This window comes from Irregularibacter muris (genome assembly GCF_024622505.1).
In the GTDB taxonomy this organism is placed as follows: Bacteria; Bacillota; Clostridia; order Eubacteriales; family Garciellaceae; genus Irregularibacter; species Irregularibacter muris.
The window spans coordinates 115,343-230,685 of sequence record NZ_JANKAS010000004.1 but is presented as its reverse complement, the minus strand read 5'-3'; the positions used below and the strand labels follow the sequence as shown (position 1 = coordinate 230,685).

The following is a 115,343-nucleotide window of genomic DNA, read 5'->3' as shown; positions in this document are numbered from 1 at the left end:
AAGAACGATTTTCTACGGGGATGGAAGAATTAAATCGTGTTCTAGGGGGAGGAGTGGTACCGGGTTCTTTGATATTAATTGGAGGTGATCCTGGTATTGGTAAGTCCACCATTCTTTTGCAGATTAGCAGCCAATTGTCTACCAGTAAATTAAAGGTGTTATATGTATCTGGAGAGGAATCTCTAAAACAAATTAAACTAAGGGCACAAAGGCTGGATACCAATAGTGATTCTCTCTATATATTAGCAGAAACCAATATGCCCATTATTGAAAGAAGCATAGAGGAAATGCAGCCTGATGTCATCATGATTGACTCCATTCAAACCATGTATCAACCTGATATCACATCGGCTCCAGGCAGTGTAAGCCAGGTAAGGGAGATCACAGGGCAACTTATGCATGTGGCCAAGGAAAAGGGCATTGCCACTTTCATCGTTGGTCATGTTACCAAACAAGGATCAATAGCTGGGCCAAGAGTATTGGAACATATGGTGGATACGGTATTATACTTTGAGGGAGAAAGACATCACACTTATAGAATTTTAAGGGCAGTTAAAAACAGATTTGGTTCCACCAATGAAATAGGTATATTTGAGATGAAAGAAAAAGGGTTAGAGGAAGTTAAAAATCCCTCAGAAATGCTATTAAGCGGTAGACCAATAGGTAGTCCAGGGTCCATTGTTATTCCCTGCTTAGAGGGGACTAGACCGGTATTAATAGAATTACAGGCTTTAGTCAGTACAACCAATTTTGGAATGCCTAGACGCATGGCCACAGGGATTGATTATAATAGAGTGGTGCTGCTACTGGCTATAATGGAAAAACGATTGGGGATGCAACTGCAAAATCAGGATGCCTATGTCAATATTATTGGGGGATTAAAAATAGATGAACCTGCCCTTGATCTAGGAGTCATTATTGCCATAGCTTCTAGTTTTCGAAATATAGAAGTTGATCCAACATTAGTAGCCATAGGGGAAGTTGGGTTGACAGGAGAAGTACGATCTGTACAATTTATAGAAAAAAGACTAATGGAAGCAAAAAAAATGGGCTTTAAAAAATGTCTGATTCCGAAAAGTAACATGAAGGGATTAGCTATAAAAGACATTGAAATAGTAGGCGTGGAAAACCTCTCTGAAGCCCTGCAATGGATATTTTAAAACTATAAATATAAGAAAGGTTGGTTTCCTATCAACAAGACCAACTTTCCTATTGCATAAAAAAAGTGGGAATCTTCTAGATTTCCACTTTTGAGCATTTATTTAAATAAAGTTATCTAAGCATATTGTATATACCTAAGGTATTTATTTTTTTCTTCTCCTTTAGAATAATATCTAATAGGTTTAAATCTAAAGAATTGCAAAGGGCTGCAATGTAAAAGAGATGGTTTCCTAACTCTTGTTCTACAACTTCCCTACACTGCTCACATAATTGACCTTTTACATGGTTGTTTAAAGCCTCATGAATATTTTCCATAGAAATTTCGTCACCAATTTCTTGTTTAATGGCATGAATTTCTACACACCCACAGGAGGTTACTGCTTTTACAATAGCACGATTCACGCGGGTACTAGACTCTTGTTGCTTGGTGAGGACATCTAAAATACTTTTATGTTTAATTAGAAGTTGGGATACCGTATCTTGAAATTGATCACAAATCACATCTTTCATATTCTGACTCACCTCGAAATAGTATTGTTAACGTCTCTTATTTTTATTATAGGGCTTTAGATCTACCTTTGTCAATGAACAACCCCATAAAAGAAAATATTATATATTTTACAAAATTCCATTGACAAAACCTAGATCCATGTGTTAAAATTAGTATTTTTGTTGACAAATAGTTAAACTTTTAGTATACTTAAATTAGTCATTTCTAAAAATGGGAGGCGGCTTAATGTTCAATATCGGTGATAAAATTGTATACCCTATGCATGGGGCTGGGATAATAGAAGCCATTGAGGAAAAGGAAATTCTAGGCAAAAAAAGAAAGTATTATGTGATGAGACTACCTCTTGGGGATATGAAGGTGATGATTCCCATTGACAGCACACAGGATATCGGACTTAGAGAGGTAATTAATGAACAGGAATTTTCAGATGTACTGGAAATATTAAAAGGCGACAAAAGTAAAATGTCTCAAAATTGGAATAGAAGATATCGAGCCAACATGGAAAAAATAAAAAGTGGAAATATTTATGAAGTGGCTGAAGTCGTGCGGAACCTTTTGTTATTGGATCGTGAAAAAGGGCTGTCTACTGGAGAAAGAAAAATGTTAAATAGTGCAAAACAAATCCTAATTAGCGAGTTTTCTTTGGTGAGAGATCTGAATGAAGAGCAAGCAGAAGAATTAGTATATAGTACCTTAGTAGAAGAATAGACGTGAAAACGTCTGTTTTTTATTGGACGAAAAAAGAAACTTTCACGTCAATAAAAAGTAGAGTCTACTAGGGAAATATCTTCCCCTATTCCATTAGTAAAGCTTCCGGATGGATTTTTAAGACAAATCTTGTCAGGAGAGTTTGGTTAATCCTTAATCTTGGTATATACTTTATTATAGGAATTTTATTTTATAGGTTATAAAATAGGAAATTTTGGAAAAGATTAATAGATAGGAGGTGAATGCATGGTAAACAAAATCATAAGAGGATTATTGACCATTGCAGGATTAGTTTTAGGATACCAAGCGATGTATTATGCTCTAAGATTAATTCCTATTGAAGAAACAATTAATATGGACCTAACTTATACAATACGGATTACAGCCTATATTGTAGGAGCGATTATTGGTGGCCTTATATTATTTTTATTTTCTCCTAAAATCATTAATAAGGGTTGGCAATCCACCTTTACCGTGGAAAAAAGTTTAGAAAGAATGCCCATTAATGAAATTATTCTTGGGGCCTTTGGATTAATTATTGGTCTTGTTATAGCGAGCTTAATCAGTATACCTATAAATAATATCCCCATACCTTGGGTAGGAAATATTATTTCTCTTATATTTTATATTGTATTAGGATATCTAGGGATAAACCTTGCTATTAAAAAAAGAGACGATATTACCAATCTTTCCAATGTCTTTAAAAGATCCAACAGAGAAAATAAACCTTCAAAACATAGTGGCCATGGTATTCCTAAAGTATTAGATACTAGCGTGATCATTGATGGTAGGATTTTTGATATTTGTAAAACAGAATTTGTAGAGGGGCCATTGATTATTCCCCACTTTGTTTTAGAAGAGTTAAGACATATTGCAGACTCTTCAGACGCATTAAAACGCAATAGAGGTAGACGAGGACTAGATATTTTAAATAAAATTCAAAAAGAATTAGAGATTCCTGTGGAGATTTCTGAAAAAGATTTTCCCAATATTGCAGAGGTAGACAGCAAATTATTAAAGTTAGCTCAGCTTCTACATGGAAAGGTAATCACCAACGACTATAATCTAAATAAGGTTGCTGAATTCCAAGGAGTAAGTGTGCTGAATATTAACGAACTGGCCAATGCAGTAAAACCAGTGGTATTACCAGGAGAAGAAATGATTGTACAAGTAATTAAGGATGGTAAAGAATCTGGACAGGGCATTGCCTATTTAGATGATGGAACAATGATTGTGGTGGATGGCGGCAGGAAGTATGTCGGAGAAACCATTGATGTCATCGTAACTAGTGTCTTACAAACAGCAGCAGGGAGAATGATTTTTGCTAAACCAAAATCAGCTTCTGAGAAAGTGTCCTAAATAAATATTCCAAGAAAGCGGCTATGGCCGCTTTCTCTGCGCTCAAAAGTCCCGTTTTGTGTCATTGTAAATGTAGCCTAGGGGAGTGAAGAATCTTAAAGAAGCTTAAATACTGGATTCTTGTCTATATTCCTTCAAATGATAAATTCAGGTATTTTCCTTTAGATAGGATTTTTCAACAATCTCACCTACTAACGAAGAAGCTCTGTAGGGCTGCTTCGTTAGTAGGTTTTGCATTTATCCCCCTTTTTGTTATAATATCAAGTGAATTCATATGAAAAGAGTTGAAAGATTGGCGGTATTTTAAATAGGTGGTGTAAAGGATGTCTAAACCATATGTGTCTGCGGTCATAGTTGCCGCAGGTCAGGGTACGAGAATGAAAGCCAGTACGAATAAACAATATTTAATGCTAAAGGGCAAGCCCATTTTAGCCCATACTTTATCAGTATTTGAAAAAAGTACGTTAGTCGATGAGGTTCTCGTGGTAGTGGGAGAACATGAAAAATCCCAGTGTCTACAAAAGGTTATAAAATATTATGGATATAAAAAAGTAAAAAAACTTGTTACTGGAGGGGAAACGCGTCAACAGTCTATGTACAATGGGTTAAAGGAGGTCAACCCTCGTGCAGATATTGTGATAACCCATGATGGAGCAAGACCACTGGTACATGAATATACCATACAAACAAGTATTGCAGAAACCCTAATTCATAAAGCCACAGTAGTAGGAGTCCCTGTTAAAGAAACAATCAAAATAGTTGATGCCAAACATTTTGTAGAAAATACACCAAAAAGAGATGTACTTTGGTCAGTCCAGACTCCTCAAACCTTTACTTATGACTTGTTGATGGAAGCTCACCAAAAAGCTCTACAAGAGGGCTTTATAGGTACTGACGATGGAATGTTGGTAGAGAGGCTGGGTTATCCAATAAAAATGATAAAAGGACAATACGACAATATCAAAATCACCACCCCTGAAGATCTAATCATTGCAGAATCTATTATAAATATCAGAATGAGATAGCCTAAATATAAAAGTATATATTTAGGTTTTTTTTGTATTGAATTATAAAATATACTGAATTGCCGTTGACCTGTAATGGCTTACAATATATAATAAAGGTGAAATAAATAAACTACCATGAAAAAGATTTCAGGTGATAAAATGAGAGATAGGCAAAGAGATATTCGATTATTAGTGCGTGTGGCCCAAATGTATTATGAGGAAGGTGCTAATCAAGCAGAGATTGCGGAAAAGCTTGGCATTTCCAAGGCGACAACCTCTAGGATTTTGACAGAGGCAAGAGAAGAAGGCATAGTTACCATCACTGTGAATAACCCTATTACCCATGGGTACATAGGTATAGAAAAAGAAATGGAAATAAGATTTGGACTTAAAGAGGTCATATTGATAGAAACAAATGCTGAAAAACCCGAAGACCTTAGAAAGGAACTGGCAAAAGCTGGGGCAAAATATTTACAAAGGGTAATAAAAACAGGGCAGACCATTGGGGTATCTATGGGACATTTGCTTAAAGAACTCCCCTCCTTTGTAGAAAATTATCGTACCAATAAAATAACCTTTATCCCCTTACTAGGGGGGATAGGACAGACCAATATAGAACTTCATCCCAATCAAATTGCCCTGGAATTAGCAAAAAAATTTAAAGCGGAATACAAACTATTACATGCCCCCGCCATAGTAGATAATTTTCAGGTAAAAGAACTTTTTACAAAGGATCGCTATGTGCAATCCATATTGGAAATGGGAGAAAAAGTAGATATTGGACTATTTGGAATAGGATCGCCTCTCATTAATACATCGACTCTATTGGAAAGTGGATACTATAGTGCGGAAGAAATTGAAACCCTTAGAAGAGAGGGGGCTGTTGGCGATATTTGCTCCCAGTTTGTTGATGCCTATGGAAATGGAGAACAATTTGAATTTAATAAAAGAATTATTGGTATCCCTTTAGAAAAAATAAGAGAAATTCCATTAGCCATAGGAATCGCAGGCCATCTTGAAAGGAAAGAGGCCATTTTATCGGTATTAAGAGGGAATTATATCGATGTTTTGATTATAGATCAACTTACAGCAAAAGCCATTATAGAATTGGATAAAAAACAAAGAAAATAATTTTGCATTTAAAAATAGGATTAAGAAGGGAGAGTTTCACATGTTAGGATTAAATACAAAGCTCAAGCAGCGCCAAGAGGCAGGAAAACCAATTAACACAGGCCTTGTAGGGGCTGGACAAATGGGTAAGGGTATGGTAAGTCAGATGATGTTGATGAAGGGGATGACACCTGGCCTAGTCATTGATATTAATGTGGACAATGCTGTAGAAGCCTACACTTTGGCTGGAATAAGTAGAGAGGATATTGTGGTTGCAAAAAATCTGTCTCAACTCAATGAAGCCCTAGAAAAAGGAAAATTTGTGGCATCTGACAATGCAGAACTAGCCGCTAAGGCCAATCTAATAGATGTTGTAGTAGATGCAACAGGAGTACCCGATGTAGGGGCAAAGATTGCCATGGACTCCATTTTTAACAAAAAACATATTGTTATGTTAAATGTAGAAACCGACGTAGTTATTGGACCTCTTCTTAAACAAATGGCCGATAGTGCTGGGGTAATTTATACAGGATCTGCGGGAGATGAGCCTGGTTCAGTAAAAGAGCTTTATGATTTTGCTGATGGTATGGGATTTGATATTGTAGCCATTGGGAAAGGAAAAAACAATCCTGTTAATCTAAGGGCCAACCCTGAAAATGTTTATGAGCAAGCCACAAAATCTGGAGTAAGTCCCAAGATGTTGACTTCTTTTAAAGACGGCACAAAAACTATGGTAGAGATGACAGCCATGGCCAATGCCACAGGATATATTCCCGACATACGGGGAGGGCATGCACCTAGTGCAAGTGTAAATGAACTGCCAGGAATTTTCCAACTAAAGGAGCAAGGTGGAATTTTAAATAAATATAAAATAGTGGATTATGTAAATGGAGTAGCTCCAGGAGTATTTATTATTGTCACCACAGAACTACCACAAATTCACCACGAAATGCAGTATCTGAGTATGGGCGCTGGACCTAATTATGTATTATATCGTCCTTATCATCTAACAAGCTTGGAAACGCCACTATCTGCTGCTAGGGCTGTGCTTTATCATGAACCTACCATAGTACCTATGGGGGGGAAACCTATCGCAGAAACCATTACAGTAGCCAAAAAAGATCTAAAGGCTGGGGAAATGCTAGATGGTATTGGCGGATTTACCGTATACGGGACCATTGACACCTATGAAAAAGCTAAGGGAGAAAATGCTGTACCTTTAGGATTGATTACTAAAAATACAAAACTAATAAAAGATGTTAAAGAAGGACAATTGATCACCTATGATATGATTGAATTGGATACTTCAACTTTAATTTACAAACTTAGAAATCTCCAGGAGACACTAATTGGATAAGCTTTGTAGAATAAGTGATATTGGATTAGGGGGAAGATGACAATACCCCTCGCCGCTTACTACAAGATATAGAAATTCTAATCTTAAAAGGAGGAAATAGTAATGCGAATAGCTATTGGTTGTGACGAGGCAGGAATACAATTAAAGGACACTTTAAGGGATCATGTAGCGAGTAAAGGCTATGAAATCGTAGACTTTGGAATCAATGAAGGAGAAGTCGTTCTCTATCCTGATAAGGCAAAGGAAATCGCAGAAGCAGTAGCCAAAGGGGAATTTGATCGAGGAATCATTATCTGTGGCACAGGTATAGGCATGGCCATAACCGCTAATAAAGTACCAGGTATACGTGCCTCAGTGGCCCATGACGTGTTTTCAGCAGAAAGATTAGTAAAAAGCAATAATGCTCAAATCATTACCCTAGGCCAGAGAGTCATTGGACCAGAAAGTGCAAAAACCGTAATTGATGCATGGCTGGTATCAGAATTCCAAGGGGGAGGATCCTTGTCCAAGGTAGAAAGAATGATTGAGATTGATAAGGAGTATAGATAAAAAAGAAAAGTTTAGAACAAAAGAGAGATAAGAATAAAATCTTCTTTAAAATTTATTAAATGAAATCTAGCCCGAGGCATTTGGCATTATCCAATAAAAATTGCGCAAAAGCAAAATTTATGAGGATTTTGTCACTTGCCTCTTTTTTTGCTATAGGAAAGCTCTAAAAGTTTTCCACATTAATATGGAAAATCCTCTTTATTTAATTATGAAATTAAATCCAATATAATTTACATACAATCTAATGTAGATAAGAATTCTTATTAAAACTCAATGAGGAATTGGGGTTGTGTTAATTGGAACAATTGAAGTCTAGACAAATACAATTGTATCAATTGCTATGCAAAGAGGAGGGATATATTGCTACAAAATATTTTAGCGAGTATTTAGATGTCTCTAATAAAACCGTTTATAACGATATAGAAATTTTAAATAGGGAGTTGAAAAAATACAATTTGTATATCGAAAAAACTCCACGAAAAGGCTTGAAACTAAATGGAAGAGAAGAAGATAAAAGCAATTTTGAAAAGAGTTGTATTTATTACAGTGAAAAAACAGAATATTACAGTCCTAGAAACAGAAGGCTGAATATATTAAAAAAATCTATTCTAGAAGATAAAATTGTAGATTTAGAAGATTTAGAAAACACTTTTTTCGTTACTTGTGCATCATTAAGAGGTGATATAGAAGAGTTAAATAAATCGTTTAATCCCTATGATGTGATCATAAAAACCCATAAAAATAAAATTATTCTAGTAGGAAATGAACAAAATTTACAAAGAGCCTATGGGAAATATTTGCTGCAAGAAATATTTAATAAGGATAGTCATGTAGATTTAAATGGTATTGAATATATATTTCATGAATTCATAAAGGATCATTTTGACCTGAGTATTATCTCACTTTCTAAAGCAAATATTAATCATTTAGTAGAAATTAATAATCGAAAAATTTCAGATTACTATATAAAATCCTTATATTTAGTCATTTTAATTTTTCTAACGCGAATTAAATTAAATAAACACATATGTTATGAATCGAAAGACATAAGCGAGTTAGAACCTTATTTATTGACAATAGACTTAATAAATGATTTTGAAAAGCATCTAGGTTTTCAATTTACAGATAGTGATACGAGATATTTAAATAGTCAACTTTTTGCCCATGGAATTGAACCTGTAATAAAAACCATTAATATGTGTGTCCAATATGAGCATGTCGTAAAAACAATGATAAAAAATATGAGTGAACTATTGGAAATTGACTTAACGAAAGATATTAAACTAGAAGAATCCTTATTATCTCATCTGCCTCCAATGATTTTAAGATCGAAAAAGGGAATTCATATTCACAACCCCCTACTCAATGAAATAAAAAAACAATACATTGTATTATTCTCATTGACTTGGTACGTAACAAGCGATTTAGAAAAAAAATATGGCATTGCCTTAGATGACAATGAAATCTCATTTTTATTGATTCATTTTCAAGTTTCATTAGAAAAAAGGCATGGTTTTATTTTTAAAAATATAGTGATTGTTTGTCCTAGGGGGTTAGCAACATCAGAATTAGTATTTAACAAAGTCAGACAAATTCTCCCGAATAAAGATAACATCTACTCTATGACAGAAAATGAATTATATTCTACAGATTTAACAGGTGTAGACTTAATCATCACTACTGTTAGATTAAAGCCTTTAAGACAAAACATTCCTATTATACAAGTAGCACCATTGGTAACAGATCAAGATGTATCCACAATCCTAAACACCTATTCAAATATTAATACAAATATTAATCAATTAAGACCAAATCATACAAAATTAGATTTTAATAAGTTTAGTAAGTTTATGGATCAACAATTTATTTTCTGTAATTTGGACTTTAAAAATAAAAGAGATTGTCTGGATTTATTAATTAGCAATTTAGAAAAAAAAGACAGGGTTTATCCCTATTTCCGTGCATCTATATATGAAAGAGAAGAGATGGGTGACACCAGTGTATATACAGGAGTGGCTATACCACACGCATTCCCAGACACTGTAAAGAAAAGCACTCTTACCATTGCAACTTTAAAAAGACCAATAAATTGGGGAGCTCATTGTGTAAGTGTGGTATTCTTGATTGCTGTTGCAAATGAGGATGTTTCACAATTAAAAGAGTTATTTTCGAGTTTAATGGCCTTAATTGAATCACCAGAAATAATAGATAGTATAAAAGCAGTTGGGAGTAAAAAAGAATTACTTTGTATTTTACAAAGTAGAGGAGAGATAAGCTATTAGGAAATAAATATACGTTGATAAGAAGGTGTTAGAGTGTCCAATATATTAAATGACATAAAAGTGTCTCCAAGTCTAGTTTTTATGGATATTTTTGACGAGACAGATAAAAAAATTATAGAGAAATTAAGTACACATTTATTTAACCAAGGACTTGTAAAAAAAAGTTATATTCAAGCCATTTTAAAAAGAGAGGAGGTATTTCCTACCGGATTACAATGTGAAGACATTGGAGTAGCTATTCCTCATACTGACCCAGAACATGTTTTAACACAATCTATTGCAATTGGTATTTTAAAAGAACCCGTGTTATTTAGGCAAATGGGATCAAATGATATCGAGGTTCCTGTACAAATTGTTCTTATGCTAGCCGTGAAAGAGCCTCAAAAACAAATTGGCTTTTTACAGGAGTTAATGGGCCTCTTGCAGCAAAAGAAAACATTTATTACATTATTAGGCTGTAAAAGCCAACAAGAGGCAGTGGATAAATTTAATGATTTTTTTGAGAAAAGAAAATGATTAAATTTCAATTTTAATCATTCTATAAAGAAAAAAAGAAAGGATGATAAAAATGAAGAATATTTTATTAGCTTGTGGATCAGGTATCTGTACTTCAACAGCAGTGCGTAACAAGGTTGCTCAAATTTTAGATGAGCATGGGTATAAAGGCAAATATAAAATTACTCAATGTAAAGTAGCAGAAACCCCAGCCATGTCTTCTAACTATGATTTTTTAATTTCCACAACCATGGTGCCTAAAGAATTAAAATGTCCATTTGTCCCTGGGGTATGCTTTTTAACCAATGTAAATACACAACCATCAATTGATAAAATTCTAGAGTTAATGGAAAAATAAAAAAATTAAAGGGGGAGTATTTATAATGGATACAGTTATTAGTTTCTTCCAATTCGTTCAAGGATTAGGTGTAGCTGTATTTATGCCTATTGTTCTAACGGTGTTAGGATGTATATTGGGAGCAAGTTTTGGTAAAAGTTTGAGAGCTGGACTGACTGTGGGGATAGGTTTTATAGGTCTAAACTTGGTCATTAACAGCTTATTAGGTGTAAATTTAGCGCCAGCCGTTCAACAAATGGTTGAACGTTTTGGACTGCGTTTATCTGTAATTGATGTTGGTTGGCCAGCATCTGCAGCAATTGCTATGGCTTCTACTGTGGGTCTAACCATTATACCTGTAGGTCTGTTAGTGAATATTGTTATGCTCCTTACCAACACAACTCAAACGGTTAATGTTGATATTTGGGATTATTGGCATTTTGCTTTTACTGGGGCATTGGTTGCCATTTTAACAGATAGTATTCTATTGGGCATTATTACTGCAGTGATCAATATGGTGATTATTATGGTTCTAGGAGATTATACTGCTCCAAAGGTAGAAGAATCTTTAGGCTTGCCTGGAGTTTCACTGCCACATGGTTTTACGACTGCCTATGCACCTATTGCTATGTTATTTAATAAAATCATTGATATGATTCCTGGGATCAATAAGATTGATATCAATATGGATAATGTGCAAAAAAGATTTGGCGTATTTGGGGAGCCTATTTTAGTAGGGACGGTTTTAGGATTCATCATTGGTATATTTGCTGGATATGGGGTAACAGAGGTTTTAACATTGGGGGTGTCCCTAGGGGCTGTGCTTGTGTTGATCCCTAAAATGGCAGCACTTTTAATGGAAGGCTTAATACCCATCAGTGATATGGCCAGTGAATTTATTCAAAATAAATTTAAAAATCGTGGGAAGATATATATTGGTTTAGATTCCGCAGTTGGTGTGGGTCATCCTATAACATTGGCAATTTCTTTCATATTAGTTCCACTTACAATTTTTTTAGCGATAATCATTCCCGGAAATGAAGTTTTGCCCTTTGCTGATTTAGCAGTTATTCCTTGGATGTTTGTTTTGATTACGCCAATTGTAAAAGAAAATGGATTCCGAGGGATTTTAATCGGTGTGGTATGTTTAGCTGTAGGACTACTAATTGCAACGGATTTAGCTCCCTTAATCACTCAAGCTGCTGTAAATGCTAACTTCCAAATGCCTGCTGGGGCTACAATGATTTCATCCATTTGTGATGGTGCAAATCCATTAACCTGGATAATTGTTCGACTACACAATTGGGGATATTTTGGTACTGTAATCGCTGGTGCTGTTGCAATAGCTATGGCTGTTTGGAATAGAATGCGTATTAAAAAAGAAGCTGCTTTATTACATCATGAATAGAAAAAGGAAGATAAGCTATGAAAACATACGTATATGATAGAATGTTCTATATTATAGAGATAATCATAACAGGAATATTTTGTTTACTTCTTGCTATGGCCAGTATTTTCATGGCTATAAAAGGGGTAATGCCAACCCTTATGATCTTCGCATTTTTGGTTTCATCCTATACCGCATGGAATGCTTTTGTTTCAAAAAGCAATCCTGAAAGAATAGAAGTAGATGAGCGGTGTATAAGTTTCTATTCCTTTAATAAAAAGGTATCCTATGAAATTGAGGATATTGAACAATTTAGAATCAGGGAGTTTCCAACCTCTGGTAAGATGTATCTACGGATTAATAAGCATAATATTTTATCGGGGAGATTTTGGGTTCCAACGAAAATGTTTAATGAGAGCAAAGAATTGTTTCAAACCCTAATCGATATTGAGTATAAAATTCATCCTGATTCTATTAAATCTCGTGCCAGAACAGTGAATACTAAATATTTAGAATTAAAAGCACAAAAAAAGCATAGATAATTTTACTTAAATTCAATAGAAGGAAGAGGTTAAATGTTTGAAAAAGAAAAAAAAGAGATGGTTGAAGCTGGTAAAAAGTTAGATAGATATGGTTTAATAGCTCTTTCCGGTGGAAATTTAAGTTGGAGAATGCCTACCGGTGAAATTTTAATAACCCCTAGTGGAATGATTTATGAAGAAATGGTTCCTTCGGATGTACTTGTTGTTGACCTTGATGGAAATATTTTAGAAGGAACTAGAAAAGCTAGTGTAGATACGGTAGCACTTTTGTATATTTACCAAAAAAGACGAGATGTAAATGCTGTCATCCATACCCACCAACCCTATGCAACAGCTATTGGATTAGTAGAAAATGAAATAGTGTGTAATTTAACTACTTTGGCAAATGCTACCCGTGGATCGGTAAAAGTAGCTCCTTATACTTCAGCTGCTAGTTTAGAAATGGGAGTAGCTGCTGTAGATTATTTAGGAGATCAATTAGCGGTAGTATTAAAACATCATGGTGTCATTGCTATTGGAGACTCATTAAAACAAGCTTTATATGCTTGTGTTTATCTAGAAGAAGCCGCTAAAACCATAACAATGGCACGATCCTTTAAGAAAGAAATGGCTTTATTAAAACAAGAAGAAATTGATATTGCAGTAGAAATTTTCAATCGTTATGGGCAAGATAAAAAATAGAAACAATAAGGGGCGCGTATGCTGTGTCCCTTATTATTTTGACGCTATGTTATATATTGTTGGTAAGGAAAAATAGAGAATATCCTTTCAGTATAAAAACGAGATGGATTAAATATAAAGGTCATTTATGGAAGTTGAATATTCCTATGAAAGCTGTTTTTTATAGAGAATAGAATGTATATAGATGGATCAAAGATTTTTTATCAAAAAAAATTTTTATCACGATAGTAAAAAGAAAAATTGGGTAAAAATTAACAAAATTGACAGGCAAAATATAAAAGATTATACTTATAGTGAAACAATTTCGTTAGCGTGAAAGATATTTCACATAATTATAAAGTATTCAATAATTAGGAGGGAACTACATGGCCATGAATCAGGACATATTACTGGAAATTTACAAACGTATGAATGAAGCTAGAGCCTTCGAAGAAAAGGTAAGTTATTTCTTTGCTCGAGGTATGGTGCATGGTACTACGCACCTCTCAGTAGGTGAAGAAGCCTCAGGGGTGGCATCTTGTATGGCGCTCCATGATGATGACCTTATCACCTCTACCCATAGAGGGCATAGTCAAGTAATTGGTAAGGGTGTAGATTTAAATAAGATGATGGCAGAACTTCTAGGAAAAACTACAGGGTATTGTAAGGGCAAGGGGGGATCCATGCATATTGCCGATGTGGAAAGAGGAAATCTTGGTGCCAATGGTGTTGTCGGAGGGGGACATGGTATAGCCACAGGTGCTGCTTTAACTCAGCAGATGAAAAATACTGGAAAAGTTGTTATGTGTTTTTTTGGAGATGGAGCCACCAATGAAGGAAGTTTTCATGAAAATATAAACCTAGCCTCGGTATGGAAATTACCAGTTATTTATTTCTGTGAAAATAACCTTTATGGAATGTCAGTGTCTATAGAAAAGTCAATGAATATCACAGATATTGCCATAAGAGCAAAATCCTATGGCATACCTGGGTATACGATCGATGGCAATGATGCTGTGGAAGTATATGAAACAGTAAAAAAAGCCGCCGAATATTGTAGAAGTGGAAAGGGACCAGTACTTATTGAAAGTAAGACCTATAGATATTTAGGCCACTCCAAAAGTGATGCCAATGCCTATAGAACCAAAGAAGAAATAGCTCAGTGGAGAAAAAATGATCCCATAAAAAGATTAAAGGCATATATGATAGAAAACAATATCTCCACAGAAGAAGCTTTAACAGCTATAGAAGAGAAAGCTCGAGAAGACATAGAAGCAGCAGTTGAGTTTGCTAACAATAGTCCTAACCCATCCTTAGATACTATAACAGAAGACGTATACGCGTAAAGGAGGAATGAAAAATGAAAGAAATGACCTATGCAGAAGCTATTCGTCTAGCAATGAGTGAGGAAATGAGAAGAGATGAAAATGTATTCCTTATGGGAGAAGATGTTGGAATATATGGAAATGCTTTTGGTGTAACTGTAGGGATGTTTGAAGAATTTGGGGAAGAGAGAGTAAGGGATACCCCTATTTCAGAAGCCGCTATTGTAGGAGCCGCTGCAGGGGCAGCCGTTACTGGTATGAGACCCATTGCTGAGATCATGTTTATGGATTTTATCACGCTTGCCATGGACTCTTTAGTTAATCAGGCAGCAAAAATGAGATATATGTTCGGTGGGAAAGCAAAAGTACCTATGGTAGTCAGATGTCCTGCAGGATCAGGTACAGGAGCAGCAGCTCAACACTCCCAAAGTTTAGAAGCTTGGGTGTGCCACGTCCCAGGACTAAAGGTGGTAGCTCCCTCTACACCCAATGATGCCAAAGCATTATTAAAAGCTGCCATACGAGATGATAATCCAGTAGTGTTTATTGAGCAGAAACTATTATATCGAGTGAAGGATAGGGTGAATGAAGATCCAGAATTTATCATTCCCCTAGGAAAAGCCGATATTAAAAAAGAAGGTTCGGATGTAACCATCGTGACCTATGGCAGGATGTTGCAAAGAGTGTTAGAGGTAGCAAAAGAAGTAGAAAAAGAAGGGATCAGTGTAGAGGTAGTAGACCCTATGACATTAGTGCCTCTAGATAAGGATACAATCATTAAGTCGGTCATGAAAACTGGAAGAGCTATTGTCGTTCATGAAGCAGTCAAAACAGGAGGATACGGAGGAGAAATCGCTTCTGTTATAGCAGAAAGTGAAGCCTTTGACTACTTAGATGCACCGATTTTAAGATTAGCAGGATTAGATGTCCCCATTCCCTACAATCCAGAGTTGGAAAAGGCAGTGGTACCCAGTGAAGGGGAAATTAGACAGGCCATATATAAAGTAATGAATCGATAAAAAAGGGAGGTGAAGAGATGGCAACGGAAATCATCATGCCCAAAGCCGGAATGGCGATGGAAGAAGGAACCATCGTGAAATGGTTTAAAAAAGAAGGGGACACCGTGGAAGTGGGAGAGCCCTTATTAGAGATATTAACGGACAAAGTCAATATGGAAGTGGAAGCACCTGCCAGTGGCACTCTGCTTAAAATACTGGCCCAAGAAGGAGAGGTATTGCCGGTAATCACCACCATAGGCTATATCGGAAAACCTGGAGAAGAAGTTCCTCAAGGACAGACTTCTGATCAGAAAGCTGTTACAACAGAAAGTCCTCAGGACTTAATGATAGATGATGTACAGCCAGTGGAAGATAAAGAGCAAGAGGATCCTATAAATACCCAAAAGGTTAGAGCTACTCCTGCTTCAAGAAAAATAGCTAAGGAAAACAATATTGATTTAAAGGACATATCTGGGTCTGGTCCTAAGGGACGAGTACAAAGGATGGATGTAGCAGAATATCTAGAAGGACTCCAAAGAGAAGGAGCAAAAATTACCCCCTTGGCTAAAAAAATTGCCCAGGGAGAAGGTGTTGAATTATCCGCCCTTAAAGGTACTGGGGTAGGTGGGAAGATTGTTAAGGATGATGTCTTGAGATCTCTGGAAACCCAAGAACAGAAAATTGAAAAAGATAATATTATTCCCCTAACAGGTATGCGTAAAGTTATTGGGGAACGGATGACCCAAAGCTTTTTCACGGCACCTACTTTTACATTAAATATTGAAGTGGATATGACCGAAACCACGAAATTAAGAAAGCAATTAAAAGAAACTATTTTACAACAGACGGGTAAAAAACTGACCTTTACCGATATTATTATACTGGCAACTTCCAAAGCTTTAAAACAATTCCCCATAGTAAATGCTACTTTAGTAGAGGAAGGGATATTGCTGCATAGACATGTTCATATGGCTCTGGCCATTGGACTGGATGAAGGCTTATTAGTACCTGTGATCAGAAATACCGACCAGATGACCCTAAGTGAAATTGTAGTGGCAGCAAAGGATGTAGCAGAAAAGGCAGTATCTAAAAAGTTATCTCCTGATCAACTACAGGGTAGCACCTTTACTATCAGCAACTTAGGAATGTTTGGGATATCTCACTTTAACCCCATTATCAACCAACCCAATAGTGCCATTTTAGGAGTGAATGCCATCATAGAAAAAATGCGAGTGGTAGATGGGGAGCCTAAGGTAAGGCCGATAATGAATTTAAGCCTAACCATAGACCATCGGGTAATCGATGGAACACCAGGAGCGAAGTTCCTGCAATATCTAAAACAATTGCTAGAAAATCCAATGATGATGTTAATCTAAGATTAACCATAGATAAGAAATAGTATTTCTTAATAAAAAATACTCATTATTTATCTAGAATACAATAAATAAAATTATGGATAAGGTAGAAGGTGGAAGGGTTATAACCTTTTGCTTACTACCTTATTATTTATTTGAAGGAGGGGAAGGATAATGGCAATAGAAATCATCATGCCCAAAGCTGGAATGGCGATGGAAGAGGGGACAATTGTAAAATGGTTTAAAAAAGAAGGGGATACCGTAGAAATGGGAGAACCCTTATTGGAAATCCTTACGGACAAAGTCAATATGGAAGTAGAGGCCCCCGCTAGTGGTGTCCTGCTTAAAATATTAGCCCAAGAAGGAGAGGTATTGCCGGTAATTACTACTATAGGATACATAGGAAAGGCAGGAGAAGTTTTATCCGAGGGAGAGAAGCCCAAAGCCCACGAAAACATAGAAAAAGTAGAAGAGATTAAGTTGGATTCTGTTAAGGAAGATTATGATATTGTAGTGTTAGGAGCAGGCCCTGGTGGGTATGTGGCAGCTATTCGAGGAGCACAGCTAGGAGCCAAGGTAGCTTTAATTGAAGAGCAAGCTATTGGAGGCACCTGTCTAAACTGGGGATGCATTCCCACAAAAACCCTAGTGAAGAATGCCGAGATTTTGCATTATATGAAAAATGCCGGTAGTAGAGGAATAAAGGTTGGAAAGCCAGAAGTGGATATCAAGCAAATGATAGCCAATAAGGATAAAGTGGTTAGACAATTGGTCACGGGCATAGAAGTCATCCTAAAATCCAATGGAGTAGAAGTCATCAGGGGTAGAGGGAAAGTAGAAAAAGATCATACAGTAGCCATGATTACCGGAAAGGATAGGGGAAGAAAAGTTTCCTATAATAAATTAATTATAGCCACAGGGTCATCGGCGGCTATTCCGCCCATATCAGGGCTTCATCAGGAAGGCATATTGACCAATAAAGAAATATTATCTTTAGAGGAAGTGCCTAAGCATTTAGTGATCATTGGCGGAGGGGTTATTGGAGTAGAGTTTGCTACTATATTTCAAGCCTTAGGTAGCCGGGTAACCATCGTGGAAATGGCGCCTAGACTAGTGCCCAATATGGATAAAGACATCTCCCATATGTTACAGCAAAGCCTTAAAATGCAGGGGATAGAAGTTCTGATAGATACCAAGGTAGAAGCTGTAGAAAAACAAGGAAGTTCTTTTAAAGTAGTGGTGCAAGATACAGAACAAAGGGAGATTACTGGAGATAGGGTTTTAGTATCTGTGGGACGAAGCCCCAATCTAAAGGGAATAGAGGATATAGGTCTAAATATAGAAAAAAATCGTATAGTAGTCAATAAGAAGCTAGAAACCAATAAAAAAGACATTTATGCCATTGGAGATGTAACCGGAGAAATCTTACTGGCCCACGTAGCCTCAACCCAAGGAACTATAGCAGCAGAAAATGCCATGGGGGCAAGCAGAGAAATGGATTATAGATATATTCCCAGTGGAATTTATACTCTGCCAGAAATAGGAGCAGTAGGTCTTACTGAAGAACAGGCCAGAGCCAAATACAAAGATATTTCTGTAGGGAAATTCCCTCTAACAGCTAGTGGCAAAGCCCTTGCCATGGGGGAAACCCAAGGGTTAGTAAAGATTATCATTGAAAAGAAATATGGAGAAATATTAGGGGTGCATATTTTTGGACCAAACGCCACAGAATTAGTAGGAGAGGCTACAGCCATTATGCAGTTAGAGGGAACTGTAGAAGAGCTAGTTCGCATCATACATGCCCACCCTACAATGGCAGAATCCATTATGGAGGCTGCGCATGTAGCCTTGGGGCAACCTATACATTTACCTAAAAAATAAAGAAAGGTAGGAGAAAATGCAGTATAAATTAGTGGGAACGGATATGGATGGAACACTTTTGGATGATGAAAAGATTGTATCCAATAAAACAATGGAAGTGCTAAAAAAGATGGGGGAAAGGGGAATCCATCTCGCCTTAATCACAGGTAGAATTCATTATTCACCAAAAGCTTATGCAAAAAAGCTAAACCTAAAAGCTTCTATTATAGGAAACAATGGTGCTTATATAGAGTATGAAGACGGAACAATAGATATTGTGGAAATAGATAAAAAACTCGTGATGGAGACTCTTTCCCATGTGGAGGAGTTGGGGCTAGACTACAATTTTGTCACCACTGAAAAATTATATTACTATCCCATGGCTAGAAAACATACTTATTACTATGGGGACAATGAAATGATACGCCAGTCCCATCTAGTCCATTATGAAATTATAAAATCCTATAAGGAAATAGAAAAGATAAAGGAGCCTATTCTAAAAATCCATGTATTCCACAATGATTTTAAAAAGTTAGAAGAACTGACAAAAACCATGCCTCACAAAGATCAGTATGACATTACCAGCAGTGGAGAAGATCTTATTGAGTTTTGTCATAAAGATGCTTCAAAGGGCAACGCTTTAAAATCTATAGCAAATTACTATAACATCTCCATGGAGGAAGTTGTTGCCATTGGAGATGCTGGCAATGATATGAGTATGATTCAAGAGGCAGGATTAGGCATAGCCATGGGAAATGCCATGGACATTTTAAAGGAAAAGGCAGATTATATTACAGGGTCCAATCAAGAGCACGGAGTAGCCCAAGTTATTGAAAAAATGGTATTATAAAAAACATTCTATATGGGGAAATAACCTGGATTCTTAATAAAAAATACGAAGATTTCAAGTTATTTCCCCATATAGATCTATATTTTGCAGAGGGAATCTTAGATAAAGAATGATTTTCTATCAAATTTTGACATACAATCCATTAAAGAATATAATAGAATCATAAAAAGAGGTGGGGAATATGGCAAATAGCAAATTAAATGCAATGTTATTTTGTCTGCATTGTGATGAAGATACTCAACATACCATTATATATAAACAGAATAAAATAGAAAGCATACAATGTGAAAAATGTGGTGTCGCTATCATGGTAGATCATGAATATGTGCAACAACATTATAAAGAGGAGATTATCGAGCGGGTACTCAGCAAGCCTTCCAGAATGACTAAGGAAATGGAAGCGGATATTGGGGTGTTTTTCTCCCGACTGCCCTATAGAGTAATCTCTAAACCCTATCGACTAATTAAAGAGTTCTACCATCAAAAACATGATTAAAGAAAATAAATAACCAAGCCTACATCCCTTTTCTTCGCAAAAGGGGTTTTCTTTATTGTAGGTAGAGGAGGAAAATAGATGAGAATTGGAATGGGATATGATGTACATGCCTTTGGCCGAGAAAGAAAACTTATCCTAGGAGGAGTGACTATCCCCTATGAAAAAGGGTTATTAGGCCATTCCGATGCCGATGTATTGATCCACGGAATTATGGATAGTCTATTAGGAGCCGCTGCTCTGGGAGATATCGGACAACATTTTCCAGATACAGACCCTCAATATAAGGGCATATCCAGTATGGAGCTTTTAAAACAGGTAATGAATCTAATTGAACAACAAGGATATGAAATAGGCAACATTGATGCCACAATCGCAGCACAAAAGCCAAAACTAGCTCCTTACATAGAAGAAATGAGAGAAAATATAGCGGATTTGTTAAAGATATCCAAGAACCAAATAAACATTAAAGCCACTACTACAGAAAGGCTGGGCTTTGTCGGACGGGAAGAAGGAATCTCTAGTTACTGTATAAGTTTGTTAAAAAGCTAAAAAAGATGAAACACAATGCTAGATTCACATATGAATATAGTAGGTATATTTTTTTAGCATTTATATTATTTGGAGGTGGGTTTAATGAAAGAAGGGAGAATACAATGGATACGAAACGCACCTACCCTAATTGAAAAAGAAATAAAAAAAAGAAGTCAAGAGGAGTTTTATGAAATTTTTCTTCACGAAGGTGCACTCTATCTGGTAGCAAGTTTGGGGCAAAAAAATACTTTGGGGTATCAAATAAACATTCAGAATATAAACCCAATAAAAACAGATCAATGGGAAGTCATTATGGAGCAAAAAAATCCCCCTAAAGGGAAAAAGGTGGCCCAAGCGATATCCCTACCCATATCCATTGTAAAAATTGATGTCCAGGATAAAAAGGATTTGCCCAAAGAAATCATTTTTAAAAATATTGATCACAAAATTCTTCAAATTGCTAAGATTGAGGAAGAAGTTAGGGTATAATAAAAAATAGGAAGAACTATCCTGCCAGAAAAGATACACAAAAATGAGGAGGGGAAAAATGAATAAACATATCTATAGATTAATAACCATGACATTTATTATGATGCTTTTGATTATGCCCATAGGAAATATGGTTAAGGCTGATGAGATACAACCCGTGGTGTCTCTAGGAGCAGATTTAACTAAAGAGCAAGAACAACAAATCCTTAAGCTGATGGATATACAGCCTGAAGATGTACATTTAATTCGAGTAACCATCCAAGAGGAAGCTGAATATTTAAAGGGAACTAGCGCTATAGACAAAATAGGAAATAAAACAATGTCCTCCGCCTATGTAAGGGAATTAAAAGCTGGAGAAGGAATTGAAGTAGAAACTTATAATATTAATTGGGTAACAAAAGAAATGTATGAAAATGCCTTAGTGACTGCTGGAGTGAAGGATGCCAAAGTGATTGCAGCAGCCCCCTTTAATGTCTCAGGTACAGGAGCCCTTACAGGAATCCTAAAAGCCTTTGAGCAAATAAAAGGGGTCAAACTTGATGAAAGTGCAAAAAAAATAGCCAATGAAGAAATGGTTATTACAGGAGACTTAGGGGAAGACATAGGAAATAAAGAAAAAGCTGCTGAATTAATTAAAAGAGTAAAAGAAGAAGTCGTAGAAAAGAAAATAAAAGACCCAGAAGAAATTAAAAAAATCATTATTGAAATACAACATGATTTAAATATTAAATTAAATGAAGATCAATTAAAACAATTGACACAATTAATGAAGAAAATTAATAATATAGATATTAATATTGATGACTTGAAAAAACAAGTATCAAAGATTGGCGAAAGGGCTAAAGAAATTACAGAAAACAACCAAGAAGTTAAGTCCTTTTTGGGCAAAATAGTGGATCTTTTCAATCAATTGATACAGAGCATAAGCAATATGTTTAAATAGAACCTAAGGGTAGATAAAAAACATTTGACCATTTGGCATACTGCCCTTATAATGATAAATAATAGAAAATAGTACCATGGCGTTGATTAGGAAAAGTAGGTGGTTTTATATCCCAGAGAAAAGTCATCAATAGGCTGAAAGTGACTTTGTTCCCTAAAACACTGAAGTGCACCTAAGAGTCTTTCCCCTGAAAAAAGTAGGGAGAAACGGGTTGTTCCGTTACAAACCGCAAGAGGAGTTTAACTCAAATAGAGTGGGACCGCGATAATTTCGTCTCTATATCATTTATTAAGATATAGAGACTTTTTTATTTTAAAAATTCAATAAGAAAGTAAAGTTTTCCTGAGACGGTGGAAAAACCATATATAAAGGGAAATACCTGAATTTGTCATTCTGAGCATAGCGAAGAATCTAGCATTTAAGCTGGTTTAGGATTCTTCACTCCGCTACGCTACATTCAGAATGACATAAAACGGGACTTTTTCAATAACCTGAGGAAAGTCCTACTTTTCTATTGAATAAACAAGAGGGAGTTGTAGGAGAATTTCTCTGGCTGTGGTCAAGAGAGGCTCTAGAATAGCCTTCTTTGCTGTTCTTTTGGTAGTAAAAATAGGTGAGGTGATCAAATTTGTTTAGAACCCTTAGAGAAGATATAAATGCTGTTAAGGAAAGAGATCCGGCGGCAAGAAATGTTTTAGAAATTTTAATAAATTATCCAGGAATTCATGCAGTAATCTTTCATAGAATAGCTCATTGGTTTTATAAAAAGAAGTTTTTCTTTATCGCCAGATTCATATCCCAATGCAGTCGCTTTCTAACAGGAATTGAAATCCACCCTGGTGCAAAAATAGGAAAAAAACTATTTATAGATCATGGCATGGGTGTGGTTATCGGTGAAACTGCTGAGGTGGGAGACAATGTAACCATCTACCAGGGAGCCACCTTAGGTGGGACTGGAAAAGAGGTAGGGAAAAGACATCCTACTATTGGTGACAATGTAGTGATTAGCAGTGGAGCAAAGATATTGGGGCCCTTTAAGGTGGGAGAGAACTCAAAAATAGGTGCGGGATCAGTAGTATTAAAGGAAGTCCCTCCCAATTGTACAGTAGTAGGTATACCAGGAGTGGTGGTAGTGAAAGATAATCAAAAAGTAGCTGCTATAAAAAACTCAATAGATTTAGATCAAACCAATCTTCCCGATCCTGTAGGACAACAACTAGAATGTCTTAGGAGAAGAATACAAGAATTAGAGGGAAAAATAAGGAATTTGGAAGGAGGAAAAAATAATGAAACTGTTTAGTACCCTTACAAGAAAAAAAGAAGAATTTATACCATTAAATCCTGGAAAGATAAATATGTATGTATGTGGACCTACAGTATATAATTTTTTTCACATAGGCAATGCTCGTCCCTTCATCATTTTTGATGTCTTGAGAAGATATTTTGAATATGTAGGATACGATGTTACCTATATTCAAAACTTTACAGATGTGGATGATAAAATTATTAATCGAGCCCAGCAGGAAGGAATAACCTCAGAGGAAGTAGCTGAAAAATACATCAAAGAGTATTTCATGGATGCAGATGCTTTAGGAATACGACGAGCCACCGTTCATCCTAGGGTAAGTGAAAACATTCCTGAAATTATAGAAATGATCAAAGAGCTAGAAAAAAAGGAATTGGCCTATAATGTAGAGGGAAATGTATATTATAGAGCTGCAAAGTTTGAGGATTATGGCAAATTATCTAGACAAAATTTAGAGGATTTGAACATGGGAGCTAGGATACAGGTCAGTGAAGAAAAAGAACATCCTATGGATTTCGCCCTATGGAAAAAACAAAAGCCAGGAGAGCCGGCATGGGAAAGTCCTTGGGGATTGGGTAGACCAGGGTGGCATATAGAGTGTTCAGTCATGGCAAAAAAATATCTAGGAGAGACTATAGATATCCACGGGGGTGGACAGGATTTGATTTTCCCTCACCATGAAAATGAAATTGCCCAGTCTGAAGGAGCCCATCAAGAACCCTTTGCAAGATACTGGATTCATAACGGATATATCAATATAGAGAACCAAAAAATGTCGAAATCCTTGGGGAACTTTTTTACCGTTAGGGATATTAGCAAACAATTTGATTTAGAGGTAGTTAGACTATTTATGTTGTCGGCTCACTACAGAAATCCTGTAAACTTTAGCAAAGAACTCTTAGAACAATCCAAAAATGCACTGGATAGATTATATAATGCTAAAAATAACGCAGAGTATTTAATGAAAAATACCCAGCCTACAGCACCCACCCCTGAGGAAGTGCAATGGACAGAAAGTTTGCATTCCTATAAAGAGCAATTTAAAAAAGAAATGGAAGATGATATCAATACTGCAGATGCTTTAGCGGCTATATTTGAATTAGTAAAGGAAATGAATAGGTATTTAGATGTCCATAAAAGCCAAACTACAATTAACAAGGCTTATACATTATTTATGGAATTAACTGATGTACTAGGTATAGTGCATCAAAAAGAAGAGAAGTTAGATGAAAAAATTGAAGAACTGATCAAAGAAAGACAACAGGCTAGAAAAGAAAAAAATTGGGCATTGTCTGACAAAATAAGAGATGAATTAAAAGATATGGGTATTCTTATAGAAGACACACCCCAAGGCGTCAAATGGAAGCGAGTGTAGCCCATGGAAAATCTAAAAGATACACATCAAGAAAAAATCATAAAAACAATGGAAATGTCTTTAAGCGAAAAGGATATTAAAGGCCTAAATCCCCTAGTATTAGCATACATAGGGGATGCTGTTTATGAAGTGCATATTCGAAAATATCTCGTTAATATACAAAAAACAGGGGTAAATCAGCTGCACAAAAAAGCCACTCAATTTGTAAAGGCTAAAGCCCAGGCAACCATAGTTCACTATCTGATGGATACTTTAACAGAAGAAGAGATTACCATAGTCAAAAGGGGGAGAAATAGTAAATCCAATACCTCCCCTAAAAATGCCAACATATCGGATTATCATTATGCTACGGGATATGAGGCTCTTGTAGGTTATTTATATCTTATGAAGCGTCAGGAAAGATTAGCAAATATCATCGCTCAATCCATTGAATTTATTGAAAGGCAGATAGAAGATAGGCTATAGAGGACTATCTTCTATCACAATTTTAAATACGAGGAGAATGGTCATGAAAAAAGAAAGCAGACACAAAAATAAGCAAAAACAGGATAATGAACAAAAGGATATCTCCAATCAAATAGAAGGTCGCAATCCTGTGATCGAAGCATTAAGAGCAGCAAGACCCATGGAAAAAATAATGGTAGCCAAGGGGGAATTGACGGGTTCTATTAAAGAAATCATTGGTATTGCTAAGGAAGAAAGGATAGTTATACAGTATGTGGATAGACATAAATTAGATGAGATGTCTCAATCCCATGCCCACCAAGGCGTGATAGCCATCACTTCAGCCCATGGGTATGTGGAGGTTACCGATATGATAGAAGATGCAAAGGCAAAGGGAGAGGCCCCCTTTCTAATTGTTCTAGATGAAATTACTGATCCTCATAACCTAGGCTCCATATTGAGAACAGCGGATGCTTGTGGTGCCCATGGAGTGATTGTTTCTAAAAGAAGAGCAGTAGGTCTAACCCCTGTTGTAGCCAAGAGTTCAGCTGGTGCTATTGAATATGTGCCCGTAGCTAAAGTTACCAATATATCTCAAACCATTGATTTATTAAAGGAAGAAGGCTTCTGGGTAGCAGGAGCAGAAATGAGTGGCCAACAATATTATTATGAAGCTGATTTAAAAGGACCCATGGCTCTAGTTATTGGAAGTGAAGGAAAAGGATTGGGAAGACTGGTCAAAGAAAAATGTGACTTCCTACTAAAAATCCCTATGGTGGGACAAGTCTCTTCCCTAAATGCAGCAGTTGCCGGGGCTATTCTCATGTATGAAGTAAGACGACAAAGGAATCAAGGTTAATAAGGAGAAGGAGAGGTGAAATCTTTTTTAATTATTGATGGATACAATATTATCAATAGTTGGTCTGCATTACAAGATAGAGCCCAATATAGTATGGAAGAGGCTAGGGAAAAATTAATTGAGATGTTGGCTAACTATAAAGCATACAAGGGAGTAGAGGTTATTATTGTATTTGATGGTCATTTAGTGAAAGGAAATAGCGGAACCAAGAGAACCATCAATGAAATTAAAGTTGTTTTTACGAAAGAACATCAAACTGCAGATAGTTACATAGAAAAAAGGGTATATCAACTTTCAAGATTGCATTTTGTCCAAGTGGCCACTTCTGATTGGGCAGAACAACAAACGGTATTATCCAGTGGAGGCACAAGAATATCCGCAAGGGAGCTAGAAAAAGAAGTCATGTTTGCTCAAAGCCGGATGAGAAAAAGGTATCTTAATCAAAAACATGGATTTAATAATATAACCCATGGACTAGATCCTCATATCCTAAAAAAGTTGGAGCAGTGGAGAAGAAGAAAGGACTAGCTTGACGTTTCTTTCTTCATTCAGGTATAATGTTGATATGACTTGTCCAAAGAATAAGGTTGGGGGCGATAATGTGGAATTAAATGCAGAACTGCAGCAAAAAATAGATGACAACATTTTAATGGACGAAGAATTAGTCATTCTTGCAAATGAAGGGGATAGGATAGCTCTAGAGGCTATCATCAATAAATACAGAAATTTTGTAAGAGCAAAATCAAGATCCTATTTTTTAATTGGGGCCGATAGAGAGGATATTGTCCAAGAGGGTATGATCGGTTTATACAAGGCTGTAAGAGATTTTCGGGCGGATAAATTATCTTCTTTCAGGGCCTTTGCAGAGTTATGCATTACCAGGCAAATTATTACGGCCATAAAAACAGCAACTAGGCAAAAACATATTCCGCTTAATTCCTATGTGTCCCTAAATAAACCCATATATGATGAAGAGTCTGACCGTACCTTATTAGATGTATTAGCAGGTTCGAAAATCTTAGATCCTGAAGAACTCATTATAAGTAGGGAAGAATTAAGTTCGATTAAAAGTAAGATAGGAGAAATTTTAAGTGACTTAGAATGGGAAGTCTTGATGTCCTATTTACAAGGAAAATCCTATCAGGAAATCGCTGTAGACCTAGATAGACAAGTGAAATCCATAGATAATGCTTTACAAAGAGTAAAAAGAAAATTAGAGACTTATTTAGAAGATAGAGATATGTAATTATAAGTGCTAAAAAATAACAAAAGGAAAAGGCAAAAATCATTTGACAGCCTAAATAATATCTAGTATTATATAATGGTAGTCACGGAGGGATTCCCGAGCGGCCAAAGGGAGCAGACTGTAAATCTGCCGGCGGAGCCTTCGAAGGTTCGAATCCTTCTCCCTCCACCATAAATATTTGCCCACGTAGCTCAGACGGTAGAGTACCACCTTGGTAAGGTGGGGGTCTCCGGTTCAAGTCCGGTCGTGGGCTCCATTTTTATTAATTGTTTTCTATTTCGTGAAACACCCGGTAGAGTGTTCATGGAAGGAAAGTAGCTTATATCTTATACATATTTTGAATTTGCAAAGGAGGATAACAAAAATGGCAAAGGAAAGATTTGAAAGAACAAAACCCCACGTAAATATAGGGACAATAGGTCACGTAGACCATGGTAAAACAACATTAACAGCAGCGATTACTACAGTATTAAACAAAAGATTTGGATCAGGACAAGTTATGAGCTATGACAACATTGATAAAGCACCAGAAGAGAGAGAAAGAGGAATTACCATTTCCACATCTCACGTAGAGTACGAAACAGACAATCGTCACTATGCTCACGTAGACTGCCCAGGTCATGCTGACTACGTTAAAAACATGATCACTGGAGCAGCCCAAATGGATGGAGCAATCCTAGTAGTATCCTCAGCAGATGGTCCAATGCCACAAACAAGAGAACATATCCTACTATCCAGACAAGTAGGGGTACCATATATCGTAGTATTCTTAAACAAAGCAGACATGGTAGATGACGAAGAATTATTAGAATTGGTTGAAATGGAAGTAAGAGAATTACTAAGCGAATATGAATTCCCAGGAGATGACACACCAATCGTAATTGGATCTGCTTTAAAAGCATTAGAAGATCCAGATAGCGAGTGGGGAGACAAAATCGTAGAGTTAATGCAAGCATGTGATGAGTACATTCCAGAGCCAGAAAGACCAGTAGACCAACCTTTCTTGATGCCAGTAGAGGACGTATTCTCTATCACAGGTAGAGGAACAGTAGCTACAGGAAGAGTAGAAAGAGGAATCGTAAAAGTACAAGACGAAGTAGAAATCGTAGGCTTAACAGAAGAGTCCAGAAAGATCGTAGTAACTGGAGTAGAAATGTTTAGAAAACTACTAGACCAAGCCCAAGCGGGAGATAATATCGGAGTACTTTTAAGAGGGGTACAAAGAGAAGATATTGAAAGAGGTCAAGTATTAGCAAAGCCAGGATCTATCAAGCCTCATACAAAATTCACATCTGAGATTTACGTATTGACTAAAGAAGAAGGTGGAAGACATACTCCATTCTTTAATGGATACAGACCACAATTCTACTTTAGAACAACAGACGTAACTGGAATAATTGAATTAGGAGAAGGTGTAGAAATGGTAATGCCAGGAGATAACATTACTATGGAAATCGACCTAATCACTCCTATAGCTATTGAAGAAGGACTAAGATTTGCTATTCGTGAAGGTGGAAGAACAGTAGGAGCAGGTGTTGTTGCTTCTATTATTGAGTAATTCCTGAGTATAAAGAAAAAAATAAATTTCCAATAGGAAAGCAAGGGATATTCATAGAATAAGGGCTAGGAAATAACCTAGCCCTTTCCTGTGAAAACCTCCAAATACTTTTACCCCATTGGAGAGGTATAGAACAGTCGTAGGTTGTTATAATAGTAAATATGTAGACCGAGTACTTTTTATTGACACAAAATAAAAATTATGATAAATTTTATAAAGTAACAAAAAAAAGGAAAAATGGTAAAGTATATCTAATAATAAGGGCGAATTAGATACACCATAGCAAATGGAAATAGCGGGAGGTGTAGGTAGTGCGAGTAAAAGTTACCTTGGCATGTACTGAATGTAAACAAAGAAATTACCATACAATGAAAAATAAAAAGAATGATCCAGATAGACTGGAAATGAATAAGTATTGTAAATTCTGCAAAACTCATACAGTGCATAAAGAAACAAAATAGTTGTGTTTTTATAAAATTCAATCCTAAAATGTAATGTAAAAGGATGTGGAGCCGTTGGCAAAGGATGCAAAAGGCAAGGGGAAGGGAAAAAGCAAGGAAAAAAGATTCAAAATAGGTAAATTTTTTAAAGGTGTATGGTATGAACTTAAAAAGGTAAGTTGGCCAACTAGAAAAGAATTAGGACAACATACATTGGTTGTGATTTCTTCAGTGGCAGTTGTTTCTTTTGCAGTGTGGTTAATGGACTTGGGTTTAGGGAGAATGCTCAAATTGATTATTAAGTAAAAGAGAAGGGGTAAATATGGAAAGCGAAAACAAGGCAAGGTGGTATGTAGCCCATACTTATTCTGGGTATGAAAATAAGGTAAAAGTAAATATTGAAGCAGCAGTAGAAAACAGAAATATGCAGGACATTATACAAGAAGTCACTGTTCCTATGCATGAGCAAGTGGAAATGAAGAATGGAAAAAAGAAAGTTAGCATGAAAAAAGTTTTTCCAGGCTATGTGATGATTAAAATGATCATGACGGATGAATCTTGGTATATTGTTCGTAATACGCGTGGAGTTACAGGTTTTGTAGGACCTGGTTCTAAACCTGTGCCTTTGTCTGATGCTGAACTGAAAAGTATGGGAATTCAAGAAAAGGTGCCTGTTTTAAACATTTCTATTAGAGACAGTGTAAAGGTGATTTCTGGCCCCTTTGAAAACTTTATTGGTGTAGTAGAAGAAGTAAATTCTGAAAGACAAAAAATAAAAGTGAACATATCCATGTTCGGTAGAGAAACTCCCGTAGAACTGGGATTTGAGCAAGTCCAAAAGATGTAGAAAAATATTTTAAATATATCCATACTTAAACATATTAAGGAGGTGCAGAACATGGCCAAAAAAGTAATGGGATTAATTAAATTGCAAATTCCAGCTGGAAAAGCTACTCCAGCTCCACCAGTAGGTCCAGCTTTAGGACAACATGGTGTAAATATAATGGGTTTCTGTAAAGAATTCAATGAAAAAACTGCAAAGCAAGCAGGGATGATTATTCCTGTAGTGATCACAGTATATGCTGATAGATCTTTTAGCTTTATTACAAAAACTCCACCAGCTGCTGTTTTACTAAAAAAAGCTGCGGGAATAGAAAGTGGTTCAGGAGTACCTAATAGAGAAAAAGTAGCAAAAGTAAGTAAAGATAAAGTTAGAGAAATTGCAGAATTAAAAATGCAAGACTTAAATGCTGCTTCTGTTGAGGCTGCAATGAACATGATTGCAGGAACAGCTAGAAGCATGGGCATTACCGTAGAAGAGTAAGTTAATTTCGTGGGAGGGAAACCGATAATACCACAAGGGAGGATTTACCATGAAAAAAGGAAAGAAATATCTAGAAAATTCAAAATTAGTAGATCGTGAACATCTATATGATGTTAACGAAGCAATTGAACTTGTACAAAAGACAGCAACAGCTAAATTTGATGAAACCATAGAAGCTCATATTCGATTGGGTGTTGACTCCAGACATGCGGATCAACAAGTCCGTGGAGCCATTGTTTTGCCCCATGGAACAGGTAAAGAAGTAAAAGTATTAGTATTTGCAAAGGGTGACAAAGTAGCTGAAGCCCAAGCAGCAGGAGCAGATTATGTTGGTGCAGAAGAATTCCTAGAAAAAATTCAAAAGGAAAACTGGTTTGATTTTGATGTTATTGTGGCTACACCGGACATGATGGGTGTTGTAGGTAGACTAGGACGAGTTCTTGGACCAAAGGGATTAATGCCTAACCCTAAATCTGGAACGGTAACCTTTGAGGTAGAAAAAGCCGTAAAAGATATAAAAGCAGGTAAGGTTGAATATAGATTGGATAAAACAAACATTATCCACGTGCCCTTAGGAAAAGCTTCTTTTGGCACAGAAAAACTTCAAGATAACTTTAGCACTTTGCTAGACGCTGTAATTAAAGCAAAACCAGCAGCTGCAAAGGGACAATATCTAAGAAGTGTTTCCATATCAAGTACAATGGGTCCAGGAATTAAAATTAACCCTGCGAGAATATAAGATATTGAAATTAATTTGTTGACAACTGAACATCAAAATGTTATAATTTATGGTGTTTGAAATAAATAATGATTTACTTGAACCGTAGACAGTAGGTGCGAAAAGCTTAATTTCCTACCGAGGGGATGGACTAATAACTTTGATATTAGAGCCTTTCTTCGACTGTGTCTGCGAAGAGGGCTTTTTTAATGATTAGAAGCCATAAATAACTTAGTGCTGATGGCAGAGGAGGTGGAGCACCGAATGTCAAACTTAGACATTAAAAAGCAATTAGTAGGAGAAATAACAGACAAATTTCAAACGGCTCAATCTGCAGTTTTAGTAGATTACCGTGGATTAGATGTTGAAGAGATCACTGAACTTCGGGCGAAATTTAGAGCTGAGGGAGTAGACTATAAAGTCTATAAAAACACTTTAATGAGATTAGCTGTTAAGGAAGTAGGCTATGAAGGTTTATTAGATTATCTAGTAGGACCTACAGCCGTTGCTTTCGGAATGGAAGATCCCGTATCCGCGGCAAAAATCATTGCGGATTTTGCAAAAGAACATAAGGACTTAGAAATTAAGGCAGGTATGGTAGATGGAGATGTTATAGATCTAGCAGGAATCAAAGAACTTGCAGCCTTACCACCAAGAGAAGTTCTTATTGCCAAAGTACTTGGTGGATTCAACGCACCTATCGCTGGATTTGCTAATGTACTACAAGGAACTGTACGTAACTTAGTATATGCCTTAAATGGTGTTAAAGAACAAAAAGAAGCTCAAGCTTAAAACAAAAAACTTAAAAAATCTGGAGGGAATTATAAAATGGCAAACGAAAAAGTAACTCAATTAATCGAAGAAGTTAAAAATATGACTGTATTAGAATTATCTGAATTAGTAAAAGCATTAGAAGAAGAATTTGGAGTAAGCGCTGCTGCACCTATGGCTGTAGCTGCTGCACCAGCTGCTGGTGGAGCTCAAGAAGCTGCTGAAGAAAAAACAGAATTTGATGTAGTTCTAGCTGAAGCTGGAGCACAAAAAATCAAAGTAATCAAAGTTGTTAGAGAAGCAACTGGCTTAGGCTTAAAAGAAGCTAAAGAATTAGTAGATAATGCTCCAAAAGCTGTTAAAGAAGGCATTAGCAAAGAAGATGCTGAAAGCTTAAAAACTAAATTAGAAGAAGTTGGAGCAAAAGTAGAAGTTAAGTAATTAATTTTATGAACTTCCCAAGAAAGGCACTCTGAAATCAGAGTACCTTTCTTTTTTACTAATAGATGATTGTGGGTAAATATAGATAGGAGTCCCCTAGGATGTCCTGAATAAGATCTAAAATAATCAAATTACCTATTGACACTATTGACAAGTTGTGTTAGTATTGTAAATTGCATTGGTAGGTTAAATTTGCCTATTTTTGTATAAATTTAATATGGCTGGTGATAATACAGTAGGTAGTCTATTTTAGTGGAAAAGAAAACCAAAGGTTACACAAGGTATATGAGTATGTGCAGCTTTTGGCTATTTTACTTTATAAGTAAGGGGTGAGTGCGGATGGTCCATCCTGTCCAATTGGGAAAAAGAATGAGGATGAGCTATTCAAGAATTGACGAAATTTTGGATATGCCAAACTTAATAGAAATTCAGAAAGAGTCTTATCAATGGTTTTTAGGTGAAGGTTTAAAAGAGGTATTTGAGGATATATCCCCCATTCAAGATTATACAGGAAATTTAATTTTAGAGTTTGCGGACTATGCACTAGATGAAAATCCAAAGTATACTGTGGAAGATAGTAAGGAAAGGGATGTAACTTATTCGGCGCCATTAAAAGCGAAGGTTAGACTTATCAATAAAGAAACCGGAGAAGTAAAGGAACAAGAGGTATTTATGGGGGATTTCCCTCTAATGACCGAAAATGGAACCTTTATTATTAATGGTGCAGAAAGGGTAATTGTAAGCCAATTAGTTCGTTCACCAGGAGCATACTATTCTGAAACAATTGATAAAACTGGTAAAAGATTGCATTCCGCTCAAGTGATCCCTAACCGTGGTGCATGGTTGGAATACGAGACAGACTCCAATGATATTGTATCTGTTCGTATTGACAGAACAAGGAAACTTCCAATAACTGTTTTGACCCGTGCTATGGGTTATGGTACAGATCAGGAAATTATAGAGCTTTTAGGTGAAGAACCAAAATTATTGGCTACTCTGGATAAAGACAGCACAAACTCTGTAGAAGAAGGGTTGTTAGAAATATACAAAAGACTTAGACCCGGTGAGCCACCTACAGTAGATAGTGCCAAATCTTTATTATATTCTATGTTTTTTGATCCCAAAAGATATGATTTGGCTAGAGTGGGTAGACATAAGCTAAATAAAAAATTAGCCTTGGCTAATCGAATTTTTGGAAAAATAGCAGCAGAAAACATCGTACATCCTGAAACAGGGGAAGTATTAGTAGAAAAAGATGAGAAAATTTCTAGAGAAAAAGCTTGGGATATACAAAACACAGGCATCAATGCCGTAAATATAAGGTATGAAGATAAAGAGATTAAAGTTATAGGGAATGGTTTTGTAGATATCCGAAAATTAGGCTTACCATATTACTTAGATGATTTGAACATAAATGAGATGGTGGATTATTCCGTATTAAAAGAAATTATCAATAACTACCAAAGAGAAGAAGAATTTAAAGAAGCTATCAAGGACCAAATGGATAAATTAATTCCAAAACATATTGTTATTTCAGATATGATGGCCTCTATCAATTACAACTTAGGGTTGGACTATGGCATTGGAGATATTGATGATATAGATCACTTAGGCAATAGAAGACTAAGGTCAGTGGGCGAATTACTTCAGAACCAATTTAGAATTGGACTTTCTAGAATGGAAAGAGTGGTAAGGGAAAGAATGACCATACAGGATATTGAAGTGGTTACTCCCCAAGCCTTGATTAACATTCGACCGGTAGTCGCAGCTATGAAGGAATTTTTCGGTAGCTCTCAGCTATCCCAGTTCATGGATCAGACTAATCCACTGGCAGAATTAACCCACAAGAGAAGATTGTCGGCATTGGGGCCAGGAGGCCTAAGTAGGGAAAGAGCTGGTTTTGAAGTTAGGGACGTGCATCACTCTCACTATGGAAGAATGTGCCCTATTGAAACTCCAGAGGGACCGAATATCGGTCTTATTGGATCTTTGAGTACCTATGCTAGAATCAATGAATATGGATTTATTGAAGCACCCTTCCGTAAAGTAGATCAGGAAAGGGAAGTTGTAACAGATGAAATTGTATACTTGGCTGCTGATGAAGAAGGACATTATACAATAGCCCAGGCTAATGAGCCTTTAGATGAGGAAAGCCAATTTGTAGATAAAAAAGTTATCGCTAGAGCAGGGATCAAAAGAGAGGTTGTTGTAGCACCACCTTCAGAAATAGATTTTATGGATATTTCTCCTAAGCAAATTGTTTCAGTTGCTACGGCAATGATTCCTTTCTTGGAAAATGATGACGCCAATAGAGCCCTTATGGGAGCCAATATGCAACGACAGGCAGTACCTCTACTGCGTCCGGAAGCACCGATTATTGGTACCGGTATAGAACATAAAGCAGCTAAAGATTCAGGAGTTTGTATATTAGCAAAGGCCGATGGGGTCATTGATAAAGTTACTGCAAGGGAAATCATCCTAAAGAGGGATGATAACGGTCAAAAAGAGCGTTATACTATGCTGAAATTTATACGATCAAACCAAGGGACTTGCATAAATCAAAAACCTATTATCAAAAAAGGTGACGTGGTTAAAAAGGGAGATATTTTAGCGGATGGACCTTCCACAGAACAAGGGGAGATTGCCTTAGGACGAAATATTCTAATGGGCTTTATGACCTGGGAAGGCTATAACTATGAAGATGCCATTTTAATCAGTGAAAAATTAGTGAAAGATGATGTATTTACATCCATTCATATTGAGGAATATGAATCAGAAGCTAGGGACACCAAATTGGGACCAGAGGAAATTACCCGGGATATTCCCAATGTAGGCGAAGAAGCACTAAAGGACCTAGATGAAAGAGGAATTATCAGAATTGGAGCAGAGGTAAGATCTAATGATATCCTGGTAGGAAAGGTTACCCCTAAGGGTGAAACAGAACTTACTGCAGAAGAAAGATTGTTAAGAGCAATTTTTGGAGAAAAAGCTAGAGAAGTAAGAGATACCTCCCTAAGAGTTCCCCATGGAGAAGCGGGAATGGTTGTAGATGTAAAAGTCTTTACAAGGGAAAACGGAGATGAATTGCCTCCTGGAGTGAATCAATTAGTCCGTGTATATATCGCCCAAAAGAGAAAAATTTCTGTAGGGGATAAAATGGCTGGACGTCACGGAAATAAAGGGGTTATCTCTAGGATTCTACCAGAGGAAGATATGCCTTTCCTACCTGATGGAACACCTTTAGAAATTGTACTAAATCCTCTAGGGGTACCCTCCCGTATGAATATCGGTCAGGTATTGGAGGTCCATTTAGGATTAGCCGCTAAAGCGCTAAACTGGCATATAGCAACCCCAGTATTCGATGGAGCCAATGAAGATGATATTATGGCTACCTTAGAAAAAGCTGGATATGATGCCGATGGAAAAATCCAACTTTATGATGGTAGAACGGGAGAGCCCTTTGATCAGGAAGTAACAGTGGGATATATGTATATTCTAAAACTAGCCCACTTAGTTGACGATAAAATTCATGCTCGATCAACAGGCCCCTATTCCTTGGTTACTCAACAACCTCTTGGAGGAAAGGCACAGTTTGGAGGACAACGTTTTGGAGAGATGGAGGTGTGGGCGCTGGAAGCTTACGGTGCAGCTCATACCCTACAGGAAATCCTTACCGTAAAGTCTGACGATGTGGTAGGAAGGGTTAAAACCTATGAATCGATTGTAAAGGGAGAAAATATTCCTGAACCAGGTGTTCCTGAATCCTTTAAGGTATTAATCAAAGAATTACAAAGTTTGGCCCTAAACATTAAAATCATCACCGATGAAAATGAAGAATTAGAAATCAAAGAGGATGATGAGGATATAGGGTTAGAAGAATTGGAAGTAAATATTGAAGGAAATGAAGAAGATATGCCTGAGGAAGAGTATGAAGAGGAAGAGGAAGATCAGGAGGAAGAAGATTTTGATATAGACGATGTATTAAAAGATATATCTGACCTCGATGAGGATATGGACGACATTGATGATATTGAGGATTAACTTTAAAAAATCATTCTATAATATATAATAAAAGCAAAGGTGTAAGATATGGTTTCTGTGGAGATTACACAGAAACCCTTCTATTCTTTGTGGTTTTCTTGACTATGATAATTAGGTGCAATACAAAATTTGGAACAAAGAAGGGAGAGACACTCCTTGAATGAATTGAACAATTTTCAAGCCATACGAATTGGATTAGCTTCACCAGAAAAAATTAGAGAATGGTCAAGGGGAGAAGTAAAAAAACCTGAAACCATAAATTATCGTACGCTAAAACCGGAAAAAGAAGGTCTATTTTGTGAAAAAATCTTTGGACCTCAAAAAGATTGGGAATGCCATTGTGGAAAATATAAAAGAGTAAGATATAAAGGCATTGTCTGTGATCGATGTGGGGTAGAAGTAACTCGCTCAAAGGTAAGAAGAGAAAGAATGGGACATATTGAACTGGCGGCACCAGTATCTCATATTTGGTATTTTAAAGGAATACCTAGCCGAATGGGCTTAATCTTAGATATGTCTCCACGATCCTTAGAAAAGATTTTATATTTCGCTTCCTATGTAGTTATTGATCCAGGAAAAACAGCATTAGTGGCTAAACAATTACTAAGCGAAAGAGAATATCGGGAAGCGGTAGACAAATACGGCAATGAATTCCGTGCAGGAATGGGTGCCGAAGCCGTACAAGAATTACTAGCAACTATTGATTTAGAGGCTTTGTCCAAGGAACTAAAAGTAGACTTAAAGGACAGTACTGGCCAAAAGCGAATTCGAACAGTTAGAAGATTAGAGGCGGTAGAAGCCTTTAGAACCTCAGGCAATAAACCAGAATGGATGATATTAGAAGTTGTGCCCGTCATTCCACCAGAACTTAGGCCTATGGTTCAATTAGATGGAGGACGTTTTGCCACTTCTGATTTAAATGATTTGTATAGAAGGGTCATCAATCGTAATAATCGACTGAAAAGACTATTGGATTTAGAAGCCCCTGACATTATCGTCCGTAATGAAAAAAGAATGTTACAAGAAGCTGTGGATGCATTGATTGACAATGGCCGTAGAGGAAGACCGGTAACAGGACCAGGAAATAGACCACTAAAATCCTTAAGTGATATGCTTAAAGGGAAACAGGGACGTTTCCGCCAAAACCTTTTAGGAAAACGTGTAGATTATTCTGGACGTTCGGTAATTGTAGTAGGCCCTGAATTAAAAATGTTCCAATGTGGACTTCCTAAGGAAATGGCTATAGAATTATTCAAACCTTTTGTTATGAAAGAGTTGGTAAATAAAAACTATGCCCACAATATTAAAAGTGCAAAAAGAATGGTGGAACGAGTAAAACCCGAAGTATGGGATGTCCTAGAGGAAGTAATCAAAGAACACCCTGTACTCCTAAATCGTGCCCCTACTCTGCATAGACTAGGAATTCAAGCCTTTGAACCTGTATTGGTAGAAGGTAGAGCTATAAAACTACATCCCCTTGTTTGTACAGCCTATAATGCTGACTTTGATGGGGACCAGATGGCGGTACACGTACCTTTATCCATGGAAGCCCAGGCTGAAGCTAGATTTTTAATGTTAGCAGCCAACAACATACTAAAACCTCAGGATGGGGGACCAGTAGTCAGCCCTACTCAGGATATGGTATTGGGTTCTTACTACCTGACTGTAGAAGTTAAGGGAGAAAAAGGTGAAGGTAAGGTATTTACAGATTTTGATGAAATGCTAATGGCTTATCAAGTTGGAGAAGTGGGCATTCATGCTAGGGTAAAAGTAAGAATGACCAAGGAAGTAAATGGTGAGAAAAAATCTAGAATTGTAGAAAGTACAGTGGGAAGATTCATATTTAATGAAAATATACCACAAAACTTAGGCTTTGTTGACAGAAGCAATCCTGACAATGAGTTTGTATTAGAAATAGATACAATTGTAGACAAAAAAATGTTATCTAAAATTGCAGATAAATGCTTTAGAAAACTTGGGTCTGCGACTACTTCTATGGTATTAGATGAAATCAAGCGAACTGGATTTTTCTACTCTACAAAGGGTGCAGTAACTGTAGGGGTAAGTGACATGATTGTACCGGAGAAAAAACAAGAATTACTCTCTAGTGCAGATCAAGAAGTAGATAAAATTCAGAAAATATTCCGAAGAGGACTTATATCTGAAGAGGAAAGATATGAAAAAGTTATTAGTACCTGGACTAAAACCACCGAAAAAGTTACCAATGCCTTGATGGAAAACTTAGAGCCTTTAAATCCAATCAACATGATGGCGTCCTCTGGTGCTAGAGGTAGTAAAAACCAGATACGTCAGTTGGCGGGAATGAGGGGACTTATGGCTAACCCTTCAGGTAGAATTATCGAATTACCTATACGCTCTAACTTTAGAGAAGGATTAAATGTTATGGAGTTCTTTATTTCTACCCATGGGGCCAGAAAAGGTCTAGCGGATACAGCCCTTAGAACAGCGGACTCAGGATATTTGACAAGAAGACTTGTAGATGTTAGTCAGGATGTTATCATTAGAGAAGATGATTGTGGAACAACCCACGGAAATCGTGTTACCGATATAAAAAATGGAACAGAAATCATTGAAGGCTTACAGGATCGTATAGCGGGTAGATATGCCTTTGAAGATATTAAACATCCTGAAACAGGAGAAGTATTGGTGGAAAAAAATGAGCTGATTGATTATGATATGGCAGAGAAAATTGTATCTTTAGGTATAAAATCTGTCCTGATCCGTACAGTGCTTAATTGTCAGTCAAAGATTGGAGTATGTGCGAAATGCTACGGAAACAACTTAGCTACTGGAGATAAGGTGCAGACGGGAGAAGCGGTTGGTATCATTGCAGCCCAATCTATTGGAGAACCAGGAACCCAACTTACCATGCGTACTTTCCACACTGGAGGGGTAGCCGGAGATGATATTACTCAAGGTTTGCCAAGGGTAGAAGAACTATTCGAGGCTAGAAAGCCTAAAGGTTTGGCTATTATTTCAGAGATTGCAGGAACAGTACAAATAAAAGAAACCAAAAAGAAAAAAGAAATTGTGGTAGTAGGAGAAGACGGGGACACCAAAAACTATTTGATTCCCTATGGTTCACGGTTGAAAGTTTTCCAAGGAGATACTATAGAAGCTGGAGATGAAATCACCGAAGGTTCTGTCAATCCCCATGATATCCTAAGTATTAAGGGTGTAGAAGGAGTACAACAATATCTACTAAAAGAAGTGCAAATGGTATACAGATTGCAAGGAGTAGATATTAATGATAAGCATATTGAAGTTATCGTAAGACAAATGCTTAGAAAAATAAAAGTAGATGAATCCGGAGATACTGATTTATTACCCGGAGGATTAATTGATATCTTCACTTTTGAAGAAGAAAATAAAAAGGCACAGGCTTCAAATAAAGAACCAGCAGTGGCAAAGCGAGTATTATTGGGAATTACCAAAGCTTCCCTAGCCACAGATTCTTTCCTATCTGCCGCATCCTTCCAGGAGACCACCAGAGTTCTTACTGAAGCAGCTATAAAGGGTAAAATTGATCCATTAATTGGTCTAAAAGAAAATGTAATTATTGGTAAATTAGTGCCCGCAGGAACAGGAATGAAGAAATATAGAAATATTAAAATTGCTGGTGAAGAGGAGTTACAACAAGAATTACTAGAAGAAGTTGATATTGAGGAAGAAGAGAATTAATTATTGACAGCATCACAGCGAAATGCTAAACTTATAAAGTGTGCATTTTTAGAGATCTTTCTTATGAAATAGGAAGGTTGGCCTTGTTTGCAAGGGACTAAACTTTTCTATTTCACTAGAGTGGCATTTGTCGCTTTCTTGTGAAGGAGGAAAAGCGTAGTGCGGGAATTGGTAAAAAATTCGAAGAATAAAGTTGTTGGTTTAAAACAAACCCGCAGAGCCATAAATGAGGGAAAAACTAAGATGGTCTATCTGGCCAAAGATGTTGAACCCCATTTATTTGAAGAAATTCAAAGTCTGTGTCGGGAAAATCAAGTGGAAGTTGTTTATATAGAGAATATGAAACAACTGGGAGAAGCTTGTGGAATTGACATCAAAGCCGCATCAGCAGCTATGCTCAATAGGGATTAAGAAGAGAATAATGTGCAACACTTTATGGATGAAGAAAGATTAAAAAAGAGATAAAGCTACACCCTTCCGCCTATTGTGGAAGGGTAGCTTTTCTATAAATTGAGCCATTTAATGGATCATATTTTAAAGGAGGTGCCAGAATGCCAACCATTAACCAATTAGTAAGAAGAGGAAGAGAAGAGGTTACACATCAATCAGGCTCACCTGCATTAAAAGGAAGCCCACAAAAAAGAGGAGTTTGTACAGCAGTTAAGACCACTACTCCAAAGAAACCGAACTCTGCCCTAAGAAAGGTTGCCAGGGTAAGACTAACCAATGGTATTGAAGTAACTGCTTATATACCAGGAATAGGACACAACTTACAAGAGCATAGTGTTGTTCTTATTCGAGGAGGAAAAGTAAAAGACTTACCTGGGGTTCGTTACCATATTGTGCGTGGTGCACTAGATACAGCCGGTGTTCAAAATAGAATGCAAGCTCGTTCTAAATATGGAGCTAAAAGACCTAAAAAATAGTGCTAAATACTATGTGTGGAATGTAAGTATCACCGATACATTTATACATTGATATTATATAGGATAAAGCACAACGACAATACCTTTATTGTCGAGTACCGATGAATAATTCAATTGATTAAGGAGGGAAGCGCAGTGCCAAGAAAAGGACCAGTTCCAAAAAGAGAAGTATTAGCAGATCCAATTTATAATAGCGTGTTAGTTACAAAACTAATTAACAACATCATGCTTGATGGAAAAAGAGGAGTAGCTCAAAAGATAGTTTATGGCGCTTTTGATATTGTTGCTGAAAGAACAGGTAGAGATGCTTTGGAAGTTTTTGAAGAAGCTCTAAACAATATCATGCCTGTTTTAGAGGTTAAAGCCAGACGAGTAGGGGGAGCTACTTATCAAGTACCAATGGAAGTTAGAGCAGAGAGAAGGCAAGCCCTTGGTTTAAGATGGATCACTACCTATACTAGACAAAGAGGCGAAAAAACCATGGTTGATCGTCTAGCAGGTGAGATTCTAGATGCTGTTAACAACGCGGGTAGTTCAGTGAAGAAAAAAGAAGATGTTCATAAAATGGCTGAAGCCAATAAAGCTTTCGCCCATTATAGATGGTAAATATAAAATAATTATGATGAGAGCCCTAAGTGATTCTCGTGATAGAAAGGAGGAATACTGTGCCTAGGCAGTTTACCTTAGAAAAAACAAGAAATATTGGAATTATGGCCCATATTGATGCCGGAAAAACCACAACAACTGAGCGTATATTATTCTACACAGGTAGAGTACACAAAATTGGGGAAACCCATGAAGGTGCTGCGACTATGGACTGGATGGAGCAGGAACAGGAGAGAGGAATTACCATTACTTCTGCTGCAACAACTGCCCAATGGGATAACCATAGAATAAATGTTATTGATACGCCAGGGCACGTGGATTTTACAGTGGAAGTAGAAAGATCACTGAGAGTTCTTGACGGTGCAGTTGCAGTATTCTGTGCTAAGGGTGGTGTAGAACCACAATCCGAAACAGTATGGAGACAAGCAGATAAATATCATGTGCCAAGAATGGCCTATGTAAATAAAATGGACATCATGGGTGCGGATTTTTATAACGTAGTCAATATGATGAAAGAAAGATTACAGGCGAATGCAGTGCCAATTCAACTTCCTATTGGAAAAGAAGAAAATTTCCAAGGAATCATTGATTTAGTAGATATGCATGCAAGAATCTACAAGGATGATCTTGGAAAAGAAATTGAGATCGTGGATATTCCAGAAGATATGGTGGAGCTAACTGAAGAGTATAGAACCAATCTAATGGAGGCCATCGCTGATCAAGATGAAGAATTGATGATGAAATACCTTGAGGGAGAAGAAATCTCTGTAGAAGAGATTAAAAACGCTATTCGTAAAGCGACAGTAAATGTAGATATGATTCCTGTACTATGTGGATCTTCCTATAAAAATAAGGGGGTTCAACCTTTATTGGATGCTGTAGTAGCTTATATGCCTTCTCCATTGGACATTCCAGCGATCAAGGGGATTCTTCCAAATAGTGAAGAAGAAGATGAGCGTCCAGCAGATGATAAAGCGCCCTTCTCCGCATTGGCATTCAAAATTATGACCGACCCTTATGTAGGAAAGCTTGCTTTCTTTAGAGTTTATTCCGGAGTTTTACAATCAGGCTCCTATGTATATAACTCGACAAAGAGCAAGAAAGAAAGAGTTGGACGTATTCTACAAATGCATGCAAACCATAGAGAAGAAATTACTGAAGTATATACAGGAGATATTGCAGCTGCTGTAGGTTTGAAAGATACAAGTACTGGAGATACACTTTGTGATGAAGGACATCAAATTATCTTAGAGTCCATGGAATTCCCAGAACCAGTTATCTCTGTAGCTATCGAACCTAAGACAAAGGCTGGCCAAGATAAAATGGGTGTTGCCCTGCAAAAACTGGCAGAAGAAGATCCAACCTTTAGAGCCCACACTGATCCTGAGACAGGTCAAACCATCATATCTGGTATGGGAGAACTTCATCTAGATATCATCGTAGACCGTATGTTGAGAGAATTCAAAGTGGAAGCCAATGTAGGTAAACCTCAAGTTGCATACAAAGAAACCATTAAAAACAGCGTTAAAGCTGAAGCTAAATTTGCTCGTCAATCTGGTGGTAGAGGTCAATATGGACACGTTCTTATTGAAATGGAACCACAAGAGCCAGGAACAGGATATGAATTTGTGAATAAGGTTGTTGGAGGAGCTATTCCTAAAGAATATATTGGTCCAGTTGACAACGGGATCCAAGAAGCAATGGAAAATGGTATTCTTGCTGGTTATCCAGTATTAGATATCAAAGTAACCCTTTATGACGGATCTTATCATGAAGTGGACTCCTCAGAAATGGCCTTTAAAATCGCAGGTTCAATGGCCTTTAAAGATGGAATGAGAAAAGCAAATCCAATTCTACTAGAGCCTATGTTTAAAATTGAAGTTACAGTACCTGAGGAATACATGGGTGATGTAATGGGAGATATTAACTCTAGAAGAGGTAGAGTAGAAGGAATGGAAGCAAGATCTGGTGCACAAATCATCAGAGGGTTTGTTCCTCTATCTGAAATGTTTGGATATGCTACAGACCTTCGTTCTAAGACACAGGGTCGTGGAGTATATACAATGCAATTCTCCCATTATGAAGAAGTGCCAAAGAGTATTGCAGAAGAAATAATGGCTGGTAAAAAGAACTAATAAAAATGATTTAGCAGCCTGCTTGGTTGCAGGTTGCTACATATGTTAAAGGAGGATAACAAAAATGGCAAAGGAAAGATTTGAAAGAACAAAACCCCACGTAAATATAGGGACAATAGGTCACGTAGACCATGGTAAAACAACATTAACAGCAGCGATTACTACAGTATTAAACAAAAGATTTGGATCAGGACAAGTTATGAGCTATGACAACATTGATAAAGCACCAGAAGAGAGAGAAAGAGGAATTACCATTTCCACATCTCACGTAGAGTACGAAACAGACAATCGTCACTATGCTCACGTAGACTGCCCAGGTCATGCTGACTACGTTAAAAACATGATCACTGGAGCAGCCCAAATGGATGGAGCAATCCTAGTAGTATCCTCAGCAGATGGTCCAATGCCACAAACAAGAGAACATATCCTACTATCCAGACAAGTAGGGGTACCATATATCGTAGTATTCTTAAACAAAGCAGACATGGTAGATGACGAAGAATTATTAGAATTGGTTGAAATGGAAGTAAGAGAATTACTAAGCGAATATGAATTCCCAGGAGATGACACACCAATCGTAATTGGATCTGCTTTAAAAGCATTAGAAGATCCAGATAGCGAGTGGGGAGACAAAATCGTAGAGTTAATGCAAGCATGTGATGAGTACATTCCAGAGCCAGAAAGACCAGTAGACCAACCTTTCTTGATGCCAGTAGAGGACGTATTCTCTATCACAGGTAGAGGAACAGTAGCTACAGGAAGAGTAGAAAGAGGAATCGTAAAAGTACAAGACGAAGTAGAAATCGTAGGCTTAACAGAAGAGTCCAGAAAGATCGTAGTAACTGGAGTAGAAATGTTTAGAAAACTACTAGACCAAGCCCAAGCGGGAGATAATATCGGAGTACTTTTAAGAGGGGTACAAAGAGAAGATATTGAAAGAGGTCAAGTATTAGCAAAGCCAGGATCTATCAAGCCTCATACAAAATTCACATCTGAGATTTACGTATTGACTAAAGAAGAGGGTGGAAGACATACTCCATTCTTTAATGGATACAGACCACAATTCTACTTTAGAACAACAGACGTAACCGGAGTAATTGAATTAGGAGAAGGTGTAGAAATGGTAATGCCAGGAGATAACATTACTATGGAAATCGACCTAATCACTCCTATAGCTATTGAAGAAGGATTAAGATTTGCTATTCGTGAAGGTGGAAGAACAGTAGGAGCAGGTGTTGTTGCTTCTATTATTGAGTAATTCCTGAGTATAAAGAAGAAAAATAAAGATATTAAAGAAGTAAGGAGACGATCGCTCCTTATCTTCTTTAATATTTTTATCATTTTCTATGGAAAAGGAAAAAAACCTTGCAAAATGTAGAAAGATAGTATAAAATAAAGTAGTTGTAAAAGACATGCGATGATGTGAAAGGTTGCCTGCTTGCTAGGGAAATTTTCACTGAGAATGTCCGTATCTGGAATACGGGCGACTGAATCTATCAGACACACAGGTGTTTTTTAAAATTATTATAGAAAACACCCGGGAAAGTGTACGATAGTTCCGGTCGTATGTATTGAAAAACGTGCGATTGAAGGAGGGAAATTATCACATGGCAAAACAAAAAATTAGAATTAGGCTAAAAGCATTTGATCACAAAGTGTTGGATCAATCTGCAGAAAAAATTGTAGAAACTGCAAAGAGAACAGGAGCAGAGGTTTCAGGACCTGTGCCACTTCCTACTGAAAAGGAAATTATCACAATTCTTCGTGCAGTACACAAATACAAAGACTCTAGAGAGCAGTTTGAAATGAGAACTCATAAAAGACTAATTGACATTTTAAGTCCAACACCAAAGACAGTGGATTCTTTAATGAGATTAGATTTACCAGCAGGTGTGGACATAGAAATCAAATTATAAAACCTATTATGAATACCCAAGGTATTCCGCTAATATTGGGAGGTGCAAAGACAAATGAACAAAGCAATTTTAGGTAAAAAAGTGGGTATGACTCAAATCTTCAGCGAAGAAGGTCAATTAATCCCTGTAACAGTTGTAGAGGCAGGACCTTGCCTAGTGGTACAAAAGAAGGAAGAAGAAAAAGAAGGATATAGTTCTGTTCAACTTGGCTATGGCGATATAAAGGAAAGAAGAGTCAACAAGCCAAGCAAAGGCCATTTTGACAAAGCAGGTATAGCCTATAGAAAATATCTAAGAGAATTTAGATTGGCAAATGCTAGTGAATATGAAGTAGGCCAAGAAGTTAAAGTAGATATCTTCCAAGTGGGGGATAAAATAGATGTTACTGGTACTTCCAAAGGTAAAGGCTTTGCTGGAGTAATCAAGAGATGGAATCAACATACAGGACCTATGGCACATGGTTCCAAATATCATAGATCCCCAGGTTCCATGGGTGGTTCATCATCTCCATCAAGAGTTTTCAAAGGGAAAAAGCTACCAGGACAAATGGGTAACAAAACAATCACAGTGCAAAACTTAGAAATTGTAAGGGTAGATGCTGAAAATAAACTATTACTTATTAAAGGTGCAGTACCTGGTATTAAAGGTACTTTACTATCCATCAAAGACACTGTAAAGAACAAGAAATAGATAAGGAATTTGTAGGAAAGGAGGAAGCAAAATGCCAAAAGTAGATTTATTAAATATGGGTGGACAACAGGTAGGAGAGATTGAATTAAGTGATAGCGTATTCGGTATAGAGGTTAATGAAGCTGTTCTTCATCAAGTTGTAAAAGCCCAATTAGCAAATAGAAGACAAGGAACACAATCTGCCAAAACTAGAGCTGAGGTAAGAGGCGGAGGTAGAAAACCATGGAGACAAAAAGGTACAGGTAGAGCTAGACATGGTTCCATACGTTCTCCACTTTGGACTAAGGGGGGAGTAGTTTTCGCTCCAAAGCCAAGGGACTACAGCCAAGCTGTTCCAAAAAAGGTAAAGAGACTTGCTATGAAATCAGCATTGTCTTCCAAAGTAGCAGATAATGAAATTGTTGTATTAGATGAATTAGCTATGGAAAATCCAAAGACTAAGGAAATGTTAGCGATTCTAAATAATATTAATGCAGGTGAAAAAGCACTTATCGTATTACCAGGAAAAAATGAGGTAATCGAAAAATCAGCTAGAAACCTTCCTAATATAAAAAGTACCTTGGTGAATACATTGAATGTATATGATATCTTAAGATATGACAAATTAGTCATCACTAAGGAAGCAGTATCCCTTGTTGAGGAGGTGTATGCATAATGAAAAATGCACATGATATCATCATTAAGCCAATAATCACTGAAAGAAGTATGGATGACATGGCGGATAAAAAATACACTTTCAAGGTAGATAAAAGAGCAAATAAGGTTGAAATTAAAAAAGCCATGGAAGAAATTTTTAATGTAAAAGTTTTAAAAGTAAATACCATGAACATGGTAGGCAAGGTGAAAAGAATGGGTCGTTATGAAGGAAAGAGACCAGACTGGAAGAAGGCAATTATTCAACTTACAGAAGATAGTAAGGAAATTGAATTTTTCGAAGGCATGTAAAACTTGCAGATTATAGGCTGAATGCCTGATAAGCACCAGAAGGAGGGAATGAAATGGGCATTAAAAAATACAAACCAACTTCCCCTGGACGTAGAAATATGAGGGTTTCTACCTTTGAAGAGATTACCAAAACAGAACCTGAAAAATCTCTATTAGAAACCATTAATAGAACCGGCGGAAGAAATAACTATGGTAGAATGACTGTTCGACACAGAGGTGGCGGAGAGAAAAGACAATACAGAATTATTGATTTCAAGAGAAATAAAGATGAAATACCTGCAAAAGTAGCTTCTGTAGAGTATGATCCAAACCGTTCAGCACATATTGCACTACTACATTATGTAGATGGAGAAAAGAGATATATTCTACATCCAAAGGGATTAAAAGTAGGAGATACTGTTGTATCTGGACCAAATGCTGACATCAAAGTGGGTAATGCCCTACCTTTGAAAAATATACCCGTGGGTACTGTAATTCACAATATCGAATTAAAAGTAGGTAAAGGCGCACAAATGGTTAGATCAGCAGGAAACTCTGCCCAACTAATGGCAAAAGAAGGCGACTATGCACAGGTTAGACTACCATCCGGAGAGGTGCGTATGGTTCGTGTGGAATGTCGTGCAACCATTGGTCAAGTAGGAAATGTTGAACACGAGAATATAAGAATAGGTAAAGCAGGTAAATCTAGACATTTAGGATACAGACCTACAGTACGTGGGGTTGTAATGAACCCAGTAGATCACCCACATGGTGGTGGAGAGGGTAGATCCCCAATCGGATTACCTACACCTGTTACTCCATGGGGCAAACCAACTCTTGGATATAAAACCAGGAAGAAAAATAAGCATAGTGACAAATACATTGTCAGAAAAAGAAAACAAAAATAAGCCCTGGAGTCTTCAGGGGCTCCAACGGCTTAACTTAATTAAGTGATCGTTTGATGAAGGGAGGCAACCGATTAATGGGTAGATCATTAAAAAAAGGACCTTATGTTGATGAGAGATTGCTAAAAAGAGTAGAAGAGTTAAATCAAAAAGGTGAAAAGAAAATATTAAAGACCTGGTCAAGAAATACTACATTATTCCCACAAATGGTAGGACATACTATTGCAGTATACGATGGAAGAAAACACGTACCTGTATATGTAACTGAGGATATGGTAGGACATAAACTAGGTGAATTTGCACCAACAAGAACCTATAGAGGTCATGCAGATAAATCAGAAAAAACTTCTAAAGTTAGATAGAGTGAGAGGAGGTTTTCAGAGTGGAAGCAAGAGCCATTGCAAAACACATTAGAATATCACCACGAAAAGTGAAAATCGTCATAGATTTGATAAGAGGTAAAAACCTCGGAGAAGCATTGAATATTTTAAGCCTTACACCTAAGGCAGCATCTGAACCAGTAGCTAAACTACTTCGTTCAGCAGCAGCAAATGCAGAAAATAATTATGATATGAATGTAGATAGTCTATATGTAGCAGAAATACAAGCAAATCAAGGACCTACATTGAAACGCTTTAGAGCTAGAGCACAAGGAAGAGGTACACAAATCTTAAAAAGAACAAGTCATATTTCAGTTGTATTAAAAGAAAGAGAGTAAGGAGGGATATTTAGTGGGCCAAAAGGTTAATCCACATGGTTTAAGAGTCGGAGTAATTAAAGATTGGAATGCAAGATGGTATGCTAAAGATAAGGACTTTGCAGACCTATTGATAGAAGATCAAAAGATTCGTGAATATATAAAAAAGAGTCAATATGATGCAGGGATCTCTAGTATAGAAATAGAAAGAGCTGCAAACAGAGTGAAAATCCATATTCATACTGCTAAACCTGGAATGGTTATTGGTAGAGGTGGATCTGGCATTGAAGTCATGAGAAAAGCAATTGAAAAAATGACGAGTAAAAATATACTCATCAACATTATTGAAGTAAAAAATGTAGAAGTAGATGCTCAATTGGTGGCAGAAAATATTGCTTCTCAATTGGAAAGAAGAATTTCCTTTAGAAGAGCGATGAAACAGTCTATTCAAAGAGCAATGAGAAATGGAGCTTTAGGGGTAAAAACAGCTGTTGCCGGAAGATTAAATGGAGCAGAAATGGCTAGAACAGAAGGATATCAAGAAGGTAATGTGCCATTGCAAACCCTAAGAGCTGACATTAATTACGGATTTGCAGAAGCAAATACAACCTATGGTAAATTAGGAGTTAAAGTTTGGATTAATAAAGGCGAAGTTCTTCCAACAAAAAAAGAAAATGTTGAAGAAGGGAAGAAATAGGAAGGAGGAATCATCAGATGTTAATGCCTAAAAGGGTTAAGCGTCGTAGAGTTCATAGAGGTCGTATGAAGGGTCAAGCTACTCGTGGAAATACAATCACATATGGTGAATATGCTATTCAGGCATTAGAACCAGCATGGATTACTTCTAATCAAATAGAAGCAGCCCGTGTAGCCATGACTAGATATATTAAAAGAGGTGGAAAAGTTTGGATTAAAATTTTCCCCGATAAGCCAGTAACAGAAAAACCAGCAGAAACTCGTATGGGTTCTGGTAAAGGTTCTCCTGAATATTGGGTAGCAGTAGTTAAACCAGGCAGAATTTTATTTGAAGTTGCGGGTGTTCCTGAGGAATTAGCTAGAGAGGCTATGCGTTTGGCAATGCACAAACTTCCTATCAAAACAAAATTTGTAACACGCCGTGATTTTGAAGAAGTGGGTGGTGAATCTAATGAAAGCTAAAGAAATAAGAGAGTTATCCTCACAAGAACTAGAGCAACAATTAAATGACTTAAAAGCTGAATTATTCAATTTAAGATTCCAACTTGCTACAGGGCAATTGGAAAACCCAATGAGAATTAAAGAGGTTAAAAAAACCTATGCAAGAATAAAAACCATTTTAAGAGAACGGGAAATTAAAGCTATTGAAGCATAGTTATGGAAGGAGGCTTCACTGTGGAAAGAGGAAATAGAAAAACAAGAATTGGTCGAGTAGTAAGCGATAAAATGGATAAGACAATTGTTGTAGCAGTGGAAACTTTTGTAAGACATCCATTGTATGGAAAGTCGGTAAAGAGAAGTACCAGATTCAAAGCTCATGACGAAAACAACCAATGCCAAATTGGTGATCGTGTAAGAATAATGGAAACAAGACCATTGAGTAAGGATAAAAGATGGAGACTTGCAGACGTAATCGAGAAAGCTAAGTAATAGGGTGTTGAAAGGAGGGCATATGCATGATTCAACAAGAAAGTAGATTAAAAGTTGCTGATAATACAGGTGCAAAGGAATTACTATGTATCCGTGTATTAGGTGGTTCAGGAAAAAGATATGCAAATATTGGCGACGTAATTGTTGCTACTGTAAAAAGCGCAACACCCGGCGGTGTTGTTAAAAAAGGTGAAATTGTAAAAGCAGTTGTTGTGCGAAGTAAAAGAGGCGTTAGAAGAAATGATGGTAGCTATATAAAATTCGATGAAAATGCAGCTGTTGTAATAAAAGATGACAAACAGCCAAGAGGAACTCGTATTTTTGGACCAGTAGCTAGAGAATTAAGAGAAAAAAGTTACTTAAAAATATTATCATTGGCGCCTGAAGTACTATAGATTGAGGAGGTGACAATCTTGGCCAATAAAAAAATACATGTAAAAACCGGAGACACCGTTGTGGTAATCGCGGGTAAAGATAAAGGAAAAAAGGGTAAAGTGCTATCAGTACTTCCTTCAGAAAATAGAGTTATTGTAGAAGAGGTAAACATGATTACAAAACATGTTAAACCTTCCGCAGCGAATCAACAAGGTGGTTTGGTTCACAAAGAAGGAAAAATTGATGCATCTAACGTAATGTACTATTGCTCAAAGGATAAAATGGGTGTAAGAACAGGCATTAAATTCTTAGAAGATGGTACAAAGGTACGTTACTGTAAAAAATGCGGAGAAACTTTTAATAAATAGGTTGGCGAAGGGAGGTATTGGAAATGGCTAGATTAAAAGATAAGTTTGCAAATGAAGTTGCGCCAGCAATGATGGAAAAGTTTAAATATAGCAGTGTAATGGAAATCCCAAAACTAGAAAAAGTTATCGTGAATATGGGAGTAGGAGAAGCAAAGGATAATATAAAGATATTGGAAGCTGCCGTAAGCGATTTGACAGCTATTGTAGGTCAAAAACCTGTTGTGACAAAAGCAAAAAAATCTGTTTCCAATTTCAAAATCCGTGAAGGTATGCCAGTAGGTGCAAAGGTAACCCTTCGAGGAGAAAGAATGTACGAATTTGTAGATAAAGTATTTAATGTTGCACTTCCAAGAGTACGTGACTTTAGAGGGGTTTCCACTAAAGCCTTTGACGGAAGAGGTAACTATTCCTTAGGAATTAAAGAACAATTAATCTTCCCAGAAATTGAGTATGACAAAGTAGAAAAAGTAAGAGGTATGGATATAATTTTTGTAACAACAGCTCAAAATGATGAGGAAGCAAGAGAACTGCTAAGATTGCTAGGAATGCCTTTCAGCAAATAATGAAGGAGGAAAAAGCGTGGCAAAAAAAGCGATGATCAATAAGCAACAAAGAGAGCCTAAGTATTCAACAAGAGCTTATAATAGATGTCGTCTTTGTGGTAGACCTCATGGATATTTAAAAAAGTTTGGTATTTGCAGGATCTGCTTCAGAGAATTAGCATATAAAGGTGAAATACCTGGCGTTAAAAAAGCAAGTTGGTAGAATGGAGATTGTGGAAGGAGGTACAAATAAATGGTTATGACTGATCCTATTGCAGATATGTTAACCCGTATTCGTAATGCAAATAATGTGAAGCACGAAACAGTCGAAATTCCGGCTTCCAATGAGAAAAAAGCTATTGCGAACATTCTTCTGGATGAGGGTTTTATAAAAAATGTAGAAAATATAGAGGACGATAAGCAAGGTATCATCAAAATTACCTTGAAATATGGTCAAAACAAGCAAAGAGTTATTAGTGGTTTAAAAAGAATTTCTAAACCTGGACTAAGGGTATATGCGAAAAAAGATGAAATACCTAAAGTATTAGGAGGATTAGGAATTGCAATCATATCCACATCTAAGGGTGTTGTAACAGATAAAGTTGCAAGAACTCAAGGAATCGGTGGAGAAGTACTTTGCTATATTTGGTAAAAATGACAGTAACGGGATATAGGAGGTGTAGACATGTCAAGAATTGGTAAATTACCTATTGCTATTCCAGAGGGTGTAAATGCAGAGATAGCAGGCAGCACTTTAACAGTAAAGGGCCCTAAGGGACAATTGGTAAAAACATTCCATAAAGATATGAATATTGCTATAGAAGATAATGAAATTCTTGTAACAAGACCATCAGAGAATAAAAAACATAGATCTCTTCATGGATTAACTCGCTCACTTATTGACAATATGGTCAACGGAGTTTCCAAAGGGTTTGAAAAAGTATTAGAAATCAATGGTGTTGGTTACAGAGCACAAAAACAAGGAAATAAATTGGTATTAAGCTTAGGATACTCCCATCCAGTAGAAATGGTAGATCCTGAGGGTATTACAGTAGAAGTACCTGCTAACAACAAAATCATTGTTAAAGGTATTGATAAAGAATTAGTAGGACTGCATGCGGCAAACATTCGAAAAATGAGAGAGCCTGAGCCTTACAAAGGTAAAGGAATTAAATACGAAAACGAAACAATTAGACGTAAAGAAGGAAAAGCAGGTAAGTAGGAAAGGAGTGAATCCAATTGATTAATAAGCCTAACAGGAATGAAGATAGAAAAAAACGTCATTTAAGGGTAAGAAAAAAAATTAGCGGCACGACACAAAGACCTAGATTAAATGTCTATAGAAGTTCCACCAATATCTATGCACAAGTTATTGATGATATAAATGGCGTAACATTGGCAGCGGCTTCTTCCCTTGATCCACAGATAAAAGAAGCTACATCTGCTAGTGGAAACAAAGAGACAGCAAAATTAGTTGGTAAATTAATCGGTGAAAGAGCCCTTGAAAAAGGGATAACAGAAGTTATATTCGATCGTGGCGGTTATATTTATCATGGAAGAGTTAAGGAACTATCTCAAGCTGCTAGAGAAGCTGGCTTGAAGTTTTAAGAGAAGGAGGGAAATAAATGCAACGAATTGATGCAAGTGCTTTAGATCTTAAGGAAAAGGTTGTTTCAATAAATAGGGTTACTAAAGTTGTTAAAGGTGGTAGAAACTTTAGATTTAGCTGTTTAGTTGTTGTAGGCGATGAAAATGGCCATGTAGGCGTAGGTACTGGTAAAGCAATGGAAATTCCAGAAGCAATTCGAAAAGGGATTGAAGATGCGAAAAAGAAATTGATCAAAGTATCTATGGTAAATACATCTATTCCCCACGAAATTATTGGAGAATTTGGAGCAGGTAGAGTATTACTAATGCCAGCTAAGGAAGGTACCGGAGTTATTGCAGGGGGACCTGTACGTGCGGTACTTGAACTTGCAGGTGTACGTGACATCCGAACAAAATCATTGGGGTCAAAAAATGCCAGAAACATGGTGAACGCAACAATGCTTGGATTATCTCAATTGACTACTGTTGAAGAAGTAGCAAAACTTAGAGGTAAATCTGTAGAAGAGATATTAGGTTAGGGGGGAGAAAACCTTGGCTAAACTAAATATTACATTAACTAGAAGTAAAATTGGTAAAATGAAAGATCAAATTGCTACTGTAGAAGCCTTAGGGTTGAAGAAGATTGGTCAAACAGTAGTACAAGAAGATACACCTCAAATAAGAGGTATGATCAATAAGATTCAACACATGGTAAAAGTAGAAGAAGCATAAGGAGGTGTAAGGTATGAAGTTACATGAACTAAAACCCGCACAAGGTTCTACTAAGAAAAACAAGAGAAAAGGCCGTGGTACCGCTACAGGTTTGGGAAAAACAGCTGGTAGAGGACAGGATGGTCAGCGTTCCCGTTCCGGTGGTGGAGTAAGAATTGGATTTGAAGGTGGACAAATGCCTTTATCCAGAAGATTACCTAAACGTGGCTTTACAAATAGATTCAAAAAAGAATATGCAATTGTAAGCTTAGAAGAATTAAATCGCTTTGAGGACGGTACTGAAGTAACACCAGCTCTTTTAATAGAAACAGGCTTGATTAAAAAAGAGCTTGATGGTGTAAAAGTATTAGCCAATGGAGAGCTAGAAAGAAAGCTTACTGTAAAAGTGCATAAAGTAAGCAAATCTGCTGCGGAAAAAATTGAAGCCGCTGGAGGAAAGGTAGAGGTGATCTAAGGTGTTGGCAACTTTAAAAAATGCATGGAAAATCCCTGATTTACGAAAAAAAATACTTTTCACATTAGCCATGTTATTTGTATATCGATTAGGTAGTGTTGTACCAGTGCCTTATATAAACCGTGAGGTTATCAGTCAAATTGTAACCCAAGGCGGAGTACTTGGACTATTCGATATCGTATCAGGTGGTAACTTTAGTAATTTTACCATATTTGCCATGAGTATAACACCTTACATCAATGCGTCTATCATCATGAATCTTTTAACCTTTGTTATCCCTGCCTTAGAAAGAATGGCTAAGGAAGGGGAAGAAGGGAGAAAGAAAATAGCTCAATATACTCGTTATGCAACAGTAATATTGGCTTTAGTGCAAGCTATTGGTTTAAGCTTATCTATACAAAATGTATTGCTTGAAAAATCATTTTTAACTATAGCGGTAGTGACCATTACCATCACAGCAGGTACAGCTTTCTTGATGTGGTTGGGAGAACAAATTACCGAAAACGGAATAGGAAATGGAATTTCCCTAATCATCTTTGTGAGCATCATCTCAAGATTACCCTCAGGTATTGCTAAAATGATAGAATACGTGAGAATAGGGACCCTTAATATCCTTACCCTAATCCTATTTATAATATTTGCTATTATCGTTATAGCAGCAGTGGTGGCTGTACAAGAAGGTCAAAGAAGAATTCCTGTTCAGTATGCCAAAAGAGTAGTGGGTAGGAAAATGTATGGAGGACAGAGTTCTCATATCCCAATGAAGATAAATCAAGCAGGAGTTATTCCAGTAATCTTTGCTAGTTCCATAACACTATTTCCAGCAACACTAGCAAGCTTTTTCCCAACTTCTAAAATAGCAAATTTCATTGCCACATGGTTTGCTTGGGGAAAACCTGTGAGTACTGTACTATACATTTTACTCATTATAGCCTTTACCTATTTCTATACGGCTATCACATTCAACCCAGTTGATGTGGCTAACAATATGAAAAAACATGGTGGCTTTGTTCCTGGTATACGACCAGGCAAACCTACTGTTGAGTTCTTAAATAGAACCTTAAATAGATTGACACTATCTGGTGCAGTCTTCTTAGCTCTTATCGCAGTCTTGCCATTGGTAATAGGTGCTATTGCAGGCATTGACTTACGTTTTGGTGGAACAGGATTACTCATTGTGGTAGGGGTAGCTTTAGAAACAGTGAAACAATTAGAATCACAGATGATGATGAGACATTATCAAGGATTTTTAAAATAAAGGTTGAGGGGGCTTAGCCCTCAAAGCCTTAGTAGTAAAGCATGGAGGTGGAGGAAATGAGAATTATATTATTAGGACCTCCTGGAGCAGGAAAGGGAACACAGGCTGCAAATATAGTTTCAGCATTCCACATTCCTCATATTTCAACAGGAGACATATTTAGAAAGAATTTAAAAGAAGGAACTCCACTAGGACTAAAAGCAAAAGAATATATGGATCAAGGTTTATTAGTACCAGATGATCTGGTTTTGGAAATAGTTAAGGATCGTCTTAGTGAAGATGATTGCAAACAGGGATTCATGCTAGATGGTTTTCCACGTACAGAAGCTCAGGCAGAAGCTCTGGATGAAAATCTAAAAACCATGGGAGCTTCTCTCGATACCGTTTTAAATATAGAAGTAGATCATGAGTTATTGATAGAAAGAATCACTGGAAGACGAATTTGCAAAAAATGCGGTGCAACCTATCATGTGAAGTTTAATTCTCCTAAAGAAGAAGGAAAATGTGATCTTTGTGGTGGAGAATTATATCAAAGAGCAGATGACCAGGAAGAAACCGTCAAGAAAAGATTAGATGTTTATACCCAACAAACACAGCCCTTGATTAAGTATTATGAAGAAAAGGGCATCCTGAAAACAATCAATGGACAACAAGATATTGATAAAGTATTTGAGGATATCAAAGTAGTTCTTCAAGGAGAAAGATAATATGATTATCTTAAAATCTTCCCATGAAGTAGAAATTATGAGAAAAGCGGGAAAAATTGTAGCAGAGGTCCATCAAAAGTTAAAAGAAGCTATCCAGCCAGGTATTACAACTCTGGATTTGGATAAAATAGCGGAAGAATACATTTTGCAATCTGGTGCAAAACCTGCTTTTAAAGGATATGGCGGTTTTCCAGCATCTGTTTGCACATCTATTAATGAAGAGGTTGTTCACGGCATTCCCGGATCCCGCGTTATAGAAGACGGGGATATTATTAGTATCGATATAGGCGCCATAGTGGATGGATATTATGGTGATTCTGCGAAGACTCACCCAGTGGGAAAGATATCCCCAGAGGCAGAAAGACTGATAAAGGTCACAAGAGACTGTTTTTATGCAGGCTTGGTTTTTGCCAAAGAAGGGTATAGACTATCAGATATATCCCATGCTATTCAAAAGCACGTTGAAGATAACGGCTTCTCAGTGGTTCGAGATTATGTAGGGCACGGCATTGGACAAAATATGCATGAAGACCCACAAATACCTAATTTCGGGAGACCTGGTAAAGGCCCTAGATTAAGAGAGGGCATGATTCTAGCAATTGAGCCTATGGTAAACCAGGGGACCTTTCATGTTAAAACCTTAGGGGACGATTGGACAGTAGTGACATTAGATGGAAAATTATCTGCCCACTACGAACATACAATCGCTATAACTGAGGGGGAACCGGAAATTTTGACGAAACTTTGATTTCAGTAATTAATGAGGTGGATTTATGGAAAGTAATGATCTATTATTAGGTCAAGTGGTCTATTCGCTAGCCGGAAGAGATAAGGGAAAGTTTATGGTCGTTATGGAGAAAATAGATTCTCAATATGTACACATCAGTGATGGTGACATAAGAAAAGTAGATAAAGCAAAGAAAAAAAAAGTAAAACATTTACGAAAGACTAACCATATTATTTCCACGATCAATAAGAAACTGGAAACAGGGCAAAAAATTAATAATGCTGAGATACGTAAGAAATTAAAGGAATTAGGATATAATACCCAAAATGGGAAACGGGAGGATTGATTGCCTAATGGCCAAAGAAGATGTGATAGAATTAGAAGGCACTGTGGTAGAAGCAATGCCAAATACAATGTTTAAAGTTGAGCTTGAAAATGGACATCAGGTACTAGCTCATATTTCTGGAAAACTAAGAATGAATTTTATAAGGATTTTGCCTGGAGATAAAGTAACGTTAGAATTATCACCCTATGACCTCAATCGAGGTAGAATTACATGGCGTGGTAAAGCTAAGTGATATAAGGAGGGATAAACCATGAAAGTAAGACCATCTGTAAAACCAATTTGCGAAAAATGCAAAATTATCAAGAGAAAAGGTCGAGTAATGGTAATTTGTGAAAATCCTAAACATAAGCAAAAACAAGGCTAAAAGCATTGAAATATATGAACAAAATTGATAGAATATCTTAGTTGATATTAAGCTTGCAAGAATACAGGGGCGGCTGCAGTGGATATCCATTGACCTTTATTCTTACTATACAATCAACTATAACAAGCTTAGGAGGTGCAACCATTAATGGCTAGAATTGCCGGTATTGACTTACCTAGAGATAAAAGAATTGAAATTGGATTAACTTATATCTATGGTATTGGTAGAAAGAGTTCAAATAAAATTTTACAAGAAGCAGGAATTAGTCCTGATACAAGAGTAAAAGACTTAACAGAGGCAGAAGTAGGAAAATTAAGAGAAGTGATTGACAGAAACCATACGGTAGAGGGAGACCTTCGTAGGGAAATTTCATTAAACATTAAGAGATTAATGGAAATTGGAAGTTATAGAGGCGTAAGACACAGAAGAGGCCTTCCTGTTAGAGGTCAAAATACCAAAAACAACGCGAGAACACGAAAAGGTGTAAAACGAACCGTTGGAAAAGGTAAGAAATAGGTCGCAAAGGAGGGAAAAAAATGGTAGCTAAAAAAGTGACAAGAAGCAGAAGAAAAAGAGAACGAAAGAATATAGAGCGAGGAGCTGCTCATATTCAATCAACTTTTAATAACACCATTGTTACTATCACAGATGCAGCAGGAAATGCGCTATCTTGGGCTAGTGCCGGTGGATTAGGATTTAAAGGATCTAGAAAAAGCACACCATTTGCAGCACAAATGGCAGCAGAAACAGCTGCTAAAGCAGCAATGGAGCATGGTTTGAAAAATATTGAAGTATTTGTAAAAGGTCCCGGTTCTGGAAGGGAAGCAGCAATACGTTCCTTACAGGCTGCTGGTTTAGAAATAACCGCTATTAAGGATGTTACTCCTATTCCACATAACGGATGTAGACCACCAAAAAGAAGAAGAGTTTAATAGATTAGGAGGTGCAAAGGTAAATGGCAAGATATACAGACGCATCCTGTAGACTATGTCGCCGTGAAGGCTTAAAACTATATCTAAAGGGTGAAAGATGTTATACAGATAAATGTGCAATAGCTAGAAGACAATATGCCCCAGGACAACATGGGCAAAGAAGAATAAAACTTTCTGAATATGGTATTCAGCTTAGAGAAAAACAAAAAGCAAAAAGAATTTATGGAGTATTGGAAAGACAGTTTGAAAAATACTTCGAAATGGCAGAGCGTAAAAGGGGTATAACAGGGGATAACCTGTTACAAATTCTTGAAACCAGACTCGACAATGCAGTATATAGAATGGGATTTGCTTCCTCTAGAAAAGAAGGAAGACAATTGGTACTACATGGACATTTCACCGTAAATGGACAAAAAGTAAACATTCCTTCCTATTTAATCAGTGAAGGGGATGTTATTGCCATAAAAGAAGAAAGTAAAAAATCAGAGAAATTCAAAGAAGTTCTTGAAATTACCTCTGGAAGAATTGCTCCCCAATGGTTAGACGTAGATACAGAAAACCTCAGCGGAAAAGTAGTTTCACTACCTACCAGAGAAGATATTGATATCCCAATTGAAGATCATCTTATCGTCGAGCTATACTCTAAATAATAAGAGGTTAGAATCAGTTGCCCTCATTAGATACAAATTGAAAAAAGTTGTTAGGGAGGGTTGTCTTTTATGATAGAAATAGAAAAGCCAAAGATTGAATTGATTGAAACAAATGAGGAGAACACCTATGGAAAGTTTGTATTAGAACCCTTAGAGAGGGGTTATGGAATTACCCTAGGAAACTCCTTGAGAAGAATCTTATTATCTTCTTTACCGGGTGTGGCAGTATCTTCAGTGAAAATTGAAAGTGTACTACATGAATTTTCCACAGTACCTGGTGTTGCAGAGGATGTAACAGAAATTATTTTGAACCTAAAAAAGCTATCCGCAAAGCTGTATAGTGATGAGCCTAAGGTTGTGCGCATTGAAGCCCAAGGAGAAGGCCCTATTACGGCAGGAGATATTATTGCAGATGCTGATGTAGAAATATTAAATCCAGATTTACACATTGCCACTCTAAGTGAAAATGAAAAGCTAAATATGGAGATCACCTTAGAAAAAGGTAGAGGCTATGTTTCTGCAGAGAAAAACAAAGAACCTGGGCAACCAATAGGAATTATTCCTGTAGATTCAATTTTCACACCTGTTAAAAAAGTGAATTATCATGTGGAAAATACCAGAGTAGGACAGGTAACAGACTATGATAAGTTGACCCTAGAAGTATGGACCAACGGTAGCATTAAGCCAGAGGAAGCAGCTTCCTTAGGGGCAAAAATACTTAATGAACATTTAAATCTATTTATAGATCTAACTGAACATGTAACAGATGTGGAAATTATGGTGGAAAAAGAAGAAGATAAAAAAGAAAAAATGTTAGAAATGACCATAGAAGAACTTGATCTTTCAGTAAGATCCTATAATTGTTTAAAACGTGCAGGCATTAACACCGTAGAAGAACTTACACAAAAGACTATGGAAGATATGATGAAGGTACGAAATCTAGGGAAAAAATCCTTAGAGGAAGTAGAACAGAAGCTAGACAGCTTAGGATTAAAACTAAGTGAAAGTGATGAGTAAAGATATTGGAGCAAAGGAGGGATATAGATGGCTGAACAGCGAAAACTAGGACGTCCCACTGATCAAAGAAAAGCTATGTTACGTAATTTGGTAACTTCCCTTTTAGAGAATGGTAAAATAGAAACAACAATTACAAGAGCAAAAGAAACCAGAAGTGTTGCTGAAAAAATGATTACTCTTGGAAAAAGAGGAGATCTACACGCTAGACGTCAGGCACTGTCTTATATAACAAAAGAAGACACCGTGAAAAAGTTATTTGACGAAATTGCTCCTAAGTATGAAGAGCGAAATGGCGGATATACAAGAATATTAAAAATGGGACCTCGTCGTGGAGATGCCTCTGAAGTGGTAATCCTTGAACTAGTCTAAATAAAAACATCTTAAGGGATAAGGGATTAAGTATTGCAAATTTTTTGCAAGGTTGCTTAGTCCCTACTTTTTTAGTAAAGTGAGGCTAAAGTTTCTTAAATCGGTTTTGATTAGGAAGATGAGAGGTTAAGAAATGAAAAAAATGATAGAGATTCAAGATTTAGTTTATGAGTATAAAAATAATGAGAATGTAGTTACCCAAGCCCTAAGAGGAATAAACCTAGATATCTACAAAGGAGAATTTGTAGTCATCATTGGTCACAATGGTTCAGGCAAATCCACTTTAGCTAAGCATATCAATGCAATTTTTTTGCCTACTCAGGGGAATGTAAAAGTAATGGGCCTAGACACTAAGAATGATGAAAACTTATGGAAAATACGGCAAGGTGCAGGCATGGTCTTTCAAAATCCTGATAATCAAATCGTTGCGACTATTGTAGAGGAAGATGTAGCTTTCGGGCCAGAAAATCTAGGAATCCCCAGCAAGGAAATCCGTGGGCGTATTGACCATGCTCTAAAGTTGGTGGATATGCAAGAATACTCACAACATGGTCCCCATCTTTTATCGGGAGGACAAAAGCAGAGAATTGCCATAGCTGGGATAATCGCTATGAAACCTCAATGTATAGTCCTAGACGAGCCCACTGCAATGCTGGATCCATCTGGTCGTAAGGAAGTAATAGAGACCATTAAAAAGCTAAATAAAGAGGAAGAAATCACCGTAGTGCACATTACCCATTATATGGATGAAGCTGTGGATGCAGATCGTGTTATTGTTATGGAGGAAGGGCAAATCGTATTAGAAGGAACCCCAAGGGAAATCTTTTCCAAGGTAGACACATTAAAAGAATTGGGTTTAGATGTTCCTCAGGTAACGGAATTGGCCTTTCAACTTAACAAGGAAGGTGTTTCAATAGATAAGGATATTTTAACAGTAGATGAGATGGTGATGAAATTATGGCCTTGAAAATAGAAGATTTATCTCATATATATATGGAGGGTACCCCCTTTGAATTTCATGCGTTAAAAGAAATAACCACTCAAATAAATGATGGAGAATTTATTGGACTTATAGGCCATACAGGATCGGGCAAGTCTACCTTTATTCAACATCTAAATGGACTATTAAAGCCAACCTCTGGAAGTATCATCATTAATGGATTGAACATAACCAAAAAGGAAGTAAAACTAAAGGAAATTAGACAAAAAGTTGGTTTGGTTTTTCAATACCCAGAACATCAATTATTTGAAGAAACCATTTATAAAGATATTGCTTTTGGCCCTATAAATCTAGGATTAGACCCTAGACAAGTGGAAGAAAGAGTAAAAGAGGCCATGGAATTGGTAGGACTCGACTTTGAAAACCTAAAGGACAATTCTCCCTTTGAATTAAGTGGAGGACAAAGACGAAGGGTGGCCATTGCAGGGGTATTGGCCATGAAGCCTGATGTACTCATATTAGATGAGCCAACAGCTGGATTGGATCCTCGGGGGAGGGATGAAATCCTCCACCAGATAAAAATGCTTCATAAAAAATACAAGAACACAGTTATTTTGGTTTCCCATAGTATGGAGGATATCAGCAGACTTGCTGAAAGAATCCTCGTTATGCATAAGGGGAAAATTGTACTATCTGGTGGACCCAAGGAAGTATTTAGAGAAGTTGAATTATTGGAGGAAATTGGACTAGCAGCTCCCCAAGTGACTTATTTAATGCGGGCACTCAGGGAAAAAGATCCACAGGTTAGAGAAGATATCTATACTGTAGAAAAAGCAAAGGAAGAAATATTAAATATGTTGAGGAGAAGGACAAATGCTTAAGGATATTACTATAGGTCAATACTTTCCAAAGGATTCCGTCGTCCATCGTTTGGACCCAAGAACAAAAATTATACTTACATTTATATATATTGTTTCTTTGTTCCTGATCAAACAATTTAGTGGATATCTGTATGTTATAGCCTTTGTGGGATTATCTATATTTCTTTCGGGAGTACCCGTAAGATACGTATTAAAGGGTTTAAAGCCCTTAGCGATCATTATAGGGATCACCGTTGTTATCAATATGATTCTTACCCCAGGAATAGAAATATTTCGATTGGGTCCTATTAAAGTAACAGAGGAGGGGTTAAGGTTAGCAGGTTTTATGGCCCTGAGACTCATATTCTTAGTGTTAGGTACTTCATTACTTACCTTAACGACATCTCCTATAGCCTTGACGGATGGCATTGAATTTATTGTAAAATATATCCCCTTTGTAAAAAAATATGCCCATGAATTGGCCATGATGATGACCATAGCCTTGAGATTCATTCCTACTCTTATGGAGGAAACAGATAAAATTATGAAAGCCCAGATGGCAAGAGGGGCAGATTTTGAAAGTGGAAATATCCTTCAAAGAGCTAAAAGTCTAGTTCCCTTATTGGTTCCTCTGTTTATCTCGGCCTTCAGAAGAGCCGATGAACTTGCCATTGCTATGGAGGCAAGATGCTATCGTGGGGGAGAAAACAGAACGAGATTAAAAGAACTAAGTATGGCAGCTAGAGATTATCTTGCTTTTGCCCTAATGGCCATTGTGGTTTCCCTTATTATCATTCATCCCTATGTTTTGGAGATGATATAAAATTGCGTAATATACAAATCATCCTAGGATATCAGGGAAGCTCCTATCATGGATGGCAGAGGCAGAAAAATGCCATAACAGTGCAACAAAAAGTAGAAGAGGCCCTAAAAGAAGTTACAGGACAACAGCTAGAGATTATAGGAGCCAGTAGAACAGATAGCGGTGTCCATGCCAATGGACAAAGTGCAAATTTCCTTACCCATAGCAAGATCCCTGTAGATAAAATCCCCTATGCTATAAATAGCAAATTGCCTAGGGATATACGGGTTTATCAGGCGCTGGAAAGACCTATGGATTTTCATAGTAGATATCATTCCACTGGAAAAAAATACACTTATCATGTGATTAACAATGCCTTTGGTTCTGCATTGGATTTCAATAGGGCATGGCATGTACAAAAGGCATTAAACATTGAGCATATGATAAAGGCAAACCAACATTTCATAGGCACCCATGATTTTGCTGCTTTTCGATCGACAGGCAGTTCAGTAAAGACATCAGAGAGAACAATATATGCTTCTAAGCTTTGGCAAAGGGAAGAAAAGCTCATTTTAGAGATAAAAGGGAATGGTTTTTTATACAATATGGTTAGAATTATTATGGGTACATTAATAGAAGTGGGTATGGGTAAAATATCCCATAAGGATATTCCTGCCATTATTCAGTCAAGAGAAAGAGATAGGGCAGGGATAACAGCTCCAGCCCATGGATTATATCTTGAAAAGGTATATTATGAAAATCCATAAAAGCATTGACACGCCTGGAGGATTGTATTACAATATACAGTGGTATTGAATTTGATCCACTAGCCCCGGATCAGAGGAAATATTCATTGATCAAATAAAAAAAAGTAAATTATTGAACATATTTGGTAATAAGGAGGGAAATAGATTGAAAACAACCATGGTAAATCCCAATGAAATAGAGAGAAAATGGTATGTAGTAGACGCTGAGGGAAAAACCCTAGGTAGATTAGCTACTGAAATCGCAAGAATTTTAAGAGGAAAGCATAAGCCAATATACACACCTCATTTAGATACAGGCGATCATGTGATTGTTCTTAATGCAGGAAAGGTAGTATTGACTGGAAAAAAATTGGATCAAAAACTTTTTAGAACTCACTCATTATATCCAGGTGGATTAAAGGAAGTTCCCTATAGAAAAATGTTAGCTGAAAAACCAGAAAAAGTGGTTTATGAAGCGGTAAGAGGAATGATTCCTCACAATCGTTTGGGACGACAAATGATGACAAAATTAAGAGTATATAGAGGCACAGAACATCCCCATGAAGCACAAAAACCAGAAGTGTTAGACATTAACGCTTAATTCCACAAGCTGTGAAAGGAGGAAGGACATTGGCAATTTTACAATATCAAGGAACCGGTAGAAGAAAAAAATCTATTGCTAGGGTAAGATTATTACCTGGAGAAGGCAAATTCATTATTAATGGTAGAGAGATAGATAATTTTTTTGGATTAGAAACTTTAAAAGTTATTGCGAAACAACCTTTAACTTTAACAGAAACAGAAGGCAAGTTTGATGTTTTTGTAAATGTAAATGGTGGCGGATACACTGGTCAAGCAGGTGCAATTCGTCATGGTATTGCAAGAGCTTTAATCAAAGCCGACGAAGAGTTAAGAACTCCATTAAAGAGAGCAGGATACTTAACTAGAGATCCTAGAATGAAAGAAAGAAAGAAATACGGATTAAAGGGAGCCAGAAGATCCCCACAATTCTCCAAGAGATAATATATTGCAAAAAGACACTTTCTATTATAGATGTGTCTTTTTTTTATTTTGGTTACTACAACGAATTATTTTATTCAAAACTATGCATAAGAAAGATTGTCTTTATAATAGCTTAATAATATAGTGCATAGTGGAGGGGATAGAGTAGTGAGAAAACGGAAAGCAATTGTTTTATTTGTTGTTTTGATGGTTATCTGTACGGTAGTTTTTTATCAGCAAAAAATATATTATAAGGTAGTGACTACTTTTGGCTACCCCAACTTTAATAAAGTGGTTATCATTGATCCAGGACACGGAGGGGAGGACCCTGGTAAAGTAGGCAATCATGGAGAAGATGAAAAACACTTAAATCTCAAAATAGCTCAAAAACTTCGAAATTTTATTGAGGAAAGCGGAGGAATAGCTATACTGACCAGAAGTGAAGATAAGGGGTTATACTCTCCTGAGGCTGGCTCCCTCAGACAAAAGAAGAATGAAGATCTTCGAAATAGAAGAAAAATCATTCAAGAAAGTCAGGGAGACTTAATGGTGAGTATTCATCTCAATAGCTTTCCTTCCTCAAAATATTATGGATCACAAACCTTCTATCTAAAGGGAGATGAAGAAAGTAAAATTTTAGCGGAATTTGTACAAGAAGCATTAAGGGTAACCCTTGATCCAGATAATCATCGTCAGATAAAGGATAGCGACAGTTATTACATTTTAAAGGAAAATGGAATGCCCTCTATTTTAGTAGAGGGAGGATTCCTATCTAACCCCAAGGAAGAAAAACTATTAAATAAGGATAAATATCAGGATAAAGTGGCTTGGGCAATTTATACGGGGATTATGAAATTTTACACCTATGTGGAGAGTGTATCTAGATAAAAAACACAAAAAGAATCCTAGGATTCTTTTTGTGTTTTTTTAATCAAGAGATTGCATGAAGAGATCATAGTTTTTAATATTTAATCGATCTATAAAGGGAAGATAATTATCCATTTGTCCTGAGGTATAGATAGTCAAAGTAGACTTAGAATCTGAAGAAAACAAATCACTTTCCTCCAGATAGCCCTTGAGAATATCCACTAATTTTATTGCAGGATCGATTAGTTGTAAATGGGGATATAATTTCTGAATTTCCTCCATGACGAAGGGATAATGGGTACAGCCCAAGATAAGATTATCCACAGGCTTTTGAGCCAATAGAGGACTAATGGTGTCCTCCAGTATTCTTTTAATACCCTCCTGATTTTCATTATTTTCTTCAATAACCCTTGCTAAATCTGGGCTACCATTGGCAATGAAAGGAATACCAGCTTGAATAGACTGAAGAGTTTCTCCATATGTATTGCTGCTTACGGTTGCTTCTGTAGCAATGAGGCCAACTCCCCTTTTAGGTATGTTTTCTACAGCTGCCACGCAGCCTGGATAGATAATATCAAAAATAGGTGTATCTGTTAGAGGAATTAGCTCATTAATCTGGGATGAAATGGTATTGCAGGCCAACAAAATAGCCTTTACTTGATGATTATCCAAGAAAGAAAGCATCTTTTTTGTTAATGCAATAATTTCCTCAGGTGTTTTATTGCCATAGGGCATATTCTTACTATCACCAAAATAGAGGATACTTTCCTTAGGGAGTTGCCTTTGAAGCTCCTTAACCACTGTTAATCCGCCTACCCCTGAATCAATGACGCCAATTGCATTATTTGGTAATTGCATCTATTTATCACCCCTATCATTTTATAAAACTTTTTACTTTAAAAATTTCACCTACCTCTATCATTATATCCAAAAATAGATAGAATAAAAAGGATGAAAACCATAGGATTTATTTTGATAATCAATAAATTAAAAAAAATGAACGAGAAGCTGACTATCTCTATAACTTATAAATAGGAAAAGGTTTACAATTTTTGTATCTGTTGTTATAATTTAGACAATCTGACATAAGGCAATTTCCATCATTGAGAACGGAGAGAAATAATGAAAACTGGGAGGGAAACTATGGATGCGTTGTTAACGGCCAAAAAGGTGAAAAAAGTTTATTCAATAGGGGAGACAAAGGTTCATGCATTAAAGGGTGTGGATCTAGACATCTATGAAAACACTTTCTACTCTATTGTAGGAAAAAGTGGCTCAGGAAAATCCACTTTACTTCATTTATTAAGTGGAATGGACAAGCCTACTGAGGGAAGAGTAGTTTTTCAGGGGAAGGATATGGGGAATTTGCCGGATAAAGAACTTTCCCGAATGAAAAGAAAGGAATTCGGATTTGTTTTTCAAGCCTACCATTTGCTTCCCGAGCTATGCGTACTGGAAAATGTTTTGCTACCAGTTTATCTGGATTATGGGGAACCCGATCAAAACCATGTGGATGAAGTCATGACCTGCCTTGGGCTTCAAGACAAATATTATAAATTTCCCTCCCAGTTATCAGGAGGGGAGCAGCAACGAGTGGCCATAGCAAGAGCATTGATGAATAAACCTAGGATTATCTTTGCGGATGAACCTACAGGGAATTTAGATCAGGAAAATAGTGATGAGGTGATTGAGCTATTAATCAATTCAAGCCTGAGATTTCATCAAAGCATTGTATTAGTGACCCATGATATGGATATCGCACAGCGGGCCGACCGAGTAGTTCATATAAAAGATGGTGTACTATCTTAGAACTGAGGGGGAGAAAGATGGATGCTATGAAAAAAATTGCGAAATTAAGTATAAAGGGAACGCCCCGGCAAAGCAAAGCCATTGTCATCGGGATGATTATGGTCTATGTCTTCAGTATGATGGTGGTAGTAGTTCAGGAAAGCATTGTGAAATCCAAACAGGAATATTCCTATGAAAGACATGGAGCATGGTCCGGAGCCATCTATAACGGGAATGAAAATATAGAAAAAGAGCTATATCATCATTCGGATATCGATAAGATAGGAAGCATCCATGTTTTTACAAATATCCAGGTATTGGGAGAGGATTATCTCGCATCCATAGGACACATTGATAAGGATGCCATTTCCTTAGGACGCCTCCGATTAATGGAAGGGAGTTTTCCAAAACAAGAAGACGAGATAGTGGTTGAAAAATATGTATTGGATAAAATGCATCCGGATGCCAAGATCGGAGATGAGATTCGACTACCTCTAAAGGTAGAGCAAGAGGGTCAGAATGCTATAAAACATAAAGTTTTTAGGCTATCTGGTGTAATAGATAGATGGCATAGGGAATGGATGAAAGAAGGCTATGCTTTGCCCTCAGTTTTTGTCGCTGAAGAGGCTTCCTTTGATTTCCCATTGATGGTACAGCAACATTATTTTTTTACGGCAAAGGATGCAGAGACCCATGAGATAAAAAACTTAGCAGAGCTGCTGAGTGAAAATCAGGAGAGCACCTATGTTTTCAATAGCCAGTCTTATTCTATAGCCCAAAGTACTGCTGATCGTTTCTTCGAAAAAGGCACCACCATTAGTATGGTGTGTCTTATCGCTTTAATCGTTATTATTTATATCCTATCCGGAACACTAAAAAGCAAAAAATACAAAATAAGGATTATGAAGGGCATAGGGGCCGAGCATTTTCAACTCTTTAGGTTGACCTTGTGGGAAGCCCTTTACTATTGGGGGAGAGCCACCATCATCGGCGTCCCCCTAGGTTTGGTGCTTTCGGCAGCAATCATTTATTTGACCAAAAACCTAATGATTTTTAAACTTAGACTATTTATTAACTGGTCCTTTATCTTCATCACTCTATTATTTATCACTCTGGTGTTTTTTGCAGGGAATCTTATCATCCTGCTGAGTATTACATTTCAAAAGCTGACAACCTCCTTGCGGCAGGATAATAGCCATACCCAAAAAGCCAAGCTGCCAGTAATCAAAAAAATAAAAAAACTTACCCTTTATCAGCTTTATAAAAGAAACCGCGTGTTTTACAAGAAGCAGAGCCTGTTACGCATTGGGATATCCATTATTACCATCGTGGTATTATGCACCAGTGCTGTGCATTTCATCAATGCATATCAGCACTATTCAAGAATGAGAAGTCATAATAGTTATGAATATCAAATAGATATTTGGGATATGGAAGAGGGATTGGATGAGCAAGCCATCGGTCAGTTTGAGAAAATTCCGGGGATCATTGCTGTAGAGAAAGAGAAGGTATTTCGAAGTGATGAAGACCCGATTTTGATACACTGGGAGGGATGGAAAGAAAGCCAGTATATTAATACCCTTCGTAAGTACAATCGAGAAGGGACAAAGGCCAAGGGTGCAGACTATTTTGAAGTAACTAGTATAGCATGGACCAGTAAAGAAAACCAAGACATTTTCCAATGGTGTCAAGAGCAGATCTCAGAAGGAAAATTGGACTATGAAAAATTTATGGCAGGGGAACAATGTGTACTGGTGCTATCGCCATTTTATTTAGAAGAGAGCAGTTTCACGGACATCCAATATGCAGTCCAACCTGTTATCAATGACTTTCAATATGAAAAGGCAGGAAAAATCTATGACTATAGGCAAGAAGAAAACAGGATCCAGGCAGGGGACTTTATTACCCTGGAAAGTAGGGCAGGGACAAAGAATATCGAAGTGGGTGGTGTTGTAGAAGGGGTTACGGAATTGGTTCCAAATCAAGTAATTTTAGGCAGCGGAGCAGTGGCAGTGGGCGAAGGATTGTTAAATGATCTCACTTCCAAAGATGTTTCTCAGCTATATAATATGATTACATTGAAATCCTTTGCCAATGTAGATTATGTGGAAACAGACCGGCAGGTGGAAATTTTGGCAGAGTCTTTGCTAGGATCAGAACATAGCAGGTATTCTATCGATAATTCCCGTCCCGAACTTGGCATAAATATGATGCTAGCGAAGATGCTGCAGGCTATTGTCATGGACATCATTATGATCCTGTTATTTGTAGGTGTAATGTATCAGGGTTCAGTGTGGAGAATGGAGGATGAAGGACACAGGATAAAAGTACTCCATTCCCTGGGAATGCCAAAGTTTCATATCAAAAAAATGTATAGGATGGAGTATATTTTAGAAGGGATTATTGCCGGTGGAATAGGATTATTCGTGGCCTTAGCAGTACAAATGATCTTACTCAAAGCTGAGTTTAAATATCCCTCCATATCCGCCATTATTGAAGTAGCAAAATCAGACTATCCCGCCAGTCCATATCTGGGATATATTTATGGATTTACATTACTGTTTTATTTCTTGGTGTATTTGCTAATGGGATTTCACCCAATGATGAAGGCACTTAAAGAGAATTCCAATGAATAATCATTAAAGCATATCCATAAGATATGAGGAGGAAAAGCTCTTTTTCTGGGAAAGTTAAGAACGTCTCAGTCTGTTTCATTGAAAATAAAAAAGCAAAAAAACAATTGACAAAAAATAGAATAAATCATATAATAAATAAAAATAGAATAAATTAAATTTAATGCGTGAAAGTAGTAAGGATCTGGTCAAAGATACAGCGAGTCGAAGATAGTGGAAGTTCGATGCTTTAGAAGATGCTGAATGGATTCACAAAAAGCAGGGTGAAGACTTAAGTAGCCTGAGCCGTAAGTTCTACGTTATAAGAACAGGATATCGAGAAAATTTCTCCGTATCTTTTAAAGTGAAGTATATTTTATACTTAATTTGGGTGGCAACGCGGAATATAACCTTTCGTCCCTAGGATTCTAGGGATGAGGGGTTTTTTTATTTATTTAAAATGCAAAGAGAGAAGAAAGGTGATAAAAATGCAAGAAAACAAAAAAAGGATTTTTAGTGGAATACAACCATCAGGCTACTTTACCTTAGGTAATTATTTAGGAGCTTTAAAGAATTGGACCATTCTACAAGAGGAATATGATTGTATTTTTTGTGTAGTAGATCTTCATGCCCTTACAGTAAGGCAAGAGCCAAAGGAGTTACGTCAGAGGACCTTTGATTCCTTTGTGCAGCTTTTAGCCTGTGGCATAGATCCGGAAAAAGCGTTAGTATTCGTACAATCTCAAGTATCGACCCATAGTGAGATGGCATGGCTTTTAAATTGCTATACTTATATGGGAGAATTAAATCGAATGACCCAATTTAAAGATAAATCGGCAAAACATCCTGAAAATATCAATGCTGGTCTTTATACCTATCCGAGCTTAATGGCAGCAGATATCTTACTGTATCAAGCAGATTTGGTACCCGTAGGAGATGATCAAAAACAGCATATAGAACTCTCTAGGGATATTGCTATCCGATTTAACAATTCTTATAGCCCTACCTTCCAAGTGCCAGAGGGATACTTTCCTAAGGTAGGCGCTAGAATTATGAGTTTACAAGAACCGAATAAAAAAATGTCCAAATCCGATGAAAATGTAAATGCCTATATTACTCTCTTGGATGACCCAGATACCATTATGAAAAAGGTAAAAAGAGCAGTAACCGATTCGGATAATCAAGTACGTTATGATATTCAAAATAAAGCAGGGGTAAGCAATCTTATGGATATCTATTCGAGCCTAACAGGAAAGAATAGGGTAGACATTGAAAGAGAGTTTGAAGGAAAGGGGTATGGAGATTTTAAAACAGCTGTGGGGCAGTCCATCATAGATTCTCTAAAACCCATTCAGGATAAATTTAATGAACTTTCAGAGAACAAAGACTATGTGCACCAGCTAATGAAACAAGGTGCCGAACAAGCAAGTAAAATTTCTCATAAAACATTAAGGAAAATGAAGAAAAAAATAGGGATTTACGAAGTGAAATAGGTAGAGGATAGATGGTTGGAAGTATGTGATATTAGGTATAGCAAAAGGGATTCATTATTCGTTTTGCGCAGACCGTACGCTAGTGAAAGGCAAGTAAAATGAATAATGAATCCCTGGAGCGATAAATCATCTGCCTATACCCGTGGTTTTTACTGAGTACTCAAATAAGATATCTATAAAAGGAGGTGAAGCCAAATGCAATGAACATCACACTGGTTAGGAAAAGACATAAGGAAACAGAAAAATTTTAATTTAATAGGAGGAGTTACAATGACAAGTAATATAAAAAAATTAACCTTTAGTGGCATTTTATTAGCAGTAGGCTTCATACTCCATCAAATAGCACCTGCAGGAGTAGGGGGAGTCACCTTTGATTTTATGTTGGCCATGGTATTTATCATCATGATGATCAATAAGGATTTTAAAACAGCTATGATTGCGGGTATAGCAGCGGGTGTTCTTACGGCTTTAACAACAAAGTTCCCTGGAGGACAGATCCCCAATATGATTGATAAACCAGTAACCGTATTGGTCGTTTATGGATTTTTGAAATGTGGAAGGAATATTCCTCAAATTTTAAGGATAGGACTTATTGGATTTATAGGGACATTGATTAGTGGAAGTGTTTTTCTGAGCACCGCCTCTATTTTGGTGGGTCTGCCTGCATCCTTTATTATCTTGTTTTATAGTGTAGTCATCCCAACGGCCATCGGAAATACAATAGTCAGTGTATTCCTCTATAAAATAGTGCTATCCTCTATACAAAAAGTAAATCCTTCTTTTATGGAGCAATTAGAAGGGTAGGATTTACACAAAACTTTCTCTTTTTCATTCTTTTTATCCCCTATATTGCATAAAAATAAAGGGAAAGAAAAGGGAGGAAGGAGAAATGGTTACAAAAAAAGCTCACTTCCAACAGGGGTTTTTATGGGGAAGTATACTATTATTATTACAAAATTTCCTTTTAAATTTAATGCAACTTCATACCTTAATCATCCTATATCTTCTTATTTTTTTCATACCCATTACATTTAAAAGGGCAAAAATATCCTTAGGCTTGTTATTGGGTTACCTGACAAGCCTGACTATTTTTATCCTATTGGTATATTTAGCCTATACGATAATGGTATTCATAAAATCTTTTTAAGTTATCCGAGACACATTGGATAACTTTTTTTATTAAACTCTTGATTAAAGCTAAATTGTGGTATTAGAAAGGCAGAAACTAGTGTATAATTAAAATGTATATACTTAATACATATTTTGAAATAGTCAAAAATGAATTTTCTACATTTTATTTATAGTTTTGATATAAATCTTGTATACAATTAAGTTTATATTGAGGATAAATAAAAAATTCACAAACTAATCATCAATGAATTTAGGGAAAAGGTGTGAAAAAGTAATGACCCAACTAATAGAATTTCTCAGTGAATTATTTTATAATATTAGAATATTAGATTTTATAGATATTGCTATTGTTGCCTTTGCATTTCATAAGATCATTGGACTTATCAAAGAGACCAGGGCAGAACAATTGATTAAGGGTATTATTTTTTTGTTATTAGCTACTCAATTAAGTGAATGGTTAGGACTATATACCATTAACTGGATATTAAAAAATACTATGACAATGGGGGTTATTGCCCTTTTAGTGGTCTTCCAACCGGAACTCAGAAGAGCATTGGAACACATTGGTCGAAGTAGATTTTTTTCAAAGGGATTGATAGAAAAGCAAAAAGCTGAACCCCACAAAGTCATTGATGAAATCATAAAAGCTGTACAAATGTTATCCAAAAATAAAACAGGCGCGCTTATTGTCATGGAAAGAGAAACCGGATTGGGAGATGTAATCGAAACAGGTATCAAAATGGATGCCATTGTTTCGGGAGAATTACTCTTAAATATCTTTATTCCTAATACACCTTTACATGATGGCGCCATGATTATACGAGAGGATCGCATAAAGGCTTCAGGCTGTTTTCTGCCCTTAACAGAAAACCCCAACTTAAGTAAGCAAGTGGGTACTCGCCATAGAGCTGGATTAGGGATTACCGAAAATTCCGATGCTGTAGTGGTTGTTGTTTCGGAAGAAACAGGAGTGATTTCCATGGCGGTAGAGGGAAAACTCTCTAGATATTTAGATATTCAGTCTTTGCGTCAGATACTCGTAAATATGCTTAGTGAAAAAGAACCAAAGCCACTACAATTCAACTTGTTTAAGTGGAGGAATAAAAATGATTAATATATTTAATAACAGTAAAACCATGTGGATCATATCTTTTTTAGCGGCAATAGTGCTTTGGACCTATGTAGTCAGTGAACAAAATCCTAAGATTTCTGATAATATAACCAAAATACCTGTAAAACTTATGAATGTAGAAACTTTAGAGGGAAAAGGTCTCGTGATTAGTGATCCCCAAGAGTATACCGTAGATATTAGAGTATATGGACGAAGAAATCAATTATACAAGATCCAGAGAAGTCAATTGGATATCCAGGCAGATTTATCCCAGTTGGATAGTAAGGGAACTCATCACGTTCCCATAACCGTAGCAGGATTGCCGGATGATGTAGAAATCAATAATAAAAATCCTGACTCCATAAAAATCACCTTAGATCAGATTGTACAACAGGAAAGAAATATAAAAGTAAATATAACAGGTAAACCAGCTGATGGAATGGCTTATCTATCCTATGTAGCTAATCCTAGTAAAGTCACCATTGAAGGCCCAGAGAAGCTACTCAATAATATTAGAGATGTGGTTGCCCTCATTGACATTACCAACAAAAATCAAGAAGTCACCCAAAGTCTACCCCTAAAGGCCCTAGATAGTGATGGTAGAGAGGTAAGTAATGTTACCATTAGCCCAAGTACAGTGGATGTGACAATACCCATTGGTCCTACAAAAACTGTTGATGTGAATTCTGAAATTATCGGCAACTTACCTAATGGATTTGTGATAACAAACGTAGAGAACACCCCAGCTAAAATTTTGATTGGAGCGACCACCCAACAATTAAAAGATATTGAGGCCATCGCAACAGAAAAGATTAATGTAAGTGGGTATAGTAGAAGCTTTGAGAAAAAAGTGAAATTACTTTTGCCCCAAGGCGTGGAAGTAATCAATGGAGAAGCAGCGATTATTGTAAAGATTACCATAGAGCCTATTATCAATAGGGAATTTGATATAGAGACTTTAAATGTCATTAATCTAAAGGAAGAACTTACCATACAGGAAGATTTAATGAACTTACCGATTAAATTAACCCTAAGGGGTCCCAAGACCCAAATAGAGAGTCTCAAAGATGGGGATGTTGTCATCAACCTGGATGCTAAAAACCTACAAGAGGGACAACATAATATAACCCTAAAGGCAGATGTACCAGAGGGAATTACCGTAGAAAGCATAGAGCCAGCTGTTGTTAAGGTGCATATTCAAGGACAAGCGGAATAATATAAAAAAGCAAAAGAGGGGAGATAAAGATGATAAAAAGCTTTGATGATATATTACAAACCGCCCAAGAAAGAGGGCCAAAGACTATAGCGGTAGCAGTGGCAGAGGATTATCATGTATTGGAAGCCGTTTGGGCTGCCAAACAAAAAGGAATAGCAGACGCATGTCTTGTGGGGGATCAAGAAAAAATTTGCAGCATAGCCCAAGAAATTGGTATGGATATTCAACAATTTGAAATAATTCATGAAGCTGAGACTATAGAAGCTGCCAAAAAAGCAGTACATAGGGTAGCCACAGGGAAGGCCCAAGTTTTAATGAAGGGACTATTGCAAACAGCTGACATCATGAAGGCAGTATTGGATAGAGAGGCAGGATTAAGAGGCAGTAGCATATTAAGTCATGTAGCTGTCTTTGAGGTAGATGGATTTGAACGATTGTTCTACGTCACTGACGCTGCAATGAATATAGCTCCTACTGTGGAGGATAAAGTAAAGATTCTAAAAAACTGTGTGGGATTAGCCAATGCATTAGATAATCAAGAGCCAAGGGTGGGAGTGGTCTGTGCAGTGGAAAAACTGAACAATAAAATGGAAGCCACACTGCATGCAGCTGAATTGGTAGAAAGAAATAAAAGAGGAGAAATCAAGGGATGTATCATAGGCGGTCCCTTTGCCTTGGATAATGCCATATCAGAAGAAGCCGCACGTATCAAAAAAATAACCCATCCTGTGGCTGGAAAAGCTGAAATATTATTAATTCCTGATATAGAAGCAGGAAATATATTATATAAATCCTTATCCTTTTTTGCTAAGGCAAGAAATGCAGGGATTATTGTAGGGGCTAGGGCACCTATTGTATTGACTTCCAGGGCAGATAGCAAAGAGTCAAAATTAAATTCCATAGCCTTAGGAGTACTTCTGGCTTGCAATCAATCCGAGGCTGAAAGATTATAAAATCCTAAATAGGCATAGAATAGGGGTGCTTGGTGAAGTACCCCTATTCTATGCCTATTTAGGATAAATCTTTAGATGGTGGACTATCCAGGAGATGAGGTTAAAAAGCATATACCAGTTATTGTTCATGATTAAACATTGATTGACAGAAAAGGATATGATAATATTAAATAGGCAAAAAAGTTAGTAAATGGAAAGGGGTAAAAAAATGGGAAGACTTTTTGGAACCGATGGTGTTCGAGGTGTTGCCAATAAAGAATTAACTGCACCTTTAGCCTATCAACTAGGACAAGCAGGTGCTCATGTGTTAAAAAACGGAAATAAAGCTCCTAAAATAGTGGTGGGTAGTGACACAAGAATTTCTGGTGATATGTTAGAGACTGCCCTAATTTCTGGTATTTGTTCTGTAGGAGGAGAAGCCCTTTGTGTGGGAGTAGTTCCTACGCCAGTAGTAGCATTTTTGACAAGATATTTTAAGGCTGATGCTGGAGTTGTTATTTCAGCTTCCCATAATCCAGTAGAATTTAATGGCATTAAATTCTTTAATTATGAAGGTTATAAACTTCCAGATGAAATAGAGGATAGAATAGAGAAAATTATATTAGACCGCTCCGAAGAAATATTACAGCCCATAGGAAATGAAATTGGGAAAAAGACAACCATAGAAAATGCAGATGACTTATATATAGAATTTTTGAAGAAAACCATAGATGTAGATTTTAAAGGATTTAAAATTGCTTTAGACTGTGCCAATGGTGCAGCCTATAGAGTAGCCCCTAGAATCTTTGAAGAATTGGGAGCACAGGTAGAGGCAATTCATTATCATCCTGATGGTACCAATATCAATCGAAAATGTGGTTCTACCCATCCTGAAGACTTACAAAAATTAGTAGTAGAAAAACAATGTGATCTAGGGTTAGCCTTTGATGGAGATGCAGATCGCCTAATTGCTGTAGATCATAAGGGAGAAATTGTAGATGGGGATAAGATTCTAGTTATTTGTGGTCTAGATTTAAAGGATAAAGACAAATTGAAGGATAATACCCTTGTAGTCACCGTAATGAGTAATTTAGGATTGGATAAGGCACTACAAGAAAATGATTGTAAATTTATCAAAACTAGTGTAGGAGACCGTTATGTATTAGAAGCTATGCTTAAGGATGGATATTCTCTAGGAGGAGAACAATCTGGTCATGTAATCTTCTTAGATCATAATACTACTGGGGATGGTTTACTAACCGCACTACAATTAACCATGGTGCTAAAGCATAAAAACAAATCCCTAAGAGAATTAGCTAGTGTAATGAAGGTATATCCACAGGTCTTGGTAAATGCCAAAGTAAGCAATAGCAAGAAATATGATTACATGAATGATTCAGTTATTCAAGAGGAAATTAAGAAAGTAGAAGATCATTTCCATGGCAAAGGAAGAGTTCTTATCCGTCCATCGGGTACAGAACCCCTAGTCAGGGTAATGATAGAGGGCGAAAAACAAGAAGAATTAGATCAAATCGCAAAGGATTTGGCTAGTTTAATAGAAGAAAGATTGCAATAACCGTAAAGGCAGGGGATTCCCTGCCCTTACAAACTTTGAAAGGGGTGATGCCTATAGAGAAGAACAATAAGAAGGGATTGCAACATTTAATTAAAGCGCCAGAACTTAAATTCAGAACGGACTAGGGAATTTAAGTTGACGAGGACGGGGTTAATCGAAAATTCGGCGGATGCCCTGGGGTGTACCACCATCCAAAACCATCCAACAAACCCTTTAAGTGATTAAAGGAACAAAAGGATGTAGTGGCAAAATAAAATAGTAGGAAGGGTAGTCAATTCATCTAAAGTACTACCTTGGTTTTTTATTACCAAAAATGTAAACAATAAAAGGCAAACAAATCTTGAACTATTTTCTATGAATATGTTAAAAAAATAACCATATTTTTGAAATAGTATTTTGAAAGGAGTCATCCTATGTGTGGAATAGTTGGATATATAGGAAATAAGAAAGCAACAGAAGTACTAATTAATGGATTAGAAAAATTAGAATATAGAGGATATGATTCTGCAGGGATTGCTATATACAACCAAGGGAAAGTGGAGATAAAGAAATTCAAAGGTCGTTTAGCTGTACTAGAAGAGCATGTACAGGAAAACCCAGTGGAAGGGACGTTAGGCATAGGGCATACCCGTTGGGCAACCCATGGAGCGCCCTCAGACATCAACTCCCATCCCCATAGCAACACTTCTGGAGATATCGTAGTGGTACACAATGGGATTATTGAAAATTATATGGAACTGAAAGAAGAGTTAGAAGAAAAGGGATATCAATTTCGCTCAGAAACCGATACAGAAGTCATTGCTCATTTATTAGATCACTTATATACAGGTGATATTGTGGAAACGGTAAGAGAAGTTCTTACAAGATTAAATGGCTCCTATGCATTGGGCGTGATATCCACCAAAGAACCACATAAATTAATAGGGGTAAGAAAGGACAGCCCATTGATTGTAGGATTAGGAGAAGGTGAAAACTTCATTGCCTCTGACGTTCCTGCTATTTTAAAGCATACAAGAAAGGTATACTTTTTAGAGGATAATGAACTAGCCATTTTGGAAAGAGATAAAGTTACAATTTTAGACAAAAAAGGCAATTCAGTAAAAAAAGAAAGCTTCACTGTAAATTGGGATGTGTCAGCAGCTGAAAAAGGCGGATATCGACACTTTATGATAAAAGAAATTCATGAACAACCTAAGGGACTTAGAGATACAATGACATCAAGACTTATGGAAGAAAAAGACCAAGTTATATTAGATAAAATAAAACTAGATAAAAAAACCCTAGAAAACATTAACCGAATAGTCATTGTGGCTTGTGGTACAGCCTATCACGCAGGTTTAGTCGGAAAGTATGTTATAGAAAGATTTGCAAGAATTCCAGTGGAAACAGAAGTAGCTTCAGAGTTTAGATACAAAAATCCCATTATAGATCAGCACTCTTTAGTTATTGTGATAAGTCAATCCGGAGAAACAGCAGATACCTTAGCAGCCCTGCGTTTGGCAAAGAAAAAAGGGGCAAGGATTATGGCAATAACGAATGTGGTAGGAAGTAGTGTGGCTAGAGAAGCCGATGATCTCCTATACACTTGGGCAGGACCAGAAATTGCAGTAGCCTCTACTAAGGCCTACAGCACCCAACTCATATGTATGTATATGATAGCCCTACACATAGCCCTACAATTGGACAAAATAACAGTAGAGTTTTTCAAAAAAGTCAAAGATGCCCTAAGAAAAACTCCACAAATGGTGGAGGAAATATTAGACAACACCCATGACATTCAGCGATTTGCAGATCATCATTTCAATGTTCAAAACACCTTCTTTTTAGGCAGAGGATTGGATTACTATACGGCCTTAGAAGGATCTTTGAAACTAAAAGAAATATCCTATATTCATTCAGAGGCTTACCCAGCAGGGGAGCTAAAACATGGTACAATTGCTTTAATAGAAGAAGGCACGTTAGTAGTGGCCCTTGCCACCCAAAGAGAATTATATGAAAAACTTCTAAGCAATATTAAAGAAGTAAAAGCTAGAGGAGCCCATGTGCTTGCTATAGCCCAAGGGGATAAAAAAGATATTGAAAAAGTTGCCGATGAAGTATTCTACATCCCCGAAGCAATAGATGAAATATCGCCAATAACCACAGTGATTATTCTACAATTAATGGCATACTATATATCGGTAGCTCGAGGTTGTGACGTAGACAAACCAAGAAATCTAGCAAAATCTGTAACTGTAGAATAAAAAAGAATATTTCCTGGGTAATAATGTCGAATGGGAATAAAACATTTCCGACAAAAAAACTCGATAAGAAAAGTAGGGGAAAAGGAAAATCTTCCCCTACTTTTTTGTCTTTTTCCAACTACTCCTTGTGATGACAAGTTCACCTAAAAATATGGGGAATTCTAGTGTTTTACATGTATTTAAAAGACGCTTACCATATACTGTAAAGATTCTACATATATCATACTACAACTTATTACATTAAGTACCTCTCAGTATTTTTAAATAATGATATTGGAACCATCTGTACTAAATTTAGTGTGGAATAGATAAAGAAATTAAGGTTATATGGTTTCTACTATAAATTTTCTATCAATTGATTTGCTATATTTGTAATAAAACAACAAAGATAGGAACAAGTAGTTTATACCTAATCCAATATAAACACCTGAAAAATTCATTTTAAAAATAAATACTAACCATACAATACTTGCCATGCTAACAAGGTTTATAACTAAACTTACGACAAATACCCATTTTTCATCATTAATGCCTTGCAAGCTATATTTATATATCGAATGTGCTAAGTTAAAAGCTTGAATAGAAATTGCTAGAATGAGATAAGTGGAAGAAAAATCTATGACAGAAATATCATTTGTCATGAAACCTAGAATTGTCCTTTTAAATAAGATAATTATAACTGAACTAATTATATAAAATAGAACAGACATCATTAAGCATAATTCTGGAATTTTCTTCATTTTATTTTTAGATTTACTTACTGAGAACTGACTAACAAGATTTAATGATGCTGAGGAATAGGCATACATTGGCATCAGCAATATATTAATAATATTAAATAATAATGTATATGAAGCTACTTCTAAAACTCCGATTCTAGAAACAATAGCTACTATACCAATACTAAACAGAGTACCTTCTAAAAATTCTTGTCCCATTAGTGGAATAGTTTTTCTTACCAACTGTTTTATATAATTCTTACAGTCTTTCACTTCGATTTTTAATATGTTTCTATTTTTTATTGCGAGAATATACACGACGATATTTATAAATAAGGCAACTACTGAACCTATAGCAGCACCAGTTACCCCCATTTTGCTTATTCCAAATTTTCCAAATATAAGAATATAGTCTATGATTAGATTACTTATATTGGCAATTAAACTCCCATAAAAAATCCATTTTGTCATTTTTAGTATTTTAAATAATGAAGAAAACACAAAAATAATTAAGTTTAATCCAACAGATAAACCAAATATATTTAGATATTTTACTGCTTCATCAAGTATCTCACCTTCTAAGCAAAAAACAATTTTCAGCATAGGAATTTTAAAAATTAGAATGAAAGTATAGAATAGTAGTCCTAATAATAAACTTAAAACCAAAGTTATTCTAAATTTATTATATAGATCTTCATTGTCATTTAATCCCATACTTTGAGACCCTAAAATATTAAAAGATACAGCAATCATTCCAACTATGCCACTTATACTATAAAGAGTAGTAACAATTACACCTACTGCTCCATAAGCGAAAATAGAAATTCTACCAACCATCGCTTGATCAAGCATTCCAATTAGAAGTCCTGTAAGAGAATTCAATATTAAAGGTAATGCTATAATATTAATAGTATTAATGTTATTATTATTAACCATCTTTTTTAAGTTAAAAATCATTTGCTATCACTCCTATTGGAACCCCTAAATGGAGAAACTATTTTAAACTTAATTTTTATCTTATGGCACGCAAGCATTTCGGATAATTTAAAAAATACTAGATACCCCTGTTCCTTACTAACTAAGGAAATTCTATGTACATTTAACCTGTCTAAATTGCTAAACAATCTCCCAAAGTCTGCTACATTCAATTCATTTTTACATGCAGCCTGTGGTCCTAATGCTGCATAACAATAATCGCACTTTAAATTGCACCTATTGGTGATACTTATATCAACTAACGCTGGTGCTGAAAAAATTTTCTCATGTCATCTACTCCTTAGATCATTATACCTTTCCGTACCTTTTTATCCAATACAATTTTACTCTCTTTGTCTAGCAGTGGATGATCAGCTGTTAAATACGTCATTTTTAAATTTTGAATCTCAGTAATTTTAGCATTATCTTTAAGTCTACTGACAAAATGAATGCTTTTATAGGTAAAGAAAAATATGCTATAGAATAGAAGTAAAAATACTTCTTCCATGATTAATGCAAAAAGGAAAAAAAGTTTCCCATTAAACCCCTATATTTCTGTTGATTTAAATCATGATGGAAAATAAAATTATGCTGAATGACATCTACGCTATAAAGACAGGACTTTAAATACAATAGAATGCTATAAAAATCTATTAATAACTGTCACATAATATTAATTATGGCGGCAGTTATTTCTATTTTATGGTAAGATTATGTTATTAAGTGGAATATAAATATAGAATTATTAAAAAGTCAATATACCATAATAAATAGGTCAAGAGAGTAGGTGTATAAGATGATAGAAGGTTTTCTACCAATAATTGATAATAATAGTGAAATATTAATTTTAGGAACTATGCCAGGGGGAGAGTCACTTAAAAAGCAAGAGTATTATGCTTATGGCCGAAATCAATTTTGGAAGATAATTTTTTCCCTATTAAAAGGACAAGCCACTGATGATTATGAAGAAAAGAAAAAAATTCTATTAGAGAGCCACATTGGTGTTTGGGATGTTCTTAAAAGTTGCGATAGAAAAGGAAGCCTTGATGTAAATATAAAAAATCCACAATCAAATAACTTTAAACTTTTATTTGAGCAATATCCTAAGATAAAACAGATATATTTCAATGGTAAAACAGCAGAAAAGTTATATAGAAAATTAGTTGCCAGAGATACTGAGGAATATAATATAGAGCTAATAGGCTTACCATCAACGAGTCCAGCAAATGCAATTAGTTTTGAGAAAAAGTTGGAAGCGTGGAAAAAAATAATAAATTAAAGATCGTGGATTATATGGTCAAGCATCTAGTAGGGATGTACACCATTTATAAGGTATACTATGCATGTGGTTTCTAGATATTTGTGGAAAAACGCGAAGTAAGGGGGAAGACATGCCTTGAGAAAAAGGCTACTTATCATTTTTGTAGTTATAATAACATTTTTAGCTTACGGAATATACTGGGCATTTTTTGATATAAATAGATTAGAAAAAGGTGAATTAATATCTCAGGTACATTCACCTGATGAGACATATACAATTAAAGCCTATCTTATAAATGGTGGAGCGACTACTTCATATGCAATACGAGGTGAATTAAACTTTAATAAATATAGAAAAAAGCCTAAAAATATTTATTGGAGTTATAGGGAAGAGAATGCAGTAATTGTATGGGTTGATGATGACACAGTTATAATAAATGGAATTCAACTAAATGTACCAAATGAAAAATTTGACTTTAGAAGGAAAAAGTGATTTTATTACGGTACATAATTTACGAACGTGAAACATAAGAATTTGAAACCTTATTTACCTTCAAATGAAAAATTCCTCCCCGCTAAATTCCAAAGAGTAGATCTTCCCCAAGGAGAAGGCAAGAAACCCTTAAAGGCAAACCTATTGGCTAAGATATAAAAAGATAAATTATGAAATTATAAATAAAAAAGGAGTTGTTTATTGTGAAATGGCTTGAAGCAAGAAATATTTACCCAGATAAGTGGTTATTATTTGAAGCCATTGAAGCATATTCCAGAGAAGGAAAAAGAATCATTGAAGAACTATCGGTTATTAATGTATTTGAAGATGGACGAGAGGCTCTAAAAGAGTATGCCGAAAAACATAAAAAGGATAAAAGTAGAGAAATGTATGTCTATTATACTAAAAATAAGGAATTAACGATTCAAGAAAGAAATTGGATTGGAGTTAGAAATCATGGTTAAATTAGATCTTAAATATGAGCTTCCATTTTGCAAAGTAAACCTTAGTTTATAGAGGGAAAAGTATTTTTTTAGATAAGGTTCTGTTAGATACAGGGTCAGGAGGTACTGTTTTTAAAATGGATAAAAGGTTAGATGCAACGATTTAATGGTGCCGCGACCAAGTATTTAAACAATTACCTTACTTGGTTTCAGGTCTTGGAAAGTATTCATCACCAAAGAAATGAAGTAACAATGAATGACTTGATTATTAAAGGGAATCTAGTACAGAATTCAGAAACTTATGATACACTTAGGTTGACTAAATTTGCTGTATAAACACTGTTGCTTATTCAACTAACGTGGTAGGATTGTTTAAGAGCTAACATTAAAAATACTAAGAAAGACAGGTTTTGTTGGAAATGAAAAAAGTAATAAAGGTGATTTTTGGTATTAGTTTCATATTTTATTTATTAGCACTGGTAATGCTGTTGTTTGTAGGTGTTATGTTTGTGGGAATTAGAGGTCATATATGGACAGACTTATCGTTAATAGAATATATAAGGAGTTCTTCAAATTTCGTTCCATTTAAAACTATAAGTACATATATAACGGCAATGTTTGACGGAAGTTTAAATGTAGCTATACCTATAAAGAATCTCCTTGGTAACTTAATAATGTTTTTACCAATGGGAATTTACCTACCTTACTATGTAAAAAAGATAAACAAGATTGGTGGATTTATTCTCTTGATGATTATAATGTTATTAGCTATTGAAGTAACACAATTAGTTACAAGAAGAGGAAGTTTTGATATTGATGATTTTATACTAAATATGGCAGGTGCTTTGATAGGTTTTGGTATTTGGAAAACAAAAATAGTTCAGAGGTTACTTAAATAGCTGTTTCCGACTTTTCAACTAAAGGTGCTTTAGTGGAATAAAACATTATTACTAAATAGAACTTTTAGAAAAATGGAAGTTCTAATTTTTCACCTTATATCAACAATAAACTTTAACATAGCCTAATAAAAAGATAAAATCAATAGCTACTATAGAGACAAGAACTATAGTGAATTGTTAAAGGGCATATTCACCTCAAATCATAGGCTAGTAAGTATTGATAATCAAGAAGATATGATATCTATTCTAGATAAGGGGGATTAAAATGGAAGATGGAAACCTTTTGGAAAAGATTATTTTGATGAATTACTGAAAAGAATCCGCGAGATTAGAGCACCCGAAAGAAGGTTTTACCAAAAAATTACTGGAGTTTATGCCCAGTGAAAGAAATTATGAAACCCATAACGCATTAGAAGAAAAAGGGGATGAATTTATGTTAGGTTATTATAGTAAACTTTCTTCAGAAGTTTATGATATGGACAAATATATTGGTCTTTCATTTGGAGATGTAGAATTTTATAGTGATAGATTAGCATCTTGTAAGGGAAATATTCTTGAACCAGGAGTTGGAACAGGTCGTATCCTCATTCCACTTTTAGAAAAAGGCTTGAAAGTTGATGGTTTTGATGTTTCGGCAGAAATGCTGGAAATATGTCGTAATAACTGTGAAAAAAGGGGATTAAATCCAAAATTATTTGAAGGAAAAATGGAGACATTTTCCTTAGGAATAAACTATGAAGCTATTATTGTGCCAACTGGGACATTTCTATTGTTGCATAGAAGAGAAGATTCCATTAAAGCTTTAAAAAATTTCTATAACCATCTCTCTAATGGAGGCAGACTAATTTTAGATATATTTTTGCAAACGGATTTGTCCATTGGGGAAGGATCAACAAGAACTTGGGAAACTAAGAATGGTGATATTATTACATTAGAAAGTAAAATCGTTGAAGTGGACTATATCAATCAGTACACAATATCTCACAATCGCTATGAAAAATGGAGAAATGGCATCCTCATACAAACAGAATTAGAACGATTTCCACTTCGTTGGTATGGAATTGAGGAGTTTAAAATGATTCTTAAACAAATCGGGTTTGAAGATATAGTTATATCAGCGGATTATGAATACGGACAATACCCAACTAAATCAGATCAAGTAATTACATTTGAAGCTGTTGTTAATAAGTAAGAGTTTTCATTATTTTTTCAAGGGAGAGCATAATACAATTTTTAAGGGCCTTACAACAATTCAAATTGTAGTAAGGCTTTTATTTTTATGGAAATTAAAAAGCTTTATTACTTCTTCATAATTGTTTCTCTCTATTCATACTTCTTGAATCTTTCTTCTTTAAGGGTTCAGGGGATACTCTCTTCCTTTTCTGTTGGTTTCCTTACACCATTTGTAAGTGTTTATCGTCTTTTATAGTTGTTATAATGTGGATAGCTGAATTCTATAATATTTTCGGGAAATAAATAATAAAAAGGAGCGTTATATAATGTTCAGACAAGAAAAATTATTAGAAGTCCACAATTTACAAAAAAACTATGGCAAGAAAAACAATATAACAAAAGCTTTAAAAGGTGTTAGCTTTGATATTTTCCCAGGAGAATTCTTGGGAATAATGGGACCAAGTGGTTCGGGTAAGACTACATTATTAAATTGCATCGCAACCATTATAAAGCCAACATCTGGGCGTGTGCTTTTAAATGGGAAAAATATTAGTGCTTTTGATAGCAAGGATTTAGCGGACTATCGGGGGAGTCGAATTGGATATTTGTTTCAAGACTTTGCATTGCTGGATAATTTAACTGGCCAAGAAAATATACTATTACCCCTATCTATTCATGGGATGGATTTTGCAAAAGCACGGACTAAGTTAGATGAATTAGCAGGTTTTTTAGAAATCGCGGATATTCTTAATAAATTTCCAGCTCAAATGTCTGGCGGACAAAAACAGCGGGTAGCCGCTGCCCGTAGTTTAATCTCTGAGCCCGATATTGTTTTGGCAGATGAACCGACAGGCGCATTAGACACACGTTCTGCAAGAATTTTAATGAATAAGTTGACAGCGATTAATCATGAAAGGGGAAGAACCATTCTGATGGTAAGCCATGATCCCAATGCTACCAGTTTTTGTTCTAGAATTCTTTTTATACAAGATGGTGTTATATTTCATGAATTACGTCGCCAACAGGATGAGTCCCGTCAAAAATTCTATGAGAGGATAATGCAATTGATGGCTCAGCTTGGAGGAGGTAGTGCGAATGTTCTCTAGTCTAATCTATCGTAATGCCAAACGCAGTCGTAAGGAGAATTTAATCTATTTTGCAACCCTTGTAACCGCAATAGCATCCTTTTATATCATTCTTTCACTTGGTCGGCAAGACATTATATTATTCTTAAAGGAGTTTGAAAGTGATGCTATTGACAAACTTTTAGCTCAAATGCCCATTGTATATCTATTTGCTTTATTTCTATTGTTTTTTTTAGTTTTGTTTGCTAATGGATATCAATTAAATCGAAGGAGTAAAGAGTTTGGACTGTATCTCATGCTGGGAATGAGCAAAAAACGTCTTGTTCTGCAACTCTTGGCAGAGGGGTTGATTACTTCTATCTTTGCCCTCATTGGAGGTGTCTTAATAGGAGGATTTTTGGCTGAAATCATCAGCCTAACAGTTTCTAAATTGGTGGGGCAGGGCATCATTGGGCATCAAATGAGTTTGTCCATCAGTGCGATTTTCTTTACCATCATTGGTTTTTTATTTATCCAGTTTATTGCATTATTCATGCTTGGGGGGAGATTATTTAATCAAGAGGTCCATCAATTACTTTATGAGCAAATGGATAAGAAACAAGATATGGGAAATTTTAAAGGCAATATACTGAATCTATTTGTAGGTTCTGCTTTACTAGGTGTTGCCTATTGGATTGTTTTATATCATTTTATGGATTTTGGTGGAATGCTTTTGTTTGGGGCATTGGCTCTGGGAAGTTTAGGAACCATCTTCTTTATGAGGGGATTTGGAAAATTACTGGGCCTACTCACAAGTTTGTCTAAGCGTAAAGCTACCAAAGGGCTACACACCTTCACATTAAGGCAGTTTCAAGAGAATGTAGCCAATAAATCTACTTCTGTTGCGATAACATCCATTCTCATCACCTTGTCTATCATTTTGCTGGCAGATGGTGCTTCAACTTTTATGAGTTTGGAAAGTGCGACTACAAGGAGTTCCTCCTTATATGATTTTACAGTTAATGGGGAGGATCAAAAGGTTGAGCAATTTCTTACTTCAGAAAAAATGGTCTCCTATGTAGAAGACTTAAACCTTTTGGAAATTGGAAATATGAAAGTTCGGGATGAACGAGGGGAAGACGATTTTCCTTTATCCTTGGTAGACTGGTCTGAATTAAGAGAGCAAATTATTATGGCTTTGCCAAGCAACTTTAAAAAGCAAGTTTTATCTGGCGAACTGCAAAACTATTCCATCAGTTCAGAAAACCCTGAAGCAGTTAATTTGTTTGGGGTACTAGAGATTGATGCAGCCATAGCACCTTACGTCATTCCTGAATCATCTTATGATGGACTTTTAGAAGCCATAGGAGAAAAACCGTTGAACCTACATTCCGATGAAATTGCTTTATACTTTAATCCGAATTTTGTGCCTATGGATAATCTGGAAAGTATGCCTGTGCTAGATGGTATTCTTGAAAAGGCGGCACAAAAGGGTCAAAGTTTAATGAGCATTAATGATCAACCCATATATATACGCTCATCAACTCCAATGAGAGGATTGGTAGCAGACCGTTCACTAGAAATTCATTCAGCATTTATCCTTCCGGATTCAATGTTTGAACAACTAGTAAATAGGGAAACCTATGCATCCTATTGGAATTTTCGCATTCCCCAAAAATTGCAAGAGCAACAAGGTTTAATGGTTCCCATGATGGAGGCTAGGGATTTATTAACCTCTTCAGGTTTCCAGTTTGAAAGTTATTTACAAAACTTTGGACGACAACTTTTCTATGTTGTTGCTGGAAGTTATACCTTACTCTATATAGGATTCTTATTCTTGATCATTGCCTGTACAGTATTAGCTTTACAATTTTTGACGCAGATGAAGCAGACCGGTGAGCGTTATATAACACTTTCCATGTTGGGGGCAAAACGTAATCAAATGAAAAAATCCATGCATAGACAGGTGCTCTTGACCTTTTTATTGCCTATGTCTCTGGCATGCGTCAGTGGAGCTGTTGGCATAAGGGGGATGATTTCTTTTGTTATGATTCACATCGAAGAAAATGCATTATTGTATCCTATTGCCCTTGCCTTTGTTGGGATCATTATTTTGATTTTTGTGATTTATGGAGTAGCAGTTGCCCGTTCAGCGGATCATGAGATCGATAAACTCCGTTGGAAACCAAATATAGATTAAGGAAGGGGTATATTTTACATGGAAAGAGGTGGCGAAGTGATTAGGATTACAATTGTTGAAGATGATTCATTGATGAGAGAAGAGTTAGTGGATATATTGCAGAAGGCAGGGTTTGAAGTGGCGGCAATTACAGATTTTCATAATATCGTTCCTCAAATAGTCACTTTGGCACCAGATTTAGTTTTGTTAGACATCAATTTACCAGAACAATCAGGCTTTGAAATTTGCAAAAGTCTAAAATCCCAAGGAATTGGTCCAATATTGATTCTTACATCTAGAGATAAGCTGCAGGATGAATTACATGGACTCCATTTGGGTGCAGATGATTATCTCACCAAACCATGTAATCGAGATAGATTATTAGCACGTATTCAAAACCTGCTAAGAAGATTTGAAGGGCAACCAGAGCTAGTAGATGGTGGCAGTTTTTTATTAGACCCAAATACCTTTACCTTATATAAGGGATCCCAATCCTTGTTGTTATCAGCTAATGAGGGAAGAATTTTATTGGCTTTAGTGCAGCGTAGACCTGAGATTGTATCCAAGTCGACATTGAGTGAACTTTTATGGGGAACAGACCAATATATAGATGAAAATGCACTTCAAGTCAATCTGACTCGTTTACGAAAAACATTGTCTCAATTAAACTTGGACAATCAAATTGAGACAATTAGGGGTCAGGGATACCGACTTAGGGGGCAGAGAAAAACATGAAATGGATAAAGCGAATCTATGACTGTTTTGATGCTTATAAATTATGGTTCATCATTTTGATTGTTACGGATATTCTGTTTAGCTTTCTCGCTTGGTTAGCCTATCCGGATACATTTATGGTTTTAGTAGGATTAATGATTGTGTTTACTCTGGCAATGATAGTCTTGTCTTTATTCATTATGGTTAGAAAGCAAGAAGGAATAGAAGATGCCCTTCAGGATTTTCTGTTAGAACCCAATGAAACCAAGGAAGAAATATTGTGTAGGCTATCTCCTAAGACAGATCGGTCGCATATTCGTAGAATAGGCAGTGTCATAAGATCCTATCAGTCCAAACTTAATGATCAAGTCATTGAGCTCGCCGATTATGAAAATTATATAGAAGGATGGGTTCATGAAATGAAAAAGCCTTTGTCATTGATGACATTGGTATTAGATAACCGCAGTGACGAAATGTCTCCCCTTGTCAGGCAGCGTATGTTTCATGTCAAAGATCAAATGCTTGGAGATGTAGAGCGAATTTTGTATTTTGCAAGACTTGGGGCTGTTCATAAAGATTATATTTTTGAGCCAATAAGCCTATTAGCATTTTGTAAAGAGACAATGGAGAAGCATAAAACCTTATTGGATGAAGCGGCTTTTCATATACAGTTTATAGGGGAGGAAATGAAGATTTTATCTGACCCCAAGGGATTGGCTTTTATAGTAGAACAAATCATCGCCAATACTACAAAATACGTTGAAGGGAATCAGGATGATGCAATTCTAAAATTTGAAACGGTTTATGATGAAGGGCGTGATCAAATCATTTTGCACATTAGTGATAATGGACCTGGGGTATCTCAAGAGGATTTACCATTTATTTTTGATAAGGGATTTACAGGAAGGAAAGGTAGTTATACAAGACAAGCAACGGGTATGGGACTCTTTTTAGTGAGGAAAATGGCTTATGATTTAGCCATTCAAGTGGATGCAAAATCACAACTTGGTTCAGGTTTGACCATATCCTTAATGTTTCCAAATGTGAAACATTAAGTTATGATACTCTATTTAAGTTTGCTTTCTTCTCAAGGATCACGTCATTTTAGTTCGATTATGATGCGTTGCAAGTAATAAGATATCTTTGTTATGAATGAGGATAGGATTGCTGGTAAAGAGAGTATAAAAAGTTCATTTCGATAAAAAAGATTGATAAGAAAAATACAGAGAAAAGTAGGAGAAAATGCAAAGAATCTCCTGCTTTTCTTTTTCTTTTCAGGAAAGGATCAGAAGAAAACACCTATTATCCTCAATCAATATAATGTTTATGATGAATAGAGTGAAATAGACATTTAAAGTGTAATCAATTACAAATATTGTAATGGAAAAATTAGACAAAATATGATAATATATTACTTATATCTACGGAAGGTGGAAGATTTAATGGATGGTAAAACCGAAGGAACAAAAAAAGCTGAAATAAATATGCGCCTTTCAGAATTTGAAATGCCTCCAATGCAAGATGCATTGATCGTAGGGAAAAAAGCGCCGATAGGTCCAGAGGCCGCAAGAAGAATGGTAGATATACTTTCACCGGAACAATATGAAATAATTAAAGTTCAACATAAATATATTGAGGCTATTGTTGTAAGAAAAGCTCTATTGAATATGTTATCAAAGGATAAACTTATTCCAATAATTATCGAGGAAGGAGAAGGAATTGCTAACGAATCAATGGTAATAAAAGCACAAGTAAATATAACTCTTAATGTTAGCAAATCCATTGAATTATGATAATGAGGGTTTCAAATATAATGGAAAAAAAATTTATGAAAGTTAATATATTAAATGGAGTTAGAAGAATTCAAGAAATTTTTCAAGAGGATAATATTGAATGCTTTATTGCCTATGCAAAAAAGACACTCACTGGCATTCTTACAAAAAAAGAATTAATAGGCGCACATCCAAATAGAATAATTGCCGACGTTATGTCGGATAAATATATATGCGTTGATTGTAATATATACATATGGGAAATTAAAGAGATATTTAGTAGAAATAGGGATATTCAGGTTTTACTTGTAGAAAAAGAAGAGGAGATTATAGGCTATGTCACAAGGACAATCTTAAATGTTGAACTAGGTCAATACATTGATTCCCTTACTGATTTATATAAAAGCGATTATATGTTTTACAATATCTATAATCTAATAAGACAGGACAAAAATGCTACAATAATTTTTATAGATTTGAATAACTTTGGTTACATAAATAAAACCTATGGACATATCGCCGGGGATAGAATACTCAAAAGTATATCAGATATATTAAAAAGTAATCTTGGGTCAAACTGTTATTTATGCAGATATGGTGGAGATGAATTTGCTATAGTAGCTCCTTATAGTATAAAAGAGAGTAAACCATTTGCTGAAAAGGTTACAAAGGCTATCAAGGCATATCCTTTTTTAGAGAACATACCCGTTTCAGTATCCATAGGCATTACTGGATGGAAGAGACAAGAGAACAAAGGACAAAATATATCAGAAACATTGATCAATAAATTGGTGAATCGTGCAAGTTTAGCATCTACAAAGGCAAAAAAAGATGGTAACAACCCCATTATTATTGAATATGTGGATATAAATGAAATTGCATAGACAGAAAAATTTCAATATTTAAGGAGAACCATAGCTTTTATGGTTCTCCTTAAATTTTAGCTCTAGCTTTTTTGCCAGCTTTATAATCATCTTGAAAATAAATAAAGGATTTGTGGTCCATTTTCTCTATATACAATTATATATACTTAATCTTTATTGCTTTATTATCCTTAGGTTCTAAATTTAACAATAGAACTGAGATAAATATAAGGAATATCCCTATTCCCTTGCTGTTTAATAGTTTCTCACCATAAAGAAAGAAACTAAGAAGTGTGGCAACAGCAGGTTCAATAGTGGCCATAATAGCAGCCTTACTGTTTTCAATATTAGATAATCCTTTAGTATATAAAATAAATGGAAAGACACAACAAAGTACACCTATGCCAAGGGTGCTAGTTACAGCTTGTGTATTCACTAACATAGGCAGGGATTTTATTAAACCACTAATCGGTAAGGAGCCTATCATAGCAAAGACAAAAGTATATTCAGAAATAGTTATAGAGTGATATCCTTTTTCAATAGCATATCTTCCAAAAATGCTGTATAGAGCATACCCAATTCCTGAGCCTATACCGACTAATATTCCTATGGCTGAAAAGTTATTGGCACTAGAATGGAAGATATTTGCAACAAAAATACAGCCTATAAATGTCATAATAAGTGCAATAATCTTTTGAAGATTTATTTTTTCCTTAAATAAAATAGTGGAAAAAAGCATGACGAAGATAGGGGAAGTATACATTAAAACGGCTGCGACAGCTAAACTTGTCAATTCTATTGCTGTAAAATAGCACCAGTTAAAAAATACAAGACTGATTATGCCTGTACCTACAAAACACCAACAGTCCTTTAACTTTATTTTTAACAAGGATGGATCCTTGATAAGAATATAAAGTGTAAGGGCTATGGCAGCACTAGTGACACGAATAGCAACTACTTGCATCTGAGAAAAACCTAGCCCACTGAGAATTTTAAAAAACACCCCTATTCCACCCCATAGTGTAGCAGCAAAAATAACATATAAATAAGATGTTTTCTTCATAAAAAACCAACTCCTTTCAATCAATAGCCGTATTTATAATTATATAGTCTATGATTGCAATAGAGTCAAGAAGAATATTGAATTTATTTGCTTATAAAGTTGGGTGGGAATTTGGGATTAGAATTTGTATTTCATAAATACAATGGGAATATTCATGTAGATCATTTTCATATTCATTTGCTAGAACAAGAACAGGTTTTTCTTTTGTTTTACTAAAAAACATTTGTATAGGTTGAGGATTCCAGCTTTCACTTAAAATTCTCGCCTTAAAACAAAAATAATTACCCTCAGGGATGTCCATAATATTACAGTTTTGAAAGTGCGGTGGTTCTTTGATAAACATACCAAGATAGAGGGGATTTAATGAACCTTCCAAAACACTATCATAGTCTAAAATATATGAGAATTGACGCATATATTTTAGATTCTTAAACTTTTTACTATTTTTAATAGCATGAAGTCTTATATGAAAATTTGATTTTGGTTCGTTCTGTATAATCTTGGTGGTAACCATATAGCGTTTTTTAAAATATTTGGTATAGGTAATCCCCATGTCATTATTATCTTCATTATTGTTGTCATGATTATCCTTTATATAGGAAAAATAATTTTTATACCATTCAATATCATCAATAGTTTCATGAAGCTTGATTATTTCTTTATAGCATTCTGTCTCCTGCTTTTCTAATATTGAAAGAAGTTGGGTGATATCATTGTTATTAATGATATTGTTGATTTCTTTTAGAGATAAGCCAAATTTCTGTAGGTATTTAATACGATCGATAAAATGCAATTGATCCGCAGAGTAGTAACGGTATCCTGTTAAAGAATTAATATGCTTTGGATGCAGTATGTCAATTGAGCTGTAATATCGTAAAGTCTGTACAGATACCCCCATAGTTTTAGCAACTTCACCAATAGAGTATAGTTCTGTCATAGCACATCCTCCTTTTAATAATTTTGTCTTAAAATGCTAATCTCAATATTTTTGGAAAAATGTATGTTTATAAAATGTATTTTATTTTTTTCTATTGCATTTAAGTTCATATCACCAGAAAAAGAGTATAGGATAGTGAAAAATTTTATATATTTTTCTGGAGAAATGGAATCTCACTAATTCTATTATGAATACGTTTTCAAAAATGAAAAGAAAAATATAAAAAAGATATCCGAGATACAGAGATGGATAGATATTGAATAATTTTTGATCAATAAATATATGCATTTTTCATGGCTCATAATGAATATTATAACAACATAAAATTTACAATACAAGTCCTGCCTCTAATGGAATAAAGAGGAAGGACTTATATTCTATTTGTTTTTAATGCTATTGAATGCAAAGGACAAATTAATTACCGAAAACCTGAAGGGCCTGCATAAAGTCGGTAATTAAATCATCTACATCTTCAATGCCTACTGAAAGACGGAACATACCTGGTGTAATCCCCATTTTTCTTCTATCTTCATCTGGCATATGACTATGAGAACTTGTTACAGGATGATTGAGCGTTGTACGTAAGCCTCCAAGGGTAGTGGCATAGTGTGCAAAATGAAGTTTTTGCATAAACGCATTTATTTTTTTCTCATCCTCCGGAATGATAAAGCTCATAATGCCACTCATGGTATCCTTTGATTTGAAAAGCTTCGTTGCAAGTTCATGTTGTGGGAAACTTTCAAGGCTTGGATGATTTACTTTTGAAACATATTGATTGTCTTCCAAGGCTTTAGCTAGTTTAGCAGCGTTAGCCATTTGTTTTTTTAGCCTTAAATCTATTGTCTGTATCCCTCTTATCATCATCCAGGAAGCGTGTGGATCACCAGGTGTACCACAAAGCATTCTTATGGGACGAATTGTTTCAATAATTTCTGAGGATGCTGTAATAGAGCCTGTTATTGCATCACTATGACCATTCATGAATTTTGTCATAGAGTTGATAACAATATCAGCACCAAAGGATATTGGCTGTATGGCAATTGGTGATGTGAAAGTGTTGTCTATCATAAGAAGGGCATCATGATCATGGGCAATTTTAGCTAAAGTAGGGATATCAGCAACATTGATGGTTGGATTAGCTAACACTTCTGAATAAATCATTTTTGTATTAGGTTGAATAGCTTTTCTTACATTTTCAATATCATCAAAATCAACAAGGATGGTTTCCACTCCAAAGGTAGACAAGAGCTTTACCATAACATCAAATGTTTCACCATAAATATTACGATTACAGATAATATGATCTCCTGGTTTGACTAAAGCTAGCATTGTGGTGGTAATCGCCCCCATACCTGATGAAAATATTAGTGTATCTTCACCGCATTCTAAAGAAGATACGATTTCTGCCAAAGAGTCTCGATTGGGATTCCCCGTTCTTACATAGGTGTACTTAGACTTATATGCCTCTTTTACTTCATCTAAACTCTTCATGGTAAAGGAAGTATTCGCAAAAAGTGGGAATGCTTCAGGCTTATTAAAATCCATGCCTTTCACTACTCTACCTTTATAAAGAATTTCTGATGCTTTTGAAAATTCCATTTTATCATCCTCCTAATTTTAAGTAATTATTAAACTATAAGTTATTTTAATATGTATAGTAAGAATAGAGTCAACACTTTTTATTATGTTTTATTCTATATGAAAGTTGAAAAGAAAATATTTTGTGAATTATGAGTATCATAATAAAATTCATACCCCCTATTGACTCTATAGTTAATATAGGCTTTAGAATGAATATTGAAAGTTTCAGTGCAAAACCAGAAATATTTATTCGGCCGAAAAATATTTTTGTGAATGACTTGTAAGGAAAAGGCAAATCACAAAAAAACAAAGGGGGAATTATTGTGTTGGCGGAAGTATTAAATAGAATAAGTAGTTTCCTTTGGGGAACACCGTTTCTAGGTTTTGTAATTTTAGTAGGATTATATTTTACAGTTGGCTCTGGATTTTTTACATTAACCCATTTTAGGCATATTATGAAAAAGACATTTGGCAGTATATTTAGTAAAGAAGCAAATGATATTCACGCTGGTCAAGTAACACCCTTTGAAGCGGTGTGTATTGCTATTGGTGGTTGTGTAGGCAGTGGGAATATAGGCGGTGTTGCAACGGCTATAGCTGTTGGGGGGCCAGGTGCTGTATTTTGGTTATGGATTTGGGCAATCTTTGGCATGATGGTAAAATTGGTAGAAACGGCATTAGGTTGTCACTATCGCTCAAAAAATGAAAGAGGAGAATATTTTGGCGGTTCTACTTATTTCATGGAAAAGGGTATTGGAAGGGAAATGGGACATAAGTTCGGCTATGTCCTGGCTGTTGCTTTCGGTATTGGATTTGTTGCTCAGTTCCTTGGGGGCTCTCAAGCCTATACTATTTCCGAAATTCTTAGTGAGTCTTTTCATATTAATATGATTGCTACTACATTAATATATTCGGTGATTTTATACTATGTAATTTGGAAGGGCACACCAAGAATTGCAAAATTTTCATCAAGGGCTGTTCCCTTTATGACCACAGCATACCTTTTAGGTGGCCTAGGATTAATTTTTATAAATATTGGGAATATGCCTGGTGTTGTTTATTCAATTTTCCATGATGCTTTTACAGGTACAGCTGCCGTAGGTGGTTTTGTAGGAGTAGCAGTTTCAGAAACTATAAAAATGGGTATTGCTCGTTCTATAAACTCTAATGAAGCAGGTCAAGGACCATCGCCATTAATTCACGGTTCTGCAAATACAATACATCCCATAAAACAGGGACTTTGGGGATCATTTGAAGTGTTTATAGATACGATAATTGTATGTTCTGTTACGGCACTTTCAATTTTATCAACAGGTATTTGGACCAGTGGGCAGGCGGGGGCTACACTGACAATAATGGCTTATGAAAGTGCTTATGGACGTTTTGGAACTCTATTTATAGGTATGATGGGTATTCTTTTTGGTTTAACAACAACATCAGGTTGGTTTACTTATTATTTAGCGATATTTAATCATGCATTAAGATATAAACCTATTTTAAGGGATAAAGTTGTTAAAATTTTTAAGTTTGTATTTCCAATTCCCAATATCATCATTGTATCTTCAATTGTACTAACTGGAAATGGCCCAGAGCTATTTTGGACAATCGTAGATATATCCCTGGTGATTCCGGTATTTACCAACCTTCTAGCTCTTTTTATACTTAGAAAGAAATTCTGGGCACTTCTTAAGGATTATAAGGCACGTTACATGGGAATAGGCAAGACAGATCCGAATTTCTATGTTTTTTATGAGGATGATCCTGAAGTTAATGAAGTAGAAGAAAATATTAGAAAGAAAATTCGTTTAGAGGCTGAAAGGGCTTATGGAAAGGTTAAAGCGTAAGAAAAGTATAAAGGATAGATCATGATCATTAATGTATATTTTTTATTTTAAAAGGAGGATTTACATGTTTAAAGAGACAGATAAGGATTTTACATTTGAGACCGATGTACTTTCAAAAGGAGCCTATACAAGATATCCAGTAACAAACCCTGAGGCACTTCCCATCTATATGACAACAGCTTTTAATGTTGAGGACTTAGAGGACTTACAAAAAAGGTATGATGAAAAAGGATTTTGCTACAATAGAAATAGAAATCCTAATAGATCATGTCTTATAGAATTAATATCATATATTGAGAATGGGGAAGACTCCATATGCTGTAGCTCAGGCATGGCAGCTATTTCAACAGCTGTAATTGCTCTTACCCAGGCAGGGGATCATATTTTATCAGACAGAACCCTTTATGGTGAAAGTCTGGAGATATTCACAGATATATTAGGAAAGTATGGTGTAGAAACCACATTTGTTGATTTTACAAATTTAGATGAAGTAAAATCATCTATAAAATCAAATACAAAGATTTTATATACCGAAACCGTTTCAAATCCTATGATAGCCGTTCCTGATTTAAAAGCTATAGGGGATATTGCTCATGAAAATAATGCATATTTTATTGTAGATAATACATTTATGACAGGTGCTTTAGTAAAACCTCTTGAATTAGGTGCAGACTTAGTTGTAAATAGTCTTACAAAATTTGCAAGCGGACACAGTGATGCAGTAAGTGGATCTGTTACAGGAAGTAAAGATTTAATAGCAAAGTGCTATAAGCTTCAAGTTTTGTTAGGTTCCCAATCGGATCCATTTTCATCTTGGTTAGTGCAAAGGGGAATTAGAACAATAGAACTAAGGGTTAAACGCCAAGCTGAAAATGCAGCAGCCCTTGCCCGGGCATTAGAGAAGAGCCCTTATGTAATTAAGGTAAATCACCCATGCCTTGCAGATCATCCCCAACATGAGCTGGCAAAACAGCAATTCAAGGGTTATTATGGTGGAATGCTTAGTATTGTACTTCCAGAAGATAAAGATAAGATGAATGAATTTATGAGAAACTTAAATTTTGCACATTATGCCATGACCTTAGGTGGCTATCGTACAACTTTATCCTATCCAGCCATGAGCTCACATTATGAAGTGCCGAGAGAAGAAAGGCTTAGAATGGGCATTACAGATGGCCTCTTAAGAATCTCATGTGGTATTGAAAATGAAAATGATTTAGTAAAAGATTTTATGGATGCTCTAGAGAAAGCCTATAGCTAAATTAGCATGATAATTAATTAAGATAATGTTGTTATAATAATCCAAAGGACTTGCTTACTGATTATAGAAAGGGGCAAGTCCTTTGGATTGTTTTGTATATACATATAATCTGGATATAGATTGCACACTCTACACATTCATGCGTGGACAGTGTCAACACCGAATGCTCTTCTTAATGTTAGAACACAGCTAATGCACATCATCAAATTCAATTTCATGTTGCAGGATTTCATTTATCCGTTTTTCAATTTTATCAATATCAAAGCTTGCTTCTTTTTTTATGCTTTTCCTGAGCATAGGACCGATTTTCTGGATATCATCTTGTATATCATACAAAAGTTCTAGGGCTGCAGAAGCCTCCAATTCTTCTCTAGGTATTTCTACCATATTGGCCAAAATAGAATTTTCAGTTCTAGACGCTACCATAGGATGCACAACTTCCTCAACATAGACAATTGTTCTTCTTCCAGGGCCTCTCTCGTCTTCTATACGTTCTAAGCTAATGATTTTATCCGAACGAGCAAATTTACCATAACCCAGGGGAACCATTACTCCTTCTTTAATTTCCATAGGATAATACACCTACTTTCATAATCTTATTTATCTTATTTTTACTTATAGGGAATGTTTTTATTCTCCAAAGAAGTAAAGTACAACATAATACTAGAGATATGCTGATAACCATTCCTTTTAAAAGGAGATGTTTGTTATAATGAAAATAAGAGGACCTTTAAAAACAAGAGAGTATTAATTCCTAAAAGATCAAAGAAAGAGTGAGACAAAGTATGAGATGGATCGATACCATAGAAAAATATGTACCTTGGAATGAGCAAGAGAAAAAGGATAAAGAAGTAATTTTACAATGTATCAGTACCTTTAATGACATCCTAACAAGGGAAAACCAAATTGCCCATATGACAAGTTCTGCATTTATAATCAATAAGCATAAAGATAAGGTTTTGATGGTGTATCATAATATCTATCAGTCTTGGTCATGGGTAGGGGGGCATGCTGATGGAGAGGAAGATTTGTTGTATGTCGCAATGAAAGAAGCCAAGGAGGAGACAGGAGTAAAGAATATTTCTATTCTTGAGGAGAATATTTTGTCTCTGGATGTTTTACCGGTAGAAGGACATATAAAAAAGGGAAAGTATGTGGCACCTCATCTTCATTTATCTGTAACCTATTTGATGGAGGCTGATGAAGAAGAAAAACTTATCATTAAACCCGATGAGAATAGCGACGTTCAATGGATACCCCTAGAGGAGGTAGGGGTCTATTCTACTGAACCCTATATGATAAAGATATATAATAAAATAAGATTAAAGTTAAAGAAATTTGATGAATAGATAGAATAGGAGTAGAGGGATATGGCTTATAAAACCAATGTAATGAGAATATTAGACAAAATGAAAATAGAATATACAAGTCATTGTTATGTAGATACAGGGGCTATTAGCGGAATGGATGTTGCAAATGCTTTGCATCAAAATTCTGAACAGGTGTTTAAAACTCTGGTCACCCTAGGGAGTAACAATCAATATTATGTATTTTTAGTTCCGGTTGCAGAGGAATTAGATCTAAAAAAGGCTGCTCATTGTGTCAAGGAAAAATCAATTAGAATGATAAAATCCAAGGACCTATTGAAGATTACAGGCTATGTCCATGGAGGATGCTCACCTATTGGGATGAAAAAAAGCTTTACAACCACGATTGATCAGTCAGCAACTTATTTTGAAACCATTATATTTAGCGCTGGGAAAATTGGATATCAGGTGGAGATTAGTCCAGAAGAATTAAAAAAGGTTATTGCTTTCAATTTGGCAGATGTTGTTTACTCAAAATAATAGACAAGGAAGCAAGCTGGTTCAGCTAAAGCTGAACATTAAAATTTCAGGTGGGAACTCTATCCCGCCTGAAGTAAAAATATGGATAATCCCTCCTTGTAAAAGATGGAACCTTAAAAATGGATAGTCAATCTAGAAAAGTGATGAATTTTGTTCATCACTTTTTTAGTTCAATAGGAATCTTTTTCTTGATATAGAACATTAGACAATAAAAAATTAATGTTATATAATAGATGGAGATAAGGTTCATATGCGAGAGGAATTCACCGGTTAGCAGATGAATTTAAAGTTAATTCAATAAAACGGGAGGGAGAGCGATTATGTCAAGGAAAATAGCGATATTAGGCGCAGGAAATGGTGGTTATGCTACTGCTGCTCACCAAGCATTAAATGGTCACCAAGTAAATTTGTGGTCCAGAAGTGATAAAAATCTCAAGCCTATCTTAGAAAAAAAAGGCATTACAATTCACGGGGAAGCGGGAGAAGGATTTGCTCGGCTAAATTACGTTTCCACAGATATTGGGCAGGTCATTAAGGGAGTAGAGGTTATTTTTATTGTATTACCCTCCTTTGCTGTAGAATCTGTTGTTGAAAAATGTATACCTTATTTAGAAGATGGACAGATAATGGTTTTAAATCTTGCCTCAACAGGAACGGCCTTAAGAATAAATGAGATCCTGAAAAAATACCATGTGAATAAGAAAATTTATATCACAGAATTTTCCTCCCTTACTTACGGGTGTAGAATAAATAAACCAGGGGAAGTAACTGTGCAGTTACTAGCTAAAAATATAAAATGCGCCAATTTTCCTTCTAAAGACAATGAAAAAATATACCCTATACTCAAGGAGTTTTATCCAGACTTGGTTTTGGCGGAAAATGTTTTAGAAACAAGTTTGAACAATGGAAATCCTGTAACCCATCCGGCACCATCTTTATTAAATGCTGGGAGAATAGAGTATAGCGATGGGGAATTTTACTTGTATACCGAGGGCATTACCCCCAGTGTGGTCAAGGTCATTGAAGCAGTGGACGGGGAAAGAATTCAAATTTGTAGGCAGTTTGGGTTTGAAGAAATACCTGTAGAAAAAAGATTAGCCCGCATAGGATATACCGATAAAGCAGAAAGTCTATATAAACAATATAGTAAAAGTGATGTTTTTTCTCAAATGAAGGGACCGGGATCCTTACAAAATAGATACATCACCGAGGATATTCCTTATGGATTGGTGGTATGGGCATCCTTGGCCAAGACCATTGGCGCTCAAACCCATAACATGGATTCCATCATCACCTTAGCCTCTTCTTTATTAAATAGAGATCTTTGGTATGAAGGCTGGACCATAGATAAGCTAGGTTTAGAGGGAATGAATTTTGAAGAAATTCAGCAATATCTGTTTACAGGAGAACCCTTTGGAAATTTTGAATATAGCGCATAGCAAAGAGGTAGATAATTTATTGAAAAATAGCTGTAGGGAATTTATTTCTCCCTACAGCTATTTTTATGGGATAGTTGAAAATAAAAAACTTATCCTCCCCTTAACCCTTTAACAGTTATAAGAATAAATCCCTCAAATATTGTACATTGTTAGAATATTTCTCAGGAATTTACAAAACAAGATTCTAAAGTGGTTATGGGTTGGTTCTATAATTAAAGGCTAGTGATGGTTTGGATATATAAGATGAATACGACTCAAGTTTTTTTAACTAAAAGATGATTTACCCTCCATTGTTCAGTGCGTGAATAAGGGTTACACTAAAGGTATCAAGACAATAGGAGGGGAAATATGAATCATTTGTATATTGGAGATACCATTTTGCGTTTGCGAAAGGAAAAAGATCTTACCCAGGAGCAGTTAGCAAATATGGTTGGGGTTTCAGCGGGAGCAGTGAGTAAATGGGAAAATGGAAATTCCACACCGGACATTGCTTTATTATCCCCATTGGCCAGGGCATTGAATACATCTTTAGATGTCTTATTGTCCTTCCATCGGGAGCTTTCTGAATCAGAAGTGATCAGCCTAAAACAAAAATTGCGGGAGGTTTTTTTACACGAGGGTTATGTCCCAGGGGAATCGAAATGTAAAATATATTTGGAAGAATACCCCAATAGTGTATATCTGAAATTAGTTATCGCAGGTTTGATTCAAATGTATGCTATGATGTCAGATGGGACCACAGAGGAAGATATAAAATCAAGAATGGAATATTCTCTATCCCTTCTTTGCCAAGTAGTGGAAAGCAAAGAGCCAAAGTATGTCTCCCATGCTTTGTTCTCCATTGCCAGCATTCAAATGATATTAGAAAACTATGAGGAAAGTGAAAAGGCACTTCAAGAACTTTCAAATTCATTTATCGACCCAATGGTATTGTATTCATCTCTTTTGCAAAAACAGGGAAAGGCCAAAGATGCTCAGCATCTTTGCAAAAGCATGTTATTACAATATTTAAACCAGAGTACAGCCATGCTGGCCATCCTAGGAAATATCTCAAAGGATAAGGGAGATTATCAAAAGGCAGATGTATACTTAGATGCATTAAATCATGTGCAAAAGATATTTAAAATAGGGATGGGTTCAGGGGCTTATCAATATTGCAAACTATATATTGAGCTTGGGAAAAAAGAGGAAGCAAGTAAATGGTTTAGGAAATACGTAGACGGATTACTTGACGCCGGATATGATTATTCAGATAATCCCTATTTTGAAGATATGCCTCTAGAAGTAGATGTCCAGGGGCAGAAGATAATAAGAAAAAGATTATTGCAATCACTTATTGAGAATCCAGAGGAAGAATTAATTGGATTTCAAGAGTATAAACAAGCTATGGATCAATTAAAAGAGGCTGTTTTGAAAATATAAATGCTGTGTATGTTTCTATGAGGATAGGTAGAATGATTACCTATCTTTTTTTATTTGCTTTTCTATAAGGGAAAGACTTACAATGAAATAAAGAAAAATATTTATGGGAAAAGTTTTAAATGATGGGAAAAATCAGAAGGATAGGTAAAATACATACCTATCCTTATATTATACGAGGAGAAATGATATGAAAAAGATATTATTGGTAGAAGATGATCAATCTTTAAACCGAGGAATAAACTTTAAATTGACTAAGGAAGGTTATAAGGTTTTCTCTGCCTCCAGCATAGAGGAAGCCAGGGAAAATCTTAGAGAACAGGAGATAGATTTAATTATCTTGGATGTTACCCTGCCCGATGGCAATGGTTTTGACTTTTGTCAGGAAATCCGACAGAGAAGAAACACCCTCATTGTCTTTTTAACGGCCTGTGATCAAGAGGTGGATGTTGTGACAGGATTGGACATGGGAGGAGATGATTATATTACCAAACCCTTTAGTCTAACCATCCTCATTTCTAAAATAAACGCCTTGCTCAGGAGAAATATTCCTTCGGCTTTAGGAAAAATTATTTCAAAGGATCTAGAGTTTTTTCCCGAAAAGATGGTATTGATCAAAAAAGGTAAGGAGATCTTTTTAAGCAAGACAGAACTTAAACTTTTGACTTATCTTATGAAAAATCCCCAGCAGATTATCACCAAGGAACAATTATTGTCCCAGCTCTGGGATATTGATGGATGTTTTGTTGACCCAAATACTGTAGCGGTAAATGTGCGACGACTGCGAGAGAAAATTGAGGATGACCCTTCCAATCCCCTTTATATAAAGACGGTTCGTGGCATTGGATATACTTGGAATGAAGGATGTCATGCCTTATGAAACTGAGAAAGGATCCCACGGTAAAGAAAAGTTTTCTCACTTTAATTATTGGACTATTTGTTATAACTGCAGTCTTGATTGGAAGTATGTATATCCTGTTGTCTGGTACTCCTCTTTATAAAGGAGAAATCAATAAAATCCTTATGACCAATATTGGAATAATGGTTTTAGGTATTGTCTGTAATGGAGCCCTATTTTTATATGTAATAAAGGGCTTTATCAATAGGCTAGAAAAAATTTCCTTCACCATCGATCGGATAATGGATGGTGATCTTTCCTATGTTTCACACTATAGCGAAGATGAAGAGGGAATCCTATCCCGACTAGAATTTCAATTTTATCAAATGGGACGGAGAATAAAATTAAACTTAGAAGATGTAAAGCATGAGAAAGAAAATATCAAGTCCTTAGTAGCAGATATATCCCATCAAATAAAAACACCCTTGGCGTCCATAAAGATGTTCAATGACATGCTCTTAGAGGAACAGTTAAATGTACAAGAAAGGGAAGAGTTTCAAAAAAGCATAAAAGCTGAGGTAGAAAAGTTGGAATGGCTGTCCAATTCTCTAATAAAAATAACTCGATTAGAAGCGGGGGTCATTCAACTAAGAAAGGAGCAAAGGGATATTAAGGTAACCATCCTTCAGGCCATCAATGGAATATATTTAAAAGCTCTAGAAAAAAATATCCAAATCAATCTTGAGCAAATAGAAAGTATCAATATTCCCCATGATACCAAATGGACTCAGGAAGCTATTTTCAATGTATTAGAGAACGCGGTGAAATATACCTCAGAAAAGGGACAAATCAAGGTGAGTGTGGAAAAATTAGAGACCTATATCAAAATAGATATAGAGGATACGGGCATAGGAATTGGTCAGGAGGAAATCGGTAATATTTTTAATCGATTCTACCGAGGAAGATCTCCTATTGTGGTTAATACTGAAGGATCGGGGATTGGACTTTATCTTTCCAGAAGAATTTTAGAAAAGCAAGGGGGGAATATCATTGCCTCCTCCGAAGAGGGAAAAGGAACAATATTTAGTATTTTCCTTACTTTACAAAACTGTAAGGATGGAGAAAGAGTTTTGTAAGGAAGGGGGAGTATCATTGATCTTAAGGCCGAAGACAATAAAGAAAAAAATTCTTAGAATGTAGGATCGGTAAAAGGGAGAGAGGGTATTGAACATATTAGAAACCAAAGCGCTAAAAAAATATTATTCCAATGGAGCTACTACTGTAAAAGCAGTGGATAATGTAGATTGTACAGTAAGGGAAGGGGAGTTTGTGGCTATTGTGGGAACCTCGGGGTCAGGAAAGTCTACCCTGCTTCATCTCATAGGAGGATTAGACAGACCTACAGAGGGAAAAGTGTTGATTGATGGCAAGGATATTTACACCATGAAAGATGAAAATCTAGCTGTTTTTAGAAGAAGGAAGATAGGATTTATTTTTCAATCCTATAACCTCATTCCTGTGTTAAATGTATGGGAAAATGTTACCCTACCTATTGAACTGGATGGCAAAAGGGTTGATGAGGAATTTATCACCGATTTATTAAAAACATTAAACATCCTAGACAAGAAGAAATCCTTACCCAATCAACTTTCAGGGGGACAACAGCAGCGCGTGGCCATTGCCAGGGCACTAGCCACAAGACCTTCTATCGTATTAGCGGATGAGCCGACGGGGAATTTAGACTCCAAAACCAGTATCGAGGTAATCAATCTATTAAGATATTCTGTAAAAAAATATCATCAAACATTAGTCATTATTACCCATGACGAAAAACTAGCCCAAATGGCTGATGGAATTCTTCGCTTGGAAGACGGTAGGATTATGGAAAGAGGGGAATGATCATGAAAAAGCATCTTAAATTATCCCTAAAATATATGCTTAACTATCCAAAACGAACCATTGCAATGATCCTAAGTATTTTCCTCAGCATCTTTTTTATTGTAACCATGGGCTCCTTATCCCAGAGTTCACGAAATGCGGATGTACTCAATGTAAAAAAGGCAACCGGTGCTCAACATGTCATTTTTCGAGAAGTCAACCAAGGGGATATTCATCAAATTCAGAGCAACCCTAAGGTAAAAAAATTGGCCAATATGTTTTATTATGACACATGGATGGCAAGAAATGGCCTAAGGGTCAATCTCCTTGGAGGGGAGGAAAATATCCTCTATATGGAGGATACAAAAATTCTAACAGGAAGATTCCCCACCAAGGGCAAGGAAATCGCCTTAGAAGAATGGGTGTTGGAGCGTCTTAATCTATCGAAAAAGATTGACCAGACTTTAAATATCCCCCTACAACAAGGGGGAGAGCCCCAAGAATTTAAATTAACAGGTATAATCAAAGATCGTGCAGATGAAAAATCTACTGGAAATATGGAGGGCTATGTGGCCTATCATAAAGAAAATCTCCTGGGAAGGGAAGAACATATCAATTCTCTGGTGGAGTTTAAGGAGAAAACAGATATTCCAAGGGAAATCAAAGCATTGGGAAAGAGCCTGAATTTAAAGGATGAAGAAATCCTCCCCAACAAAATGCTCTTAAATGCTATGGGAAATCTAGAGGGAATAGACTGGGAATTAGTAAAAATTGCTTTTGTCTTAATGCTAGTGGGTGGAATGGTCATCTATAGCGTATATAATATTTCTTCGTTGAAGCGAATTCAGCAGTACGGTATTCTAAGAGCCATAGGCTCTACTAAAAAACAATTGATCTATATGATGTTAGGCGAAATAGGGATCATCTATGTTATAGGTGCCATATTGGGGGTATTGGCAGGCAGTGTTTTTGTTCATTTGTTTAAAGGGATAAATATGGATTTATTTACAGTAGAAGGTCTAGGAGGGAAACTGGACATCATTCTTATCTCCCCAAGGGCTATTCAACTAGCCCTGATTATAGGATTGGGTTCTGTGCTGGCAGCAGGGGGGAGAGCGATATGGATGGCAGGAAGAATTTCTCCCATTGAAGCCATGAAGAGAAATACTCAGGATAAGAAAATAGAATTCAAGGATAGAGAGGGTTGGATAGAGGGGCACTTAGATATATCCAATAGGATTTCTTATAGAAACCTCATGAGAAATAAAAAAGCATTACTTTTTACTGCCATTACCATGACCATAGGATGCTCTATCTATATGGTAGGTTCCTTTAGGGCAGAGATGTTTGACCGGGATCGGGAATATTATAACAATATCTACAAGTCTAAGGCCTACGAATTTACTCTTAATGTCAACGAGGGTGCCCCGATAAAACAAGTCTATAGCTTAGATGAAATAAAAGAATTAGAAAAGCTTCCCCAAGTAGAAGATGTTTTGGCTAGAGGCGTAGTCTATTCCCGACTAGAGTTCCCAACGACAGCGCTAAACGGAAACTTTGGGAGAAACTATCTTAAATATATGCAAAAAAGAGATATGGCTCTTAGGGTACAGTCAGCAGCTCCCGTAGAAGGAAAGAGTGGATTTGCCTTTGAGAGTGAGGACAAAAGAAAGACCACTATTCGTAATACTATTTTGGGATTATCCCCAGAGGAGCTAAAACCCTTAGAGAAAGACTTAAAGGCAGGACATCTTCCAGATTTAAAGGCAGAAGAGCTTCAAGGGCTTGTGTATATTCCCAAAGCTACTGAAAAAGGCACCTTTGTGAGTGCAACGGGAAAAGAAAAAAAGGAGCCAGTTATTGACCTTAAAGTAGGAGATAAAATCAAAGTGGCCTATCCAAAGGAAGGCTATGAAAAATCCATAGAGAATTATCTTCTCATCATGGACTATGAAAAGTATAAAGAGGCCTATATAGACAAGGAAATTACCATAACAGGCATGATTGAGGAACTTCCCGTACAAGATAATTTTCATTTGGGAACTTCAAATGCTCCCTACTTATTGATGACAGAAGAAGGTTTTAAAGAATTTACAGGAATGGATGGTTATCGGATTATTAGCATTGATATGAAGGATAATGCCTCTAGGACCCAGTATCAGGAACTACAGAAAAAGGTACAAAAGCTTTCCGAAGTTATCCCAGGGACAAATTTAATGAACCAAGTAGAACTTCAAAAAAGTACAGAAGAATCAGGACGACAATATAAAACCTTACGCAATACGATTGCAGGGATTCTGATTTTTATTAGTGGATTGAGCATCTATAATAATATTAATTACAACTTACTTTCAAGACTAAGGGAACATGGGATATTAAAGGCTATTGGCCTTACCCAAAGGCAGTTTAAAAAGATGATACAGTTTGAAGGGTTAGCCTACGGATGGATATCTGCCTTCTTTGCCTGTAGTATTTCCTTTCTCATCCAGTTGGGAACCTTCCTGTATTGGGCTTATATTAGTCCTTTCCCCCTTTATCAGAAACAGTTTTTCTTACAATGGCAACCCTATATCCTGGTGCTGGTCATTAATCTCATTATCGGGTATTTAGCCACCTTAGGCCCTATCTATCAGGTAAATAAGACAGAAATAACAGAGGAGATTAGAACGGTAGAATAGGCACATGGCAGACAGAGGGAATTGCATATAAAAAAAGATATAGGAATATTGAGAGAAAATCATTGGCACTCCAAAGAGGGAGAAAGGCCAATGATTTTTTTCTTTCTTGACAAAACTGTAAGAATGACGAAAGGGTTTTGTAAGGAAGGGATGGTAAGCTATATGATATCTTATATATTGAAGATAAAGAAATAGACGAGGCTTTTTATTCAATCTAGAAAGGACAGAAAAAAATGGTATTTAGCAGTTTAATATTCTTATTTTTATTTTTACCCATTGTTCTAATTTGTTATTATTCATTAGGGAATAGATTTAGAAACCCTATATTATTAATAGCGAGTTTGTTTTTTTATGCATGGGGAGAACCTAAGTATATTTATTTAATGGTATTCTCCATAATGGTTAATTATTTTTTTGGCCTTAAAGTGGCTGCTGATTCAGACTCCAATAAAAAGTTTTGGTTAGGGGTATCGGTTTTATTTAATTTAGCCTTACTCGTGGTATTTAAATATGCGGATTTCTTATTCGGCATAAAAGGCATAAAATTGCCCTTAGGAATTTCCTTTTTTACCTTCCAGACCATGAGCTACGTAATAGATGTCTATAGAAAGGACGCCGAGGTTCAAAGGAAGCTGTCTGATTTAGCTTTGTATATTAGCCTATTTCCCCAGTTAGTGGCAGGACCTATTGTTCGCTATCAAACTGTGGACCAGCAGATCAATAGTCGCAAACATTCCCTAGATAAATTTGCGGAGGGAATCAATCGATTTGTATTTGGCCTATCTAAAAAGGTGTTGTTGGCAAATCAATTGGCATTGGTGGCTGATGGAGTGTTTGCAAGTAGCCTCTCCAATTTATCCATAGTGGAGTCCTGGCTTGGAATTCTATGCTACACCCTTCAAATTTACTTTGATTTTAGTGGTTATAGCGATATGGCCACAGGCCTTGGAAAGATGCTTGGATTTGATTTCTTAGAAAACTTTAACTATCCCTACATATCCCAGTCAGTTTCTGAGTTTTGGAGGAGATGGCATATTTCCTTAGGGAGTTGGTTTCGAGATTATGTTTATATTCCCCTGGGGGGAAATAGGGTGTCTAAGATAAGACTATACAGAAACCTATTTGTCGTGTGGTTTTTAACGGGCTTATGGCATGGGGCAAATTGGACCTTTGTCATTTGGGGACTGTATTATGGAGTGCTTATTACATTAGAAAAAGCTATCCTAGGAAATTTATTAGAGAAATTACCAAAAATATTTAGGCACATTTACTTATTATGTATTGTTCTTATTGGATGGGTATTTTTTAGGGTAGATCATATTAGCCAAGGAATAGGTTTTATCAAGATCATGATGGGATTAGGGACAAACCCAATGATCAATAACAAGGCTTTAGTCTATATCAATGACTATTGGTATATTGTGCTTGCTTCGGGGATTTTTTCTACTCCGATTGTAAAAAAATTAAAAGATATAGCCATAAAAATAAATGAAAAATCATTACAAAATGGGATAGCCTATGGATTACACAGTTTGATACTGATTATTTGTATGTTTATGATTGTTATCCGATTAAGTAGCTCTAGCTACAATCCCTTTTTATATTTTAGATTTTAGAAAATGAGGAATGGAAAATGAATGAGAAAAAAGCAAAGTATATAGCGGTTCCATTTTTGATAATGTTATTTATGTTCTTTTTCATCAATATATTGATGCCGGATAAAATTATAAGTGCGTCAGAAAACAGAAATTTAGAAAAAAAACCCACCATTAAGGACATTAAAGAGGGCAGTTTTCCTTCTAAATTTGAAAAATATTATACCGATCAATTTGTATTGAGAGAAGAAATGATGAGTATGAATAGAATGTTTGAAGCAAAGCTAGATAAAAGCATAGTGGGGAATTATTATCTTGGGAAGGATAATTGGATTTTAGGGATGTTTCCCAAAATTTTGACCTCTCAAGAAGTAGACAAATATGCTAATAGTATCAATGAGTTAGCCCAAATTAGCCATGATAGGGGAAAAGATGTGTATTTTAACCTAACTCCCCATAAAACCAATATGCTAAGGCACCTATATCCTAAATTGGTAGATAACAAAGAAAATATTGATATCAATAAAAAGGCTTTCCAATCTCGATTAAATGCAAATAATATAAAATTTTTAGATATAGATAGAGATATGCTAGGCAAATTTAGTGGGAAAGAGCTTGAGAGATTGTATTTTAAAACTGACCACCACTGGAAGGGGACGGGGGCCTTTGAAGGGTTTAAATTAATGGCACAAAAAATGAATCTTGGTATTTCTTCTGAAGAGCTACAAAGGCACTTTAATCAGTATAAGACCAAAGAATATAAAGAAAAGGACTTTGTAGGCAGTTATAATCGAAATCTAAACATGGTAGTAAAGGAGCGAGAATACCCTAGCTATGTTTATTTAGAAAATCAAACCTATCAATATTTCTTAAATGATGGCAAAAAAGATAAGCCAGTAAAAGAAGAGGATGTTATTGCTACTCACAGGGATAAAAACAAATGGGATTATGGCGGAGCCTACATTCGGGGGAATGTGTGTAATATCCTGAAAATAAAAAATGATAATGCTCTAATAGACAAAAAGATTCTTGTGTTTAGGGATTCCTATCAAGCCCCAACGACATTAATGTTTGCCGATTTATTTACTCAGGTTCAATTTGTTGATCCTAGAAATATAGAAAATATTGATATGAGCTATGAAGAGATAATACAAAACACTGATTCAGATATGGTAATGTTTATGTACAATAGTTCTGGCTTTGATTCTATGATTCAAAATATGATGGATAAGGGCATTCATTAAACAGTCCCTATGGCATTTAAGCTCTTCATCTGATAGCATATAATTAATATCTTGGATTGGTTTATAGAACAGCCCAAAGATTATAAATTAATCATTTATAGATGGAGGAGTCTATGACAAAAAATAAAGAGAATATAAAAATAGTACAACCTAAGATTCCCAAGGATTTGCCGGAGTTTGACTTAGCCGATAATAGCATAGCAGATCAAGATTTAATTTCTACAGCATTTATTCAAGACTGTTCCTTGGAAAATGATGAGCTCAAAGGGATAACCTTTGATGAAATAGTATTTAGAAATGTGATATTCGCCAATGCTCTTTTTAAGCAGAGTGATATAACCGATGTAAGATTTGAAAACTGCGATTTTTCCAATGCTAATTTCACAGAATCCTCTATTCATAGAGCCCAATTTATCAATTGCAAAATTACAGGGATGGATTTAAGTGATTCTACAATGAAGAATGTTGTTTTTAAGCAGTGCAACGGGCGATATGCATCCTTTAGATTTTCCAATTGTAAGCAAGTGCTATTTAATCATTGTCAAATAGCTTTTTCAGATTTTTATGAGAGCAAATTTTCAAAGATAGGATTTACGGATACAGAGATGACACAATGCCAATTCTTTGGTACCCAATTAGAGGGAATTGACTTTACCAGTTGTGATATAGAAGGTATGGGAGCTAGGGTTGAAGATGTGAGAGGAGCAATCGTAACATCAGTACAGGCTGTCTCCCTTGCCAGGTTAATGGGAATTATTATTCAAGAATAAGATATAGGCATAAACTGTAGAGACTATCTCAAATACGGTGATTATCATCCCATAAGTTCAGATTTATTTTAAAGAGCAAAACATTGAGCAGGAGATGCTACCGGGAACTTAGGTAGTATCTCTTTTTTTGGATAAAGGGACAAAATTTTTAGTAATGATAAATGCTAGAGATGAATTTTGGCATCAAAGGGTATAATTATGCTATGATGATTTAAGGAGAAGATTGGAAATTTCATCAAATACTAAGGGGAGTGCTTAGGTCCTTTTTCCTAGGGGATTTTATGGGAGAGAAAAGAAAGAGAACTTTAAAAACTTCTAAAAAAGAGGAAGGTGTATAGAATGTTAGAATTACTAAGAACGAGAAGAAGTATTCGAAGATTTATGGAAAGAGAAGTAGAAGAGGAAAAAATTCAGGAACTTTTGCAAGGAGCTCTTATGGCCCCTTCATCCAAAAATCGAAGACCCTGGGAGCTGATTGTAGTAAAGGATAAGGAAATTCTCAATCAATTATCCCAGTGTAGAGGAAGGGCCTCTGGGTTTATGGCAGGAGCTGCCTTGGGAGTGGTAGTCCTGGGAAATCCAGAAGCTTCGGATGTTTGGGTGGAGGACTGTTCCATAGTGGCCACTATTTTGCAATTACAAGCCCATTTTCTAGGTCTTGGTTCCTGCTGGATACAAGTGAGAAAGCGAGAAACGCCAGAGGGGGGCAAGGTAGGGGATTATTTAAAAGAGGTTTTATCTATCCCCCAAAAATACGATGTGGAATGTATGATTGCCCTAGGTTATCCTGCCCAAGAGGCCAAACCCCATGATAAAGACCAGCTATCCTATGACAAGATTCACTACAATAACTTTTAATGTAGAGGATTTTCAAGCCATCCTATAGAATATTTTAAAGAGGTTACCCTAGGCTACTACAGAGGAAAGTGCAGAGAGGCTTATTTAGTCTTTTGAGAAAAAGAAACAATGGAGAGTGGCTCTAGGAGAGTGGAAAATAGGAAATATAATAAAAAATCATGTAGGGAGAAATTATTTATGGAAAAAACCTATATTTTTGTCACTTCTCTTATCGCTTGTATCCTATTATACTTGGTGGAGCAGGTTTTGGTTGTGGACTATATCACGAAAACTATAGCAAAACTAATCTTATTTATGGTGATTCCTTATGTTTATCTAAAATTTGTGAAGAAATCCCAGATTAAAGCAAGCTTGAATTTTAGAAAAAGAGAGAAATTCCCTTTGAAATCAGGATTAGTGCTAGGGATATTGTCCTTTGGGGTGATCATTATAGCCTATCTCATCCTGGGAAGGTATATTGATTTTTATAACATCGCCCAGGAACTCCAGACAAAATCCAATATCTCCCCCTCTAATTTTATTTTGATTGGCCTTTATATCACCTTTGGAAATTCTTTTTTAGAGGAATTTTTCTTTAGGGGATTTATATTTTTGAACCTTTACCATCAAAACGCCAAAGCATTTGCCTATATCTATTCTTCCCTATTGTTTGCCCTGTATCATATAGCCATTTTTCAGACATGGTTTAACCCTATGCTCCTGGGGTTAGCCCTCTTTGGTTTAATTACCATAGCGTCTATTTTTAACTGGCTAGATACTAAGACAAATAATTTTGTGAATTCATGGGTGGTACATATCTTAGCAGATAGTGCCATTATCCTTGTGGGC

Annotated in this window: 126 protein-coding genes, 2 tRNA genes, 2 pseudogenes and 3 other annotated features (2 of these 133 running past the window's edge); of the genes and pseudogenes, 122 read left to right on the top strand and 8 right to left on the bottom strand. The window is 36.0% G+C overall.

The window, feature by feature from the left end:
- Nucleotides 1-1,160: the 3' portion of a DNA repair protein RadA gene (gene radA / locus NSA47_RS06890; RefSeq protein ID WP_257530322.1), read on the top strand. It extends 196 nt beyond the left edge of the window; the window shows 1,160 of its 1,356 coding nt (coding positions 197-1,356); the start codon falls outside the window, past its left edge; its stop codon occupies nucleotides 1,158-1,160.
- Nucleotides 1,161-1,272: 112 nt separating this feature from the next.
- Here radA and NSA47_RS06885 read toward each other — a convergent pair whose 3' ends face one another.
- Entirely contained in the window at nucleotides 1,273-1,671 is a 399-nt protein-coding gene (locus tag NSA47_RS06885; protein WP_257530320.1) for a nucleoside triphosphate pyrophosphohydrolase family protein, read from the bottom strand.
- Between the two features lie 226 nt (nucleotides 1,672-1,897).
- Between NSA47_RS06885 and NSA47_RS06880 the strand changes: the two genes are divergently transcribed.
- The 83 genes from NSA47_RS06880 (at nucleotide 1,898) to cwlD (ending at nucleotide 66,628) form a co-directional block, all read left to right on the top strand.
- The gene (locus NSA47_RS06880; RefSeq protein WP_257530318.1) at nucleotides 1,898-2,380 is read left to right on the top strand and encodes a CarD family transcriptional regulator; all 483 of its coding nucleotides are present in this window, start codon (nucleotides 1,898-1,900) and stop codon (nucleotides 2,378-2,380) included.
- Nucleotides 2,381-2,626: 246 nt separating this feature from the next.
- Nucleotides 2,627-3,739 carry a PIN/TRAM domain-containing protein gene (locus NSA47_RS06875; protein ID WP_257530316.1) on the top strand — a complete coding sequence of 371 codons (1,113 nt, stop codon included), beginning with the start codon at nucleotides 2,627-2,629 and terminating at the stop codon, nucleotides 3,737-3,739.
- Between the two features lie 323 nt (nucleotides 3,740-4,062).
- The gene (gene ispD, locus NSA47_RS06870; RefSeq protein ID WP_257530313.1) at nucleotides 4,063-4,764 is read left to right on the top strand and encodes a 2-C-methyl-D-erythritol 4-phosphate cytidylyltransferase; all 702 of its coding nucleotides are present in this window, start codon (nucleotides 4,063-4,065) and stop codon (nucleotides 4,762-4,764) included.
- 117 nt (nucleotides 4,765-4,881) lie between these two features.
- The gene (locus NSA47_RS06865) at nucleotides 4,882-5,877 is read left to right on the top strand and encodes a sugar-binding transcriptional regulator (protein ID WP_257530311.1); all 996 of its coding nucleotides are present in this window, start codon (nucleotides 4,882-4,884) and stop codon (nucleotides 5,875-5,877) included.
- Between the two features lie 40 nt (nucleotides 5,878-5,917).
- Nucleotides 5,918-7,213: an NAD(P)H-dependent oxidoreductase gene (locus NSA47_RS06860; RefSeq protein ID WP_257530309.1), complete on the top strand. Its 1,296-nt coding sequence runs from the start codon at nucleotides 5,918-5,920 to the stop codon at nucleotides 7,211-7,213.
- A 102-nt stretch (nucleotides 7,214-7,315) separates the two neighbouring features.
- Nucleotides 7,316-7,762: a ribose 5-phosphate isomerase B gene (gene rpiB, locus NSA47_RS06855; RefSeq protein ID WP_306811122.1), complete on the top strand. Its 447-nt coding sequence runs from the start codon at nucleotides 7,316-7,318 to the stop codon at nucleotides 7,760-7,762.
- 296 nt (nucleotides 7,763-8,058) lie between these two features.
- Entirely contained in the window at nucleotides 8,059-10,044 is a 1,986-nt protein-coding gene (locus tag NSA47_RS06850) for a BglG family transcription antiterminator (protein WP_257530307.1), read from the top strand.
- Between the two features lie 33 nt (nucleotides 10,045-10,077).
- The gene (locus tag NSA47_RS06845; protein WP_257530306.1) at nucleotides 10,078-10,560 is read left to right on the top strand and encodes a PTS sugar transporter subunit IIA; all 483 of its coding nucleotides are present in this window, start codon (nucleotides 10,078-10,080) and stop codon (nucleotides 10,558-10,560) included.
- A gap of 52 nt (nucleotides 10,561-10,612) precedes the next feature.
- Nucleotides 10,613-10,897 (top strand): PTS sugar transporter subunit IIB, encoded by a 285-nt coding sequence (locus NSA47_RS06840; protein ID WP_257530304.1) that lies wholly within the window; start codon nucleotides 10,613-10,615, stop codon nucleotides 10,895-10,897.
- 25 nt (nucleotides 10,898-10,922) lie between these two features.
- Nucleotides 10,923-12,284: a PTS galactitol transporter subunit IIC gene (locus tag NSA47_RS06835; protein ID WP_257530302.1), complete on the top strand. Its 1,362-nt coding sequence runs from the start codon at nucleotides 10,923-10,925 to the stop codon at nucleotides 12,282-12,284.
- Between the two features lie 17 nt (nucleotides 12,285-12,301).
- On the top strand, nucleotides 12,302-12,805 hold the full coding sequence (locus tag NSA47_RS06830; RefSeq protein ID WP_257530300.1) for a hypothetical protein: 504 nt from the start codon (nucleotides 12,302-12,304) through the stop codon (nucleotides 12,803-12,805).
- A 33-nt stretch (nucleotides 12,806-12,838) separates the two neighbouring features.
- Entirely contained in the window at nucleotides 12,839-13,486 is a 648-nt protein-coding gene (locus NSA47_RS06825) for a class II aldolase/adducin family protein (RefSeq protein WP_257530298.1), read from the top strand.
- A gap of 365 nt (nucleotides 13,487-13,851) precedes the next feature.
- Nucleotides 13,852-14,811, top strand: coding sequence for a thiamine pyrophosphate-dependent dehydrogenase E1 component subunit alpha (locus tag NSA47_RS06820; protein WP_257530296.1), 960 nt, complete (start codon nucleotides 13,852-13,854; stop codon nucleotides 14,809-14,811).
- A gap of 14 nt (nucleotides 14,812-14,825) precedes the next feature.
- On the top strand, nucleotides 14,826-15,809 hold the full coding sequence (locus NSA47_RS06815; protein ID WP_257530294.1) for an alpha-ketoacid dehydrogenase subunit beta: 984 nt from the start codon (nucleotides 14,826-14,828) through the stop codon (nucleotides 15,807-15,809).
- A 17-nt stretch (nucleotides 15,810-15,826) separates the two neighbouring features.
- A complete protein-coding gene (locus NSA47_RS06810) occupies nucleotides 15,827-17,164 on the top strand; it encodes a dihydrolipoamide acetyltransferase family protein (RefSeq protein WP_257530292.1) in 1,338 nt (445 codons plus the stop codon).
- Nucleotides 17,165-17,317: 153 nt separating this feature from the next.
- The gene (lpdA, locus tag NSA47_RS06805; protein ID WP_257530290.1) at nucleotides 17,318-19,024 is read left to right on the top strand and encodes a dihydrolipoyl dehydrogenase; all 1,707 of its coding nucleotides are present in this window, start codon (nucleotides 17,318-17,320) and stop codon (nucleotides 19,022-19,024) included.
- Between the two features lie 16 nt (nucleotides 19,025-19,040).
- Nucleotides 19,041-19,853 carry a Cof-type HAD-IIB family hydrolase gene (locus tag NSA47_RS06800; protein WP_257530287.1) on the top strand — a complete coding sequence of 271 codons (813 nt, stop codon included), beginning with the start codon at nucleotides 19,041-19,043 and terminating at the stop codon, nucleotides 19,851-19,853.
- Between the two features lie 181 nt (nucleotides 19,854-20,034).
- Nucleotides 20,035-20,349 (top strand): bh protein, encoded by a 315-nt coding sequence (locus NSA47_RS06795; protein ID WP_257530285.1) that lies wholly within the window; start codon nucleotides 20,035-20,037, stop codon nucleotides 20,347-20,349.
- A gap of 78 nt (nucleotides 20,350-20,427) precedes the next feature.
- Nucleotides 20,428-20,898 carry a 2-C-methyl-D-erythritol 2,4-cyclodiphosphate synthase gene (ispF, locus tag NSA47_RS06790; RefSeq protein ID WP_257530283.1) on the top strand — a complete coding sequence of 157 codons (471 nt, stop codon included), beginning with the start codon at nucleotides 20,428-20,430 and terminating at the stop codon, nucleotides 20,896-20,898.
- An 84-nt stretch (nucleotides 20,899-20,982) separates the two neighbouring features.
- Nucleotides 20,983-21,369 (top strand): protease complex subunit PrcB family protein, encoded by a 387-nt coding sequence (locus NSA47_RS06785; RefSeq protein WP_257530281.1) that lies wholly within the window; start codon nucleotides 20,983-20,985, stop codon nucleotides 21,367-21,369.
- 58 nt (nucleotides 21,370-21,427) lie between these two features.
- Nucleotides 21,428-22,312, top strand: a complete 885-nt coding sequence (locus NSA47_RS06780) for a DUF1002 domain-containing protein (protein ID WP_257530279.1) — start codon at nucleotides 21,428-21,430, stop codon at nucleotides 22,310-22,312.
- 73 nt (nucleotides 22,313-22,385) lie between these two features.
- Nucleotides 22,386-22,593, top strand: a binding site (T-box leader).
- Nucleotides 22,594-22,940: 347 nt separating this feature from the next.
- Nucleotides 22,941-23,612: a serine O-acetyltransferase EpsC gene (gene epsC, locus NSA47_RS06775; RefSeq protein ID WP_257530277.1), complete on the top strand. Its 672-nt coding sequence runs from the start codon at nucleotides 22,941-22,943 to the stop codon at nucleotides 23,610-23,612.
- On the top strand, nucleotides 23,599-24,993 hold the full coding sequence (gene cysS / locus NSA47_RS06770; protein WP_257530275.1) for a cysteine--tRNA ligase: 1,395 nt from the start codon (nucleotides 23,599-23,601) through the stop codon (nucleotides 24,991-24,993). The genes epsC and cysS overlap by 14 nt, the downstream gene beginning before the upstream one ends.
- Before the next feature lie 3 nt (nucleotides 24,994-24,996).
- Entirely contained in the window at nucleotides 24,997-25,458 is a 462-nt protein-coding gene (locus tag NSA47_RS06765; protein WP_373370310.1) for a Mini-ribonuclease 3, read from the top strand.
- A 43-nt stretch (nucleotides 25,459-25,501) separates the two neighbouring features.
- Nucleotides 25,502-26,296, top strand: a complete 795-nt coding sequence (gene rlmB, locus NSA47_RS06760; protein WP_257530273.1) for a 23S rRNA (guanosine(2251)-2'-O)-methyltransferase RlmB — start codon at nucleotides 25,502-25,504, stop codon at nucleotides 26,294-26,296.
- 15 nt (nucleotides 26,297-26,311) lie between these two features.
- Entirely contained in the window at nucleotides 26,312-26,824 is a 513-nt protein-coding gene (locus NSA47_RS06755) for an NYN domain-containing protein (protein ID WP_257530271.1), read from the top strand.
- Between the two features lie 91 nt (nucleotides 26,825-26,915).
- Entirely contained in the window at nucleotides 26,916-27,542 is a 627-nt protein-coding gene (gene sigH, locus NSA47_RS06750) for an RNA polymerase sporulation sigma factor SigH (RefSeq protein ID WP_306811129.1), read from the top strand.
- Between the two features lie 86 nt (nucleotides 27,543-27,628).
- Nucleotides 27,629-27,713, top strand: a tRNA-Tyr gene (locus NSA47_RS06745).
- A gap of 9 nt (nucleotides 27,714-27,722) precedes the next feature.
- A tRNA-Thr gene (locus tag NSA47_RS06740) sits at nucleotides 27,723-27,798 on the top strand.
- A gap of 108 nt (nucleotides 27,799-27,906) precedes the next feature.
- Nucleotides 27,907-29,100: an elongation factor Tu gene (tuf, locus tag NSA47_RS06735; protein WP_257530267.1), complete on the top strand. Its 1,194-nt coding sequence runs from the start codon at nucleotides 27,907-27,909 to the stop codon at nucleotides 29,098-29,100.
- Nucleotides 29,101-29,411: 311 nt separating this feature from the next.
- Entirely contained in the window at nucleotides 29,412-29,561 is a 150-nt protein-coding gene (rpmG, locus tag NSA47_RS06730) for a 50S ribosomal protein L33 (protein ID WP_257530265.1), read from the top strand.
- Between the two features lie 54 nt (nucleotides 29,562-29,615).
- Entirely contained in the window at nucleotides 29,616-29,846 is a 231-nt protein-coding gene (gene secE, locus NSA47_RS06725) for a preprotein translocase subunit SecE (RefSeq protein WP_257530263.1), read from the top strand.
- Between the two features lie 16 nt (nucleotides 29,847-29,862).
- Nucleotides 29,863-30,387, top strand: a complete 525-nt coding sequence (gene nusG, locus NSA47_RS06720; protein WP_257530261.1) for a transcription termination/antitermination protein NusG — start codon at nucleotides 29,863-29,865, stop codon at nucleotides 30,385-30,387.
- 51 nt (nucleotides 30,388-30,438) lie between these two features.
- Complete coding sequence (rplK, locus tag NSA47_RS06715) at nucleotides 30,439-30,864, top strand: 50S ribosomal protein L11 (RefSeq protein WP_257530259.1); 426 nt, start codon at nucleotides 30,439-30,441, stop codon at nucleotides 30,862-30,864.
- A gap of 49 nt (nucleotides 30,865-30,913) precedes the next feature.
- Nucleotides 30,914-31,603, top strand: a complete 690-nt coding sequence (rplA, locus tag NSA47_RS06710; protein ID WP_257530257.1) for a 50S ribosomal protein L1 — start codon at nucleotides 30,914-30,916, stop codon at nucleotides 31,601-31,603.
- A 64-nt stretch (nucleotides 31,604-31,667) separates the two neighbouring features.
- Nucleotides 31,668-31,799, top strand: a sequence feature (ribosomal protein L10 leader region).
- A gap of 47 nt (nucleotides 31,800-31,846) precedes the next feature.
- A complete protein-coding gene (gene rplJ / locus NSA47_RS06705; RefSeq protein ID WP_257530255.1) occupies nucleotides 31,847-32,374 on the top strand; it encodes a 50S ribosomal protein L10 in 528 nt (175 codons plus the stop codon).
- 36 nt (nucleotides 32,375-32,410) lie between these two features.
- Complete coding sequence (gene rplL, locus NSA47_RS06700; protein WP_257530253.1) at nucleotides 32,411-32,794, top strand: 50S ribosomal protein L7/L12; 384 nt, start codon at nucleotides 32,411-32,413, stop codon at nucleotides 32,792-32,794.
- 339 nt (nucleotides 32,795-33,133) lie between these two features.
- Entirely contained in the window at nucleotides 33,134-36,835 is a 3,702-nt protein-coding gene (gene rpoB, locus NSA47_RS06695; RefSeq protein WP_257530250.1) for a DNA-directed RNA polymerase subunit beta, read from the top strand.
- Between the two features lie 156 nt (nucleotides 36,836-36,991).
- Nucleotides 36,992-40,537 carry a DNA-directed RNA polymerase subunit beta' gene (gene rpoC / locus NSA47_RS06690; RefSeq protein ID WP_257530248.1) on the top strand — a complete coding sequence of 1,182 codons (3,546 nt, stop codon included), beginning with the start codon at nucleotides 36,992-36,994 and terminating at the stop codon, nucleotides 40,535-40,537.
- Between the two features lie 168 nt (nucleotides 40,538-40,705).
- Nucleotides 40,706-40,948, top strand: coding sequence for a ribosomal L7Ae/L30e/S12e/Gadd45 family protein (locus NSA47_RS06685; protein WP_306811128.1), 243 nt, complete (start codon nucleotides 40,706-40,708; stop codon nucleotides 40,946-40,948).
- 140 nt (nucleotides 40,949-41,088) lie between these two features.
- Nucleotides 41,089-41,463, top strand: a complete 375-nt coding sequence (gene rpsL / locus NSA47_RS06680) for a 30S ribosomal protein S12 (protein ID WP_257530244.1) — start codon at nucleotides 41,089-41,091, stop codon at nucleotides 41,461-41,463.
- Between the two features lie 135 nt (nucleotides 41,464-41,598).
- Complete coding sequence (gene rpsG / locus NSA47_RS06675; RefSeq protein WP_257530242.1) at nucleotides 41,599-42,069, top strand: 30S ribosomal protein S7; 471 nt, start codon at nucleotides 41,599-41,601, stop codon at nucleotides 42,067-42,069.
- Nucleotides 42,070-42,128: 59 nt separating this feature from the next.
- Nucleotides 42,129-44,204 carry an elongation factor G gene (gene fusA, locus NSA47_RS06670; protein ID WP_257530240.1) on the top strand — a complete coding sequence of 692 codons (2,076 nt, stop codon included), beginning with the start codon at nucleotides 42,129-42,131 and terminating at the stop codon, nucleotides 44,202-44,204.
- Nucleotides 44,205-44,268: 64 nt separating this feature from the next.
- Nucleotides 44,269-45,462, top strand: a complete 1,194-nt coding sequence (gene tuf / locus NSA47_RS06665) for an elongation factor Tu (protein ID WP_257530238.1) — start codon at nucleotides 44,269-44,271, stop codon at nucleotides 45,460-45,462.
- Between the two features lie 349 nt (nucleotides 45,463-45,811).
- Complete coding sequence (gene rpsJ / locus NSA47_RS06660) at nucleotides 45,812-46,120, top strand: 30S ribosomal protein S10 (RefSeq protein ID WP_257530236.1); 309 nt, start codon at nucleotides 45,812-45,814, stop codon at nucleotides 46,118-46,120.
- Between the two features lie 54 nt (nucleotides 46,121-46,174).
- Nucleotides 46,175-46,810: a 50S ribosomal protein L3 gene (gene rplC, locus NSA47_RS06655; RefSeq protein WP_257530234.1), complete on the top strand. Its 636-nt coding sequence runs from the start codon at nucleotides 46,175-46,177 to the stop codon at nucleotides 46,808-46,810.
- Nucleotides 46,811-46,841: 31 nt separating this feature from the next.
- Entirely contained in the window at nucleotides 46,842-47,465 is a 624-nt protein-coding gene (rplD, locus tag NSA47_RS06650; protein WP_257530233.1) for a 50S ribosomal protein L4, read from the top strand.
- Entirely contained in the window at nucleotides 47,462-47,755 is a 294-nt protein-coding gene (gene rplW, locus NSA47_RS06645) for a 50S ribosomal protein L23 (RefSeq protein ID WP_308933853.1), read from the top strand. The genes rplD and rplW overlap by 4 nt, the downstream gene beginning before the upstream one ends.
- Before the next feature lie 53 nt (nucleotides 47,756-47,808).
- Entirely contained in the window at nucleotides 47,809-48,642 is an 834-nt protein-coding gene (gene rplB, locus NSA47_RS06640; RefSeq protein ID WP_257530228.1) for a 50S ribosomal protein L2, read from the top strand.
- 74 nt (nucleotides 48,643-48,716) lie between these two features.
- Nucleotides 48,717-49,001, top strand: coding sequence for a 30S ribosomal protein S19 (rpsS, locus tag NSA47_RS06635; RefSeq protein WP_257530226.1), 285 nt, complete (start codon nucleotides 48,717-48,719; stop codon nucleotides 48,999-49,001).
- A gap of 20 nt (nucleotides 49,002-49,021) precedes the next feature.
- A complete protein-coding gene (rplV, locus tag NSA47_RS06630) occupies nucleotides 49,022-49,357 on the top strand; it encodes a 50S ribosomal protein L22 (protein WP_257530224.1) in 336 nt (111 codons plus the stop codon).
- 13 nt (nucleotides 49,358-49,370) lie between these two features.
- A complete protein-coding gene (rpsC, locus tag NSA47_RS06625) occupies nucleotides 49,371-50,033 on the top strand; it encodes a 30S ribosomal protein S3 (RefSeq protein WP_257530222.1) in 663 nt (220 codons plus the stop codon).
- Between the two features lie 17 nt (nucleotides 50,034-50,050).
- Complete coding sequence (gene rplP / locus NSA47_RS06620; RefSeq protein ID WP_257530220.1) at nucleotides 50,051-50,494, top strand: 50S ribosomal protein L16; 444 nt, start codon at nucleotides 50,051-50,053, stop codon at nucleotides 50,492-50,494.
- On the top strand, nucleotides 50,484-50,687 hold the full coding sequence (gene rpmC / locus NSA47_RS06615; protein ID WP_257530218.1) for a 50S ribosomal protein L29: 204 nt from the start codon (nucleotides 50,484-50,486) through the stop codon (nucleotides 50,685-50,687). The genes rplP and rpmC overlap by 11 nt, the downstream gene beginning before the upstream one ends.
- A 2-nt stretch (nucleotides 50,688-50,689) precedes the next feature.
- Nucleotides 50,690-50,962, top strand: coding sequence for a 30S ribosomal protein S17 (gene rpsQ, locus NSA47_RS06610; RefSeq protein WP_306811120.1), 273 nt, complete (start codon nucleotides 50,690-50,692; stop codon nucleotides 50,960-50,962).
- Between the two features lie 26 nt (nucleotides 50,963-50,988).
- Nucleotides 50,989-51,357: a 50S ribosomal protein L14 gene (gene rplN / locus NSA47_RS06605; RefSeq protein ID WP_257530216.1), complete on the top strand. Its 369-nt coding sequence runs from the start codon at nucleotides 50,989-50,991 to the stop codon at nucleotides 51,355-51,357.
- Nucleotides 51,358-51,375: 18 nt separating this feature from the next.
- Nucleotides 51,376-51,705 carry a 50S ribosomal protein L24 gene (gene rplX / locus NSA47_RS06600; protein WP_257530214.1) on the top strand — a complete coding sequence of 110 codons (330 nt, stop codon included), beginning with the start codon at nucleotides 51,376-51,378 and terminating at the stop codon, nucleotides 51,703-51,705.
- A gap of 23 nt (nucleotides 51,706-51,728) precedes the next feature.
- A complete protein-coding gene (gene rplE / locus NSA47_RS06595; protein ID WP_257530212.1) occupies nucleotides 51,729-52,268 on the top strand; it encodes a 50S ribosomal protein L5 in 540 nt (179 codons plus the stop codon).
- A 16-nt stretch (nucleotides 52,269-52,284) separates the two neighbouring features.
- Entirely contained in the window at nucleotides 52,285-52,470 is a 186-nt protein-coding gene (locus tag NSA47_RS06590; protein ID WP_257530210.1) for a type Z 30S ribosomal protein S14, read from the top strand.
- Nucleotides 52,471-52,500: 30 nt separating this feature from the next.
- The gene (gene rpsH / locus NSA47_RS06585; RefSeq protein WP_257530207.1) at nucleotides 52,501-52,899 is read left to right on the top strand and encodes a 30S ribosomal protein S8; all 399 of its coding nucleotides are present in this window, start codon (nucleotides 52,501-52,503) and stop codon (nucleotides 52,897-52,899) included.
- A gap of 33 nt (nucleotides 52,900-52,932) precedes the next feature.
- Nucleotides 52,933-53,469 (top strand): 50S ribosomal protein L6, encoded by a 537-nt coding sequence (gene rplF, locus NSA47_RS06580; protein ID WP_257530205.1) that lies wholly within the window; start codon nucleotides 52,933-52,935, stop codon nucleotides 53,467-53,469.
- Between the two features lie 17 nt (nucleotides 53,470-53,486).
- Complete coding sequence (gene rplR, locus NSA47_RS06575) at nucleotides 53,487-53,855, top strand: 50S ribosomal protein L18 (protein WP_257530204.1); 369 nt, start codon at nucleotides 53,487-53,489, stop codon at nucleotides 53,853-53,855.
- A gap of 17 nt (nucleotides 53,856-53,872) precedes the next feature.
- The gene (rpsE, locus tag NSA47_RS06570) at nucleotides 53,873-54,373 is read left to right on the top strand and encodes a 30S ribosomal protein S5 (protein WP_257530202.1); all 501 of its coding nucleotides are present in this window, start codon (nucleotides 53,873-53,875) and stop codon (nucleotides 54,371-54,373) included.
- Nucleotides 54,374-54,386: 13 nt separating this feature from the next.
- A complete protein-coding gene (rpmD, locus tag NSA47_RS06565; RefSeq protein WP_257530200.1) occupies nucleotides 54,387-54,566 on the top strand; it encodes a 50S ribosomal protein L30 in 180 nt (59 codons plus the stop codon).
- Nucleotides 54,567-54,579: 13 nt separating this feature from the next.
- Complete coding sequence (gene rplO / locus NSA47_RS06560) at nucleotides 54,580-55,020, top strand: 50S ribosomal protein L15 (RefSeq protein ID WP_257530198.1); 441 nt, start codon at nucleotides 54,580-54,582, stop codon at nucleotides 55,018-55,020.
- 1 nt (nucleotide 55,021) lies between these two features.
- A complete protein-coding gene (gene secY, locus NSA47_RS06555; protein WP_257530195.1) occupies nucleotides 55,022-56,278 on the top strand; it encodes a preprotein translocase subunit SecY in 1,257 nt (418 codons plus the stop codon).
- Between the two features lie 56 nt (nucleotides 56,279-56,334).
- Entirely contained in the window at nucleotides 56,335-56,985 is a 651-nt protein-coding gene (locus NSA47_RS06550; RefSeq protein ID WP_257530193.1) for an adenylate kinase, read from the top strand.
- A 1-nt stretch (nucleotide 56,986) separates the two neighbouring features.
- Entirely contained in the window at nucleotides 56,987-57,733 is a 747-nt protein-coding gene (map, locus tag NSA47_RS06545) for a type I methionyl aminopeptidase (RefSeq protein ID WP_257530191.1), read from the top strand.
- A 25-nt stretch (nucleotides 57,734-57,758) separates the two neighbouring features.
- Entirely contained in the window at nucleotides 57,759-58,058 is a 300-nt protein-coding gene (locus tag NSA47_RS06540; protein ID WP_257530189.1) for a KOW domain-containing RNA-binding protein, read from the top strand.
- Between the two features lie 7 nt (nucleotides 58,059-58,065).
- Nucleotides 58,066-58,290: a translation initiation factor IF-1 gene (infA, locus tag NSA47_RS06535; protein ID WP_257530187.1), complete on the top strand. Its 225-nt coding sequence runs from the start codon at nucleotides 58,066-58,068 to the stop codon at nucleotides 58,288-58,290.
- An 18-nt stretch (nucleotides 58,291-58,308) separates the two neighbouring features.
- Nucleotides 58,309-58,422 (top strand): 50S ribosomal protein L36, encoded by a 114-nt coding sequence (gene rpmJ, locus NSA47_RS06530; protein WP_025434559.1) that lies wholly within the window; start codon nucleotides 58,309-58,311, stop codon nucleotides 58,420-58,422.
- Nucleotides 58,423-58,569: 147 nt separating this feature from the next.
- The gene (rpsM, locus tag NSA47_RS06525; protein WP_257530186.1) at nucleotides 58,570-58,938 is read left to right on the top strand and encodes a 30S ribosomal protein S13; all 369 of its coding nucleotides are present in this window, start codon (nucleotides 58,570-58,572) and stop codon (nucleotides 58,936-58,938) included.
- 20 nt (nucleotides 58,939-58,958) lie between these two features.
- Complete coding sequence (gene rpsK, locus NSA47_RS06520; protein ID WP_257530184.1) at nucleotides 58,959-59,354, top strand: 30S ribosomal protein S11; 396 nt, start codon at nucleotides 58,959-58,961, stop codon at nucleotides 59,352-59,354.
- A gap of 23 nt (nucleotides 59,355-59,377) precedes the next feature.
- The gene (rpsD, locus tag NSA47_RS06515; RefSeq protein ID WP_257530182.1) at nucleotides 59,378-60,004 is read left to right on the top strand and encodes a 30S ribosomal protein S4; all 627 of its coding nucleotides are present in this window, start codon (nucleotides 59,378-59,380) and stop codon (nucleotides 60,002-60,004) included.
- Between the two features lie 69 nt (nucleotides 60,005-60,073).
- Nucleotides 60,074-61,021 (top strand): DNA-directed RNA polymerase subunit alpha, encoded by a 948-nt coding sequence (locus tag NSA47_RS06510; protein ID WP_257530180.1) that lies wholly within the window; start codon nucleotides 60,074-60,076, stop codon nucleotides 61,019-61,021.
- A 27-nt stretch (nucleotides 61,022-61,048) separates the two neighbouring features.
- Nucleotides 61,049-61,390, top strand: a complete 342-nt coding sequence (gene rplQ / locus NSA47_RS06505; RefSeq protein ID WP_257530178.1) for a 50S ribosomal protein L17 — start codon at nucleotides 61,049-61,051, stop codon at nucleotides 61,388-61,390.
- Between the two features lie 133 nt (nucleotides 61,391-61,523).
- A complete protein-coding gene (locus NSA47_RS06500; RefSeq protein WP_257530175.1) occupies nucleotides 61,524-62,357 on the top strand; it encodes an energy-coupling factor transporter ATPase in 834 nt (277 codons plus the stop codon).
- Entirely contained in the window at nucleotides 62,348-63,211 is an 864-nt protein-coding gene (locus tag NSA47_RS06495; RefSeq protein ID WP_257530173.1) for an energy-coupling factor transporter ATPase, read from the top strand. Before NSA47_RS06500 ends, NSA47_RS06495 begins: the two co-directional genes overlap by 10 nt.
- A complete protein-coding gene (locus NSA47_RS06490; protein WP_257530171.1) occupies nucleotides 63,204-64,013 on the top strand; it encodes an energy-coupling factor transporter transmembrane component T family protein in 810 nt (269 codons plus the stop codon). The genes NSA47_RS06495 and NSA47_RS06490 overlap by 8 nt, the downstream gene beginning before the upstream one ends.
- Before the next feature lie 2 nt (nucleotides 64,014-64,015).
- Nucleotides 64,016-64,759 carry a tRNA pseudouridine(38-40) synthase TruA gene (gene truA / locus NSA47_RS06485; protein ID WP_257530169.1) on the top strand — a complete coding sequence of 248 codons (744 nt, stop codon included), beginning with the start codon at nucleotides 64,016-64,018 and terminating at the stop codon, nucleotides 64,757-64,759.
- A 145-nt stretch (nucleotides 64,760-64,904) separates the two neighbouring features.
- The gene (rplM, locus tag NSA47_RS06480; protein ID WP_257530167.1) at nucleotides 64,905-65,339 is read left to right on the top strand and encodes a 50S ribosomal protein L13; all 435 of its coding nucleotides are present in this window, start codon (nucleotides 64,905-64,907) and stop codon (nucleotides 65,337-65,339) included.
- A 29-nt stretch (nucleotides 65,340-65,368) separates the two neighbouring features.
- Nucleotides 65,369-65,761 carry a 30S ribosomal protein S9 gene (gene rpsI / locus NSA47_RS06475; protein WP_257530165.1) on the top strand — a complete coding sequence of 131 codons (393 nt, stop codon included), beginning with the start codon at nucleotides 65,369-65,371 and terminating at the stop codon, nucleotides 65,759-65,761.
- A 147-nt stretch (nucleotides 65,762-65,908) separates the two neighbouring features.
- Nucleotides 65,909-66,628 carry an N-acetylmuramoyl-L-alanine amidase CwlD gene (cwlD, locus tag NSA47_RS06470; RefSeq protein ID WP_257530163.1) on the top strand — a complete coding sequence of 240 codons (720 nt, stop codon included), beginning with the start codon at nucleotides 65,909-65,911 and terminating at the stop codon, nucleotides 66,626-66,628.
- Between the two features lie 39 nt (nucleotides 66,629-66,667).
- Here the strand turns inward: cwlD and murI are convergent, their stop codons facing one another.
- Nucleotides 66,668-67,465 (bottom strand): glutamate racemase, encoded by a 798-nt coding sequence (gene murI, locus NSA47_RS06465; protein ID WP_257530161.1) that lies wholly within the window; start codon nucleotides 67,463-67,465, stop codon nucleotides 66,668-66,670.
- Between the two features lie 285 nt (nucleotides 67,466-67,750).
- Between murI and NSA47_RS06460 the strand changes: the two genes are divergently transcribed.
- From NSA47_RS06460 to glmS, 10 genes are all read left to right on the top strand, one after another.
- The gene (locus NSA47_RS06460) at nucleotides 67,751-68,416 is read left to right on the top strand and encodes an ABC transporter ATP-binding protein (RefSeq protein WP_257530159.1); all 666 of its coding nucleotides are present in this window, start codon (nucleotides 67,751-67,753) and stop codon (nucleotides 68,414-68,416) included.
- Nucleotides 68,417-68,433: 17 nt separating this feature from the next.
- Nucleotides 68,434-71,031, top strand: coding sequence for an ABC transporter permease (locus NSA47_RS06455; protein WP_257530157.1), 2,598 nt, complete (start codon nucleotides 68,434-68,436; stop codon nucleotides 71,029-71,031).
- Between the two features lie 151 nt (nucleotides 71,032-71,182).
- Nucleotides 71,183-71,432: a binding site (T-box leader), on the top strand.
- A gap of 57 nt (nucleotides 71,433-71,489) precedes the next feature.
- On the top strand, nucleotides 71,490-72,500 hold the full coding sequence (trpS, locus tag NSA47_RS06450; protein WP_373370312.1) for a tryptophan--tRNA ligase: 1,011 nt from the start codon (nucleotides 71,490-71,492) through the stop codon (nucleotides 72,498-72,500).
- Between the two features lie 270 nt (nucleotides 72,501-72,770).
- A complete protein-coding gene (locus NSA47_RS06445) occupies nucleotides 72,771-73,304 on the top strand; it encodes a tryptophan transporter (protein ID WP_257530153.1) in 534 nt (177 codons plus the stop codon).
- A gap of 85 nt (nucleotides 73,305-73,389) precedes the next feature.
- On the top strand, nucleotides 73,390-73,647 hold the full coding sequence (locus tag NSA47_RS06440) for a hypothetical protein (protein WP_257530152.1): 258 nt from the start codon (nucleotides 73,390-73,392) through the stop codon (nucleotides 73,645-73,647).
- A 228-nt stretch (nucleotides 73,648-73,875) separates the two neighbouring features.
- On the top strand, nucleotides 73,876-74,745 hold the full coding sequence (cdaA, locus tag NSA47_RS06435; protein ID WP_257530150.1) for a diadenylate cyclase CdaA: 870 nt from the start codon (nucleotides 73,876-73,878) through the stop codon (nucleotides 74,743-74,745).
- Nucleotides 74,738-75,958 carry a CdaR family protein gene (locus NSA47_RS06430; protein WP_257530148.1) on the top strand — a complete coding sequence of 407 codons (1,221 nt, stop codon included), beginning with the start codon at nucleotides 74,738-74,740 and terminating at the stop codon, nucleotides 75,956-75,958. The genes cdaA and NSA47_RS06430 overlap by 8 nt, the downstream gene beginning before the upstream one ends.
- Nucleotides 75,959-75,987: 29 nt before the next feature.
- Nucleotides 75,988-76,911 carry a phosphate butyryltransferase gene (locus NSA47_RS06425; protein WP_257530146.1) on the top strand — a complete coding sequence of 308 codons (924 nt, stop codon included), beginning with the start codon at nucleotides 75,988-75,990 and terminating at the stop codon, nucleotides 76,909-76,911.
- A 208-nt stretch (nucleotides 76,912-77,119) separates the two neighbouring features.
- The gene (gene glmM / locus NSA47_RS06420; protein WP_257530144.1) at nucleotides 77,120-78,466 is read left to right on the top strand and encodes a phosphoglucosamine mutase; all 1,347 of its coding nucleotides are present in this window, start codon (nucleotides 77,120-77,122) and stop codon (nucleotides 78,464-78,466) included.
- Nucleotides 78,467-78,879: 413 nt separating this feature from the next.
- The gene (gene glmS / locus NSA47_RS06415) at nucleotides 78,880-80,709 is read left to right on the top strand and encodes a glutamine--fructose-6-phosphate transaminase (isomerizing) (RefSeq protein ID WP_257530142.1); all 1,830 of its coding nucleotides are present in this window, start codon (nucleotides 78,880-78,882) and stop codon (nucleotides 80,707-80,709) included.
- A gap of 323 nt (nucleotides 80,710-81,032) precedes the next feature.
- On the opposite strand, the gene NSA47_RS06410 is transcribed toward glmS, so the two are convergent.
- Complete coding sequence (locus NSA47_RS06410; RefSeq protein WP_257530140.1) at nucleotides 81,033-82,385, bottom strand: MATE family efflux transporter; 1,353 nt, start codon at nucleotides 82,383-82,385, stop codon at nucleotides 81,033-81,035.
- Nucleotides 82,386-82,704: 319 nt separating this feature from the next.
- On the bottom strand, nucleotides 82,705-82,911 hold the full coding sequence (locus NSA47_RS06405) for a hypothetical protein (RefSeq protein WP_257530138.1): 207 nt from the start codon (nucleotides 82,909-82,911) through the stop codon (nucleotides 82,705-82,707).
- Between the two features lie 288 nt (nucleotides 82,912-83,199).
- On the opposite strand from NSA47_RS06405, the gene NSA47_RS06400 reads away from it, so the two are divergent.
- The 13 genes and pseudogenes from NSA47_RS06400 to NSA47_RS06340 all read left to right on the top strand — a co-directional run bounded on the left by NSA47_RS06400 (nucleotide 83,200) and on the right by NSA47_RS06340 (nucleotide 93,284).
- A complete protein-coding gene (locus NSA47_RS06400; protein WP_257530136.1) occupies nucleotides 83,200-83,682 on the top strand; it encodes a DNA-deoxyinosine glycosylase in 483 nt (160 codons plus the stop codon).
- Nucleotides 83,683-83,799: 117 nt separating this feature from the next.
- A complete protein-coding gene (locus NSA47_RS06395) occupies nucleotides 83,800-84,156 on the top strand; it encodes a DUF5412 domain-containing protein (RefSeq protein ID WP_257530134.1) in 357 nt (118 codons plus the stop codon).
- A gap of 203 nt (nucleotides 84,157-84,359) precedes the next feature.
- The gene (locus NSA47_RS06390; protein WP_257530132.1) at nucleotides 84,360-84,620 is read left to right on the top strand and encodes a hypothetical protein; all 261 of its coding nucleotides are present in this window, start codon (nucleotides 84,360-84,362) and stop codon (nucleotides 84,618-84,620) included.
- 132 nt (nucleotides 84,621-84,752) lie between these two features.
- A pseudogene (locus NSA47_RS06385) lies at nucleotides 84,753-84,935 on the top strand (IS1595 family transposase); the annotation flags it as partial.
- 83 nt (nucleotides 84,936-85,018) lie between these two features.
- Nucleotides 85,019-85,498 carry a VanZ family protein gene (locus tag NSA47_RS06380; protein WP_257530131.1) on the top strand — a complete coding sequence of 160 codons (480 nt, stop codon included), beginning with the start codon at nucleotides 85,019-85,021 and terminating at the stop codon, nucleotides 85,496-85,498.
- A 282-nt stretch (nucleotides 85,499-85,780) separates the two neighbouring features.
- Nucleotides 85,781-85,879: pseudogene (gene rhuM / locus NSA47_RS06375) on the top strand (RhuM family protein); the annotation flags it as partial.
- Between the two features lie 52 nt (nucleotides 85,880-85,931).
- Nucleotides 85,932-86,690: a class I SAM-dependent methyltransferase gene (locus tag NSA47_RS06370; RefSeq protein WP_257530129.1), complete on the top strand. Its 759-nt coding sequence runs from the start codon at nucleotides 85,932-85,934 to the stop codon at nucleotides 86,688-86,690.
- Nucleotides 86,691-86,997: 307 nt separating this feature from the next.
- Nucleotides 86,998-87,777, top strand: a complete 780-nt coding sequence (locus NSA47_RS06365; protein ID WP_257530127.1) for an ABC transporter ATP-binding protein — start codon at nucleotides 86,998-87,000, stop codon at nucleotides 87,775-87,777.
- Entirely contained in the window at nucleotides 87,767-89,935 is a 2,169-nt protein-coding gene (locus NSA47_RS06360; RefSeq protein WP_257530125.1) for an FtsX-like permease family protein, read from the top strand. Before NSA47_RS06365 ends, NSA47_RS06360 begins: the two co-directional genes overlap by 11 nt.
- Before the next feature lie 18 nt (nucleotides 89,936-89,953).
- Nucleotides 89,954-90,649 carry a response regulator transcription factor gene (locus NSA47_RS06355; protein ID WP_257530123.1) on the top strand — a complete coding sequence of 232 codons (696 nt, stop codon included), beginning with the start codon at nucleotides 89,954-89,956 and terminating at the stop codon, nucleotides 90,647-90,649.
- Complete coding sequence (locus NSA47_RS06350) at nucleotides 90,646-91,683, top strand: sensor histidine kinase (RefSeq protein WP_257530121.1); 1,038 nt, start codon at nucleotides 90,646-90,648, stop codon at nucleotides 91,681-91,683. The genes NSA47_RS06355 and NSA47_RS06350 overlap by 4 nt, the downstream gene beginning before the upstream one ends.
- 387 nt (nucleotides 91,684-92,070) lie before the next feature.
- Entirely contained in the window at nucleotides 92,071-92,421 is a 351-nt protein-coding gene (locus NSA47_RS06345) for a hypothetical protein (RefSeq protein ID WP_257530119.1), read from the top strand.
- 35 nt (nucleotides 92,422-92,456) lie between these two features.
- Entirely contained in the window at nucleotides 92,457-93,284 is an 828-nt protein-coding gene (locus NSA47_RS06340) for a diguanylate cyclase (protein WP_257530115.1), read from the top strand.
- A gap of 136 nt (nucleotides 93,285-93,420) precedes the next feature.
- Here NSA47_RS06340 and NSA47_RS06335 read toward each other — a convergent pair whose 3' ends face one another.
- The 3 genes from NSA47_RS06335 to NSA47_RS06325 form a co-directional block, all read right to left on the bottom strand.
- Nucleotides 93,421-94,326 carry a DMT family transporter gene (locus NSA47_RS06335; protein WP_257530114.1) on the bottom strand — a complete coding sequence of 302 codons (906 nt, stop codon included), beginning with the start codon at nucleotides 94,324-94,326 and terminating at the stop codon, nucleotides 93,421-93,423.
- Nucleotides 94,327-94,417: 91 nt separating this feature from the next.
- Nucleotides 94,418-95,263: a MerR family transcriptional regulator gene (locus NSA47_RS06330; RefSeq protein WP_257530113.1), complete on the bottom strand. Its 846-nt coding sequence runs from the start codon at nucleotides 95,261-95,263 to the stop codon at nucleotides 94,418-94,420.
- A 414-nt stretch (nucleotides 95,264-95,677) separates the two neighbouring features.
- Complete coding sequence (locus tag NSA47_RS06325) at nucleotides 95,678-96,862, bottom strand: aminotransferase class I/II-fold pyridoxal phosphate-dependent enzyme (RefSeq protein ID WP_257530112.1); 1,185 nt, start codon at nucleotides 96,860-96,862, stop codon at nucleotides 95,678-95,680.
- 305 nt (nucleotides 96,863-97,167) lie between these two features.
- On the opposite strand from NSA47_RS06325, the gene NSA47_RS06320 reads away from it, so the two are divergent.
- Nucleotides 97,168-98,688 (top strand): alanine/glycine:cation symporter family protein, encoded by a 1,521-nt coding sequence (locus tag NSA47_RS06320; RefSeq protein ID WP_257530111.1) that lies wholly within the window; start codon nucleotides 97,168-97,170, stop codon nucleotides 98,686-98,688.
- A gap of 64 nt (nucleotides 98,689-98,752) precedes the next feature.
- Entirely contained in the window at nucleotides 98,753-99,949 is a 1,197-nt protein-coding gene (locus tag NSA47_RS06315; protein WP_257530110.1) for a trans-sulfuration enzyme family protein, read from the top strand.
- Nucleotides 99,950-100,138: 189 nt separating this feature from the next.
- Here the strand turns inward: NSA47_RS06315 and NSA47_RS06310 are convergent, their stop codons facing one another.
- Nucleotides 100,139-100,519, bottom strand: a complete 381-nt coding sequence (locus NSA47_RS06310) for a hypothetical protein (RefSeq protein ID WP_257530109.1) — start codon at nucleotides 100,517-100,519, stop codon at nucleotides 100,139-100,141.
- 215 nt (nucleotides 100,520-100,734) lie between these two features.
- On the opposite strand from NSA47_RS06310, the gene NSA47_RS06305 reads away from it, so the two are divergent.
- The 13 genes from NSA47_RS06305 to NSA47_RS06245 form a co-directional block, all read left to right on the top strand.
- The gene (locus NSA47_RS06305) at nucleotides 100,735-101,298 is read left to right on the top strand and encodes an NUDIX hydrolase (RefSeq protein ID WP_257530108.1); all 564 of its coding nucleotides are present in this window, start codon (nucleotides 100,735-100,737) and stop codon (nucleotides 101,296-101,298) included.
- A 21-nt stretch (nucleotides 101,299-101,319) separates the two neighbouring features.
- Nucleotides 101,320-101,796 carry a Cys-tRNA(Pro) deacylase gene (gene ybaK / locus NSA47_RS06300; protein ID WP_257530107.1) on the top strand — a complete coding sequence of 159 codons (477 nt, stop codon included), beginning with the start codon at nucleotides 101,320-101,322 and terminating at the stop codon, nucleotides 101,794-101,796.
- A 320-nt stretch (nucleotides 101,797-102,116) separates the two neighbouring features.
- The gene (locus NSA47_RS06295) at nucleotides 102,117-103,235 is read left to right on the top strand and encodes an NAD/NADP-dependent octopine/nopaline dehydrogenase family protein (RefSeq protein WP_257530106.1); all 1,119 of its coding nucleotides are present in this window, start codon (nucleotides 102,117-102,119) and stop codon (nucleotides 103,233-103,235) included.
- Nucleotides 103,236-103,583: 348 nt separating this feature from the next.
- Nucleotides 103,584-104,657 carry a helix-turn-helix domain-containing protein gene (locus NSA47_RS06290; protein WP_257530105.1) on the top strand — a complete coding sequence of 358 codons (1,074 nt, stop codon included), beginning with the start codon at nucleotides 103,584-103,586 and terminating at the stop codon, nucleotides 104,655-104,657.
- Nucleotides 104,658-104,844: 187 nt separating this feature from the next.
- Nucleotides 104,845-105,534, top strand: coding sequence for a response regulator transcription factor (locus NSA47_RS06285; RefSeq protein WP_257530104.1), 690 nt, complete (start codon nucleotides 104,845-104,847; stop codon nucleotides 105,532-105,534).
- Nucleotides 105,531-106,628: a sensor histidine kinase gene (locus tag NSA47_RS06280; protein ID WP_257530103.1), complete on the top strand. Its 1,098-nt coding sequence runs from the start codon at nucleotides 105,531-105,533 to the stop codon at nucleotides 106,626-106,628. Before NSA47_RS06285 ends, NSA47_RS06280 begins: the two co-directional genes overlap by 4 nt.
- A gap of 88 nt (nucleotides 106,629-106,716) precedes the next feature.
- On the top strand, nucleotides 106,717-107,391 hold the full coding sequence (locus NSA47_RS06275) for an ABC transporter ATP-binding protein (RefSeq protein ID WP_257530102.1): 675 nt from the start codon (nucleotides 106,717-106,719) through the stop codon (nucleotides 107,389-107,391).
- 2 nt (nucleotides 107,392-107,393) lie between these two features.
- Nucleotides 107,394-110,048 (top strand): ABC transporter permease, encoded by a 2,655-nt coding sequence (locus NSA47_RS06270; protein ID WP_257530101.1) that lies wholly within the window; start codon nucleotides 107,394-107,396, stop codon nucleotides 110,046-110,048.
- A 398-nt stretch (nucleotides 110,049-110,446) separates the two neighbouring features.
- Nucleotides 110,447-111,664, top strand: coding sequence for an MBOAT family O-acyltransferase (locus tag NSA47_RS06265; protein ID WP_373370308.1), 1,218 nt, complete (start codon nucleotides 110,447-110,449; stop codon nucleotides 111,662-111,664).
- Nucleotides 111,665-111,681: 17 nt separating this feature from the next.
- Nucleotides 111,682-112,887: an alginate O-acetyltransferase AlgX-related protein gene (locus tag NSA47_RS06260; RefSeq protein WP_257530099.1), complete on the top strand. Its 1,206-nt coding sequence runs from the start codon at nucleotides 111,682-111,684 to the stop codon at nucleotides 112,885-112,887.
- 113 nt (nucleotides 112,888-113,000) lie between these two features.
- Nucleotides 113,001-113,657, top strand: a complete 657-nt coding sequence (locus NSA47_RS06255; protein ID WP_257530098.1) for a pentapeptide repeat-containing protein — start codon at nucleotides 113,001-113,003, stop codon at nucleotides 113,655-113,657.
- Nucleotides 113,658-113,996: 339 nt separating this feature from the next.
- Complete coding sequence (locus NSA47_RS06250; RefSeq protein WP_257530097.1) at nucleotides 113,997-114,515, top strand: nitroreductase family protein; 519 nt, start codon at nucleotides 113,997-113,999, stop codon at nucleotides 114,513-114,515.
- A gap of 177 nt (nucleotides 114,516-114,692) precedes the next feature.
- Nucleotides 114,693-115,343 carry the 5' portion of a CPBP family intramembrane glutamic endopeptidase gene (locus NSA47_RS06245; RefSeq protein WP_257530096.1) on the top strand. 24 nt of this gene lie beyond the right edge of the window, so 651 of the gene's 675 nt are visible here — the first part of the coding sequence; it begins with the start codon at nucleotides 114,693-114,695; the stop codon falls past the right edge of the window.

What these genes read in the sequence shown, in the direction of transcription:
- NSA47_RS06885 (WP_257530320.1), bottom strand. Translation starts at nt 1,671, where the DNA reads ATGAAAGATGTGATTTGTGATCAATTTCAAGATACGGTATCCCAACTT.
- NSA47_RS06880 (WP_257530318.1), top strand. Translation starts at nt 1,898, where the DNA reads ATGTTCAATATCGGTGATAAAATTGTATACCCTATGCATGGGGCTGGG.
- NSA47_RS06875 (WP_257530316.1), top strand. Translation starts at nt 2,627, where the DNA reads ATGGTAAACAAAATCATAAGAGGATTATTGACCATTGCAGGATTAGTT.
- ispD (WP_257530313.1), top strand. Translation starts at nt 4,063, where the DNA reads ATGTCTAAACCATATGTGTCTGCGGTCATAGTTGCCGCAGGTCAGGGT.
- NSA47_RS06865 (WP_257530311.1), top strand. Translation starts at nt 4,882, where the DNA reads ATGAAAAAGATTTCAGGTGATAAAATGAGAGATAGGCAAAGAGATATT.
- NSA47_RS06860 (WP_257530309.1), top strand. Translation starts at nt 5,918, where the DNA reads ATGTTAGGATTAAATACAAAGCTCAAGCAGCGCCAAGAGGCAGGAAAA.
- rpiB (WP_306811122.1), top strand. Translation starts at nt 7,316, where the DNA reads ATGCGAATAGCTATTGGTTGTGACGAGGCAGGAATACAATTAAAGGAC.
- NSA47_RS06840 (WP_257530304.1), top strand. Translation starts at nt 10,613, where the DNA reads ATGAAGAATATTTTATTAGCTTGTGGATCAGGTATCTGTACTTCAACA.
- NSA47_RS06835 (WP_257530302.1), top strand. Translation starts at nt 10,923, where the DNA reads ATGGATACAGTTATTAGTTTCTTCCAATTCGTTCAAGGATTAGGTGTA.
- NSA47_RS06830 (WP_257530300.1), top strand. Translation starts at nt 12,302, where the DNA reads ATGAAAACATACGTATATGATAGAATGTTCTATATTATAGAGATAATC.
- NSA47_RS06825 (WP_257530298.1), top strand. Translation starts at nt 12,839, where the DNA reads ATGTTTGAAAAAGAAAAAAAAGAGATGGTTGAAGCTGGTAAAAAGTTA.
- NSA47_RS06820 (WP_257530296.1), top strand. Translation starts at nt 13,852, where the DNA reads ATGGCCATGAATCAGGACATATTACTGGAAATTTACAAACGTATGAAT.
- NSA47_RS06815 (WP_257530294.1), top strand. Translation starts at nt 14,826, where the DNA reads ATGAAAGAAATGACCTATGCAGAAGCTATTCGTCTAGCAATGAGTGAG.
- NSA47_RS06810 (WP_257530292.1), top strand. Translation starts at nt 15,827, where the DNA reads ATGGCAACGGAAATCATCATGCCCAAAGCCGGAATGGCGATGGAAGAA.
- lpdA (WP_257530290.1), top strand. Translation starts at nt 17,318, where the DNA reads ATGGCAATAGAAATCATCATGCCCAAAGCTGGAATGGCGATGGAAGAG.
- NSA47_RS06800 (WP_257530287.1), top strand. Translation starts at nt 19,041, where the DNA reads ATGCAGTATAAATTAGTGGGAACGGATATGGATGGAACACTTTTGGAT.
- NSA47_RS06795 (WP_257530285.1), top strand. Translation starts at nt 20,035, where the DNA reads ATGGCAAATAGCAAATTAAATGCAATGTTATTTTGTCTGCATTGTGAT.
- ispF (WP_257530283.1), top strand. Translation starts at nt 20,428, where the DNA reads ATGAGAATTGGAATGGGATATGATGTACATGCCTTTGGCCGAGAAAGA.
- NSA47_RS06785 (WP_257530281.1), top strand. Translation starts at nt 20,983, where the DNA reads ATGAAAGAAGGGAGAATACAATGGATACGAAACGCACCTACCCTAATT.
- NSA47_RS06780 (WP_257530279.1), top strand. Translation starts at nt 21,428, where the DNA reads ATGAATAAACATATCTATAGATTAATAACCATGACATTTATTATGATG.
- cysS (WP_257530275.1), top strand. Translation starts at nt 23,599, where the DNA reads ATGAAACTGTTTAGTACCCTTACAAGAAAAAAAGAAGAATTTATACCA.
- NSA47_RS06765 (WP_373370310.1), top strand. Translation starts at nt 24,997, where the DNA reads ATGGAAAATCTAAAAGATACACATCAAGAAAAAATCATAAAAACAATG.
- rlmB (WP_257530273.1), top strand. Translation starts at nt 25,502, where the DNA reads ATGAAAAAAGAAAGCAGACACAAAAATAAGCAAAAACAGGATAATGAA.
- tuf (WP_257530267.1), top strand. Translation starts at nt 27,907, where the DNA reads ATGGCAAAGGAAAGATTTGAAAGAACAAAACCCCACGTAAATATAGGG.
- nusG (WP_257530261.1), top strand. Translation starts at nt 29,863, where the DNA reads ATGGAAAGCGAAAACAAGGCAAGGTGGTATGTAGCCCATACTTATTCT.
- rplK (WP_257530259.1), top strand. Translation starts at nt 30,439, where the DNA reads ATGGCCAAAAAAGTAATGGGATTAATTAAATTGCAAATTCCAGCTGGA.
- rplA (WP_257530257.1), top strand. Translation starts at nt 30,914, where the DNA reads ATGAAAAAAGGAAAGAAATATCTAGAAAATTCAAAATTAGTAGATCGT.
- rplJ (WP_257530255.1), top strand. Translation starts at nt 31,847, where the DNA reads ATGTCAAACTTAGACATTAAAAAGCAATTAGTAGGAGAAATAACAGAC.
- rplL (WP_257530253.1), top strand. Translation starts at nt 32,411, where the DNA reads ATGGCAAACGAAAAAGTAACTCAATTAATCGAAGAAGTTAAAAATATG.
- rpoB (WP_257530250.1), top strand. Translation starts at nt 33,134, where the DNA reads ATGGTCCATCCTGTCCAATTGGGAAAAAGAATGAGGATGAGCTATTCA.
- rpsL (WP_257530244.1), top strand. Translation starts at nt 41,089, where the DNA reads ATGCCAACCATTAACCAATTAGTAAGAAGAGGAAGAGAAGAGGTTACA.
- tuf (WP_257530238.1), top strand. Translation starts at nt 44,269, where the DNA reads ATGGCAAAGGAAAGATTTGAAAGAACAAAACCCCACGTAAATATAGGG.
- rpsJ (WP_257530236.1), top strand. Translation starts at nt 45,812, where the DNA reads ATGGCAAAACAAAAAATTAGAATTAGGCTAAAAGCATTTGATCACAAA.
- rplC (WP_257530234.1), top strand. Translation starts at nt 46,175, where the DNA reads ATGAACAAAGCAATTTTAGGTAAAAAAGTGGGTATGACTCAAATCTTC.
- rplD (WP_257530233.1), top strand. Translation starts at nt 46,842, where the DNA reads ATGCCAAAAGTAGATTTATTAAATATGGGTGGACAACAGGTAGGAGAG.
- rplB (WP_257530228.1), top strand. Translation starts at nt 47,809, where the DNA reads ATGGGCATTAAAAAATACAAACCAACTTCCCCTGGACGTAGAAATATG.
- rpsS (WP_257530226.1), top strand. Translation starts at nt 48,717, where the DNA reads ATGGGTAGATCATTAAAAAAAGGACCTTATGTTGATGAGAGATTGCTA.
- rplP (WP_257530220.1), top strand. Translation starts at nt 50,051, where the DNA reads ATGTTAATGCCTAAAAGGGTTAAGCGTCGTAGAGTTCATAGAGGTCGT.
- rpmC (WP_257530218.1), top strand. Translation starts at nt 50,484, where the DNA reads ATGAAAGCTAAAGAAATAAGAGAGTTATCCTCACAAGAACTAGAGCAA.
- rpsQ (WP_306811120.1), top strand. Translation starts at nt 50,690, where the DNA reads ATGGAAGGAGGCTTCACTGTGGAAAGAGGAAATAGAAAAACAAGAATT.
- rplN (WP_257530216.1), top strand. Translation starts at nt 50,989, where the DNA reads ATGATTCAACAAGAAAGTAGATTAAAAGTTGCTGATAATACAGGTGCA.
- rplE (WP_257530212.1), top strand. Translation starts at nt 51,729, where the DNA reads ATGGCTAGATTAAAAGATAAGTTTGCAAATGAAGTTGCGCCAGCAATG.
- rpsH (WP_257530207.1), top strand. Translation starts at nt 52,501, where the DNA reads ATGGTTATGACTGATCCTATTGCAGATATGTTAACCCGTATTCGTAAT.
- rplF (WP_257530205.1), top strand. Translation starts at nt 52,933, where the DNA reads ATGTCAAGAATTGGTAAATTACCTATTGCTATTCCAGAGGGTGTAAAT.
- rpsE (WP_257530202.1), top strand. Translation starts at nt 53,873, where the DNA reads ATGCAACGAATTGATGCAAGTGCTTTAGATCTTAAGGAAAAGGTTGTT.
- rplO (WP_257530198.1), top strand. Translation starts at nt 54,580, where the DNA reads ATGAAGTTACATGAACTAAAACCCGCACAAGGTTCTACTAAGAAAAAC.
- NSA47_RS06550 (WP_257530193.1), top strand. Translation starts at nt 56,335, where the DNA reads ATGAGAATTATATTATTAGGACCTCCTGGAGCAGGAAAGGGAACACAG.
- map (WP_257530191.1), top strand. Translation starts at nt 56,987, where the DNA reads ATGATTATCTTAAAATCTTCCCATGAAGTAGAAATTATGAGAAAAGCG.
- NSA47_RS06540 (WP_257530189.1), top strand. Translation starts at nt 57,759, where the DNA reads ATGGAAAGTAATGATCTATTATTAGGTCAAGTGGTCTATTCGCTAGCC.
- infA (WP_257530187.1), top strand. Translation starts at nt 58,066, where the DNA reads ATGGCCAAAGAAGATGTGATAGAATTAGAAGGCACTGTGGTAGAAGCA.
- rpmJ (WP_025434559.1), top strand. Translation starts at nt 58,309, where the DNA reads ATGAAAGTAAGACCATCTGTAAAACCAATTTGCGAAAAATGCAAAATT.
- rpsM (WP_257530186.1), top strand. Translation starts at nt 58,570, where the DNA reads ATGGCTAGAATTGCCGGTATTGACTTACCTAGAGATAAAAGAATTGAA.
- rpsK (WP_257530184.1), top strand. Translation starts at nt 58,959, where the DNA reads ATGGTAGCTAAAAAAGTGACAAGAAGCAGAAGAAAAAGAGAACGAAAG.
- rpsD (WP_257530182.1), top strand. Translation starts at nt 59,378, where the DNA reads ATGGCAAGATATACAGACGCATCCTGTAGACTATGTCGCCGTGAAGGC.
- NSA47_RS06510 (WP_257530180.1), top strand. Translation starts at nt 60,074, where the DNA reads ATGATAGAAATAGAAAAGCCAAAGATTGAATTGATTGAAACAAATGAG.
- rplQ (WP_257530178.1), top strand. Translation starts at nt 61,049, where the DNA reads ATGGCTGAACAGCGAAAACTAGGACGTCCCACTGATCAAAGAAAAGCT.
- NSA47_RS06500 (WP_257530175.1), top strand. Translation starts at nt 61,524, where the DNA reads ATGAAAAAAATGATAGAGATTCAAGATTTAGTTTATGAGTATAAAAAT.
- NSA47_RS06495 (WP_257530173.1), top strand. Translation starts at nt 62,348, where the DNA reads ATGGCCTTGAAAATAGAAGATTTATCTCATATATATATGGAGGGTACC.
- NSA47_RS06490 (WP_257530171.1), top strand. Translation starts at nt 63,204, where the DNA reads ATGCTTAAGGATATTACTATAGGTCAATACTTTCCAAAGGATTCCGTC.
- murI (WP_257530161.1), bottom strand. Translation starts at nt 67,465, where the DNA reads ATGCAATTACCAAATAATGCAATTGGCGTCATTGATTCAGGGGTAGGC.
- NSA47_RS06460 (WP_257530159.1), top strand. Translation starts at nt 67,751, where the DNA reads ATGGATGCGTTGTTAACGGCCAAAAAGGTGAAAAAAGTTTATTCAATA.
- NSA47_RS06455 (WP_257530157.1), top strand. Translation starts at nt 68,434, where the DNA reads ATGGATGCTATGAAAAAAATTGCGAAATTAAGTATAAAGGGAACGCCC.
- NSA47_RS06445 (WP_257530153.1), top strand. Translation starts at nt 72,771, where the DNA reads ATGACAAGTAATATAAAAAAATTAACCTTTAGTGGCATTTTATTAGCA.
- NSA47_RS06440 (WP_257530152.1), top strand. Translation starts at nt 73,390, where the DNA reads ATGGTTACAAAAAAAGCTCACTTCCAACAGGGGTTTTTATGGGGAAGT.
- cdaA (WP_257530150.1), top strand. Translation starts at nt 73,876, where the DNA reads ATGAATTTAGGGAAAAGGTGTGAAAAAGTAATGACCCAACTAATAGAA.
- NSA47_RS06430 (WP_257530148.1), top strand. Translation starts at nt 74,738, where the DNA reads ATGATTAATATATTTAATAACAGTAAAACCATGTGGATCATATCTTTT.
- NSA47_RS06425 (WP_257530146.1), top strand. Translation starts at nt 75,988, where the DNA reads ATGATAAAAAGCTTTGATGATATATTACAAACCGCCCAAGAAAGAGGG.
- glmM (WP_257530144.1), top strand. Translation starts at nt 77,120, where the DNA reads ATGGGAAGACTTTTTGGAACCGATGGTGTTCGAGGTGTTGCCAATAAA.
- glmS (WP_257530142.1), top strand. Translation starts at nt 78,880, where the DNA reads ATGTGTGGAATAGTTGGATATATAGGAAATAAGAAAGCAACAGAAGTA.
- NSA47_RS06410 (WP_257530140.1), bottom strand. Translation starts at nt 82,385, where the DNA reads ATGATTTTTAACTTAAAAAAGATGGTTAATAATAATAACATTAATACT.
- NSA47_RS06405 (WP_257530138.1), bottom strand. Translation starts at nt 82,911, where the DNA reads ATGGAAGAAGTATTTTTACTTCTATTCTATAGCATATTTTTCTTTACC.
- NSA47_RS06400 (WP_257530136.1), top strand. Translation starts at nt 83,200, where the DNA reads ATGATAGAAGGTTTTCTACCAATAATTGATAATAATAGTGAAATATTA.
- NSA47_RS06380 (WP_257530131.1), top strand. Translation starts at nt 85,019, where the DNA reads ATGAAAAAAGTAATAAAGGTGATTTTTGGTATTAGTTTCATATTTTAT.
- NSA47_RS06370 (WP_257530129.1), top strand. Translation starts at nt 85,932, where the DNA reads ATGTTAGGTTATTATAGTAAACTTTCTTCAGAAGTTTATGATATGGAC.
- NSA47_RS06365 (WP_257530127.1), top strand. Translation starts at nt 86,998, where the DNA reads ATGTTCAGACAAGAAAAATTATTAGAAGTCCACAATTTACAAAAAAAC.
- NSA47_RS06360 (WP_257530125.1), top strand. Translation starts at nt 87,767, where the DNA reads ATGTTCTCTAGTCTAATCTATCGTAATGCCAAACGCAGTCGTAAGGAG.
- NSA47_RS06355 (WP_257530123.1), top strand. Translation starts at nt 89,954, where the DNA reads ATGGAAAGAGGTGGCGAAGTGATTAGGATTACAATTGTTGAAGATGAT.
- NSA47_RS06350 (WP_257530121.1), top strand. Translation starts at nt 90,646, where the DNA reads ATGAAATGGATAAAGCGAATCTATGACTGTTTTGATGCTTATAAATTA.
- NSA47_RS06345 (WP_257530119.1), top strand. Translation starts at nt 92,071, where the DNA reads ATGGATGGTAAAACCGAAGGAACAAAAAAAGCTGAAATAAATATGCGC.
- NSA47_RS06340 (WP_257530115.1), top strand. Translation starts at nt 92,457, where the DNA reads ATGAAAGTTAATATATTAAATGGAGTTAGAAGAATTCAAGAAATTTTT.
- NSA47_RS06335 (WP_257530114.1), bottom strand. Translation starts at nt 94,326, where the DNA reads ATGAAGAAAACATCTTATTTATATGTTATTTTTGCTGCTACACTATGG.
- NSA47_RS06330 (WP_257530113.1), bottom strand. Translation starts at nt 95,263, where the DNA reads ATGACAGAACTATACTCTATTGGTGAAGTTGCTAAAACTATGGGGGTA.
- NSA47_RS06325 (WP_257530112.1), bottom strand. Translation starts at nt 96,862, where the DNA reads ATGGAATTTTCAAAAGCATCAGAAATTCTTTATAAAGGTAGAGTAGTG.
- NSA47_RS06315 (WP_257530110.1), top strand. Translation starts at nt 98,753, where the DNA reads ATGTTTAAAGAGACAGATAAGGATTTTACATTTGAGACCGATGTACTT.
- NSA47_RS06310 (WP_257530109.1), bottom strand. Translation starts at nt 100,519, where the DNA reads ATGGAAATTAAAGAAGGAGTAATGGTTCCCCTGGGTTATGGTAAATTT.
- NSA47_RS06305 (WP_257530108.1), top strand. Translation starts at nt 100,735, where the DNA reads ATGAGATGGATCGATACCATAGAAAAATATGTACCTTGGAATGAGCAA.
- ybaK (WP_257530107.1), top strand. Translation starts at nt 101,320, where the DNA reads ATGGCTTATAAAACCAATGTAATGAGAATATTAGACAAAATGAAAATA.
- NSA47_RS06295 (WP_257530106.1), top strand. Translation starts at nt 102,117, where the DNA reads ATGTCAAGGAAAATAGCGATATTAGGCGCAGGAAATGGTGGTTATGCT.
- NSA47_RS06290 (WP_257530105.1), top strand. Translation starts at nt 103,584, where the DNA reads ATGAATCATTTGTATATTGGAGATACCATTTTGCGTTTGCGAAAGGAA.
- NSA47_RS06285 (WP_257530104.1), top strand. Translation starts at nt 104,845, where the DNA reads ATGAAAAAGATATTATTGGTAGAAGATGATCAATCTTTAAACCGAGGA.
- NSA47_RS06280 (WP_257530103.1), top strand. Translation starts at nt 105,531, where the DNA reads ATGAAACTGAGAAAGGATCCCACGGTAAAGAAAAGTTTTCTCACTTTA.
- NSA47_RS06270 (WP_257530101.1), top strand. Translation starts at nt 107,394, where the DNA reads ATGAAAAAGCATCTTAAATTATCCCTAAAATATATGCTTAACTATCCA.
- NSA47_RS06265 (WP_373370308.1), top strand. Translation starts at nt 110,447, where the DNA reads ATGGTTAATTATTTTTTTGGCCTTAAAGTGGCTGCTGATTCAGACTCC.
- NSA47_RS06260 (WP_257530099.1), top strand. Translation starts at nt 111,682, where the DNA reads ATGAATGAGAAAAAAGCAAAGTATATAGCGGTTCCATTTTTGATAATG.
- NSA47_RS06255 (WP_257530098.1), top strand. Translation starts at nt 113,001, where the DNA reads ATGACAAAAAATAAAGAGAATATAAAAATAGTACAACCTAAGATTCCC.
- NSA47_RS06250 (WP_257530097.1), top strand. Translation starts at nt 113,997, where the DNA reads ATGTTAGAATTACTAAGAACGAGAAGAAGTATTCGAAGATTTATGGAA.